Source organism: Glycomyces niveus (assembly GCF_017592475.1).
In the GTDB taxonomy this organism is placed as follows: domain Bacteria; phylum Actinomycetota; class Actinomycetes; order Mycobacteriales; family Micromonosporaceae; genus Glycomyces; species Glycomyces niveus.
In genome coordinates, this window is record NZ_JAGFNP010000003.1 from 55,557 (window position 1) to 170,899 (window position 115,343).

Annotated in this window: 102 protein-coding genes and 1 pseudogene (2 of these 103 cut by a window edge); 48 read left to right on the forward strand and 55 right to left on the reverse strand. The window is 70.4% G+C overall.

The window, feature by feature from the left end; all coding sequences use genetic code 11:
• On the forward strand, window positions 1-416 hold the 3' portion of the coding sequence (locus J5V16_RS06025; RefSeq protein ID WP_208495194.1) for a GNAT family N-acetyltransferase. It extends 55 nt beyond the left edge of the window; only the last 416 of its 471 coding nucleotides appear in the window; its start codon lies off the left edge, out of view; the stop codon is at window positions 414-416.
• Window positions 417-567: 151 nt separating this feature from the next.
• Window positions 568-993: a toxin-antitoxin system YwqK family antitoxin gene (locus tag J5V16_RS06030; RefSeq protein ID WP_208495195.1), complete on the forward strand. Its 426-nt coding sequence runs from the start codon at window positions 568-570 to the stop codon at window positions 991-993.
• A 15-nt stretch (window positions 994-1,008) separates the two neighbouring features.
• Here the strand turns inward: J5V16_RS06030 and J5V16_RS06035 are convergent, their stop codons facing one another.
• The 8 genes from J5V16_RS06035 to J5V16_RS06070 all read right to left on the reverse strand — a co-directional run bounded on the left by J5V16_RS06035 (window position 1,009) and on the right by J5V16_RS06070 (window position 9,562).
• Window positions 1,009-2,049 carry an ABC transporter ATP-binding protein gene (locus J5V16_RS06035; protein ID WP_208495196.1) on the reverse strand — a complete coding sequence of 347 codons (1,041 nt, stop codon included), beginning with the start codon at window positions 2,047-2,049 and terminating at the stop codon, window positions 1,009-1,011.
• A complete protein-coding gene (locus tag J5V16_RS06040) occupies window positions 2,039-3,064 on the reverse strand; it encodes an ABC transporter ATP-binding protein (RefSeq protein ID WP_208495629.1) in 1,026 nt (341 codons plus the stop codon). The genes J5V16_RS06035 and J5V16_RS06040 overlap by 11 nt, the downstream gene beginning before the upstream one ends.
• 17 nt (window positions 3,065-3,081) lie before the next feature.
• Complete coding sequence (locus J5V16_RS06045; protein ID WP_208495197.1) at window positions 3,082-4,002, reverse strand: ABC transporter permease; 921 nt, start codon at window positions 4,000-4,002, stop codon at window positions 3,082-3,084.
• Window positions 3,995-5,005 (reverse strand): ABC transporter permease, encoded by a 1,011-nt coding sequence (locus J5V16_RS06050; protein ID WP_208495198.1) that lies wholly within the window; start codon window positions 5,003-5,005, stop codon window positions 3,995-3,997. Before J5V16_RS06050 ends, J5V16_RS06045 begins: the two co-directional genes overlap by 8 nt.
• Before the next feature lie 98 nt (window positions 5,006-5,103).
• A complete protein-coding gene (locus tag J5V16_RS06055) occupies window positions 5,104-6,768 on the reverse strand; it encodes a peptide ABC transporter substrate-binding protein (protein ID WP_243900899.1) in 1,665 nt (554 codons plus the stop codon).
• A 263-nt stretch (window positions 6,769-7,031) separates the two neighbouring features.
• Window positions 7,032-7,736, reverse strand: coding sequence for a PfkB family carbohydrate kinase (locus J5V16_RS24930; protein ID WP_208495200.1), 705 nt, complete (start codon window positions 7,734-7,736; stop codon window positions 7,032-7,034).
• A 167-nt stretch (window positions 7,737-7,903) separates the two neighbouring features.
• The gene (gene erpA, locus J5V16_RS06065) at window positions 7,904-8,275 is read right to left on the reverse strand and encodes an iron-sulfur cluster insertion protein ErpA (RefSeq protein WP_208495201.1); all 372 of its coding nucleotides are present in this window, start codon (window positions 8,273-8,275) and stop codon (window positions 7,904-7,906) included.
• Between the two features lie 183 nt (window positions 8,276-8,458).
• A complete protein-coding gene (locus J5V16_RS06070; protein ID WP_208495202.1) occupies window positions 8,459-9,562 on the reverse strand; it encodes a glycerate kinase family protein in 1,104 nt (367 codons plus the stop codon).
• A gap of 138 nt (window positions 9,563-9,700) precedes the next feature.
• Here J5V16_RS06070 and nadA point away from each other — a divergent pair, with 138 nt between their 5' ends.
• From nadA to J5V16_RS06095, 5 genes are all read left to right on the forward strand, one after another.
• Entirely contained in the window at window positions 9,701-10,867 is a 1,167-nt protein-coding gene (nadA, locus tag J5V16_RS06075) for a quinolinate synthase NadA (RefSeq protein ID WP_208495203.1), read from the forward strand.
• Window positions 10,868-11,263: 396 nt separating this feature from the next.
• On the forward strand, window positions 11,264-12,613 hold the full coding sequence (murA, locus tag J5V16_RS06080; protein WP_208495630.1) for a UDP-N-acetylglucosamine 1-carboxyvinyltransferase: 1,350 nt from the start codon (window positions 11,264-11,266) through the stop codon (window positions 12,611-12,613).
• A 94-nt stretch (window positions 12,614-12,707) separates the two neighbouring features.
• Window positions 12,708-13,364: a DUF3043 domain-containing protein gene (locus tag J5V16_RS06085; protein ID WP_208495204.1), complete on the forward strand. Its 657-nt coding sequence runs from the start codon at window positions 12,708-12,710 to the stop codon at window positions 13,362-13,364.
• 133 nt (window positions 13,365-13,497) lie between these two features.
• On the forward strand, window positions 13,498-14,577 hold the full coding sequence (locus J5V16_RS25425; protein ID WP_208495205.1) for a WG repeat-containing protein: 1,080 nt from the start codon (window positions 13,498-13,500) through the stop codon (window positions 14,575-14,577).
• Between the two features lie 74 nt (window positions 14,578-14,651).
• Entirely contained in the window at window positions 14,652-15,647 is a 996-nt protein-coding gene (locus tag J5V16_RS06095; protein WP_208495206.1) for an aldo/keto reductase family protein, read from the forward strand.
• Here J5V16_RS06095 and miaA read toward each other — a convergent pair.
• Entirely contained in the window at window positions 15,644-16,603 is a 960-nt protein-coding gene (miaA, locus tag J5V16_RS06100) for a tRNA (adenosine(37)-N6)-dimethylallyltransferase MiaA (RefSeq protein ID WP_408612386.1), read from the reverse strand. The two genes, J5V16_RS06095 and miaA, sit on opposite strands and share 4 nt — an antisense overlap.
• Window positions 16,604-16,717: 114 nt before the next feature.
• On the opposite strand from miaA, the gene J5V16_RS06105 reads away from it, so the two are divergent.
• From J5V16_RS06105 to J5V16_RS25690, 6 genes and pseudogenes are all read left to right on the forward strand, one after another.
• A complete protein-coding gene (locus tag J5V16_RS06105; RefSeq protein WP_208495208.1) occupies window positions 16,718-17,935 on the forward strand; it encodes a DUF349 domain-containing protein in 1,218 nt (405 codons plus the stop codon).
• A gap of 232 nt (window positions 17,936-18,167) precedes the next feature.
• Window positions 18,168-18,926 carry a tyrosine-protein phosphatase gene (locus J5V16_RS06110; protein WP_208495209.1) on the forward strand — a complete coding sequence of 253 codons (759 nt, stop codon included), beginning with the start codon at window positions 18,168-18,170 and terminating at the stop codon, window positions 18,924-18,926.
• 287 nt (window positions 18,927-19,213) lie between these two features.
• A complete protein-coding gene (locus J5V16_RS06115) occupies window positions 19,214-21,007 on the forward strand; it encodes an ABC transporter ATP-binding protein (protein ID WP_307792877.1) in 1,794 nt (597 codons plus the stop codon).
• Window positions 21,004-22,863, forward strand: a complete 1,860-nt coding sequence (locus tag J5V16_RS06120) for an ABC transporter ATP-binding protein (protein ID WP_307792878.1) — start codon at window positions 21,004-21,006, stop codon at window positions 22,861-22,863. The genes J5V16_RS06115 and J5V16_RS06120 overlap by 4 nt, the downstream gene beginning before the upstream one ends.
• A gap of 185 nt (window positions 22,864-23,048) precedes the next feature.
• Window positions 23,049-23,951 (forward strand): NADP-dependent oxidoreductase, encoded by a 903-nt coding sequence (locus J5V16_RS06125; RefSeq protein ID WP_208495211.1) that lies wholly within the window; start codon window positions 23,049-23,051, stop codon window positions 23,949-23,951.
• A gap of 120 nt (window positions 23,952-24,071) precedes the next feature.
• Window positions 24,072-24,302 (forward strand): annotated as a pseudogene (locus J5V16_RS25690) (PIN domain-containing protein); the annotation flags it as partial.
• A 120-nt stretch (window positions 24,303-24,422) separates the two neighbouring features.
• Here the strand turns inward: J5V16_RS25690 and J5V16_RS06135 are convergent.
• The 7 genes from J5V16_RS06135 to J5V16_RS06165 form a co-directional block, all read right to left on the reverse strand.
• Window positions 24,423-25,430 (reverse strand): HEAT repeat domain-containing protein, encoded by a 1,008-nt coding sequence (locus tag J5V16_RS06135; RefSeq protein ID WP_208495212.1) that lies wholly within the window; start codon window positions 25,428-25,430, stop codon window positions 24,423-24,425.
• Between the two features lie 4 nt (window positions 25,431-25,434).
• The gene (locus J5V16_RS06140; protein WP_243900862.1) at window positions 25,435-26,094 is read right to left on the reverse strand and encodes a HEAT repeat domain-containing protein; all 660 of its coding nucleotides are present in this window, start codon (window positions 26,092-26,094) and stop codon (window positions 25,435-25,437) included.
• Window positions 26,095-26,148: 54 nt separating this feature from the next.
• Window positions 26,149-26,586 (reverse strand): type II toxin-antitoxin system VapC family toxin, encoded by a 438-nt coding sequence (locus tag J5V16_RS06145; RefSeq protein ID WP_208495213.1) that lies wholly within the window; start codon window positions 26,584-26,586, stop codon window positions 26,149-26,151.
• Window positions 26,583-26,903, reverse strand: a complete 321-nt coding sequence (locus J5V16_RS06150; RefSeq protein ID WP_208495214.1) for a FitA-like ribbon-helix-helix domain-containing protein — start codon at window positions 26,901-26,903, stop codon at window positions 26,583-26,585. Before J5V16_RS06150 ends, J5V16_RS06145 begins: the two co-directional genes overlap by 4 nt.
• A gap of 35 nt (window positions 26,904-26,938) precedes the next feature.
• Window positions 26,939-28,444, reverse strand: a complete 1,506-nt coding sequence (gene miaB / locus J5V16_RS06155; protein ID WP_307792880.1) for a tRNA (N6-isopentenyl adenosine(37)-C2)-methylthiotransferase MiaB — start codon at window positions 28,442-28,444, stop codon at window positions 26,939-26,941.
• Between the two features lie 64 nt (window positions 28,445-28,508).
• A complete protein-coding gene (locus tag J5V16_RS06160) occupies window positions 28,509-28,883 on the reverse strand; it encodes a cupin domain-containing protein (protein ID WP_208495215.1) in 375 nt (124 codons plus the stop codon).
• A 150-nt stretch (window positions 28,884-29,033) separates the two neighbouring features.
• Window positions 29,034-30,080 (reverse strand): aldo/keto reductase, encoded by a 1,047-nt coding sequence (locus tag J5V16_RS06165; protein ID WP_208495216.1) that lies wholly within the window; start codon window positions 30,078-30,080, stop codon window positions 29,034-29,036.
• Window positions 30,081-30,170: 90 nt separating this feature from the next.
• Here J5V16_RS06165 and J5V16_RS06170 point away from each other — a divergent pair, with 90 nt between their 5' ends.
• Window positions 30,171-30,782, forward strand: a complete 612-nt coding sequence (locus J5V16_RS06170; protein WP_208495217.1) for a TetR/AcrR family transcriptional regulator — start codon at window positions 30,171-30,173, stop codon at window positions 30,780-30,782.
• A 110-nt stretch (window positions 30,783-30,892) separates the two neighbouring features.
• Here the strand turns inward: J5V16_RS06170 and J5V16_RS06175 are convergent, their stop codons facing one another.
• From J5V16_RS06175 to hemE, 14 genes are all read right to left on the reverse strand, one after another.
• Window positions 30,893-31,198 carry a DUF4279 domain-containing protein gene (locus J5V16_RS06175; RefSeq protein WP_208495218.1) on the reverse strand — a complete coding sequence of 102 codons (306 nt, stop codon included), beginning with the start codon at window positions 31,196-31,198 and terminating at the stop codon, window positions 30,893-30,895.
• Window positions 31,199-31,570: 372 nt separating this feature from the next.
• Window positions 31,571-31,999, reverse strand: a complete 429-nt coding sequence (locus J5V16_RS06180; RefSeq protein WP_208495219.1) for a type II toxin-antitoxin system VapC family toxin — start codon at window positions 31,997-31,999, stop codon at window positions 31,571-31,573.
• A complete protein-coding gene (locus J5V16_RS06185; protein WP_208495220.1) occupies window positions 31,996-32,250 on the reverse strand; it encodes a type II toxin-antitoxin system VapB family antitoxin in 255 nt (84 codons plus the stop codon). Before J5V16_RS06185 ends, J5V16_RS06180 begins: the two co-directional genes overlap by 4 nt.
• Before the next feature lie 126 nt (window positions 32,251-32,376).
• Entirely contained in the window at window positions 32,377-33,387 is a 1,011-nt protein-coding gene (ilvC, locus tag J5V16_RS06190) for a ketol-acid reductoisomerase (protein WP_208495221.1), read from the reverse strand.
• A gap of 18 nt (window positions 33,388-33,405) precedes the next feature.
• Window positions 33,406-33,927, reverse strand: a complete 522-nt coding sequence (gene ilvN / locus J5V16_RS06195; RefSeq protein WP_205324813.1) for an acetolactate synthase small subunit — start codon at window positions 33,925-33,927, stop codon at window positions 33,406-33,408.
• Entirely contained in the window at window positions 33,927-35,783 is a 1,857-nt protein-coding gene (locus J5V16_RS06200; protein ID WP_208495222.1) for an acetolactate synthase large subunit, read from the reverse strand. Before J5V16_RS06200 ends, ilvN begins: the two co-directional genes overlap by 1 nt.
• Window positions 35,784-36,009: 226 nt before the next feature.
• Window positions 36,010-38,772, reverse strand: coding sequence for an EAL domain-containing protein (locus J5V16_RS06205; RefSeq protein ID WP_208495223.1), 2,763 nt, complete (start codon window positions 38,770-38,772; stop codon window positions 36,010-36,012).
• Between the two features lie 137 nt (window positions 38,773-38,909).
• Complete coding sequence (locus tag J5V16_RS06210) at window positions 38,910-40,856, reverse strand: hypothetical protein (protein WP_208495224.1); 1,947 nt, start codon at window positions 40,854-40,856, stop codon at window positions 38,910-38,912.
• Window positions 40,857-40,961: 105 nt separating this feature from the next.
• Window positions 40,962-42,806, reverse strand: coding sequence for a dihydroxy-acid dehydratase (ilvD, locus tag J5V16_RS06215; protein WP_208495225.1), 1,845 nt, complete (start codon window positions 42,804-42,806; stop codon window positions 40,962-40,964).
• 83 nt (window positions 42,807-42,889) lie between these two features.
• The gene (locus J5V16_RS06220) at window positions 42,890-43,315 is read right to left on the reverse strand and encodes a S24/S26 family peptidase (protein WP_208495226.1); all 426 of its coding nucleotides are present in this window, start codon (window positions 43,313-43,315) and stop codon (window positions 42,890-42,892) included.
• Entirely contained in the window at window positions 43,302-43,505 is a 204-nt protein-coding gene (locus tag J5V16_RS06225) for a hypothetical protein (protein ID WP_208495227.1), read from the reverse strand. The genes J5V16_RS06220 and J5V16_RS06225 overlap by 14 nt, the downstream gene beginning before the upstream one ends.
• A 2-nt stretch (window positions 43,506-43,507) precedes the next feature.
• Entirely contained in the window at window positions 43,508-44,221 is a 714-nt protein-coding gene (gene hemQ, locus J5V16_RS06230) for a hydrogen peroxide-dependent heme synthase (RefSeq protein ID WP_307792881.1), read from the reverse strand.
• Between the two features lie 12 nt (window positions 44,222-44,233).
• Complete coding sequence (gene hemG, locus J5V16_RS06235) at window positions 44,234-45,643, reverse strand: protoporphyrinogen oxidase (protein ID WP_243900863.1); 1,410 nt, start codon at window positions 45,641-45,643, stop codon at window positions 44,234-44,236.
• The gene (gene hemE / locus J5V16_RS06240) at window positions 45,640-46,680 is read right to left on the reverse strand and encodes a uroporphyrinogen decarboxylase (protein ID WP_208495228.1); all 1,041 of its coding nucleotides are present in this window, start codon (window positions 46,678-46,680) and stop codon (window positions 45,640-45,642) included. The genes hemG and hemE overlap by 4 nt, the downstream gene beginning before the upstream one ends.
• 256 nt (window positions 46,681-46,936) lie before the next feature.
• Between hemE and J5V16_RS06245 the strand changes: the two genes are divergently transcribed.
• The 6 genes from J5V16_RS06245 (at window position 46,937) to J5V16_RS06270 (ending at window position 57,179) form a co-directional block, all read left to right on the forward strand.
• Window positions 46,937-48,151, forward strand: coding sequence for a ribonuclease D (locus tag J5V16_RS06245; RefSeq protein ID WP_307792882.1), 1,215 nt, complete (start codon window positions 46,937-46,939; stop codon window positions 48,149-48,151).
• 188 nt (window positions 48,152-48,339) lie between these two features.
• Window positions 48,340-49,530, forward strand: a complete 1,191-nt coding sequence (locus J5V16_RS06250; RefSeq protein ID WP_208495229.1) for a thiolase family protein — start codon at window positions 48,340-48,342, stop codon at window positions 49,528-49,530.
• Window positions 49,530-51,614 carry a 3-hydroxyacyl-CoA dehydrogenase NAD-binding domain-containing protein gene (locus J5V16_RS06255; RefSeq protein ID WP_208495230.1) on the forward strand — a complete coding sequence of 695 codons (2,085 nt, stop codon included), beginning with the start codon at window positions 49,530-49,532 and terminating at the stop codon, window positions 51,612-51,614. Before J5V16_RS06250 ends, J5V16_RS06255 begins: the two co-directional genes overlap by 1 nt.
• Before the next feature lie 279 nt (window positions 51,615-51,893).
• Entirely contained in the window at window positions 51,894-53,021 is a 1,128-nt protein-coding gene (locus tag J5V16_RS06260; protein ID WP_208495231.1) for a hypothetical protein, read from the forward strand.
• A 368-nt stretch (window positions 53,022-53,389) separates the two neighbouring features.
• Window positions 53,390-54,229, forward strand: coding sequence for a hypothetical protein (locus J5V16_RS06265; RefSeq protein WP_208495232.1), 840 nt, complete (start codon window positions 53,390-53,392; stop codon window positions 54,227-54,229).
• A 280-nt stretch (window positions 54,230-54,509) separates the two neighbouring features.
• On the forward strand, window positions 54,510-57,179 hold the full coding sequence (locus J5V16_RS06270) for a proline-rich domain-containing protein (protein ID WP_208495233.1): 2,670 nt from the start codon (window positions 54,510-54,512) through the stop codon (window positions 57,177-57,179).
• 134 nt (window positions 57,180-57,313) lie between these two features.
• On the opposite strand, the gene dxs is transcribed toward J5V16_RS06270, so the two are convergent.
• Window positions 57,314-59,239: a 1-deoxy-D-xylulose-5-phosphate synthase gene (dxs, locus tag J5V16_RS06275; protein ID WP_243900864.1), complete on the reverse strand. Its 1,926-nt coding sequence runs from the start codon at window positions 59,237-59,239 to the stop codon at window positions 57,314-57,316.
• Window positions 59,240-59,533: 294 nt separating this feature from the next.
• Here dxs and J5V16_RS06280 point away from each other — a divergent pair, with 294 nt between their 5' ends.
• The 6 genes from J5V16_RS06280 to J5V16_RS06305 all read left to right on the forward strand — a co-directional run bounded on the left by J5V16_RS06280 (window position 59,534) and on the right by J5V16_RS06305 (window position 67,151).
• Window positions 59,534-60,433 (forward strand): amidohydrolase family protein, encoded by a 900-nt coding sequence (locus tag J5V16_RS06280; protein WP_208495234.1) that lies wholly within the window; start codon window positions 59,534-59,536, stop codon window positions 60,431-60,433.
• 270 nt (window positions 60,434-60,703) lie between these two features.
• Window positions 60,704-61,744, forward strand: a complete 1,041-nt coding sequence (locus J5V16_RS06285; RefSeq protein WP_208495235.1) for a quaternary amine ABC transporter ATP-binding protein — start codon at window positions 60,704-60,706, stop codon at window positions 61,742-61,744.
• A complete protein-coding gene (locus J5V16_RS06290; protein ID WP_208495236.1) occupies window positions 61,741-62,640 on the forward strand; it encodes an ABC transporter permease in 900 nt (299 codons plus the stop codon). The genes J5V16_RS06285 and J5V16_RS06290 overlap by 4 nt, the downstream gene beginning before the upstream one ends.
• Before the next feature lie 55 nt (window positions 62,641-62,695).
• Window positions 62,696-63,607, forward strand: a complete 912-nt coding sequence (locus J5V16_RS06295) for a glycine betaine ABC transporter substrate-binding protein (protein ID WP_208495237.1) — start codon at window positions 62,696-62,698, stop codon at window positions 63,605-63,607.
• 341 nt (window positions 63,608-63,948) lie between these two features.
• The gene (locus J5V16_RS06300) at window positions 63,949-65,625 is read left to right on the forward strand and encodes an RICIN domain-containing protein (RefSeq protein WP_208495238.1); all 1,677 of its coding nucleotides are present in this window, start codon (window positions 63,949-63,951) and stop codon (window positions 65,623-65,625) included.
• A 380-nt stretch (window positions 65,626-66,005) separates the two neighbouring features.
• Window positions 66,006-67,151: a DUF5685 family protein gene (locus J5V16_RS06305; protein ID WP_243900910.1), complete on the forward strand. Its 1,146-nt coding sequence runs from the start codon at window positions 66,006-66,008 to the stop codon at window positions 67,149-67,151.
• Between the two features lie 12 nt (window positions 67,152-67,163).
• On the opposite strand, the gene J5V16_RS06310 is transcribed toward J5V16_RS06305, so the two are convergent.
• The 4 genes from J5V16_RS06310 to J5V16_RS06325 all read right to left on the reverse strand — a co-directional run bounded on the left by J5V16_RS06310 (window position 67,164) and on the right by J5V16_RS06325 (window position 72,446).
• Window positions 67,164-67,943 (reverse strand): hypothetical protein, encoded by a 780-nt coding sequence (locus tag J5V16_RS06310; RefSeq protein WP_208495240.1) that lies wholly within the window; start codon window positions 67,941-67,943, stop codon window positions 67,164-67,166.
• Window positions 67,944-68,016: 73 nt separating this feature from the next.
• On the reverse strand, window positions 68,017-69,198 hold the full coding sequence (locus tag J5V16_RS06315) for a class I SAM-dependent RNA methyltransferase (protein ID WP_208495241.1): 1,182 nt from the start codon (window positions 69,196-69,198) through the stop codon (window positions 68,017-68,019).
• A 94-nt stretch (window positions 69,199-69,292) separates the two neighbouring features.
• Window positions 69,293-71,266, reverse strand: a complete 1,974-nt coding sequence (locus tag J5V16_RS06320) for an APC family permease (protein ID WP_208495242.1) — start codon at window positions 71,264-71,266, stop codon at window positions 69,293-69,295.
• Between the two features lie 139 nt (window positions 71,267-71,405).
• Window positions 71,406-72,446 (reverse strand): S66 peptidase family protein, encoded by a 1,041-nt coding sequence (locus J5V16_RS06325; RefSeq protein WP_208495243.1) that lies wholly within the window; start codon window positions 72,444-72,446, stop codon window positions 71,406-71,408.
• A gap of 173 nt (window positions 72,447-72,619) precedes the next feature.
• Between J5V16_RS06325 and J5V16_RS06330 the strand changes: the two genes are divergently transcribed.
• From J5V16_RS06330 to J5V16_RS06340, 3 genes are all read left to right on the forward strand, one after another.
• The gene (locus J5V16_RS06330; protein WP_208495638.1) at window positions 72,620-73,288 is read left to right on the forward strand and encodes a potassium channel family protein; all 669 of its coding nucleotides are present in this window, start codon (window positions 72,620-72,622) and stop codon (window positions 73,286-73,288) included.
• Window positions 73,285-73,950 carry a potassium channel family protein gene (locus J5V16_RS06335; RefSeq protein WP_208495244.1) on the forward strand — a complete coding sequence of 222 codons (666 nt, stop codon included), beginning with the start codon at window positions 73,285-73,287 and terminating at the stop codon, window positions 73,948-73,950. The genes J5V16_RS06330 and J5V16_RS06335 overlap by 4 nt, the downstream gene beginning before the upstream one ends.
• A 98-nt stretch (window positions 73,951-74,048) precedes the next feature.
• A complete protein-coding gene (locus J5V16_RS06340; protein ID WP_208495245.1) occupies window positions 74,049-75,179 on the forward strand; it encodes a lytic polysaccharide monooxygenase auxiliary activity family 9 protein in 1,131 nt (376 codons plus the stop codon).
• Between the two features lie 47 nt (window positions 75,180-75,226).
• On the opposite strand, the gene J5V16_RS06345 is transcribed toward J5V16_RS06340, so the two are convergent.
• From J5V16_RS06345 to dut, 4 genes are read right to left on the reverse strand one after another with little or no spacing between them, the layout of a single operon-like run.
• On the reverse strand, window positions 75,227-75,976 hold the full coding sequence (locus J5V16_RS06345; protein WP_208495246.1) for a DUF3159 domain-containing protein: 750 nt from the start codon (window positions 75,974-75,976) through the stop codon (window positions 75,227-75,229).
• Window positions 75,977-76,010: 34 nt separating this feature from the next.
• Window positions 76,011-76,394: an OB-fold nucleic acid binding domain-containing protein gene (locus J5V16_RS06350; RefSeq protein WP_243900865.1), complete on the reverse strand. Its 384-nt coding sequence runs from the start codon at window positions 76,392-76,394 to the stop codon at window positions 76,011-76,013.
• Window positions 76,395-76,402: 8 nt separating this feature from the next.
• Window positions 76,403-77,143, reverse strand: coding sequence for a DUF3710 domain-containing protein (locus J5V16_RS06355; RefSeq protein ID WP_208495247.1), 741 nt, complete (start codon window positions 77,141-77,143; stop codon window positions 76,403-76,405).
• Window positions 77,136-77,612: a dUTP diphosphatase gene (gene dut, locus J5V16_RS06360; protein ID WP_208495248.1), complete on the reverse strand. Its 477-nt coding sequence runs from the start codon at window positions 77,610-77,612 to the stop codon at window positions 77,136-77,138. The genes J5V16_RS06355 and dut overlap by 8 nt, the downstream gene beginning before the upstream one ends.
• Window positions 77,613-77,678: 66 nt before the next feature.
• Between dut and J5V16_RS06365 the strand changes: the two genes are divergently transcribed.
• Window positions 77,679-78,158, forward strand: coding sequence for a DUF3093 domain-containing protein (locus tag J5V16_RS06365; protein WP_243900867.1), 480 nt, complete (start codon window positions 77,679-77,681; stop codon window positions 78,156-78,158).
• Window positions 78,159-78,276: 118 nt separating this feature from the next.
• Here the strand turns inward: J5V16_RS06365 and J5V16_RS06370 are convergent, their stop codons facing one another.
• Window positions 78,277-78,573 carry a DUF4193 domain-containing protein gene (locus J5V16_RS06370; RefSeq protein ID WP_208495249.1) on the reverse strand — a complete coding sequence of 99 codons (297 nt, stop codon included), beginning with the start codon at window positions 78,571-78,573 and terminating at the stop codon, window positions 78,277-78,279.
• Between the two features lie 348 nt (window positions 78,574-78,921).
• On the opposite strand from J5V16_RS06370, the gene J5V16_RS06375 reads away from it, so the two are divergent.
• From J5V16_RS06375 to J5V16_RS06385, 3 genes are all read left to right on the forward strand, one after another.
• Window positions 78,922-79,434: a LytR C-terminal domain-containing protein gene (locus tag J5V16_RS06375; RefSeq protein ID WP_208495250.1), complete on the forward strand. Its 513-nt coding sequence runs from the start codon at window positions 78,922-78,924 to the stop codon at window positions 79,432-79,434.
• A 216-nt stretch (window positions 79,435-79,650) separates the two neighbouring features.
• Entirely contained in the window at window positions 79,651-81,237 is a 1,587-nt protein-coding gene (locus J5V16_RS06380) for an RNA polymerase sigma factor (RefSeq protein ID WP_208495251.1), read from the forward strand.
• Between the two features lie 298 nt (window positions 81,238-81,535).
• Window positions 81,536-81,775 carry a DUF7455 domain-containing protein gene (locus J5V16_RS06385; protein ID WP_091053111.1) on the forward strand — a complete coding sequence of 80 codons (240 nt, stop codon included), beginning with the start codon at window positions 81,536-81,538 and terminating at the stop codon, window positions 81,773-81,775.
• Window positions 81,776-81,899: 124 nt separating this feature from the next.
• On the opposite strand, the gene J5V16_RS06390 is transcribed toward J5V16_RS06385, so the two are convergent.
• Complete coding sequence (locus tag J5V16_RS06390) at window positions 81,900-83,612, reverse strand: DEAD/DEAH box helicase (protein WP_208495252.1); 1,713 nt, start codon at window positions 83,610-83,612, stop codon at window positions 81,900-81,902.
• A gap of 60 nt (window positions 83,613-83,672) precedes the next feature.
• Window positions 83,673-84,095, reverse strand: a complete 423-nt coding sequence (dtd, locus tag J5V16_RS06395) for a D-aminoacyl-tRNA deacylase (RefSeq protein ID WP_208495253.1) — start codon at window positions 84,093-84,095, stop codon at window positions 83,673-83,675.
• Between the two features lie 41 nt (window positions 84,096-84,136).
• On the opposite strand from dtd, the gene J5V16_RS06400 reads away from it, so the two are divergent.
• From J5V16_RS06400 to J5V16_RS25430, 5 genes are all read left to right on the forward strand, one after another.
• A complete protein-coding gene (locus tag J5V16_RS06400) occupies window positions 84,137-84,484 on the forward strand; it encodes a DUF3099 domain-containing protein (RefSeq protein WP_307792884.1) in 348 nt (115 codons plus the stop codon).
• A 34-nt stretch (window positions 84,485-84,518) separates the two neighbouring features.
• Complete coding sequence (locus J5V16_RS06405) at window positions 84,519-84,797, forward strand: DUF3039 domain-containing protein (RefSeq protein WP_208495254.1); 279 nt, start codon at window positions 84,519-84,521, stop codon at window positions 84,795-84,797.
• 80 nt (window positions 84,798-84,877) lie between these two features.
• Complete coding sequence (locus J5V16_RS06410; protein WP_307792885.1) at window positions 84,878-85,510, forward strand: trimeric intracellular cation channel family protein; 633 nt, start codon at window positions 84,878-84,880, stop codon at window positions 85,508-85,510.
• Window positions 85,511-85,659: 149 nt separating this feature from the next.
• Complete coding sequence (locus J5V16_RS06415) at window positions 85,660-86,628, forward strand: sigma-70 family RNA polymerase sigma factor (RefSeq protein WP_208495255.1); 969 nt, start codon at window positions 85,660-85,662, stop codon at window positions 86,626-86,628.
• A 180-nt stretch (window positions 86,629-86,808) separates the two neighbouring features.
• Window positions 86,809-87,495 carry a metal-dependent transcriptional regulator gene (locus J5V16_RS25430; RefSeq protein WP_208495256.1) on the forward strand — a complete coding sequence of 229 codons (687 nt, stop codon included), beginning with the start codon at window positions 86,809-86,811 and terminating at the stop codon, window positions 87,493-87,495.
• 261 nt (window positions 87,496-87,756) lie between these two features.
• On the opposite strand, the gene J5V16_RS06425 is transcribed toward J5V16_RS25430, so the two are convergent.
• From J5V16_RS06425 to J5V16_RS06435, 3 genes are read right to left on the reverse strand one after another with little or no spacing between them, the layout of a single operon-like run.
• Window positions 87,757-88,368, reverse strand: coding sequence for a hypothetical protein (locus J5V16_RS06425; protein ID WP_208495257.1), 612 nt, complete (start codon window positions 88,366-88,368; stop codon window positions 87,757-87,759).
• Entirely contained in the window at window positions 88,365-89,177 is an 813-nt protein-coding gene (locus tag J5V16_RS06430) for a sulfurtransferase (RefSeq protein WP_208495258.1), read from the reverse strand. Before J5V16_RS06430 ends, J5V16_RS06425 begins: the two co-directional genes overlap by 4 nt.
• 9 nt (window positions 89,178-89,186) lie before the next feature.
• The gene (locus J5V16_RS06435) at window positions 89,187-89,642 is read right to left on the reverse strand and encodes a deaminase (RefSeq protein ID WP_208495259.1); all 456 of its coding nucleotides are present in this window, start codon (window positions 89,640-89,642) and stop codon (window positions 89,187-89,189) included.
• 250 nt (window positions 89,643-89,892) lie between these two features.
• Here J5V16_RS06435 and J5V16_RS06440 point away from each other — a divergent pair, with 250 nt between their 5' ends.
• From J5V16_RS06440 to J5V16_RS06460, 5 genes are read left to right on the forward strand one after another with little or no spacing between them, the layout of a single operon-like run.
• A complete protein-coding gene (locus tag J5V16_RS06440) occupies window positions 89,893-91,161 on the forward strand; it encodes an MCP four helix bundle domain-containing protein (RefSeq protein ID WP_208495260.1) in 1,269 nt (422 codons plus the stop codon).
• Entirely contained in the window at window positions 91,158-92,114 is a 957-nt protein-coding gene (locus J5V16_RS06445; RefSeq protein WP_208495261.1) for a glutamate ABC transporter substrate-binding protein, read from the forward strand. Before J5V16_RS06440 ends, J5V16_RS06445 begins: the two co-directional genes overlap by 4 nt.
• A gap of 9 nt (window positions 92,115-92,123) precedes the next feature.
• The gene (locus J5V16_RS06450) at window positions 92,124-94,610 is read left to right on the forward strand and encodes a serine/threonine-protein kinase (protein ID WP_208495262.1); all 2,487 of its coding nucleotides are present in this window, start codon (window positions 92,124-92,126) and stop codon (window positions 94,608-94,610) included.
• A 12-nt stretch (window positions 94,611-94,622) separates the two neighbouring features.
• A complete protein-coding gene (locus J5V16_RS06455) occupies window positions 94,623-95,690 on the forward strand; it encodes a PP2C family protein-serine/threonine phosphatase (protein ID WP_208495263.1) in 1,068 nt (355 codons plus the stop codon).
• A complete protein-coding gene (locus tag J5V16_RS06460) occupies window positions 95,687-96,880 on the forward strand; it encodes an FHA domain-containing protein (protein ID WP_208495264.1) in 1,194 nt (397 codons plus the stop codon). The genes J5V16_RS06455 and J5V16_RS06460 overlap by 4 nt, the downstream gene beginning before the upstream one ends.
• Before the next feature lie 48 nt (window positions 96,881-96,928).
• Here J5V16_RS06460 and J5V16_RS06465 read toward each other — a convergent pair whose 3' ends face one another.
• The 5 genes from J5V16_RS06465 to nrdR all read right to left on the reverse strand — a co-directional run bounded on the left by J5V16_RS06465 (window position 96,929) and on the right by nrdR (window position 104,470).
• Entirely contained in the window at window positions 96,929-97,753 is an 825-nt protein-coding gene (locus tag J5V16_RS06465) for an alpha/beta fold hydrolase (protein ID WP_208495265.1), read from the reverse strand.
• Window positions 97,754-97,835: 82 nt separating this feature from the next.
• Window positions 97,836-98,417, reverse strand: a complete 582-nt coding sequence (locus J5V16_RS06470) for a TetR/AcrR family transcriptional regulator (protein ID WP_208495266.1) — start codon at window positions 98,415-98,417, stop codon at window positions 97,836-97,838.
• A gap of 76 nt (window positions 98,418-98,493) precedes the next feature.
• On the reverse strand, window positions 98,494-99,750 hold the full coding sequence (locus tag J5V16_RS06475; protein ID WP_208495267.1) for an Hsp70 family protein: 1,257 nt from the start codon (window positions 99,748-99,750) through the stop codon (window positions 98,494-98,496).
• Window positions 99,751-99,912: 162 nt separating this feature from the next.
• On the reverse strand, window positions 99,913-103,932 hold the full coding sequence (locus J5V16_RS06480) for a vitamin B12-dependent ribonucleotide reductase (protein WP_208495268.1): 4,020 nt from the start codon (window positions 103,930-103,932) through the stop codon (window positions 99,913-99,915).
• 61 nt (window positions 103,933-103,993) lie between these two features.
• The gene (gene nrdR, locus J5V16_RS06485; protein WP_208495269.1) at window positions 103,994-104,470 is read right to left on the reverse strand and encodes a transcriptional regulator NrdR; all 477 of its coding nucleotides are present in this window, start codon (window positions 104,468-104,470) and stop codon (window positions 103,994-103,996) included.
• A gap of 404 nt (window positions 104,471-104,874) precedes the next feature.
• On the opposite strand from nrdR, the gene lexA reads away from it, so the two are divergent.
• Complete coding sequence (lexA, locus tag J5V16_RS06490) at window positions 104,875-105,531, forward strand: transcriptional repressor LexA (protein WP_208495270.1); 657 nt, start codon at window positions 104,875-104,877, stop codon at window positions 105,529-105,531.
• Window positions 105,532-105,645: 114 nt separating this feature from the next.
• Here lexA and J5V16_RS06495 read toward each other — a convergent pair whose 3' ends face one another.
• The gene (locus tag J5V16_RS06495) at window positions 105,646-107,382 is read right to left on the reverse strand and encodes a hypothetical protein (RefSeq protein ID WP_208495271.1); all 1,737 of its coding nucleotides are present in this window, start codon (window positions 107,380-107,382) and stop codon (window positions 105,646-105,648) included.
• Window positions 107,383-107,453: 71 nt separating this feature from the next.
• The gene (hflX, locus tag J5V16_RS06500; protein WP_208495272.1) at window positions 107,454-108,854 is read right to left on the reverse strand and encodes a GTPase HflX; all 1,401 of its coding nucleotides are present in this window, start codon (window positions 108,852-108,854) and stop codon (window positions 107,454-107,456) included.
• A 273-nt stretch (window positions 108,855-109,127) separates the two neighbouring features.
• Between hflX and J5V16_RS06505 the strand changes: the two genes are divergently transcribed.
• Complete coding sequence (locus J5V16_RS06505; RefSeq protein WP_208495273.1) at window positions 109,128-110,516, forward strand: NAD-dependent malic enzyme; 1,389 nt, start codon at window positions 109,128-109,130, stop codon at window positions 110,514-110,516.
• A gap of 194 nt (window positions 110,517-110,710) precedes the next feature.
• Here J5V16_RS06505 and dapF read toward each other — a convergent pair whose 3' ends face one another.
• Window positions 110,711-111,493: a diaminopimelate epimerase gene (gene dapF / locus J5V16_RS06510; RefSeq protein WP_408612387.1), complete on the reverse strand. Its 783-nt coding sequence runs from the start codon at window positions 111,491-111,493 to the stop codon at window positions 110,711-110,713.
• Between the two features lie 50 nt (window positions 111,494-111,543).
• Between dapF and J5V16_RS06515 the strand changes: the two genes are divergently transcribed.
• Window positions 111,544-112,656, forward strand: coding sequence for a nicotinate-nucleotide--dimethylbenzimidazole phosphoribosyltransferase (locus J5V16_RS06515; RefSeq protein ID WP_208495275.1), 1,113 nt, complete (start codon window positions 111,544-111,546; stop codon window positions 112,654-112,656).
• Between the two features lie 104 nt (window positions 112,657-112,760).
• On the opposite strand, the gene J5V16_RS06520 is transcribed toward J5V16_RS06515, so the two are convergent.
• Window positions 112,761-113,420, reverse strand: a complete 660-nt coding sequence (locus J5V16_RS06520) for an HAD family hydrolase (protein ID WP_208495276.1) — start codon at window positions 113,418-113,420, stop codon at window positions 112,761-112,763.
• 78 nt (window positions 113,421-113,498) lie between these two features.
• On the opposite strand from J5V16_RS06520, the gene J5V16_RS06525 reads away from it, so the two are divergent.
• Together J5V16_RS06525 and J5V16_RS06530 are read left to right on the forward strand one after the other, a co-directional pair.
• The gene (locus J5V16_RS06525; protein ID WP_208495277.1) at window positions 113,499-113,981 is read left to right on the forward strand and encodes an NUDIX domain-containing protein; all 483 of its coding nucleotides are present in this window, start codon (window positions 113,499-113,501) and stop codon (window positions 113,979-113,981) included.
• A 10-nt stretch (window positions 113,982-113,991) separates the two neighbouring features.
• Window positions 113,992-114,468 (forward strand): NUDIX domain-containing protein, encoded by a 477-nt coding sequence (locus J5V16_RS06530; RefSeq protein WP_208495278.1) that lies wholly within the window; start codon window positions 113,992-113,994, stop codon window positions 114,466-114,468.
• On the opposite strand, the gene J5V16_RS06535 is transcribed toward J5V16_RS06530, so the two are convergent.
• On the reverse strand, window positions 114,465-115,343 hold the final stretch of the coding sequence (locus J5V16_RS06535) for a pectinesterase family protein (protein WP_208495279.1). It continues 975 nt past the right edge of the window; the window shows 879 of its 1,854 coding nt (coding positions 976-1,854); the start codon falls outside the window, past its right edge; it ends in the stop codon at window positions 114,465-114,467. The two genes, J5V16_RS06530 and J5V16_RS06535, sit on opposite strands and share 4 nt — an antisense overlap.

The following is a 115,343-nucleotide window of genomic DNA, read 5'->3' on the forward strand; positions in this document are numbered from 1 at the left end:
GCATCGCGCTGCGTGCGAGCCAGCGCGCCGAGCTCGACGAGCGCTACGGCTGCGACGACCACGAGCCCGGTCCGCTGCCGTCCGCCGAGGACGTGGCGGTGTTCCTCATGGCCTTCGGACCGGACGGCGCCGCGATCGGCTGCGGCGCGCTCCGCGAGCTCGACGCCGGGTCCGCCGAGATCAAGCGCATGTACGTCGTCCCCGGTTCGCGCGGCTCCGGCGTCGCGGCCGCCCTGCTCGCCGCGCTCGAGGACGCCGCCCGCGACCGGGGCTGGACCACCGTGAAGCTCGAGACCGGCGACGAGCAGCCCGAGGCGATCCGCTTCTACGAGCGCGAGGGCTACCACCGCATCCCCCGCTTCGGGCACTATGCCGACTGGGACATCTCGGTCTGCTACGCGAAGTCCCTCGGCTAGCGAGCCGCTGAAGCCCGGCCGCGTCGGCCGCTTCCAGCAAGGCCGCGCACGACCTCCTCGAAGCCTGAGTACGCGTACCGGGGAGCGCCTAGGCTCGGCGGTGGGCCGCGCGCACCCGGAGGCGCGGCCGCCGAGCCGAGAGGAGCCGGCCATGGGAAGACCCGACGCGCCGCGGCCTGAAGACGCCCCGAACCGCCTCGACGACGAGGGCCGCAAGACCGGCCTCTGGGCCGAGGAGGACGCCCACGGCGGCTTCGTCGTCGGCGAGTACGTCGCCGGCCAGCGCGAAGGCATCTGGCGCCACTACGCGGACGACGGCCGCCTGCGCTCCGAAGGCGGGTACGCGGACGGGCTCCTGCACGGGCAGTGGACCTGGTGGCGCGCGAACGGCCAGCTGCTGCAGCGCGGCGACTTCGACCACGAGAAGCGCCACGGGCTCTGGGAGCGCTGGACGGCCGAAGGCTCGCTCATCGACAGCGGCCGCTACGAGCAGGACGAGAAGGTCGGCGAGTGGCACTACTACCACCCCGACGGCACCATCAAGAAGACGACGGTCCACAAGCCCCGCAAGCAGTGACGGGCCGGGCCGGCCCTATTTCACGGCGTGGGTCACGTCCCTCTCCTCGGCGTAGAAGCAGGCGGTCGGATGTGTGCCCTTGTCCCCCACCGCAAGTGTCGGGACCTCTTCGGCGCAGTGATCGGTGGCCTTCCAGCAGCGGGTGCGGAAGCGGCAGCCCGAGGGCGGGTTGATCGGGGACGGGACGTCGCCTTGGAGGACGATCTCGTCGCGCTGGCCGCGCAGGTCCGGGTCGGGGACCGGGACGGCCGAGAGGAGCGCCTGCGTGTACGGGTGGCGGGGGCGGTCGTAGATGTCGCGGCCGGTGCCGCGCTCGACGACCTTGCCGAGGTACATGACCGCGACCTCGTCGGCGATGTGGCGCACCACGGAGAGGTCGTGCGCGATGAACACGTACGCCAGGCCCAGCTCGTCCTGCAGCCGCTCGAGGAGGTTGATGACCTGCCCCTGGATCGAGACGTCCAGGGCGCTCACCGGTTCGTCGCAGACGAGCACCTGCGGGCGCAGGGCCAGCGCGCGGGCGATGCCGATGCGCTGGCGCTGGCCGCCGGAGAACTGGTGCGGGTAGCGGTTCACATGGTCGGGGCTGAGCCCGACCATGTCGAGGAGGTCTTTGACCTCGTTGGCGCGCTTGGCTTTAGGGAGGACGTCGGGGTGGATCTCGAAGGGCTCGCCGACGATGTCGCCCACGGTCATGCGCGGGTTGAGCGAGGTGTACGGGTCCTGGAAGACCAGTTGGACGTCCTTGCGGAACGGCCGGATCCTTCGGGCCGAGAGGTTCCCGATCTCGTTGCCGTGCAGTTTGATCGAGCCCGAGGTGGGGGTCTCGAGGCCGACGAGGAGCTTCGCGAGCGTCGATTTGCCGCAGCCGGACTCGCCGACCACGCCGAGGGTCTTGCCCGGGTAGAGCCGCAGGTCCACGCCGTCCACGGCCTGTACTTTCCCTACGGTGCGTTTGACGACGACGCCCCGCTGGATCGGGAAGTGCTTCACCAGGTCCATGGCCTCCAGGACCGGCTCGGTGCTCGGGTTCGCTTGGCCGAGTTCAGCGTTCATCGGCGTAGACCTCCTCGGCGAAGTGGCAGCGGCTGCCGTGGTTCTCGGACGGTTCGAGCCACGGCGGGACCTCCGCGGCGCACTGGTCCTCGGCGGCGAAGCAGCGCGGATGGAACGGGCAGCCGCTCGGCAGGCTCGCCGGGTTCGGCGGCAGGCCGCGGATGACCTCGAGCTCCTGCCCGACCGCGTCGACGCGCGGGATCGCCCGCAGCAGCGACTTCGTGTACGGGTGGGCGGGGCGTTTGAAGGCGTCGCGGATGCCGGCCCGCTCGACCACCTCCCCCGCGTACATGACCGCCACGTCGTCGGCGACGTCGGCGACCACGCCGAGGTCGTGGGTGATGAGGATCAGGCCCATGTGCCGCTCGGCCTGGATGCGCTTGAGCAGCCGCATGATCTGGGCCTGGACCGTGACGTCGAGGGCGGTGGTGGGCTCGTCTGCGATGAGGATCTCCGGGTCGAGCGCGAGCGCCATCGCGATCATGACGCGCTGGCGCATGCCGCCGGAGAACTGGTGCGGGTAGTCGCCGACCCGTTGCTTCGCGCCGGGGATGCCGACGAGGTCGAGCATCTCGATCGCCTTCTTCCTGGCGTGGGCGCGGCTGAGGCCGCGGTGGACGCGGAAGAGCTCGCCGATCTGGAAACCGACCGACCAGAGCGGGTTCAGGGCCGAGAGGGCGTCCTGGAAGACGATCGCGATGTGGTTGCCGCGCACCGTGCGGCGCGTGTCCTCGTCCTGCTTCAGGAGGTCGACGCCGTGGAGGAGGACGCGGCCGCCGGTGATGTGGCCGGGCGGCGTGTCGAGGATGCCCATGATCGCCTGGGAGGTCACGGACTTGCCCGAACCGGACTCGCCGACGACGGCGAGCGTGCGGCCCTGTTCGAGGGTGAAGCTCGCCGAGCGGACGGCGGGGATCCGCTCGCCGCGCACCTGGAACTCGACGCGCAGGCCGTCCACTTCGAGCAGCGGGGCGTTCAGGTCGGCGCCCGGCAGGGTGTCGCCGACGACGCGCATGGTCTCTGCCACCGGTCTCACCTCAGCTTCGGGTCGAGGGCGTCGCGCAGGGCGTCGCCGAAGGTCGCGAACGCGAACACGGTCAGGACGAGCAGGGCGAGCGGCCAGGCGAAGAGGTAGACGTACCCGCCGCCGGCCCACTCGGTGCCTTTGGAGAGGAGCACGCCCCAACTGGTGGCGGGCGGCTGGACGCCGATGCCGAGGACCGCCAGGGCCGCCTCGGTGACGATGATGCCGCCGATCGTCGTCGGGACGACGGCCGTGACCGGGACGATCGCGTTCGGCAGGAGGTGCCGGAACATGATGCGTCGGTCGCTCGCGCCGAGGCACTTGGCGGCGATCACGTAGTCCAGGTTCTTCGTCTCCAGTGTGGCCGCCCGGGTGTACCGGCAGAACTCCATCCAACCGAACAGCGTGAGCGCGATCGCCGGGGCGGCGATCGTCCCCACGAGGGTGTCGGCCGAGACGCGCCCGCGGAAGAGGCTCAGGATCAGGATGGCGCCCATGAGCATCGGGATGACGATGAACACGTCGAGGGACCGCGAGATGAGGGCGTCGATCCACCCGCCGTAGTAGCCGGCGAGCAGTCCGAGCACCAGGCCGACCAGGACCGAGACGATGATGACGCTGAGCGCCAGCGCGATCGTGGGCCTCGTGCCGTGGACGAGGGTGGAGGCGAAGTCGCAGCCGAACGCGTCGGTGCCCATCGGGTGGTCGCCGGTGAACCACGTGTCGGGCCGCAGTTTCGCCTCGCGTCCCAGGCACACGGTCGGGTCCTTGTCGGTGAACAGTCCGGGGAACGCCGCCATGGCGAACACGAACAGCAGCACCGCGGTGGCGATGATGACGTCGGGGCGTTTGCGCATGGTGCGGAAGGCGTCCGACCATAGGGAGGCTTGGCGTTCCTGGGCGGCGATCGGCGCGGTCAGCTCACTCATAGCGGATCCTCGGGTCGAGTGCGGCGTAGAGGAGGTCGACGATGAGGCTCACGAAGACCACGACGAAGGCCGAGACGGTGAGTCCGACGATGACGAGGTTGCCCTCTTGGCGCTGCACCGCCTGGAAGATCATCCGGCCCATGCCGGGGATGCCCATGACGCCCTCGGTGAGCACGGCCCCGGAGAGCATGAACGCGAACAGGAAGCCGATGCCGGTGACGATCGGGATCATCGAGTTGCGGATGACGTGCACGATCGTGATGCGCATCGGCTTGAGCCCCTTGGCCTTCGCGGTCCGCACGAAGTCCGAGCCGAGGTTCTCCAGCTGGGCGGCGCGGATGAGCCGGGTCATGGTCGCGAGGCCGACGGTCCCGACGATGATGCCCGGGATGATGATCGTCGTCCACGGGTAGTCGGCGTTGTAGTTCGGTCTGAACACCTGGCCCATGAAGGACTCGGTGCCCCAGATGTCCCTGGCCCAGCGGGTGAGCGGCACCGCCACTATGTATACATAGGACAGCAGGATGAGGAACACAGGGACCGAGTCGGCCAGGATCGTGGTCCCGCGCACGGTGTGGTCGATGAACTTGCCGCGGTGCCGGGCGGCCCAGGTGCCGAGCACCATCGAGACGACGACGAGCGTGATCGTCGCGAACACGAACAGCCGCAGCGTGTTCGGGATGTAGATCCCGAGGAGCTGGCCGACGTCTCGGTTGCCGTTGAGGGTGGTGCCGAAGTCGCCTCGGACGAAGTTCTGGAGGCGGTCGACGAACGGCGCCAGGCACGGGTCGCCCACGCGCTCATAGCATTTGTTGTCGAGCCCGTAGAGCCGTTCGACCTGGGCGAGCATGCCCGGGTCGGGCGTGCGGTCCCCGCCGAAGAACAGCAGCGCGGGGTTGCCCCTGACCTGGACGGACAGCACCGTCAGGTAGTGCAGCAGGAAGAGCACGATCCCGAGGGTGAGGAGGGATTGGAGGAGGCGTCGGATGATGTAGCGTCCCATGGTTCTTTTCCAAGTCCAGAGCCGCCGGGCGGCCCCGCCGCGGGTCTGCTCGCGCAGCCGCGGCGGGTGCCCGCCCGGGCGGTCTTCAGTTGCAGGCGCTACTCGACGACGGTGACTTCTCGGAGCTCGCAGTCGCCGCCCGGCCCGCTGTAGATCGGGTGGACGTACACGTTCTCGAGCCGGTCGGTGTAGAAGTAGTTGAAGCGCTCGCCGAAGACCGGGACGCTCGGCATGTCCTCGGCGAGGATCGCCTCGGCCTCGGCGTAGAGGGCCACCGCCTCGTCGAGGGTCGCCGCGGAGCCCGCTTCGGCGATCTTGGCGTCGTACTCGGCGTTCTCCCAGCCCTGGTCGTTGACCGAGGCGCCGCCGCCGTAGATCGGCTCCAGGTAGTTCTCGTTGAGGTTGTAGTCCGGGCCCCAGCCCGAGCGGAACGGCCCGTCGAGGTTGTGCTCCTCGCGGGTGGCGAGGAACTCGGGGAAGTCCATGGTGACGAGCTCGTACTCGATGCCGAGGCTGTCCTTGATGGAGTCGCCGATGGCGCGGAAGATGTCGACGTTGTCGCTGGCGTCGTTCACCCAGATCTTCAGGTTCTCGCCCTCGGGCCAGCCCCCGGCCTGCGCGAGCAGGTCTGCGGCGGCGGCGGGGTCGTAGACGCAGTACTCGCCGCAGGAGTGCGTGCCACCGCCGAGGATGGATTCGGGGACCCACTGGTCGAGCGGGTAGAACCGCTCGGGGCCGACCACGTTCGCGACGCCTTCGCGGTCGATGGCCATCGAGATGGCGCGGCGCAGGTTGACGTCCTGGAACTTCGGGTCGTAGAGCGGGAATCCGAGCATCAGGATGCTCGGGTCGTCCTGCTGGATGTGCCGCTCGCTCAGGTCGGGGTCGTTCATGGCGTTCTCGTAGTCGGCCGCGGTCGGGCGGCAGACGTCGATGTCACCGGTCAGGAAGTCCGCCCAGCAGTCGTCGCCTTCGAGGTAGACCTTCCAGTTGACCTCGTCGATCTGGGCCGGCATGTCGCCCTTGTAGTCCTCCCAGCGGACCGCCGTGCCGCCGTTCTCGACGTCGTACGGCTCTTCGAACATGAAGGGGCCGTTGCCGATCGGCTTGGCCTCGCAGGCTTCGAGGTCCGCCAGGCACTCCTCGGCCACCGGATAGAACGCCTCGTATCCGAGCATCGTGGGGAAGCCGATGAAGGGCGCGGTCAGCTTGACCTCGATGGTGAGGTCGTCGACCGCGGTCACGCCCGAGAGGTGGGTCGTCTCGATCGGCGCCCACTCGGGGACCTCGGGGTCGGCCCACTGGTCTTCGGGCAGCGGGTCGGGGTTCATCTCCTCCCAGCCCTCGAAGGTCCCGAAGAAGTAGTTCAGCGGGAGCGAGTTGGAGGCGTAGGCGGTGCGGTCCCAGGAGCGGATGAACGCGTCGGCGTCGACCGGCTCCCCGTTGTGGAACGTCAGGCCGTCCTTGATCTTGATCGTCCAGGTCTGGTTGTCGGGAGAGGAGATCTCTTCGGCCACCAGGTTCTTCGGCTCACCGGTTTTGCGGTCGTAGTAGACGAGTCCGTCGTAGACGTTCTTGATGATCCGGTAGCCCTCGGACTCGCCGGAGCCTCCGGGGACGAGGCTGCGGATCTCGCCGATCTGCATGTTGACGGCGCCGCCGCTTCCGCCGCCTTCGCCGTCGACGTCGCCTTCGTCTCCGGCGCAGGCGGCGGTCGCCACCGTCATCCCGGCGGCGGCAAGCACCGCCACCGTCATTCGCATTCGTTTCACGAGGGTCTCCAGAGCGTGTGAGTGGGTCGTGGGATAACTCACACCATGGCGCACAACACCACCAAAAGATAGAGTGCGTTGTGAAATCGTTACCGTGCAGACGGTTGTCGGAGACCTTGGGCTGCAATCATTTCGTCCGTATTGCCTGTGGAATCCCAATTAATGAGACGCGTGTTTCCGCTGTGCGCCTTAGGGGCGCTTGATCACTGCGCGTTCAAGCTCCACAGCGTTCTTGAACTACCGCGTTCTTGGACTCACTCCGGCAGCAGATACGCCGACGCCTCGGCAGCGGCGGCCGGGCCGTAGGACTGCTCCAGGCGGTGGACGAACTCGACCGGGTTGACCGCATACCCTTGCGGCCCCACGGTTTCGAGGGCCAGCGCGGTCATCTGGGAACCGACCTCGGCGGCCCGCCGCAGGCCCATCCCCCAGCCCAGTCCGGCCAGGAGGCCGGCGGTGAAGGCGTCGGCCGCGCCGGCGGGGTCGATCATCTCGCGGCCCCGCGCGAGGGGGACGCGGATGCGGTCCATGTCGTGGCCGGCGATCTCGACGCCGTCCTGGTCGAGCGTGGTGACGCGGACGCGCACGCGCTCGAGGATCTCGTCGTCGCTCAGGCCGGTGGTGGCCTGGAGCAGCTGGTAGCGCTCCTGGGTCGAGACGAGGAACTTGGCGCCGGTGAGGAAGTCGACGGCTTCGTCGCCCTCGAGGTCGCCGGGGTCGGCGCTGAACTCGAGGCCGAGGTCGCGGCACTGGTCGGCGTAGGCGTGCATGGCCTTGGCCTCACCCGGTCCGATGTGGACGAGGCGGAGGGTGCCGCCGCGCTCCATGACCTCGATGAGGTCGAGTTCGTCGCCGTCGATCACGACCGGCTCTTGGCCGAGCCGGGTCATACCGTGGCCGACCGTCTCAGCGGTCGCTCCGGTGACGGCGGTCTTCATGCCTTGCAAGACGAGTGGCACTGGGATTGTCCTCGTTCAGTCGGGGACGCGAATGATGTGTCGCATGGAAGCGCCGATGGCGCATCGAGATCGGGCGGTGGGCCCGTGGTGGGAGCAGCCAGCCTAGCGCATGGCTCAGCCCGGCCGATCCGGAGATCGACCGGGCTGGAAGCTCGAACCGATCCCTCTTAGTGGAAGGAGTCGCCGCAGGCGCAGGAGCCCTGGGCGTTCGGGTTGTCGATGGTGAAGCCCTGCGCGTCGATGCGGTCGGCGAAGTCGATGCTCGCACCGATGAGGTAGGGGATGCTCATCTTGTCGACCACGACGCCGAAGCCCTCGTAGTCCTGGACGGTGTCGCCGTCGCGCACGTCGGTGTCGAAGTACAGGCCGTAGCGCAGACCGGAGCAGCCGCCGGGGCTGACCTCGACGCGGAGGCGCAGGCCTTCCTCGCCTTCCTGCTCGATCAGGGCCTTGACCTTGGTAGCGGCCGCGTCCGTGAGCACGACGCCGACCTTGGTGGCGTTGTCCTTGACGTCATCGGTCTGCTGAGTGGCGCTCACTAGCAACTCCCTCGTGGTGTGTGCGAGATCCGAGTCGATCGGGTCCCTTCGACAGGTCAACAGTACCCAACGGGTGGAGGGTCGGCGTTATTCCCGCCGCGGAGCGAAGGGAATCTGCGACACAGTCCGGAGGTCACGTGCCCATAGGAGTGACGCGTTCTGTCGACCAGTCCTCGACCGTACCTACTCCTGCCATTCCTTGGCCACCTTCTCGGCGAGGGAAGTGAGGCCTTCGACCGGTTCGCGCATGGCGGCCTCGGGGCTGCCGAGGAGGGCGGTCACGGAGTGGACGCCCGCGAGGTCGGGGTGCTCGTCGAGGTCGGAGCGGCCGGCGAGGACCAGGCAGGGCTTGCCGTAGGCGGCCGCGCCGGCGGCGACTTCGGCGGCGAGCTTGCCGCGCAGGCTCTGGGCGTCGAAGGAGCCTTCGCCGGTGATGACGAGGTCGGCTTCGGCGATCTTGGCGTCGAGGCCGACGGCGTCGCAGGTGAGGCGCGCGCCGGATTCGCGGCGGCCGCCGAGGAGGAAGAACGCGAAGCCGAGGCCGCCGGCCGCGCCGGCGCCGGGGAGTTCGGAGGCGCCGACCGGGCCGAGGCGGCGTTCGGCGAGTTCGGCGAAGGAGGAGAGGGACATCTCCAGGAACGGCAGCGCGGTGCCGGTGGCGCCCTTCTGCGGGCCGAACATGTAGGTCGCGCCGTGCGGGCCGAGGAGCGGGGAGTCGACGTCGGTGGCCGCGATGAACTCGACGCCGCGGGTGCGGGCGTGGCCTTCGATGTCGGCGGCGGCGGAGAGGACGCCGCCGCCGTACGGCAGGGCTGCGCCGGTCGCGTCGAGGAGGGTGAGGCCGAGGGCGGTGAGCATCCCGGCTCCGGCGTCGTTGGTGGCGGAGCCGCCGAGGCCGACGACGATGCGGCGGGCGCCGGTCTCGACGGCGTCGGCGACGATGGGGCCGAGGCCGTAGCTGGTGGTGCGGCGGGGGTCGCGTTCGGCCGCTTCGAGGAGGTGGAGGCCGCAGGCGGCGGCGGACTCGATGTAGGCGGTCTCGCCGTCGCGCAGGTAGTCGGCCTTGACGGGGCGGCCGAGGGGGTCGCAGGTCTCGACGGTGCGGCGGACCGCGCCGGGGAGGGCGTGGGCGAGGACGTCGACGAAGCCGGGGCCGCCGTCGGCGAGCGGCAGCGTGGTCACGGTGTCGCCGGAGCGGGCGCGGCGCCAGCCCGCGGCGACGGCGTCGGCGGCTTCGGCGGCGCTCATGGTGCCGGCGAACTTGTCGGGAGCTATGAGGATGCGCACACCCAGAGCCTAGCGGAGGCCCGGAAGCTGGGTGTAACCGCTTTCCGACCCTGGGGCGCGCCCACCCTGTGGACGGCTTGTCCGGATGGCGGATTCAGGCATCCCGAGAAGGGCTCGAAAAGGATTAACATTGCCGCCATGACGGGCTTCAACGAACCTGCTTCCACTCAGACCGCGCTCCTGCTCCTGGGACGCGGCACCGACTCCGGCTCCGAGCGCGGCGTCGACTGCCCCGGTGAGCTGCCCGCGCCCTCCGACCCCGACCTGGTCGAGCGCGCCCGCGCCGCCAAGGAGGCCCTGGGCGGGAACGTCTTCATCCTGGGCCACCACTACCAGCGCGACGAGGTGATCCAGTTCGCCGACGTCACCGGCGACTCGTTCAAGCTCGCCCAGCAGGCCGCCGCGCGGCCCGACGCCGAGTACATCCTGTTCTGCGGCGTGCACTTCATGGCCGAGAGCGCCGACATCCTCACCGGCGACCACCAGCAGGTGATCCTCCCCGACATGGCCGCGGGCTGTTCGATGGCCGACATGGCCACCGCCTCGCAGGTCGAGCAGTGCTGGGAGGACCTCAAGCGCATCGGGATCGCCGAGACCACGGTGCCGGTGACGTACATGAACTCGACCGCCGCGATCAAGGGCTTCGTCGGCCGCGAGGGCGGCCTGGTGTGCACCTCCTCGAACGCCGAGCGGGCGCTGCGGTGGGCCTACGAGCAGGGCGAGACGGTCCTGTTCCTGCCCGACCAGCACCTGGGCCGCAACACGATGGTCCGCGACATGGGCTACTCGCTCGAGGACTGCGTGCTCTACAACCCGCACAAGCCGAACGGCGGCCTCACCGACGAGGAGCTGCGGAACGCCAAGATCATCCTGTGGAAGGGCCACTGCTCGGTCCACGGGCGGTTCACGCTCGAGTGCGTCGAGGAGATGCGCCGCCTCGACCCCGAGGTCAACATCCTGGTCCACCCCGAGTGCAAGCACGAGGTCGTCGAGGCCGCGGACTACGTCGGCTCGACCGAGTACATCATCAGGAAGCTCGAGGCCGCCGAGCCCGGCTCGTCGTGGGCCATCGGCACCGAGCTGAACCTGGTGCGGCGCTTGGCGAACCAGTTCCCGGACAAGAAGATCTCGTTCCTGGACAAGACGGTCTGCTACTGCTCGACCATGAACCGGATCGACCTGCCGCACCTGGTGTGGGCGCTCGAAGAGCTCGTGGCCGGGCGGGTCCCGAACACCATCACCGTGGACGAGGCGACCGCCGCGTACGCGCGCGAGGCGCTCGACCGGATGCTCGCGCTGCCGTAACGCGCGTCGCACCGATGCAACCCCCGCCGCGGGCCGCGGCGTGTCTTCTGAGGGCGCGCTTCGGCCCGCGCGGGCGTTCGGCACACGCCTCGCACGGTCCGTCCGCGCACGGCTTCCGGATGCGGAGCCAGGTGCGCATGATCACCGTGGGTTATGTCGCTACCTGGGGGTTTTTCCCGTGGCCGTTCCGTTATCGTTGGTCCGCCGCGTAAATTAACGGCTTGCAGGCGCGGCCCGGAGTGTGAACCCCGGGCGTACGGCGCGATGCGGCCCGCACTCCAAGTTCCCGGCTTCAGTTCCCAGAACTCCACCCACCGAGGAGACCTCTTGAGCAGCACCGACGCCACCCCCGAATCCACGCCTTCAGCGCACGTCGAGGCTGTGCCTTCCGAAGACATGCTGATCATCCACGGCGGTACCCCCCTCGAAGGCGAGGTCCTGGTCCGCGGTGCGAAGAACCTGGTCTCCAAGGCCATGGTCGCCGCCCTCCTGGGCACCTCCCCCTCGGTCCTGCGCTCGGTGCCGGCGATCCGCGACGTGGAGGTCGTGACGGGGCTGCTGCGCGTCCACGGGGTCGACGTCGAGCTCGACGGCGACACGCTGTACATGGACCCCACCTCGGTCGAGTCCGCCGGCGTCGAGGAGATCAACGTCCACGCCGGGACCAGCCGCATCCCGATCCTCCTGTGCGGGCCCCTCCTGCACCGCCTCGGCCGCGCCTTCATCCCCGACCTCGGCGGGTGCAACATCGGCGGCCGCCCCATCGACTTCCACCTCGACGCGCTCCGCAAGTTCGGCGCGGTCGTCGAGAAGAGCGCCGACGGCACGCACCTGTCGGCCCCCAACGGCCTCCACGGCATCCGCTACGAGCTCGAGTACCCGTCGGTGGGCGCGACCGAGCAGGTGCTGCTCACGGCCGTGATGGCCAAGGGCACCACCGAACTGCGCAACGCCGCGATCGAGCCGGAGATCATCGACCTCATCTGCATCCTGCAGAAGATGGGCGCGATCATCAAGGTCCACACCAACCGCGTCATCGAGATCGTGGGCGTGGACGAGCTCAAGGGGTACTCGCACCGGGCCCTGCCCGACCGCATCGAGGCCGCTTCGTGGGCCTCGGCGGCGCTCGCCACCCAGGGCAGCGTGTTCGTGCGCGGCGCGCAGCAGGCCGACATGATGACCTTCCTCAACGTGTTCCGCTCCATCGGCGGCGCGTACGAGGTCGACGACGATCCCGTAGAGGGCGGCATCCGCTTCTGGCACCCGGGCACCCCGCTCAAGCCCGTCGCGCTCGAGACCGACGTGCATCCGGGGCTCATGACCGACTGGCAGCAGCCGATCGTCGTGGCGCTCACCCAGGCCGACGGCCTGTCGATCATGCACGAGACCGTGTACGAGAACCGCTTCGGCTACACCTCCGAGCTGCGCCGCATGGGCGCCAACATCGAGCTGTACTCCGACTGCCTGGGCGGCACGCCTTGCCGCTGGGGCCGCCGCAACTTCCTGCACTCGGCCGTCATCGCCGGGCCCTCGAAGCTGCACGCCGCCGACCTGCAGATCCCGGACCTGCGCGCCGGGTTCAGCCACCTGATCGCCGCGATGGCCGCCGAGGGCACCTCGCGCGTCTACGGCGTCGACCGCTACATCACGCGCGGCTACGAGAACTTCGAGGCGAAGCTCCTCGGCCTCGGCGCGAAGATCGAGCGGCCGGCCCCGGCCTCGGCGCAGCTTGCAAGCCGTGACTGAGCACTGCGGGCGAGCTGAGACGGAGCCGGTCGAGAACGCGTAGGTATGCTTGGGGAGCAGCATCCCGCAGCGAGTCGAGGAAGGCCTTAAGTCCGTGGCGAAGAAGTCCGTGCAGGCGGAGACACCTGCTCCCGAGGAGACCCAGACGGCTTCCGCCACCGACAAGAAGGGGAAGGCCACTCCCAAGCGGCCCAACCAGTCCAAGGCGCGCCCGCCGGTCAACCCGCCGCTGACGGCGAAGGAGAAGCGGGAGGCCCAGAAGAAGGCCGGCCCGCTCACCAAGGAGCAGAAGAAGCAGGCCCGGGAGGACATGCGCAACGAGCGCGCGCGCATCGCCGAGGGCCAGTGGAAGGGCGACCCGCTCTTCGACAAGTACCACCTGCCCCGCGACCGCGGCGCCGAGCGGCTGCTCGTGCGCGACATCGTCGACTCGCGCTGGTCCTTCGGCCAGTACTACATGTTCGGCGCGTTCGGCATCCTGATCCTCTCGACCTCCGGTTCGGTGCAGCTGCAGAGCTACCTGTTCATCGCGCTCATAGCGCTGACGGCCGTCATCGTGCTCGAATCGGTGCTGCTCTCGCGGCGCGTGAAGCGCATCGTGTCGAAGCGCTTCCCGAAGTCCGAGCAGCGCAAGGGCGGCCTGTACTGGTACGCGATCCAGCGGAGCATCATGCCCCGCTCCATGCGCAACCCGCGCCCCCGCATGAGCTACAAGGCGAAGGAAGACGACCTCGGCAAGGTCGTCAAGTAAGGTGTGACGGGTCTGCCCGGCCCGTCCTCCTTTGCACCGGTCCGGCCCGGGATCGTTCTGCTGTCGTCCCCGGGTCGTCCATGGCTTACCCTCGAAATGTCGTAGCCCTCTCTGACCCCGGAAAGTAGTCAACGTGGTGGATGTCGCGGCGGACTTGCGGGCGGGGCTGTTCCGCGCCCTCGGCCCACTCGATCGCGCCACCATGCGGCACGCGATCGCCGACACCGTCGCCCTCCAGCACATCCGCGAGGAGGCCACGATGCGGCTCGCCCGGGCCGCCGCCGAGGCCGACCAGTCCCGGCTGCTCGGAGTGCGGGCCGTCATCCTGCGCGTGCTCGGCGACTTCGACGGCGCCGAAGTGGACGCCGCGGCCGCCGTCAAGTACGCCGAGGCCGTCGGCGCCGACCTCCTCCTGGCCCCCGCCCGGGCCCGCCTCGCGCAGGTGCTGCGCGTGCGCGGCCGCTATGAGGAGGCCGACCAGCTGTTCGCGCTCGCCGAGGCCGGGGAGCTGCCCCGGACGCTCACGGGCGCGGTGCGGGCCTACGCGGGGCTCTCGTGCATCGCGCAGGGGCGCATCACCGAATCGCTCATCCACGTGCAGCGCGCCTCCGAGCAGAACCCGCACGGATTCGTCATGCAGATCGTCGAGACCGCGCTCTCGCTCATCGAGGAGCACGCCGCGAAGGCCGGGTTCGGGCCGTCGCCGCGCGGCTGGCCCGAACGCGCCGGGTACCCCGCGCCCGAGCGGTTCCAGGACCCGCAGACCGGCCGCTTCGGCTACCTCGGCGCGGACGGGCGGCCCGTCGTGCAGGCCGCGTTCAGCCAGGCCGGGGACTTCCGCGGCGGCGTGGCTGCCGTGTGCCAGGCCGACTGGGGCGCGATCGACCGCACCGGCACCGTCGTCGTGCCGATGCTCTACAGCTCCATGGAGAGTCCGACCACGGACGGGCGCACCGTCACCGGGTTCGTCAACGGCGTCGCCGTCGCCTCCCAGCGCGGGCGCGTGCTCGTCGTCCACAAGACCGGGCGCGTGGTCGTGCCCCCGCGCTACCAGCGCGTCGAGGTGCACCCGTCCGGGTTCCTCGCCTCCGACGGGTACTCGTGGGGCGCACTCGGCTTGGACGGCAACGAGATCGTGCCGGTGCGGGTGGATCGCGCAGAGGCGCTGCGCACGCTGGACGCGGCCGTGTCGATCGACGACGGGCCGCTGTAAACGCACAGCGTGCGCGCATCGTCTGTGATCTTGGAGTCTTTGACGCTAGCCGCTCGGCAGGTAATCTCTTTCGCATGGAGTTTCGTCATCTCGGCCGCTCAGGCCTCGTCATTTCCGAACTGGTCTACGGCAACTGGATCACCCACGGCGGGCAGGTGGAAGAGGACGCCGCCGTCGCGTGCGTCAACGCCGCCCTCGACGCCGGCATCACCACCTTCGACACCGCCGACGTCTACGCGCAGGGCGCCGCTGAGGAAGTCCTCGGCCGCGCGCTGAAGGACCAGCGCCGCGACGGCCTGGAGATCTTCACCAAGGTCTACTGGCCGATGGGCCCGGGCAAGAACGACCGCGGCCTCTCGGCCAAGCACATCAAGGAGTCCATCGACAACTCGCTGCGGCGCCTGCAGACCGACCGCGTGGAGCTGTACCAGGCCCACCGCTGGGACGTCGAGACCCCGCTCGAGGAGACCATGCAGGCGTTCGCCGACGTGGTCCACTCCGGCAAGGCCCACTACATCGGCGTCTCCGAGTGGACCGCCGACCAGATCCGCGCCGGCGCCGAGCTCGCCAAGGAGCTGAAGATCCAGCTCGTGTCGAGCCAGCCGCAGTACTCGGCCCTGTGGCGGGTCATCGAGGCCGAGGTCGTCCCGGCCTCCGAGGAGCTGGGCATCGGCCAGATCGTCTGGTCGCCGCTGGCCGGCGGCATCCTCTCCGGCAAGTACAAGCCGGGCCAGGCCGCTCCGGCGGGCTCGCGCGGCGCCGACCCGAAGTTCGGGCGGTTCGTCGAGGGCTGGATGAACGACGACGTGCTCGGGCGAGTCCAGCAGCTCGGCCCGGTCGCCGAGGAGCAGGGCCTCACCATCGCCCAGCTGAGCCTGGCGTGGGTGCTGCAGAACTCGAACGTCTCGGCCGCGATCATCGGCGCGACCCGCCCCGAGCAGGTCCAGGAGAACGTCAAGGCCGTCGGCGTCAAGCTCGACGACGAGGTCATGGAGAGCATCAACAAGCTCCTCGAGCCGGTCGCGGTGACCGACCCGAAGGAGACCACGGCTCCGAACCCCCGCGCCTAGCGCCGGGCGACGCCCGCGTGCGCTCGGATCGTCTCGAGCGCGCGCGGCACGAGCTCCGGATCGGCCGCATCGAACCACTCGATGCGGCCGTCTCTTTTGAACCAGGAGCGCTGGCGGCGCACGAAGCGGCGCGTGCCCTGCACGGTGAGGCGGAAGGCCTCGGCCTCGTCGTACTCCCCCGCGAAGTGCGCGAGGACCTGCTGGTAGCCGAGGGCGCGCGACGCCGTGCGTCCGTCACGCAAACCCTGTGACTCGAGTTCACGGACCTCGGCGAGGAGGCCGGCGTCCCACATGGTCTGGACGCGGCGCTCGATGCGCTCGTCGAGGACCGGGGTGTCGAGGTCGACGCCGATGCGGACGGCTTCGATGTGGGCCTTGGGTTCGGGCAGGCTCGCGGTGAATGAGCCGGTGAGTTCCACGACTTCGAGCGCGCGCACCACGCGGCGGCCGTTCGAGGGCAGGATGGCCTGCGCGGCGGCGGCGTCGAGGACCTTGAGGCGCTCCCAGAGCGCGGTCGAGCCCTCGCGTTCGAGGTCGGCTTCGAGGCGGGCGCGGATCTCGGGGTCGGTGCCGGGGAAGTCCATCTCGTCCAGCGCGGCCTGCACATAGAGACCGGAGCCGCCGACGAGGACCGGGCGCTTCCCGCGGGAGCGGATGTCGGCGATCGCCTCGCGGGCGAGGTGCTGGTAACTGGCCACATCGGCCGGTTCGGTGACATCGAGGACGTCGAAGACATGGTGCGGGATACCGCGCTTCTCGGACTCGGTGATCTTCGCGGTGCCGATGTCCATGCCCCGGTAGAGCTGCATCGAGTCGGCGTTGACGACCTCGCCGTCCATGGTTTCCGCGAGTGCCACGGAGAGGGCGGTCTTCCCCGCTGCGGTGGGGCCTACGACGGCGATCACCGGCGGCTGTAGGGTGGGGAGGCTGCCAGCGTGCGATGCAGAGCCCAACAGAACGACCCCTTCGGTTCAAGTGTCGGCACCACCCGGCTGGCGGCGACCCGTCAACCACCGTAAGGTACGGGAAGTACGTCCCTAAGTTCGTGTGAAGGATTTGAGATTACCGCGATGAGTGACCTCGGAGACTGGACCAGCTTCGGCCGCGTTGACGCCGACGGCACGGTCTATGTGAAAACCTCCTCCGGCGAGCGCGCGGTCGGCTCCTGGCAGGCCGGCTCCACCGAGGAGGGCCTCGCGCACTTCGCGCGCAAGTACGCCGACCTCGTGGTCGAAGTCGATCTCATCGCCGCCCGCCTGAACTCGGAGTCCGCCGACGTCGAGCAGGCCGCCTCGCAGCTGCGCAAGCTCCGCGAAGGCCTCGACACCGCGGCCGTGGTCGGGGACGTCGACGCCCTCGCCGCGCGCCTCGACGGCCTCTCGAAGCACGCCGAGGACAAGCTCGGCGAGTTCAAGGCCGCGAAGGACGCCGAGCGCGCCGAAGCGGTCGCCGCCAAGGAGGCCCTGGTGGCCGAGGCGGAGGAGCTCGCGGCGAAGGACAGCCACTGGAAGGCCTCGGGCGCGCGCTTCTCGGAGATCATCGAGGAGTGGAAGGCGATCCACGGGGTCGACCGCAAGACCGACCAGAAGCTGTGGCGCCGGTTCTCGGCCGCGCGCGACACCTTCACGCGCCACCGCGGCGCGTACTTCTCGCAGCTCGACGCCGAGCGCAAGGTCATCGGGTCGAAGAAGGAAGAGCTGATCGCCCGCGCCGAGGCGCTGTCGACCTCGACCGACTGGGGGCCCACGGCCGACGCGCTCAAGGGCCTCATGGCCGAGTGGAAGGACGCCGGGCGGCTCGCGCCCGACGCCGAGCAGAAGGCCTGGAAGCGGTTCCGGGCCGCGCAGGACGTGTTCTTCAACGCCCGCTCGGAGGTGTTCTCGGCCCGCGACGCGGAGCTCGAGGCCAACCAGGCGGCTAAGGAAGAGCTCCTGAAGCAGGCCGAGGCGCTGGACATCGAGGCCGACCCGAAGGCCGCGCAGAACGCGTTCCGCGAGCTGCAGGCCGGCTGGCACGACATCGGCGCGGTCCCGCGCAAGAACCAGGCCAAGCTGCAGCGGCGCCTGCGCAACGTCGAGGACAAGCTCCGCGACGCGCTGGACACCGCGTGGCGCAAGGTCCCGGTCGAGAAGAACCCGCTGCTGCTCCAGATGCGCCAGCAGGTCGCCGAGGCCGAGGAGAAGCTGGAGCGCGCGAAGGCCGACGGGAACGCGGGCCGCATCAAGAAGGCGGAAGCGGACCTGGCGAGCAAGAAGCAGTTCCTGCAGCTTGCGGAAGGAACCAAGTAACACAGCTGCAGCTTGCGGAAGGAACCAAGTAGCAGAGCCTGGCTCTGGCTGAGGGCTCCGAATAGGCGAAACCTGCCGTTGGCCCGGGGTTCGCGGAAACGCGTCAGCGCGTTCGCGGACCGATCGGGATAATGGGACAGGGCTACAACGGCGTGGACCGAGAGGTTCACGTCGTTCGCTTTGCCCCGGCCGTTCCCCGCAGCGCACCCCGTCGACAGGAAGGCAGCCGCACATGGTCCTCGAGCACAACCCGCTGGAGACGCTCCCCCCGCAGTTCATCCCGACCGAGAACATCTTCAACCTCCGCGATGTCGGCGGCTGGAACGCCGCCGAGGGCAAGAAGGTCAAGACCGGCCAGGTCTACCGCTCAGACAACTTCGGCAACGCGACCGAGGCCGATATCGACCACGTCGTGAACCACCTCGGGATCAAGCACGTGATCGACCTGCGCCGCGCCGAGGAGTGGGAGGAGTCGGACCGCTTCCCCCACATCGACGGGGTCGAATTCCACCACTACGAGATGCTCCACATCAAGTGGGAGCACATCGGACTGCGGGCGACCGGCATCTCGGACGAGGCCGAGCTCATCGAGTTCCTGCGCCACCGGTACACCGGGATGATGGAGTCCGGGTACAAGGCGGTGCGCGACACGCTCGAGGTGATCGCGAGCGGCGACCCGGTGGTCTTCCACTGCATGGCCGGAAAGGACCGCACCGGGATCATCGCGGCCGTGCTCCTCTCGATCCTCGGGGTCGACGACGAGGACATCGCCGCCGACTACCAGCTGACTCGCCACGGCTCGGCGCGGTGGCGCGTGTGGCGGGACGCCAAATTCGGCAAGCCCGCGATCGAGGGCGGCCTGGACGTCCCGGCGGAGGCGATGCGCCAGACGATCGCTGAGATGAACGCGCGCTTCGGTTCCCTGGAGCGGTACGCGGAGGCGACCGGCTTCAAGGACGCGGACCGCCTGCGAACGCAGCTGCTCGTGTAGCCGCTCTTTGGTGATCGCCCCGGCACTTTCGGTGTCGGGGCCTCGTTTTGTCGGACCCTGGCCACAGGATCGAGGCGGGGCCGTGGGGCACTACCCACCCAGGGCGGGTGGAGGGCGCGGCGCGGCGACCACGCCCGCCCGCGTCACCGCACCGCCGCCACTCACGTCCCGCGAGCGGCTGTCGGCCCCCGGCCGCCTACCGGTCGGCAGGTGAAATTCGATTGCCCGGTGTCGTACCCTGCTCGTACGGTGGTCGGGTGGGCTCAGAGCGGTTGAAAACTCCAGAAGTGTCCGAACCAGACGATCTCGAGCCACAGGAACCGCCACCCGCCGAGAAGACGGCGCTGACGAACCTGTGGCGCATCAAGAAGTACCTCTACCCGTACCGGTACCGGCTGGCGCTGCTGTGGACGATGGTCCTGCTGAACATCGCCTCCGGCCTGGCCATCCCCCCGCTGGTGGGCAGGGCCATCGACGGCCCGATCCACGACGGCGACATGCGGGGCCTGTGGGTCATCGTCGGCTTCATCGCGCTCCTCGGCGCTGCCGACGCGGTCCTCCAGCTCGCCCGGCGCTACATGCAGACCACGACCGCCATGGCGATCGAGGCGGACATGCGCGCGGGCCTCTACGAGCACCTCCAGCGGCTCCACACCGGCTTCCACGACCGCTGGCAGACCGGGCAGCTCCTCGCCCGCGTCACCTCCGACCTCGGCATGATCCGGCGGTTCTTCGCCGGCGGCCTGGTCTTCGCGATCACCTCGATCGGCATGATCGTGATCATCCTGGCGCAGCTGCTGTTCATCGAGTGGCGGCTCGCGCTCATCGTCGCGGCCTCGGCCGTGCCGCTGTTCCTCATCGGCCGCAAGTTCTTCCGGGAGTACCTGCCCGCAGCGCGGTCCGAACAGGACCAGTCCGGCGAGGTCTCGAGCGCCGCGGAGGAGTCGGCGCTCGGCATCCGGGCGATCAAGGCGCTCGGGCGCGGGCCGCTCATGGCCGCGCGCTTCGAGAAGGAGGCGGCCGAGCTGCGCGACCGGGGCATCAACAAGAGCCTCATCGCGTCCCGCTCCTGGTCGGGTTATGACGCGATCGCGACCACGGCGGTCGGCGCGGTCCTCGTCTTCGGCTCGGTGATGGTCGCCGAAGGACGGATGACCGTGGGCGACCTGACCGCGTTCGTCATGCTGCAGCTCGCGCTGCTGTGGCCGATCGAGGCCTCGGGCTGGGTCATGGCCCACGGCAACGAGGCCATGACCGCCGCCGACCGCGTCTACGAGGTCTTCGACACCGAGCCGGCCATCAAGGACCGGCCCGGCGCGAAGGCCGTCGACCGCAGTGAAGTGCGCGGCGAACTCGTCTTCGAGGACGTGCGCTTCGGCTACGAGGACGACTCGCGCGACATCCTGCGCGGCGTGAACCTGCGGGTCAAGCCCGGCGAGACCGTGGCGATCGCGGGCAAGACCGGGTCGGGCAAGTCCACGCTCGTGTCGCTCCCGTCGCGGCTGAACGACCCGACCGGCGGCCGCATTCTCCTAGACGGCACCGACATCCGCGACCTGCAGCTCGCCAACCTGCGCTCGGTGGTGACCACCGCGTTCGAGGAGGCGACCCTGTTCTCGATGAGCGTGCGCGAGAACCTGGCGCTCGGCCGCCCCGACGCGGACGAGGCCGATCTCGAAGAGGCCCTTCGGGTCGCGCAGGCCGAGTTCGTGCACGACCTGCCGTACGGGCTTGACACCCGCATCGGCGAGCAGGGCCTCTCGCTCTCCGGCGGCCAGCGCCAGCGCCTCGCGCTCGCGCGGGCCGTGGTGGTGCGTCCGGCGGTGCTGGTGCTCGACGACCCGCTGTCGGCGCTCGACGTGCATACCGAAGAGCTGGTGGAGAAGGCGCTCGCGCAGGTGCTGCGCGGGACTACCGCGCTGGTAGTGGTGCACCGGCCGTCGACGGTGGCGCTCGCGGACCGCGTGGCGCTGCTGCACGAGGGCCGCATAGCGGCGTTCGGGAAGCATTCGGAGCTGATGGCCTCGAGCCCGGAGTACGTCGACGTGCTCTCGGCGGAGTCTGAGGAGGTGGCGGCGTGACGGTTACCGATAAGCCCGCTGACAAGCACGTGTCGTGGCGGGGCCAGGCGGAGTCGGCCGAGGCCGACCGCACGAGCGCCGAAGTGGACGATGCGGCGGCGATCAAGGAGCTGCGGGCGCAGTCGCGGCGGCTGCTGGGGTCGATGCTGCGGCCGCATAAGAAGGCGATCGGGTTCCTGTGCCTGATCCTGGTGGTGCAGAACTTCACGAGCATGGCGACGCCGCTGCTGGTGATGTTCGGGATCGACAATGCGATCCCGGCGATCAGCGAGCGCGACGACTACTCGGTGCTGATCGGTATCGCGGTGGCGTTCGCGGTCGTCGCGATCACGAAGTACGTGTGCGTGCGGCTGTACATCGCGCAGTCGGCGAAGGTCGGCAACGCGATGCTGTTCGCGTTGCGGCTCAGGGTGTTCCGCAAGTTCCAGGACCTGTCGGTGTCGTTCCACGAGCGGTTCACGTCGGGCCGGGTGACGGCGCGGCAGAGCTCCGACATGGAGTCGATCCGGGAGATGACCGAGAACGGCGTGGACGACCTGGTGCTCGCCGGGTTGAACGTCGTCACGATCACCGTTGTGATGCTGGTGATCGACCCGCGGCTGGCGGTGGTGACGCTGCTGACGTTCCCGCTGATGTTCCTGCTGGGCCGCTGGTTCAACCGGGTGTCGACCCTGGCGTACCGGCGGGCGCGCGAGACCGTGGCGCTGCTCATCGTCTACTTCGTGGAGTCGATGGGCGGGGTGCGCGCGGTGCAGGCGTACCGGCGCGAGGAGCGCGACCGGGAGCTGTTCGCGGGGCTGAACATCGACAACCGGTTCGCGCAGGCCAAGGGCCACCAGCAGAACGCGTTCATGTCCGGCGGGATGCGGGCGATCGGCCACCTGGCGACCGTGGTCGTGCTGGTGTTCGGCGGTTGGCAGGTCATGCAGGGCAACACCGAGGTCGGTGTGCTGGCGGCGTTCCTGCTGTACATGAAGCGGTTCTTCGACCCGCTGAACGAGCTGGTGCAGTTCTACAACGTGCTGCAGTCGGCGACGTCGGCGCTCGAGAAGGTCTCGGGCGTGCTGGACGAGGAGATCGAGGTGGCCGAACCGGAGTCGCCGCGTTCGATCGAGTCGCTGCACGGCGAGCTGCGCTTCGACGACGTGCGCTTCCAGTACCGGGAGGACCAGGTGGTACTGCCGGGCCTTGACCTGCGCATCCCGGGCGGCCAGACGCTGGCGCTCGTCGGCGCGACGGGCGCGGGCAAGACGACGATCGCGAAGCTCGTGAGCCGCTTCTACGACCCGAAGTCGGGCACGGTGTCGCTCGACGGCGTGGACCTGCGGGACCTGACCGAGCGGGACCTGCGCGAGAACATCGTGATGATCACGCAGGAGAACTTCCTGTTCAACGGCACGATCGCGGAGAACATCGAGCTGGGACGGCCCGGTTCGAGCCGCGAGCGGATCGAGGAGGCCGCGAAGGTCGTCGGCGCGCACGAGTTCATCGAGGCGCTGCCCGAGGGGTACGACACGCACGTGCGCAAGCGCGGCGGGCGGCTCTCGGCGGGGCAGCGGCAGCTCGTGGTGTTCGCGCGGGCGTTCCTGGCCGATCCGCGGGTGCTGATCCTGGACGAGGCGACCTCGTCGCTCGACATCCCCTCGGAGCGGCTGGTGCAGCGGGCGCTGCGCACGATCCTGGCGGACCGGACGGCGATCATCATCGCGCACCGGCTGTCCACGGTGGAGATCGCGGACCGGGTGCTCGTGCTCGAGCACGGCCGCGTGATCGAGGACGGCCACCCGGAGGAGCTGATCGACCGCGGCGGCGAGTACGCCACGCTGCACCGCCAGTGGGCGGACAGCCTCGTCTGACGCACCGGGCGGGCGCCGATCAGGCCGCCCGCCCGAAAATTCCCGCGCGACGGGAACAGCGCCGATGATCACGAACGGCGGTGAATCGGAATGGGCGGGCGGCGGCGGACGGTTGGACCTGCGGTAACCGTGAATCCCCCCGGGCCGTGAATGTTCATGGCCCGCATGCAGAAAGACAGGTCGCCATGTTCGCCCTCACCTTCTCCGAATACGGACCCTCCGATGTGCTCGCCGTGACCGAAGTGCCGGAGCCGCACGCCGGTCCGGGCCGGATCCGCATCAAGGTCCGCACCGCGGCGGTCAACCCGGTCGACTGGAAGATCCGGGCCGGGTTCCTCCAGGAGGTCTACCCGGTCGACTTCCCCGGCATTCCCGGCTGGGACTCGGCCGGCGTGGTGGACGAGGTCGGCGAAGGCGTCACCGGCGTCGCGGTGGGCGACGAGGTCATCGGGTTCGGGCCGACCGCGCAGGCCGAGTATGTGGTCGTGGAGCACTTCACCGCGAAGCCCGCGGCGATGAGCTGGGAACTCGCGGCGGGCCTGCCCACCGCCGCCGAGACCGCGGTGCGCTCCCTCGAGCTGCTCGGCCTCGAGGCCGGGCAGACCGTGGTGATCGACGGCGCGGCCGGCGCCGTTGGCAGCGCCGCGGCGCAGTTCGCGGTCGCCAGGGGCCTCACCGTCATCGGCACCGCGAGCGAGGGCAACCACGAGTACCTGCGGTCGATCGGCGTGCAGCCCACGGTGTACGGCGAAGGCCTGGCCGAGCGGGTGGCCGCGCTGGCACCCGGCGGCGTCCACGGCGCGATCGACACGGTCGGGGCCGGGTCACTGCCCGAACTCGCCGCGATCACCGGTGAGCCGAGCCGGGTCGTCACGATCGCGGACTTCTCCGGCTCGGTGCCCGAAGCCCAGGTGTCGACCTACGCGAGCGCCTACCACGCGCTCGGTGAAGCGGTCGCGCTCTTCGAAGCGGGCAAGTTCGATCTGCGCATCGACTCGGTCCACGAACTCGCCGACGCGGCCAAGGCCCAGGACGCGAGCCAGTCCGGCCACGCCGCGGGCAAGATCATCCTGAACGTCGCGAACTAGGGGCCACGGCGCGGGAGGACGGCGCATTGCACCGTCCTCGCACGCCAGACGAAAGCGGCGGTCTACGCGCTCGGCCCGATGTCGGATCGCGGTGTCCTGGGGATCTGCTCGATGAGCGTCATGGAGAGGCTGACCAGCTCGCGCGGCACCCGCGACGCAGAAGTCTGGCTCGAGCTCAGTCTGCAGTTCGAGCGGCTCGCCATGCCCGACAAGATCTGGGACCGCGCGATCGAAGTCCAGAGCAAGCTGGTGGAGAAGTCGCTGCACCGGTCCGTCAAGCTCCCCGACCTGCTCATCGCCGCTACCGCAGAGCGGCATGGGGTGAGTGTCCTCCACTACGACCACGACTACGACCGCATCTCGGACGTCACCGGCCAGCCCACCGAGTGGGTGGTCCCCCCAGGAGAAGCGGACTTAGCCTCCCCCACCAAGACGCCCATCGGCTGCGAGGCCGGTGGGTTTTCGTTGTATTCAGGCGCCGCCTTGGGCATCGATCACACCTGCCAGCGCCGCGGCGGTCCGGGCCACCGTTCGGTCCTCGTCGTCGTCGAGGCCGCGCAGCATCACCAGGGCGATCGCGCTCGGCAGCTCGGCCAGGGCCTGGACGAGGCGCAGGCGGGCAGGGGTCGGGGCGGCGGGGTCGGACAGTTCGGTGGCGAGGGCGCGCTTGATCGCTTCGGCCCGCTTCGGGTCGGATGCCAACGCGCCCAGCACCTCTGCCGCGTCCACATCGTTCGCGCCTTCGACGATCATCGTGACCAGGACCGGCACCGCCGCGGTGGAACCTCGCGCTCCGAGGGCCAGCGCCGCGTGCCCGCGCACTTGCGGGTCGAGGTCGGCGAGCGCGCTGCTGAGCGCGGCCGCCGGATCCTCCCCAGGGAGGTCCGCGAGGACTCGGACGGCGCGGCGGCGCACGGCGGGGTCCGGGGAGGCCAAGCCGGGTGCGAGCGCCGCGACCACGTCCTCGCCCGCTCGCGCCAGCGCCCAGCGCAGGGCGCCGGCGACATGCGGATCGGCTTCGGCCAAGACCGCTTCGGCCAGCACCGGCGCGGGCACGTCCGCTTCAGGGGAGAGGACGGTCTGCTGTCGTCGTGCGGCGTTCGGGGAGCCGAGGCCGCGCAGGAGCTCGACGATCCGAAGCACGGATTCCCACTCGTCCGGTGCGGACGAGTCGACCGCGCGGAGGCGTTTGAGGAGTTCTTGCTCTCGGGCCAGGCGCCGCTCGGTCTCGCGGATGAGGTCGCCGATGAGCGCGGACGGGGCGAATACGGGGTCATCGAGGACCTGTCCGATCTGGCGCAGGGACAGGCCCAGGGTCCGCAGGGATTCAACATGGAAGATCCGTTGGATGTCCGCTTCGGCGTACTCGCGATATCCACTGACGGTGCGACCGGTGGGCCGCACGAGACCCAGGGACTCGTAGTGCCGGAGCATCCGGGCGCTCACGCCCGAGCGCCGCGCGACCTCACCGATCAGCATCGTCTCAGCCTTCCGGGCCGAGCGCGTAGACGCGCTTGGCCTCCTTGATGTCGAGTTCGAACGCGGCGTCCGGGTCCGCGAGGAGCCGTTCGGTGGCCTTCGCGTGCGCGGCGACGACCGGGTCGCCGCTTTCCTCGGCCCGCTTCAGGACCGGTTCGACGGGCTCGCCGAGCGCGATCAGCGACCGGCTCAGGCTGAGCTGCACGTCGCGGCCGCCGCGGCCCAACTGCGATGCCAGCGTCTCGGCCAGACCGGGCTCCTCCCCTTCGGGGACCACGGCGACGGCGGTGCGCCACGCGGCGCGGGCGACCTCGTCGTCCGGGTCCCGCAGCAGTTCCGGTGTCATCGCGGGCCAGGCCCGGACGTCCCCGATCTTGGACAGGGTGTGCAGCGCTTGGCTGCGCGCCTGGGAGACCGGCGACTCCACTTCGGCGAGCAGGCGCGGGACGGTGAGGTCCGGCGGGAGCCGGGTCAGAGCCCAGGTGAGCATGTCCCGCACGTAGAAGTCGGGTTCGACCGCGCAGCGGGCCATGAGCGCGTCGAGCAGCGCCGGGTCGGGATCGGTGCCGATCGCGAGCGCGGCCTTGAGCCGCGTTGACGAGTCCTTCGCGGCCAGCGCCGCTGTGAGCTGGGTGTTCGTGGTTGCCGTGTCGATGGGGACCACCTCCTGGACACCAGTGAACGCCTTGACACCGTGTCAATGTCAAGCATCGGTGATCTAGACCAGGGTGAAACCGCGGAGTTCGGCCACGGCGGCCTGCTCCTTGTCGCGCGAGGCGAACGCGTACGGTTCGCCCGCGGCGAGGTCGGGGAGCAGGAGTGTGGCGGTGGCGATGTGCCAGGCGTCCATGGCGCGGATGCCGTGCGTGGCGACGATCTCGAAGGCCTCGCGTTCGACTTCCTCCTGGGGCGCGGTGATGACGGTGATCGGGCCGTCGGGGCCCGTGTCGGCGCGCCAGATGTCGAGCAGCTGGTCTTTGTCCCGCCGTTTGGCGCGGGCGGTGCGCACGAGCGCGCCAGCGACCTCGATGCGGGTCCAGGAGCCCGTGACCACGACGATGTCGGGGTCGCGCAGGAGCTTCAGCGCCTCGCGGTGGCCGCGCTCGTCGGGCAGGTACGAGCGGGCCAGGACCGACGAGTCGGCGTAGACGATCACAGGAGGCGGTCCCGGTCCTCGTCGAGGATCGAGTCGAGGACGGGGCCGACGCCTCGCATGGCGTCGAGCACGCGGGCGCGCAGCGCTTCGACGTCGCCTGAAGGCGTCGCTTCCTTCGCGATCTTCAGGTGCGGGGCGAGCATGCCGAGGGCGGCGGCCTTCGCTTTCACCTTCTCGGTCTCGGTGCGGCCGTCGGTCTCGCCGATGACGGAGAGGATCTCGTTCGCGATCGCGTTGACCGACCGGTGCTCACGCTTCGCCCGTTCGGTGAGGCGAGCGTGGAGATCGTCGTCAACACGCAAGAGCAGCTGTTTCATGACTCGATGATAGCACTCACAGGGAGGTGATATCACTAGCAGGCGCAGCCGGGCCCTTCCTGCTTCGGAAGCGGCTTCCGGCCGATGCCCGGCATGCCGAGGCTGACGCCGGGGAGCTTGGTGGCCTTGCCCGCAGCCCAGGCGTCGCCCGCCTTGGTGGCGCGGTGGGTCAGGACCTCGCCGTCGGCGACCAGGTGGTGCGGGGCGCCGTAGGTGACGACCGTGGTGACGACGTCGCCGGGGCGCACGCCCTCGGCGTTGCCGGTCGGGTCGGTCTCGCTGGGCGTGACCGCGAAGTGGACGAGGCGGCCGTCGCGGGCGCGGCCCGAGAGGCGGCCGGTGGCGGCGTCTTTACGGCCGTCCCCGACGGTGACGAGCACTTCGACCTCGGTGCCCTCGAGCTTGCGGTTCTCCTCCCAGGAGACGCGCTCCTGCAGGGCGACCAGGCGCTCGTACCGCTCCTGCACGACGGCCTTGGGGATCTGGTCCTCCATCGTCGCGGCCGGGGTGCCGGGGCGGATCGAGTACTGGAAGGTGAAGGCGCTCGAGAAGCGGGCCTTCTCGACCACGTCGAGGGTGGCCTGGAAGTCCTCCTCGGTCTCGCCGGGGAAGCCGACGATGATGTCGGTGGTGATGGCCGCGTCGGGCATGGCCTCGCGGACGTCGGCGATGATCTGCAGGTACTTCTCGGAGCGGTAGGAGCGGCGCATCTCCTTGAGGACCCGGTCCGAGCCGGACTGGAGCGGCATGTGGAGCGAGTGGCAGACGTTCGGGGTCTCGGCCATCGCCGCGATCACGTCGTGGGTGAAGTTCTTCGGGTGCGGGCTGGTGAAGCGCACGCGCTCCAGGCCCTCGATCTCGCCGCACGCGCGCAGGAGCTTGCCGAACGCGAGCTTGTCGCCGAACTCGACGCCGTACGTGTTGACGTTCTGGCCCAGGAGGGTGACCTCCGAGACGCCCTCGTCGACCAGGGCCTGGACCTCGGCCAGGATCTCGCCGGGGCGGCGGTCCTTCTCCTTGCCGCGCAGGCTCGGCACGATACAGAAGGTGCAGGTGTTGTTGCAGCCCACGGAGATCGAGACCCAGCCGGAGTAGGTGGAGTCGCGCTTGGTGGGGAGGGCGGAGGGGAACGTCTCGAGGGACTCGAGGATCTCGACCTCGGCCTCCTGGTTGTGGCGGGCCCGCTCCAAGAGCACCGGCAGCGAGCCGATGTTATGGGTGCCGAACACGGCGTCGACCCAGGGGGCGCGCTTGACGATCTCGCCGCGGTCCTTCTGTGCGAGGCAGCCGCCGACGGCGATCTGCATGTCGGGGTTCTCGCGCTTGGCGGGGGCGAGGTGGCTGAGGTTGCCGTACAGCTTGTTGTCGGCGTTCTCGCGCACCGCGCAGGTGTTGAACACGACCAGGTCCGGCGCGGCGTCCGCTGCGACCGGCACGTACCCGGCCTCTTCGAGCAGGCCCCCGATGCGCTCGGAGTCGTGCACGTTCATCTGACAGCCGTACGTCTTCACCTGGTACGTCTTCACCGCTTGGTCAACCACCCACCTAGCTTAACGAGCGCCCGCGAGCGCCCCCATCGAGCGACCGGTGCTCACTGCCACAGCGTCAGCCCGCCGCCTCCATGTTCTTCGTGACCACGGCGACGGTCTTCTGCATCTCGTCGGTGGGGCTGAACTCGATGAGCTCGGTGTCCTTGTAGATGACGGGCGTGTGCCCGGGCCCGACGTGGTAGGCGTCCCCGGTCGTGAAGGTCTCCTCGCCGTCGGCGGTCTTGTAGGTGACCTTACCTTTGAACACGTAGCCCCAGTGCGGGCACTGGCAGCGGTCGTCGGGCAGGCCCTTGAAGAACTCGGTGAGGTCCGCGTCGGCGGTGTACGTCTCGAAACCGATGGTGTAGCCGGTGTCGAGTTCGGTGTAGTGGCCTTCGAAGCCCTGGTCGGAGATGGTCTCCGCAGCTTCGGCCTTCGATGTCTTCGGCATGGTTGCCCCTCCTCCGGATGTGGTCGGAGCGCGCGAAGCGACGCGCTGCGCGCGTTCCTGCTGGCGGTTGTCCCGGGGGTACGCCTCCATCATCGGCCCGCGGGGAGGGGCCGGGCGTCGATCGGTGAAAATGCCCGGCCCCGTTCGCGCTCACTCGGCCGCGGGGACGAGCGGCGGGTTGAGGCGGGCGAAGCCCTCTTGGACCTCGTACGGGTAGTAGGGGTAGGGCGCGGTGCGGGCGCCGGCCTTGTCGAGGCGGGCGACCTGCTCGGCGGTGAGCTCCCAGCCGATCGCGCCGAGGTTGTCCTGGAGCTGGCGCTCGTCGCGGGCGCCGATGATGACCGAGGCGACGGTGGGGCGGCGCAGGAGCCAGTTGAGGGCGATCTGCGGGACGGTCTTCCCGGTCTCCTCGCTGAGCTGGTCGAGGACGTCGACCACGTCGTAGAGGAGGCCGTCGTCGACGGGCGGGCCCCACTGGGCGGTCTCGTGGAGGCGGCTGCCCGCCGGGAGCGGCCGCCCGCGGCGGATCTTGCCGGTGAGGCGGCCCCAGCCGAGGGGGCTCCAGACGACCGCACCGACGCCCTGGTCGTGGCCGAGGGGCATGAGCTCCCATTCATAGTCGCGGCCGACCAGCGAGTAGTAGACCTGGTGGGCCGCATAGCGGGTCCAGCCGTGGGCGTCGGCGGCGGCGAGGGACTTCATGAGCTGCCAGCCCGCGAAGTTCGAGACACCGATGTAGCGGAGCTTGCCGGCCTTCACGAGGCCGTCGAGGGCGGCGACGGTCTCCTCGACGGGCGTGCCCGCGTCGAACGCGTGTAGCTGGAACAGGTCGATGTAGTCGGTGCCGAGGCGCTCGAGGGCGTCTTCGACGGCGGTGATCAGGCGGGCGCGGCCGGTGCCGGCGTCATGCGGGCCCTCCCCCGTCGGCAGCCCGGCCTTCGTGGAGATGAGGGCCCTGCCCCTGCGGCCCTTGAGGGCCTGGCCGAGGACGCGCTCGGATTCGCCGTCGGAGTAGACGTCGGCGGAGTCGAACATGGTGACCCCGGCGTCGAGGGCCATGTCGACCATGCGGCGGGCCTGGCCGGCGTCCGCGTCACCCCAGGCGCTGAAGAGCGGGCCGCGCCCGCCGAAGGTGCCCGCCCCGAAGCTGAGGGCGGGGACGTGGAGGCCTGAGGCGCCGAGCCTGCGGTATTCCATGACGGATCCCTTCTAAAGGTTCTGGAGTTCCGTTAAGAACTTCGACTAAGCTAGCCCATGAACCGCCTTTAACGCAACTGGAGTCCCGTTATGAGTGACGAGCGTCCCGACCCCGGCACCGTCAGGCCCGGCGGCCGCACCGCGAAGACCCGGGAAGCCGTCCTCCGCGCCGCCGGCGACGCCCTCGCTGAAGACGGCTTCGACCGCCTCGACCTCGCCGAGATCGCCCGCCGCGCCGGCGTCGGCAAGACCACCGCCTACCGCCGCTGGGGCACCGTGCCCGGACTCGTCGCCGACCTCCTCACCGAGATGGCCGCGGAATCCCTACCACGCACCGAGACCGGCACCCTCCTCGGCGACCTCACCGCCCAGGCCCGCCTCGTCCAGTCCACATTGAGCGACCCCCGCCAGGGCCCGCTCTTCAAGGCCCTCATCACCGCCGCCGCCTGCGACGCCCAGACCGCCGACGCCCTCCACCGCTTCTACCGCACCCGCACCGACGAATGGGCGCCCTGTGTCACCGCCGCGATCGAACGCGGCGAGGTCCCCGCCGGGACCGACCCCCACGAGGTCATCCGCGCCGTCTCAGCGCCCCTCTACTACCGCCTCCTCGTCGACGGCGGCCCCATCGACCAGCCCACCGCCGACCGAGCCGCCCGCGCAGCCCACACCGCCGCGAAAGCAGGAGCCTTCACCTCCTGATTCCGGTAACGCCGCGACCGCTCCCACCTGCATCCCACCGTGCTCAACCTCCGATCGGCTCCGACATTCGCCGCCTAAGACATCGGCTGCGAGCGCCGCAATCGGCGTCCTCAGTCGACGTACAGGTCGACGTCGACCGCGGCATCGATTTCAGCCAGGAAAGACTCCCGCATGCGCAAGGCCCTCACGAAGAGCCGATCGATGAGGGCCTCAAGCGGCATTTCGCGCTCGCCGAGTTCCCGGATCTCCCACGAATGCTCCTTCGCGGGAATCGGGAAAGCCGCTTCCGGCCGAATCTGGCCCTTGCCGCGGGCACTGTCTGGCGCGACGCCGGCAAGCGCGGACATCGCTTCGACCGTCACTGTCTGGCTGAAGGCCCTCAAGGCAGCCCGGCGGGGGAACTCGATGTCGCCCATGATCTGCACCTCTCACTAATGGCGCGGGCCCGAATCTCAAGAAGGGCCCCGACCCGAACCATCTCCTCAGCCTGTCCAGCGGTGTTTGACTGGGTAACGCCGACCCCGGAGACCTCAAGCTCCCACGAGCAGTGCACCGTAACTCGCCATCGAAACCGTCCCTCATGCAATCGATCCGGATCTTCGGCTGATCACCGCTTGAGCATTCTCCGCTGTGCCTACGCCAAAGGCCGGGAACCGCTGTGCGGTTCCCGGCCTTTTCGGTGCTGTTGAGACTCAAGCGCTCTCGGTGCTGATCACATGGATCGCTCCGCGGCTACGCCGTCTCGGTGATCTTGCGCTGAACCCAGCGGCAGAACGAAACCGACGCATCTACGCGGTGGCGTCCGGCAGCGGCCGGAGAACGCCGATGTCAGTCTGGACGAAGTCGTCGCCGACGCAGAGGATCGGCCAGTCGAGTTCGGCAGCGACACCGTAGACGATGCAGTCGCCGAAGTTCAACTTGGCCGGATGCCGCCCTTTGCCGAACCGGCGCCATGATTCGAGTGCTCGTTCGGCCGACTTGGCTGTCACATCGACGATATCGATCTCTGCGTCGCGAACGAACCGGGCTGCGATCCCGGTCTCGCGCGGACCAAAACGAGCCTCCAAGACCATGCCGAGCTCAAGGTAAGTCGCCGCGGGCATGACCGCCGCGGTTGTCTGGGCGAGCGCGTCCGCCAGCCAGTCGGCACCGGGCTCTTCGCTCAAGATAGCAACCACGGCGGAGGTGTCCACGACGAGAAAATCGGCTTCGGTCACGTGGGCAAACCGTCCTCGTCGTATCCGAGGACTTCATCGGCGGCGCGGTCGTCGACGATCGGCAGTTGCCGCAGCTCGGCACGCAGCGAGTCGAGTCGGTGGTGGATGCGCCGGGAGCGGGTGCCGTGCACCTGCCGCTCCAGTCGTTCGCGGATCGCCGTCTCCACGGCCTCGGTCAGAGATTCGCCGGTGGCCGCGACCAGCTCGCGCGCGAGCTGGTCGGCCGCCGCGCTCTTGATGCTCAGCGCCATGTCCACCATTCTACCTTCCTTTCTAGAAAGATAGAACCTGATCATCGTGCCGAGTTTCCGGACGCCGAACACTAAGGAGCCGGGAGTTGCTTCGCGACTCCCGGCTCCTTAGTGTTTTATACCGTTTTAGGCGGTTTCGGTAATAGCCCTCTGGACCCAGGGCATCAGAGCGCGCATCTTGGCGCCGGTCTCTTCGATCTGGTGGTCGGCCTGCTCCTGCTGGAGCTTCTTGTAGTTCTCGCGCTTCTCGGACTCGGCGACCCATTCCTTGGCGAAGGTGCCGTCCTGGATCTCGGTGAGGATGCGCTTCATCTCGGCCTTGGTCTCGGCGTTGACGACGCGCGGGCCGCGGGTGAGCCCGCCGTACTCGGCGGTGTCGGAGACGGAGTACCACATGTTGGCGATGCCGCCCTCGTAGATCATGTCCACGATCAGCTTGAGCTCGTGCAGGCACTCGAAGTACGCGGCCTCGGGAGCGTAGCCCGCCTCGACCAGGGTCTCGAAGCCGGCCTTGATGAGCTCGGCGGCGCCGCCGCACAGCACGGCCTGCTCGCCGAACAGGTCGGTCTCGGTCTCTTCCTTGAAGGTGGTCTTCAGGACGCCCGCGCGCGTGCCGCCGATCGCCTTCGCGTAGGAGAGCGCCACGGCCTGCGTGTCGCCCGACGGGTCCTGCTCCACCGCGATGAGCGCGGGGACGCCCTTGCCGTCCACGAACTGGCGGCGGACCATGTGGCCCGGGCCCTTCGGGGCGACCATGGCGACGTTCACGTCCGCCGGGGCCTGGATCAGGTCGTAGCGGATGTTGAAGCCGTGGCCGAAGAACAGGCTGTTCCCGGCGGACAGGTTCGGGGCGATCTCGTCGGCGTACAGCTTGGCCTGCACGGTGTCCGGAACGAGGATCATGATGACGTCGGCCCACGCGGCGGCCTCGGCCGGGGTGAGCACCTTCAGGCCCGCCTCCTCGGCCTTCGGGCGCGACTTCGAGCCCTCCTGCAGGCCGATGACGACCTCGACGCCGGAATCGCGGAGGCTCAGCGAGTGGGCGTGGCCCTGCGAGCCGTAGCCGAGGACGGCGACCTTCTTGCCCTGGATGAGGGCCAGGTCGGCGTCGTCGTCGTAGAACACTTCAGCGGACATGTACTGCTTCCTTCGTTACTAGCTGTTCGGAGAGACGTATCGCGACAGCGACGCCATCGACTTGGCGCCGCGCCCGAGCGCGACCGTCCCCGACTGGACGAGCTCCTTGATCCCGAACGGCTCGAGGACTTCCAGGAACGCCTCGATCTTGTCGGAGTTCCCGGTGACCTCGAAGGTGACCGTGTCGGGTGTGACGTCGACCGAGCGGGCTTTGAACAGCTCGGCGGCGGCGATCACCTGGCCGCGGGTGGCGGCGTCGGCGCGGACCTTCACCAGCAGCAGTTCGCGCTGCACGGAGGAGCCCGCTTCCAGTTCCACGATCTTCAGGACGTGGATCAGCTTGTTGAGCTGCTTGGTGACCTGCTCCAGCGAGCCCGCCTCGACGTCCACCACGATGGTGATGCGGCTGACGCCGGGGTGCTCGGTCTCGCCGACGGCGAGGGAGTCGATGTTGAAGCCGCGCCTGGAGAACAGGGCGGCCACGCGGGCGAGCACGCCCGGCTTGTTCTCGACGAGGACTGAAAGGGTGTGGGTGCTCATCAGATCTGCCCCTCGTCGTCGAAGTTCGGGCGCACGTCGCGCGCGTACAGGATCTCGTCGTTGGAGACGCCTGCCGGGACCATCGGCCACACCATGGCGTCCGGGCCGACGGTGAAGTCGACCACGACCGGGCGGTCGTTGATCGCGTTGGCCTGCTTGATGACCTCGTCGACCTCTTCGGCGGTTTCGGCGCGCAGGCCGACGCAGCCGAGGGCCTCGGCGAGCTTCACGAAGTCCGGCACCCGCGGCGAGGCCTCGGAGTGGTGCGTGGACAGGTTGGTGTTGGAGTAGCGCTGCTCGTAGAACAGGGTCTGCCACTGGCGCACCATGCCCAGGTTGCCGTTGTTGATGACCGCGACCTTGATCGGGATGCCCTCGACCGCGCAGGTCGCCAGCTCCTGGTTGGTCATCTGGAAGCAGCCGTCGCCGTCGACCGCCCACACGGTGCGGTCCATCTCGCCCAGCTTGGCGCCCATGGCCGCCGGGACGGCGAAGCCCATGGTGCCCAGGCCGCCCGAGTTGAGGAACGTTCCGGGGGTCTCGTACTTGATGAACTGCGAGGCCCACATCTGGTGCTGGCCGACGCCGGCGGTCCAGATCGTGTCCGCGGGGGCCAGCTCGCCGAGCCGCTGGATCACCCACTGGGGGGTCAGCAGCCCGTCGTCGATGTCGGTGTAGCCCAGCGGGTACCGGCCGCGCAGGTCGTCGAGGGTCTCCCACCAGGTCTTCAGTCGCTCCTTGCCGCCGTCCTCGTAGGCCTCGATCATCGCGGCGATGGCGGCCTTGCAGTCGCCCACGATCGGCACGTCCGCTTCGCGGTTCTTGCCGATCTCGGCCGGGTCGATGTCCACGTGGACGATCTTCGCCTCGGGGGCGAACGTCGCGAGCTTGCCGGTGACGCGGTCGTCGAAGCGGGCGCCCAGGGCCACCAGGAGGTCGGCCTTCTGCAGCGCGTGGACCGCGGGCACCGTGCCGTGCATGCCGGGCATGCCCAGGTGCTGCGGGTGCGAGTCGGGGAAGGCCCCGCGCGCCATCAGGGTGGTCACGACCGGGGCGCCGGTCAGCTCGGCGAGCGCCAGGAGCTCGGCGTGCGCGCCGGACTTGACGACGCCGCCGCCCACGTACAGCACGGGCTTCTTGGCCTCGGCGATGAGCGCGGCGGCCTCGCGGATCTGCTTGCCATGCGGCTGCGTCGTGGGACGGTAGCCCGGCAGGTCCATCTTGGGCGGCCACACGAAGGGGGCCTCGGACTGCAGGATGTCCTTGGGGATGTCGACCAGGACCGGGCCGGGGCGGCCGGTGGCGGCCACGTGGAAGGCCTCGGCCAGCACGCGCGGGATGTCCTCCGCGTCGGTCACCAGGTACGAGTGCTTGGTGATCGGCATCGTGATGCCGCAGATGTCGGCTTCCTGGAAGGCGTCGGTGCCGATGGCGGAGGACGCGACCTGGCCGGTGATGGCCACGATCGGGATGGAGTCCATGTGCGCGTCGGCCAGCGGGGTCACCAGGTTGGTCGCACCGGGGCCGGAGGTGGCCATGCACACGCCGACCTTGCCGGTGGCGAGGGCGTAGCCCTGCGCGGCGTGGCCCGCGCCCTGCTCGTGGCGGACGAGGACGTGGCGCACCTTCTCGGAGTCCAGGAGGGGGTCGTAGGCCGGGAGGATCGCGCCGCCCGGGATGCCGAAGACGGCCTCGACCTCGAGCTCTTCGAGCGCGCGGACGACGGCCTGCGCGCCGGTGAGGACGGGGGCGGCGGAAGCGCCGATGGGAGGAGCCGGCTTGGGGGCCTTCGGCCTGGCGGGCTGAGCTTTGGCAGCCTGCGGCCCTGGCTTCGGTGCCTTCACTGGTGTGCTCATGTCCTTCGTCCAATAGGGAGATGTGGCTGGTTCGACATGCGGTGTCGTTCCCCGGGCAGAAAAAATCGCCCGCGTGCTAGACGCACGGGGCGAGCGCACCGTCGGAGAACGACGGTGCGCTAGATAAGTACTACGACGAGCGGCCGCGCGGCGGGCGCGGTCGCGATGCTCAGGTCGTAGTTCTGCTTCGGCACGCTCCCCAGGATGCACGATTCCGGCCCGTGAGTCAACTTTTCTCAGACTCCGGGACGTCGTTGGGCGTGTCGCCGGAGGTGTCGGCTTCCGTCGGCACGACCTCGGGTTCGATCACGTCGACGGGCGCGCGCTGGGCGGTCAGCGCGGGCGGCTGCGCCCGCGGGTCGTCGGCGAGCCAGCGAGTCAGGTCGTCGGGTTCCATCGGCTTGGCGAGCAGGTAGCCCTGCACGAGCGGCGCTTTGGCGGCGATCATGGCGTTGAGCTGGGTGTCGGTCTCGACGCCTTCGGCGATGACCTCCATGCCGAGGATCCGGCCGAGGGCGACGGTGATGGCGGCGAGGGGGCCGACGCCGCCGTCGTCCTTGGCGATGAGGTCGCGGTCGATCTTGATGATGTCGACCGGTAGGCGCTCGAGCTGGCCGAGGGAGGAGTAGCCGGAGCCGAAGTCGTCCAGGGCGATCCGCACGCCCGCGCCGCGCAGGGCGCTGAGCTGGGCGACGAGGGTGTTCAGCTGGTGGGAGAAGTCGTGCTCGGTCACTTCGAGGACGAGGCGGCGGGCCGGCACGCCGGCGGCGATGAGGGCGGTGTTGACCTCGGTGGCGAACAGGTGGGTGTGGAGCTCCTTGACGGAGACGTTGACGGAGATCCAGGCTTTGATGCCGGCGGCGGACCAGGCGGCGAGCTGTTCGGCGGCGCGGTTGACGGTCCAGACGGCGAGGTCCTGGGTGAGGCCGGACTCGGTGGCGGCGGGGATGAACTCCCCGGGGCTGACGTGGCCGAGGCGGGGGTGGTGCCAGCGCATGAGGGCTTCGGCGCCGACGATGGAGCGGTCGGCGGTGGAGAAGACGGGCTGGAAGACGAGGCGGAGTTCGTCGCGGCGGATGGCGCCGCGCAGTTCCTGGGTGAGCTCGTTCTTGCGGCGGACCTTGCGGTCGAATTCGGCGTCGTAGGTGGCGTGGCGGTTCTTGCCGGCCTGCTTGGCGGCGCGGAGGGCGAGGTCGGCGTTGCGGAGCAGGATCTCGGGGTCGCCGAAGCCTTCGGCGGCGGTGGCGATGCCGACGGAGCCGGTGGTGAAGACCGTGGACTCGTCGTGGAAGTCGTAGGGTTCGCCGAGGCGGGCGACGAGGGCTTTGGCGGTGGCGACGGCTTCGGACCAGCTGGCGCGCAGGAGGATCGCGAACTCGTCGCCGCCGAGGCGGGCGCCGACGTCGGTGGGGCGCAGGAGTTCCTTGATGCGGCGGGAGACTTCGACGAGGAGTTCGTCGCCGAAGTCGTGGCCGCGGGTGTCGTTGACGTTCTTGAAGCCGTCGAGGTCGAGCAGGAGCAGCGCGGTCTCGTGCTCTGCGGCGCTGACGCCGTCTTCGAGGCTCTGGAGGAGCGCGCGGCGGTTGGCGAGGCCCGTGAGGGGGTCGGTGTAGGCCATGCGGGCGAGTTCGGTCTCGAGGCTCCTGCGGGCGCCGACGTCTTCGACGCGGGCGACGAGGCCGCGCACCTGGGGTTTGCCGCGCAGGTCGGTGACGACGGTCTCGGTGTGGCGCCAGCGGCGGGCGGAGTCGCGGACGCGGAGGTTGAGGGAGACCTGGTTGGAGTGGCTGATGCCGTCGAGGAGGGTGCGGAGGTCTTCTTCGGCGGAGCGGCGGTCGTCGATGTGGACGAGGTCGAGGAAGGACGCGCCGATGCAGCCGCCGGAGTCGGTGGAGGGCCGCCAGGCGGAGTCCTCGGGGTGCCAGGTGACGGTGAGGTCGGGGTCGAGGACGAGGACGGTGTCGGAGGCGACGCCGACGATGGCGGAGAGCTTGCGCTGGCGGGCGGCGGCTTCGCCGGTGACGCGGCGGACGTCGAAGTAGGTGAGGACGAGGCGCGCGGCGAGGGCGCCGGCGGCGGCGAGGGCGAGGAGCGCGGCGTCGAGCGGGAGGGCGCCGGCGTAGGCGCCGTTGAAGAGGACCGCGGCGGCGGCGAGCCCGGCCGCGCCGCCCATGACGGCGTAGTGGACGCCGGGGTAGTTGGGCTTGTCGATGGGGGCGGGCTTCTGGGTGCGGGCGAGGTAGGTGACGCCGAGGAGGGCGGCGCAGGTGGCGACCCAGGCGACGGACCACCACAGGATGCGCACGTCGGGGCGGTCCCACTGCCAGGTGGTGAAGGTGGCCATGCCGGTGGTGTGGACGGCGAAGACGGCGAGGTAGGCGAGGGCGTGGCGGCGGCGCCAGCGCTGGATGCGGAAGGTGGTGGTGACTCCGACGCCGAGCATCACGATGCCCATCATGGACGGGATGACGATGGCGAGGTCGCCGTCGGAGAGGTGCCCGCGGTACTGCTGGAAGAGGGGCCGGGCGAGGAGGAGCCAGAACGCGAAGAGGAAGCAGAGGCCGACGAAGGCGCCGTCGACGAGGCGGCGCTGCACCGCTTGCGGGTCCCAGCCGTTGTCGGGGAGGCGCAGGAGTGCGAGGGACCAGAGGACGACCGCGGCGCTGAGGACGATGCCCGCGGCGAGGTCGCCTGCGCCGCCGGGGAGCCAGCAGGCGGCCGCGATCCCGGCGGCGATGGACTGGATGCCTGCGGCGAGGAGCTGGTAGGTGACGCGGCGGCCGGGGGCGATGCGTCCGGCGGCGCGCCACATGAGCAGGCCGGCGCAGGCGGCGCCGATGCTGCCGAGGACGGCCGCGGAGGCGGGTTCGATGCGCTGGAGGCCGGAGTGGACGCCTACGACGACGGCGGCGGTGAGGACGGAGCACCACACGGCGGCGGTCGCGAACCACGACAGCAGCTGCCGGACGCGGCGGGGGGTTGGCGCCATCCACTGACCCAATCGTAGGAAACCTCGTGCTTAACAGGATGCCGCATCCTCGTACCGATCCGTATCGGCCCCTCCGAAAGTGCATGAGGCGGTGCCGCGGGCGGGGACAGGAGTCCGACTTTGGCCGGGATCGGGGCTTACGCGCCCCGTCCGTCGGCGGCGGTCGGCGCGCCGAGCGGTGCGGCGAGGGCAGTCGGGGCCGTTTCGGCGGGCAGGGATTCACGGAGTCGGGTGAGGGCGGCGCGGACGGCGACGGCCTGTTCGGCCGCTTCTCGCTCCTTGAGTTCGGCGTCGTTGCGGGCCTTGACGAGGGCGGCGCGGGCGTCGGCGAGCTGCTCGTCGCGGCGGGCCCGCTGCTGGGCGGCTTTGGCGGTGTCGCGGCGGTACATCGCGATCGGGAAGAGCGCGGCGAGGACGAAAATGGCCGTGGCGAACCACTGGCCCGGGATGAGCATGAAGAGGCCGACCAGGATGAGGCCCGCGGCGATCGACACGGTGAGCGGCTTCGAGGGTCCGGCGGTGTCGAAGGCCTGGTCGATGCGGCGTTGGACGACGGCGAGCTGCTCGGGGTCGTGGCCGTCGCTGGTGACCGCGATGAGTTCGCCCCGGCGGCGCACGGTGACGGTGGGCTTCTCGGTGGTGTCGAGCGCGGCTTCGATGCGGTCGAGGCGCTCGCGGAGGACGGGTGCGGCGAGGCCGAGTGCGATGCGGCGCAGCGGGATCGGGGTCCCGGGGTCGAAGAGGTCGCGGCGGACGAGGTCGGCCAGTTCCCCGGCCGGGTCGGCCCAGGAGCGCCGGTCGCCTTCGCGCCCTTCGGAAGACGGGTCGAGCTCGGCCATCTGCCGGACCAGCGGCAGCTCGGCCGCACTCGGCTCATCGATGAGTTCCTGAAGGTATGAGCGCCAAGCGGTGTCGTCACGGTCGGTGGACTCGTCGAGCGCCGGTTCGCCGTTCCCGGCCCCCACCGCAATCGTCGGGTCGTCCAGGGCGGCATCGGTCCCGAGTGGTCGGGTCAAAGCGGCGGTGCCGGTGGTGATCGGAGCGCCCGCAGCCTCGGCTGTGCCGAGCGCACCGGCCGGTTTGACGGTGCCGGAGCCGGAAAGGAACGCAGCGCCCGCAGCCTCAGCCGTGCTGAGCGCACCAGCCGGCGCTGCGGTGAGGATCGAGTCGTCAAGCGGCGGCCCGCTCGCGGCGTCGACTTCGGCTCGGGCTTCCTGCTCAGGTGCGGCGGTGAGATGGGCGTGCAGGGCCTTCAGCGCTTCGAGCTGCGTCGGCCGCTGCTTGTCGATCGCGCTGAACTGCGCGATCGCCTCGTCCCAGGCGGCGAGTGCTTCGTCGTCGAGCGCGTCGGGGTCGAACCGCTCGGACAGCAGCGAGACGATCTGCGCTTCGGCGCCGGAGCCGAACTCCCCCATGGCCACCTGTTCCCACAGTGTCCGCCACACTCGGGCGATCTGGCCGGGTTCGGCTGCGCCGAGGTCGGCGGGCTCGCTCAGCAGACGCAGTGCGGCCGCGTCGATGAGGGCGGGCTGGTCGAAGCAGCGGCCGATCGCGAGGCTGAACAGCTCGGTCCGGACCGCGTCGCGCTCGCGCGCGGCCTCAAGGCCCGTTTTGAAGTCCGCGAAGGCGTTCCCGGCGCTCCGCTGCCGCGGCGCCCGGTCACGCAGCACCAGCGGCAGCACGGCGGCCGCAGCGGACGGCAGCCAGTAGCCGGGCACGTCCTCGAAGCCGCGCAAGACCGGCTCGCGGCCCTCCGCGAGGGCGCGCACGGTGTTGCGGATCTCCTTGCGCGCCTGGTACTCGTCGAACTCGACCTGCTGGAACCGCAGCTCGGTCCAGCGGAACAGGGTGTCGAGCCGCGAGTCCATGCGGGCGGCGGTCGAGGAGATCCGCTGGTCGAGCTCGGCTTCCGCGGCCCGGCGTTCCCGTTCGATCCTGCGGGTCCGCGCGCGCTGCTGCTCGATCGCGGCTTCCTGGGCCCGCTCGCGCCCGGAGTCCGTCCAGTACCAGGTCTGCATGGGCTCGCTGGTGTACGAGTAGTCGCTGGAGTACGAGGTGTCGCCTGACGAGTAGCTGTCGCTCATTGCGGGCGCTCCGGGGCAGAGGGAACCGTGGGCCGCTTCATTGTGCCCGGAACGCGCCAACGGCGGGGTCCCCATGCGGGGACCCCGCCGTTGGCGGCCTAGCGCTTAGTTCACTTTGCGGACCGCGCCGTCGCTGGCCGGCGTGGCCATCGCGGCGTACGCCTGCAGGGCGCGGGAGACCACGCGGTCGCGGTCGACCGGCGTGTAAGGCTGCTCGCGCTTCTCCTGGGCCACACGGCGTTCGGCCAGGACCGAATCGTCGACCTTCAGCTCCAGCTTCCGGGCCGGGATGTCGATCTCGATGATGTCGCCGTTCTCGACCAGGGCGATCAGGCCCTCGCCCGCGGCCTCGGGGCTGACGTGCCCGATCGAGAGGCCGGAGGTGCCGCCTGAGAAGCGGCCGTCGGTGATCAGCGCGCACTTGCGCCCCAGGCCGCGGCCCTTGAGGAACGAGGTCGGGTACAGCATCTCCTGCATGCCGGGGCCGCCCTTGGGGCCCTCGTAGCGGATGACGACGACCTCGCCCTCGACCACGGACTTGTCGAGGATGCCCTGCACCGCGTCGTCCTGCGACTCGAAGACGTGGGCCGGGCCGGTGAAGGTCCAGTTCTCCTCGGGCACGCCCGCGACCTTGACGACGCAGCCGTCCTCGGCGAGGTTCCCGAACAGGACCGCCAGGCCGCCGTCCTTGGTGTAGGCGTGCTCGACGGAGCGGATGCAGCCGTCTTCGGCGTCCGTGTCCAGGGTCTTCCAGCGGTTCGAGGTCGAGAACGCCTGCGTGGTCCGGACGTTGCCGGGCGCGGCGTGGTACAGCTCGATCGCCTCGGGCGCGGGCGACTCGGCGCGGATGTCCCACTTCCCGAGCCATTCGGCCAGGGTCGGGGCGTGGATCGAGCCGACGTCCTCGTGGAGCAGGCCGCCGCGGTAGAGCTCGCCGAGGATCGCGGGGATGCCGCCGGCGCGGTGCACGTCCTCCATGTGGTACTTCGCGGAGTTCGGGGCGACCTTCGACAGGCACGGGACGCGGCGCGAGACCGCGTCGATGTCGGCCACGTTGAAGTCCAGCTCGGCCTCGCGGGCGGCCGCGAGCAGGTGCAGGATCGTGTTCGTGGAGCCGCCCATGGCGACGTCGAGCGCCATCGCGTTCTCGAAGGCCTGCTTCGTCGCGATCGAGCGCGGCAGGACCGACTCGTCGTCCTGCTCGTAGTAGCGGCGGGCCAGGTCCATCACGACGCGCCCGGCCTCTTCGAAGAGGGCGCGGCGGGCCGTGTGGGTGGCGAGGGTCGAGCCGTTGCCCGGCAGGGACAGGCCCAGCGCCTCGGTGAGGCAGTTCATCGAGTTCGCGGTGAACATGCCCGAGCAGGAGCCGCACGTCGGACAGGCGTTCTCCTCCATCTGGCGCAGCTGCGCGTCGGAGACGTCGTCGTTCGCGGCGGCGATCATCGGGTCGATGAGGTCGAGCTTCTGCGTGACGATCCCGTCGTTGTCGATCGTCTTGCCGGCCTCCATGGGCCCGCCGGAGACGAAGACGACCGGGATGTTCAGGCGCAGGGCGGCCATGAGCATGCCGGGGGTGATCTTGTCGCAGTTCGAGATGCACACGAGCGCGTCGGCGCAGTGGGCGTTGACCATGTACTCGACCGAGTCGGCGATGATCTCGCGCGACGGCAGCGAGTAGAGCATCCCGGAGTGGCCCATCGCGATGCCGTCGTCGACGGCGATCGTGTGGAACTCCTTGGAGACGCCCCCGGCCGCGGCGATGGACTCGGCGACGATGTCGCCCATGTTCTTCAGGTGCACGTGCCCTGGCACGAACTGCGTGTACGAGTTGGCGATGGCCACGATCGGCTTGCCGAAATCGGAGTCGGTCATGCCCGTTGCGCGCCACAGCGCGCGAGCGCCCGCCATCTGGCGGCCGTGAGTGGAAGTACGAGAACGAAGCGCTGGCATGGATCAAGTCTGCCACGTCCCGAATGGCGGGAAGACGCGCCCGGAACTTAGGACTCCCTAAGGTAGCCGCAGGTGGGCGCGGGTCAGAACGAGCGTATGACTGAACCAACGATCAGGTTCCCAGGGCACGGCCCGTGCCGGCGCGAGTCCTCCCCCACCGGATTGTCCGAGAGCAGGAAGTAGTGCCCGGGCGGGACGGGTCCGCCGGAGCCGGGCATGGCCTCGCCCGGCCCGGCTGCGACGCGTTTCACCCACCACGGGGCTTTGGCCCTGGTCGCCTCGGCCCAGCCGAGCTGCGGATCGGGCGCGGCCACCACGACGATGTCCCCGGTCGCGATCCGGCGCGTGCGCTTGGCCAGCACTTCCTGGCCGTCGCGCAGCGCCGGCTCCATCGAGACGCCCTCGACCTTGACGAGCAGCCAGCGGCGCCGCAGCTGCCGCACCGACTCGGCCATGAGCGCCGCGACGACGACCAGCGCGACGACGAAGAACCAGTTAGAAGAGGTCATCGATGCCGCCGTCGTCGGGCTCCTCCGGCCGCTTCTTGCGGAAGCGCTCGAACACCGAGAACGAGGTCAGGCCCAGCGCGGCCGTCATCGCGAGGATCGCGTACAGCGCCGCGACGATCAAGAGCCCGATGAACGCGAACTGGACGATCAGCAGGCCGCCGAACCCGGCGGCGGCTCCGTCTGCCGGCACCACTACGGCAGGTCGTTGATGATGTCGGTGATGCTGCGGCGCTTGCCCGTGAAGAACGGGATCTCCTCGCGGACATGGCGTCGCGCGCCGGAGGCGCGCAGCTCGCGCATGAGGTCCACGATCCGGTGCAGCTCGTCGGCCTCGAAGGCGAGGATCCACTCGTAGTCGCCGAGGGAGAAGGCCGGGACGGTGTTGGCGCGCACGTCCGGGTAGTCGCGGGCCATCTGGCCGTGCTCGCGCAGCAGGTCGCGGCGCTCCTCGTCCGGCAGCAGGTACCACTCGTAGGACCGCACGAACGGGTAGACGGACACGTAGCCCTTCGGGTCCTCGGTGAGGAACGCCGGGAGGTGGCTGCGGTTGAACTCGGCGGGGCGGTGCAGGGCCATGTTCGACCAGACCGGCGCGAGGTGGCGGCCGAGGGCGGAGCGTCGGAAGTCCGAGTAGGCCTTCTGCAGCTGGTCGCTGGATTCGGCGTGCCACCAGACCATGAGGTCGGCGTCGGCGCGCATCCCGGTCAGGTCGTAGGTGCCGCGCACGGTCACGCCCTGGTCGCCGCAGTGCTTCGTGAAGAACGCCTCCGTGTCGCTGGCGAGGTCCTGCCGGATCGGGGGCATGGGCTCCTCGACGCGGAACACCGACCACAGCGTGTAGCGGATGGTCTCGTTCAGTTCCCTGATCCGCTGCGCGTTCGGATTGTTCCCCTGGTGTTCAGCCACGTTGCGGCCCTTCTAGTGCGAGTGCGTCAACTGTTCTGCGATGGTAGTGGCCGCCTTCTGGCCCGACGCGATGCACGCCGCGATGCCGACGCCGTCGACGGCCGCGCCGGCGATGGCGATGTTCGGGTGCGCCGCGAGCGCTTCGCGGGCGGCGGCGATGCGGGCGACGTGGCCCGGCGTGTACTGCGGGAGTGCCCCGCCCCAGCGGTCGATGCGCTGCTCGACGGGTTCGGGCAGGCGCTGGCCGAGGTGCTCGCCGAGTTCGCGCAGGGCGGTCTTGGCGAGGGTGGCGTCGTCGTACTGGAGCAGGGCCTCCTCGCCGAGGCGGCCCATGGAGACGCGCACGATCTGGCGGCGGCGGCCCAGGTGCGGCCACTTCTTGCTGGCGAAGGTGGCGGCCTTGACGGTCTTGCCTTCCGATGCGGGCGTGAGGAACCCGGAGCGCTCAGGCAGGTCGACCTTGTCGAATGCGAAGGCGGCCAAGGCGACCGAGGCGTAGGCGACGCCCGATAGGGCGGCGGCGGCCTGGGGTTCGACGGCGCGCAGGAGCACGGCGGCCGGCGACGCGGGCACGGCGAGGATCACGGCGTCGGCGGTGATCTTGATCGGGTCCGGTACCGGTCCGGCGATGACCTCCCAGCCGTAGGGGGTCTGGCGGAGTTCGCGCACGGTCATGCCGAGGCGCACTTCGGCGCGGGCAGTGGCGGAGGTGGCGGTGACGAGCCGCTCGAGGCCGCCGTCCACAGTGGCGAACACGGGTCTCCGCGGAGCATCGGTGGGCGGCCGCTTGATCTCGTTGACCGCATCCGTCAGGCGCGCATGGCGTTCGAGCGCGGCGGCGAGCTGCGGCATGACGGCGCGCACGGAGAGCCGGTCGACGTCGCCGGCGTAGACGCCGCCGAGCATCGGGGCGACGAGCCGGTCGAGCACCTCGTTGCCGAGGCGCGAGCGGACCAGCGCGCCGACGGACATGTCGCCGCCCGCTTCGAGGATCGGGAGGCCGTTGTCGGGGCGCTCCTTGGCGTTCGCGATGGCCGCGACGTCGGCCGGGTCGCCGGGGATGCCCATCATGTGCCCGGCCGGGAAGTCGAGGAGCTCGCCCCCGATGCTCAAGGCGGGCTTGGCGTCGGAGGGGTAGACGAGCGCGTCGCCCAGGCCGACGGCCTCGGCCAGCGCGATGGCCTCGGGCCGGGCGGCGAGGAGCGATTCGGCGCCGGTCTCGACCGGGCGTCCGGCGAAGTCGACGGTGTGGATCTTGCCGCCCAGGCGCATCGCCTGCTCGGCGACGATGATCTCGGCGTCGGGACCGAGGAGGTCGCGGAGGTGGTGCGCGGCGGCGAGGCCGGTGATGCCGCCGCCGACGATGAGGACCCGGGTGCGGCCGGGCGTGCCCGTCACGCGGGCGGGCGTCATGGGGCTCATCGGGCGGTGGCCTCGTGCACGTGGTCGACGACGAGCTTGAGCTTCGCGGGGTCGGTCTCGGGGAGGACGCCGTGGCCGAGGTTGAAGATGTGGCCCTTGGCGCCCTTGGCGGCTTCGAGCACGGCGTCGGTCTCGGCGATGAGGGCGTCGTCGTCGGCGAGGACCACGGCGGGGTCGAGGTTGCCTTGGAGGATCTTGTCCGGCAGGCGCTTCGCTGCTTGGTCGAGCGGGATGCGGAAGTCGACGCCGCTGACTTCGGCGCCGGTCTCGGTCATGGCTTCGAGGAGGTGGCCGGTGCCGACGCCGAAGTGGATGCGCGGCACGGACTGCGCGACGCCCATGAGGGCGGCGGTGGAGTGCGGCAGCGCGAAGCGGCGGTAGTCGGCCTCGGAGAGCGCCCCGGCCCAGGAGTCGAAGAGCTGCACGGCCTGCGCGCCGGCCTCGACCTGGACGCGGAGGAACTCGCCGCAGATGGCGGCGAGGCGGGAGGCGATGCCGTGCCAGATCTCGGGCCGGGACTTCATGAGCGCCTTGGTCTTCGCGTGGTCGCGGCTGGGGCCGCCCTCGATGAGGTAGGACGCGAGCGTGAAGGGCGCGCCGGCGAAGCCGATGAGCGGGGTGTCGCCGAGTTCCTTGACGAGCAGGCCGATGGCCTCGGTGATGTAGGGGACGTCGCAGGGGTCGAGGTTGCGCAGGCGCTTGACGTCGTCCTCGGTGCGGAAGGGCTCGGCGACGACGGGGCCGACGCCGGGGACGATCTTGACGTCGACGCCGATGGCGGCGAGGGGCACGACGATGTCGGAGAAGAAGATCGCGGCGTCCACGCCGTAGCGGCGGACCGGCTGCATGGTGATCTCGGCGACGAGCTCGGGGGTGCTGCAGGCCTCGAGCATGGTGGTGCCTTCGCGGACCTGCTTGTACTCGGGGAGCGAGCGCCCCGCCTGGCGCATGAACCAGACGGGCGTGTGGACCGGCGTCTCGCCGCGGCAGGACGCGAGGAACGGGGACGCTGTGGGGACCGCTGCTGCGTTGGACACGGGGCAATCCTTTCACGCCGACCGTGCGCACGCCCGCAGCGGCGAGTGCGATGTGGCCCGCACCGGAGGGGTCGCGTTCGGCGGCGTCCGGCTGCGATGTGCCCCGCACTCGCGCAGGGGGTGTGGCGGGGCACCCGTCCTGCGGCCGTCCATCATGGAGGTCAAATAGGGTGATTGACCCACTATCGGGTGGAAATCGGTCTCCAGCGCGGCGGGGCAGTAGCGCGCGCAGGTTACCTGGCCGTACGGTGAACGTGTGACCGATCCCCAGCCCGAGCCCGAAGCCGAACTCCTCACCGAGCCGCGTGAAGGCATGCCGCCGCTCATCCAGACCTCCGGCGAACTCGCCGAGGCCGCCGCGCGCATCGAGGCCGGGTCCGGACCCATCGCCATCGACACCGAGCGCGCCTCCGGCTTCCGCTACTCGGGCCGGGCGTACCTCATCCAGCTGCGCCGCGCGGGCGCCGGCTCGGTCCTGGTCGACCCCATCCCGATCGAGGACCTCGGGCCGCTGCGCCGCGCACTCACCGGCCCCGAGTGGATCCTCCACGCCGCCAGCCAGGACCTGCCGTGCCTGGAGGAGCTCGAGCTGCGGCCCGCGAAGCTGTTCGACACCGAGCTGGCCGCGCGGCTGTGCAACTTCGAGAAGGTCGGGCTCGCCTCGATCACCGAGCAGCTGCTCGGGTACCGCCTGGAGAAGCAGCACTCCGCGGCCGACTGGTCCTCGCGCCCGCTCCCCCACGACTGGCTCGTCTACGCCGCGCTCGACGTGGAGCTGCTCATCGAGCTGCGCGGCAAGCTCGCGGCCGAGCTCGCCAAGCAGGGCAAGGCCGTGTGGGCGGACGCCGAGTTCGAGCACGTGCGCCTCGCCGGCCCGCCGAAGCCGCGCAAGGAGCCGTGGCGGCGCACCTCCGGCATCCACAAGGTGCGCGGCGCGAAGGCCCTCGGCCGGGTGCGCGCGGTGTGGGAGGCCCGGGACAACCTGGCCCGCAAGCTCGACCGCGCCCCTGGCAAGGTCCTGCCGGACGCCGCGATCGTCGAGGCCGCCACCGCCGACCCGACCGACTTCGCCGAGCTGATGAGCCTGCCGGGGTTCCGGCGGCGCGGCGGGCGCACGAACGCGCGGCTGTGGCTCGCGGCCCTCGCCGACGCGCGCCTGGTCCCGAACGACGAGCTGCCGTCCACGACCCCGCCTCAGGACGGCCCGCCCGCGACGCACCGCTGGGCCGACCGCGACCCGGTCGCGGCCGAACGCCTCGCCGCCGCCCGCGAGGTCGTCACCGCTGCCGCCGAGCAGTACAACCTCCCCGCCGAGAACCTCATCGCCCCCGCGCTCGTGCGCGGCCTGGCCTGGGAGCCCCCGAAGAAGGTCACCGAGAAGCACGTCCGCACCATCCTCGCCGACGGCGGCGCCCGCGCCTGGCAGGTCGACCTCCTCGCCGAAGGCCTCGCCAAGGCCCTCGAGGCCTGATCCCCCGCTCTGCCGGCCCGCTCGCGAGCGGGCCGTTCGGCGTACCCGCCACCTGCGTTCATGCCCGGTTCGACGCCGGTCCGGCACTAGGCTGGGTGGGGCAGTGACATCGAACTTACTTGCGGGTAACATTCGTTGTGACGTTGCACTCTCAACAACGACGCTGCATACCCAAAGGAGGGGCTGGCGTGAACGACACCATCCGCGATGTCGTCTTCGTCGACGGGGTACGGACCCCGTTCGGCAAGGCGGGCAAACTCTTCGAAGAGACCCGCGCCGACGACATGATCATCCGCTGCATCAGGTCGCTGCTGCGCCGCAACCCGGGGCTGCCGCCTGAGCGGGTCGACGAAGTGGCGCTCGCGGCCACCACGCAGATCGGCGACCAGGGCCTCACGCTCGGCCGCACCGCCGCGCTCCTGGCCGGACTCCCGAAGTCCGTCCCCGGCTACTCCATCGACCGCATGTGCGCGGGCGCGATGACCGCGGTGACCAGCGTGTCCTCCGCGATCGCCGCCCGCCAGTACGACATCGCCATCGCCGGGGGCGTCGAGTCGATGTCGAACCACCCGATGGGTGAAGGCGTCGACCCCAACCCGCGCATCATCGCCGAGAAGCTGGTTGACCCCGAGGCGCTCAACATGGGCAACACGGCCGAGAACCTGCACGACCTCTACCCGCACATCACCAAGGAGCGGGCCGACGCCTACGCCGTGGGCACCCAGCAGCGGTACGCCGCCGCCGTGGAGCGCCTGAGCGCCGACGTCACCACCATGGCCGCGCGCTCCACCGACGACGGCTGGACCGTCGCCACCGCCGACGAGCTGCCGCGTCCGGGGACCACCCTGGAAGGCCTCGCGAGCTTGCGGACCCCGTTCCGCCCGCACGGCCGCGTCACCGCCGGCACCTCCGCGCCGCTCACCGACGGCGCCACCGCGTGCCTCCTGGCCGACGCCGAGACCGCCGCCGAACTCGGCCTCCCGGTCGCCATGAAGATGATCGGCTTCGCCTTCGCCGGCGTCGACCCCGAGACCATGGGCTCGGGCCCGATCCCCGCTACCGAGAAGGCCCTCGCGCGCGCCGGGCTCTCCATCGACGACATTGGCCTGTTCGAGATCAACGAGGCCTTCGCCGTCCAGGTCCTGGCCTTCCTCGACCACTTCAAGATCGCCGACGACGACCCGCGCGTCAACCCGTGGGGCGGCGCGATCGCCATGGGCCACCCGCTCGCCTCCTCCGGCGTGCGCCTCATGACCCAGCTCGCCCGCGAGTTCGCCGTGCACCCCGAGGTGCGCTACGGCATCACCACCATGTGCGTCGGCCTCGGCCAGGGCGGCACGGTCATCTGGGAGAACCCGAACTTCAAGGGGGCCAAGTAATGTACGCGACTCCGCTCGACCTTCCCGACTTCGAGGAAGAGGTCGTCACCGAGGCCCACGTCCGCTACCTGGAGCCCCGCGGGCTCGGCGGCAAGGCCGCGCTCATCACGCTCGACAACGGCTACGACCACACCAAGCCCAGCTCCTTCGGGCCCGGCGGCCTCAAGAACCTGTGGCTCGCCCTCGACGAGGTCGAAGCCGAAGCGGACGTCAAGCTGATCGCCGTCACCGGCAAGCCGTTCATCTTCCTGGCCGGGGCCGACATCAAGCTCATGCCGAACCTCAAGTCCCGCGAGCAGGGCCTGGCCCTGGCGCAGGCCGGGCACGCGGTCTACAAGCGGCTCAAGGACTCCGCGGTCCCCACGTTCGCGTTCATCAACGGCGTCGCCCTCGGCGGCGGCTTCGAACTGGCGCTGCACTGCCACTACCGCACCGTCGCCGCCAGCGCGAACGGCCTGGGCCTGCCCGAGGTCTCCATCGGGCTCATCCCCGGCTGGGGCGGCTCGCAGATCCTGCCGAACCTCATCGGGGTCGAGAAGGCCGCGCAGGTCATCGTCGGGAACCCGTTGAACCAGAACAAGATGCTGCGCGGCACGGACCTCGTGCCGATGGGCATCGCCGACGTGCAGTTCGAGTCCGCGGACTTCCTGGAGGAGTCGCTCGACTGGGCCGTCAAGGTCGCCACGGGCGAGACCGCTGTGGAGCGCCCGGAGATCGACCGGTCGGTGTGGCCGGCGGTGATCGCGGGGGCGCGGCAGCTGGTGGACGAGAAGGTCCACAATGCTTCGGCCGCGGCCGTGCGGGCGCTCGACCTGCTGGAACTGGCGCAGACCGCCACGTTCGAGGAGGGCTCGCTCGCCGAGGACGAGGCGCTGGCCGATCTGGAGGCGGGGCCGCAGTTCCAGGCGAGCATCTACGCGTTCAATCTCGTTCGCGCCCTCGGCAAGCGTCCTGAGGGCGCGCCGAGCCCGGGGCTGGCGAAGGAGATCGGCAAGGTCGGCGTGGTCGGGGCCGGGCTCATGGCCGGGCAGATCGCGCTCATGTTCGCGCGCCGCCTCGAGGTGCCCGTGGTGATGACGGACCTGGACGAGGAGCGGGCGCAGAAGGGACTCGCTTACGTGCGGGCCGAGATCGACAAGCTCGAGGCGAAGGGCCGCACGTCCAAGCTGAAGGCCGCGAAGCTGCGGTCGCTGGTGTCGGCGAGCGCGGACAAGTCCGTGTACGCGGACTGCGACCTGGTGATCGAGGCGGTCTTCGAGGAGCTGGGCGTCAAGCAGGCGGTGTTCGCCGAGATCGAGCCGATCGTCTCGGAGGAGTGCCTGCTGGTCACGAACACCTCGGGGCTGTCGATCACGGCGATGGGCTCGAAGCTGTCGCGTCCGGAGCGCCTGGTGGGCATGCACTTCTTCAACCCGGTGGCGGTCATGCCGCTGGTCGAGGTCATCGCGACCGACAAGACCGACGACGCGACGCTGGCCACGGCGTACGCGGTGGCGAAGAAGTTGAAGAAGACCGCGGTGGGCTCGGCGGACCGGCCGGCGTTCATCGTGAACCGCCTGCTGGGCCGGATGCTGGCCGAGGTTACGGGCGCGGTGGACGCGGGTACGCCGATCGAGGTCGCGGACGTGGCCCTCGACGAGCTGGGGCTGCCGATGCGGCCGTTCGCGCTGCTGGAGCTCGTGGGACTGCAGGTGGCCTGGCACCTGTGCCAGCACCTGAACGAGGACCTGGGGCCGCGGTTCCCGGCGTCGCAGAACCTGCGGCGCATGGCGGAGGCGGACTTCCCCGTGTTCGACGCTGCGGCGAAGGGCAAGGGGCGGCTGACCGACGAGGCGAAGGGCCTGATCGAGCTGGGCGGCGAGGCGTCGTCGGCCGCGGAGGTCAAGGAGCGGGTGCTGCGGGGCCTGGCCGAGGAGGTACGGTACATGCTCGACGAGGGCGTGGTGCCGTCGCCGAAGCAGGTGGACCTGGCGATGATCATGGGCGCGGGCTTCCCGTTCTGGCTGGGCGGGCTGACGCCGTACCTGGACCGCGAGGGGATTTCGACCGCCGTGTCGGGATCGCCGCTCGCCGCGAATACTTAAGTGAACGCGGTCACATTATCTTTGCGCCGAGCCCGGCCTCGACCGAAAGGTTGAGGCCGGGCTCGTCTCTCGTACAGTCGGGGTGCTCGCTAACACGACAGTAACGGGGACGAAGCGGAGGGTGACCGTCGTACCGTCACTTCCCGGCGAAAGCCCCAAGCGGAACCGACCAGTCCTAAAGCGCTTTCCGGCGGGGACTGCCCTTGGATTCGCGGGCTTTTCCCCACGTCAAACCCCCCTTACGTTTGGCCGGTGCGAAACCGCCAGACGAATGAAGGCGTGACTGGCCTGGCCCAGAGCGCCGCCCTCTCCATCCGAAAGCGACTCAAACCCGCGTTCCGCGGCCTGGTCGAACGGTCCCGCGTCGGGACCGCCCGGGCAGCGGCGCTCGCGGCAGTTCTCGGGGCGACCCTGGTCGCCTTCCTCCGGAACACCGCCGCCCCGGCCGCCGTCCGGCTCGCCGAGCGGCTCCGCGAAACCGCGGCCCCCGTCATCGAGCGGGCCAAGCCCGTCATTGCTTGGGCCTCCCGCCGCCTCGAGCCCTGGGCCGCCCTGCTGAAGGACGTCGCCGCCGTCGCCGCCGAGCTGGCGCGACCGGTCGTCGTCAAGATCGAAGACCTGGCACGGCCCGTGGTGCACAAGGTCGTGGACGTGGTTCGGCCGATCGTCTCCAAGGTCGTCGAACGTCTCGGCCTGCGCGTGACCATCATGGGCACGGCCACCGCGATCTTCATCGGTTCGACCGGCAGCGCCGCACTGGCCATCACGAGCATGGACGAGCCGTCCAGCGAGCAGCAGCCCGTCAGCGCCATCACGGCGCTCGAGCTCGCCCTCTCCGACGAGGCCTCCGCGGCCGCCGGGGAGCAGATCGCGGCCGACCAGCGCGCCGCGGCCGAGGCCGAGGCCAAGGCGAAGGAGGAAGCTGCGGCTCAGGCGGCCGCCGAGGCGGCCAAGGCGGCAGCGCAGCCGAAGCCCGTCGACGGTCTCAGCGAGCTGCAGATGAAGAACGCCGTGGCCATCATCGAGGCCGGCAAGGACGAGGGTCTGGGCCGGGACGCCTGGGCGGTCGCGCTGGCGACGGCCATGCAGGAGTCCAAGTTCCGCAACTACGCGAACGTGAACGTTCCGGAGTCCTACGAATACGACTACCAGGCCGAGGGCTCGGACCACGACTCGGTCGGCCTCTTCCAGCAGCGCCTCTCCTGGGGCAAAGTCTCGGACCTCATGAACCCTGAGAAGTCGGCCAAGAAGTTCTACAAGGCGCTCGAGCGGGTCGACGGCTGGGAGAACATGTCCGTCACCAGGGCCGCCCAGACCGTGCAGGTCTCGGCCTACCCCGACGCCTACGCCCAGTGGGAGGGCCTGGCCTGGGACATCATCGATTCCTACGAGAAGGCCAAGTCCTAGCACACCGGATTCTTACCTTCCGCCTCCCATGAGGAACGGGTCTCGCAGCTGCGCTGCGGGGCCCGTTCCCGTTCGGCGCCGCAGGCGTAATCAACACGTTCGGTCACCATTCGACGACTCCGGCGACATGAGCGCGATCACATCGACATTCGGGCGTTTCATTTTCATCCGACAGGGCGCGGCGCTCCCGCCGAACGGCCGAGCCGAACGCCGCCGGGACCAGCGGGACCGCGGACGATTACCGCGATAGGGATGATGCCAGGCAAAAGCCATAGCGCTACCGATGAGTAGGGAAAACCCTTGCCGTCCGGCGCGGCCCCGCCTCACTCACGGCTTTGACCTGGACTTTTCCTCCTTACGGTTGCCCAGTGCAAATTCGCAAGATCATCGAAGGCGTGACCGGTTCGGTCCGGAGCGCCGCGGCCGGGATCTCCCAGCGGTCGAGCAGATTCTTCACCGACAGCGAGGGCGAGCACCACCGCATCCGCCGCCTCGCCGTCGTCGGCACCGCAGCAGCCGTCTTCACCGTCTCCGGCGCCACCGCAGCGTGGGCCATCAGCAACAGCGGCGAGCAGGCGCCCGTCGCCGAGGTCGCCGCCGAGGCGCCCGTCGGGACGACCGAGGCCCCCGTCGCCACCAAGGCCCCGGCGACCACCAAGTCGCCCGCCACCAAGGAACCGGTCCCCGAGCAGACCACCGAAGAGGCCCCCGTCGAGGAGCCGGCCGCGCCGGAGCCCGAGAAGGAGCCCACCGGGCCCGTCGACATCGAGGTCGCCGACCTCGACGACGAGCAGGAGGCCAACGCGGTCACCATCATCGAGACGGGCAAAGAGCTCGGCTTCGACGAGCAGGGCTGGGCCGTCGCCCTCGCCACCGCGATGCAGGAGGCGAAGCTCTACAACGCCGCCTCCGAGGCCGTCCCGGAGAGCTTCGACTACACCGACTCCGAGGTCACCTACTCCGACCACGACTCGGTCGGCCTGTTCCAGCAGCGCACCTCCATGGGCTGGGGCTCCGTCGAAGAGCTGATGGACCCCGCGACCTCCGCGAGCAAGTTCTACAACACGCTCGCCGAAGTCGACGGCTGGCAGAGCATGTCGATCGCCTCGGCCGCCCAGGCCGTGCAGGTCTCGGCCTTCCCCGACTACTACGCCCAGTGGGAGGGCCTGGCCTACGACATCATCGACGCCTACAACAGCGCCGGCTGAGCCGGCCGATCGATGATCCGGAGGCACTGAACTTTTCCCTCCTCCCGATGGAACGGGGTCCCGCTGCTGCGAGCGGGGCCCCGTTCCTCTGTCTACCGCCGGTCGCAGGCCCCGCGTCGCGGACGCGGCGCCTTCGGGCGTCTCCAAGTGATCCGTTTGGAGGAATCCTGAAAGAATGACCCCGGATGCGGGGCCCGAATGCAATGCCCGTTGTGGTGGTCCTACAAAACGCGTCCGTTTTGCCCTGAACCGAAGTTGACAGGACCCGCACACTGTGCACATGAACACGTACAACTGCCCCCGCTGCGGCAGCCCCTCCACGGTCGACCGGTGCCCGGTCTGCGGCCGCGGGCCCGAGCCGCTGCTCGCGCGGCTCGGGGAGCTCGACGCCGTCCTGGCGGCGATGCCCGCGACCCTCAAGAGCCGCGCGGCCGTCGAGGCCGAACGCGTCGACGTGCTGCAAGGGCTCACGCAGGTCGCCGCCCGCCACCTCGCCGAAGCCGAACGCCACGCCGCCCAGTCGCCCGTCCCCATCCCGAGCCCCGCGCCGCAGACGCCCGGCGGGCCGGTCACCGGCCCGCAGGCCGTGCCTGTCACCGCGCCCCAGGCCGGTCCCGTCACGCCGCCGGGAGGCGCCCCGCAGGCGGCGCCCAGAACGCCGCTGCCGCCCTACCCGGTGATCCCGCAGGGACCGGCCGCGCACACGCCGCCCGCCGGGGCGTTCCCGCCCGCCCGGGAACGCGGCGAGGTCCGCTCCAAGACCGTCCAGACCGTGCTCCTCAGCCTCGGCGGGCTCCTCGTGGCCGCCGCGCTCATCATCTTCACCGCCGTCGCCTGGCGGAACATGGGCAACAGCGGCCGCGCCGCCGTCCTCGGCGGCGTCACGCTGCTGCTCCTCGCCGTCCCCTTCGCGCTCAAGCGCTACCGCCTGTGGGCGACCGCCGAGACCTTCGCGGCCCTCGCCTCCCTCGCGCTCTGGTGCACCACGCTCGCCGGGTACTACCTCTACCGGCCGCCCGGCGCCGACTTCGGCCCCGAGACGGTGGGCGCGTGGACGGCCGGGGTGCTCGTGGTGCTCACCGCCTACCGCGCCGCCGCGCGCCTGACGGCGACCAGCTGGGCCATGCTGCCGCTCGCACTCATCGGCGCCTCGTACGCCGCCGCCGGAAGCATCGGCACCGCCGTCGTCCTCATGCTCGCCATCGCCGCCACCCTCGGAGCGGCCTCCTGGATCACCGGGAAGCAGCCCGGCCATTACGCGAAGTCGGACCTGTGGGCCGGGCGGCTCCTCACCTGCGCCGCCGTCATCGCCGCCTGCTCCGCGGGGCTGCGCGCGGCCTTCGGCGTCGCCGACCCCGTGGTCCCGGCGATCGCGGCCGCCGTCGCGGCCCTGGCCGCCGCCAACCTCGTCGGCGTCCACCTCGCCCGCCGCCTCGGCGTCACCCTCAACACCATGCTCATCGCCGGATCGGCCGCCGCCTCGCTCGTCCTGTGCGCGTGGGTCCTCGCGGCCCGGTCCGGCTCGGCCGAGCTCGTCATCCCGTCGCTCGCGCTCCTCGCCGCCGGCTTCCTCCCGCTCGTCACACCCGAGGCCCGCCGGAGCGCACTGGCGTTCAGCGCGGCCGTGACCGCCGGGCTCGCCGCGGTGGCCGTGTTCGCCACCGTCGCCTTCAACGCCCCCGACCTGAGCGCCTACTTCGCGGCGTTCCTCGCCGCCCGCCTGCTCGCCCCCGTGCTCGCCGAACCGCTCGGCAGCGCGTTCCGGTCCGCGTCGCTCGTCGTCGGCACCGGCACCGCCCTGGTCACCTCGCTGGTGGCCCTCGGCGGCCTCGGCTACCTGTTCTGGGGCGACGACTTCGGCTGGCCGCTGTACGACGCCGAAGTCCCGATCGTGCTGGTGGCCTTCGCGTTCGCCACCGTGCTGCTGCCGCGCCGGTTCCGGGTCGACGCGATCGCGCTCGCCTTGACGTTCGCGGTCGAGTCCGCCGCGATCCTCTGGTGGGCCCAGGACCCGGCCCGCTTCGACGCGGTGCCGACCGTCGCCCTCATGGTCTGCGGCGCGATCGGACTGGCCGCGGCGCTGTTCTCGCGCACGCTCACCGGCCGGTGCTCCGGCTGGGTCGCCGTCGCCGTGTGGGCGCCGCTCGCCGGCGCGGCCGCGGACGCCAGCGACACGCTCGACCCCGGCGACGGCTGGATTCCGCTGTGGCTCACCGTCACCGCCGCCTCGATGCTCGTCATCGCCGTGGGCGCCCCGCGCCGCAGCCGCCCCGACCGGGTGCTCGCCGCCGTCCTCGCCCACGTGCTCGGCGGGACCAGCGCGGTGCTCGGCTGGTTCGGCGAGTTCTTCGACTGGACCTCGGACGCCCACGGCGAGCTCATCCCCGCCGCGCAGTTCGGGATCTACGCGCTCGCCCTCGCCGGGGCGGCGATCATGGCCCCGGTCCGCAAGTGGGGCTATGTGATCGCGTCCCTGTGCACCGGCACCCTCGGCTGGTGGTCGATGCTCATCGCGCTCGAAGTCGGCACGCTCGAGTTCTACACCGCGCCGCCCGCCGCGGTCCTGTTCCTCATCGGACTATGGCGGCTCGAGCGGCGGCCCGAGACCGGGTCGTGGTCCACGCTCGCGCTGCCGATCCTCGTCGGCATCGCGCCGAGCCTGATCACGGCGATCGAAGGGGGCGAAGAGGTGCGGCGCGTCGGCGTCGGCACCGCCGCGATCGCGGTCATCATCGCCGGGCTCGCACGGCGCTGGCAGGCACCGCTGGTCCTCGGCTCGATCGCCCTGGCGGTCATGACGATCAACGAGCTGACGCTGCTCGGCGGCCGCATCCCCGTGTGGATCCCGCCCGCCATCGGCGGCGCCATCCTCATCACCGTGGGCGCCACCTTCGAACGCCGCCGCCGCGACCTGCGCCGCATCCGCGACACCCTCAAATCGATGCGGTGACGGCACCACACGAGACCGGTGCGACCGGCCCCGAGAGGCTCGCCGCACCGTTCTCCGCGTCCCGGCGCACATAATTTGGTGTAAATGAAACGGCGCGGCGGTTCCGGTCGGAACCGCCGCGCCGTTCTCGCGTCTTAGTGGTGGTGGCCTTCGGCTTCGCCGCGGCGGTGGACTTCGGCGGCGAGGCGTTCGGCGATCGCGTCAGGGGTGAGGCCGAGGTCGGCGAGGAGCTGGGCGCGGGTGCCGTGGGGGTGCCAGCCGCGTTCGACGGCGAAGTCCACGAGCGGGGTCTCGTCGCCGGAGTCGCGCAGGGACTGCGCGAGCGCGTCGCCGAAGCCGCCGGTGCGGATGCCGTCCTCGAGCGTCGCGACCAGCGGGTACTGGCCGACGAGCTTCACGAGCGCGTCCGGGACCGGCGAGATCCAGCGCGGGTCGACGACCGTGGCCCGGATGCCCTGCTCCGCAAGGAGGGCGGCGGCCGCGACCGCCGTCGCGGCGAACGAGCCGCAGGCGACGATGAGCAGTTCGTCGTCCTCGTGCTTGACGAGCACGTCGAGTCCTTCGTGGACCTCGACCGCCTCGATGTCGGCCTCCGGGACGGCCCCGGTCGGGAAGCGCAGCATCGTCGGGCCGTCGTCGACCGAGAGCGCCTCGGCCAGCTCCTCGCGCAGCGACGCGGCGTCGCGGGGCGCGGCGATGCGCAGGCCCGGCACCACCCGGAAGATCGAGGTGTCCCAGATGCCGTAGTGGCTCGGGCCGTCCGGGCCGGTGATCCCGGCGCGGTCGAGCACGAATGTGACCGGCAGCTTGTGCATGGCGACGTCGAGAACCGTCTGGTCGAACGCGCGGTTCATGAACGTGGAGTAGACCGCCACGACCGGGTGCATGCCGTTCATCGCCAGGCCCGCAGCCGAAGTGACCGCGTGCTGCTCGGCGATGCCGACGTCGAAGACCCGCTCCGGGTGGCGCTTCATGAGCTTGTCGACCCCGGTGGGGCCGGGCATCGCGGCGGTGATCGCCACGACTTCGGGCCGCAGGTTCGCCTGCGCCACGAGCTCGTCGGCGAACACGCCGGTCCAGCGGCGCTTCGAGGCGATGAGCGGTTCGCCGGTGATGGGGTCGAACGCGGCCGACGGGGCGTGCATCTGCTCGGCCTCGTCGGCGCGGGCGGGAGCCCACCCGTGGCCCTTCTCGGTGAGGGCGTGGACGATCACGGGGCCGCCGAAGCGCTTCGCGCGGTCCAGGGCCTCGCTGAGCTCGGCGATGTTGTGGCCGTCGACGGGGCCGACGTACTTGATGCCGAGGTCGGAGAACATGCCTTGCGGGGCGAGGGCGTCCTTGAGCCCGGTCTTGGCGGCGTGCAGGCCCTGGTAGGCGGCGCGGCCGAAGACGGGGATGCGCTCGACGAGCTCCTGGATCTTCTTGAGCGCGGGCTCGTAGCCGGGGTTGAGGCGCAGCCCGGAGAGGCGCTTGGCGAGGCCGCCGACGGTGGGCGCGTAGGAGCGGCCGTTGTCGTTGACGACGATGACGAGCTTGAGGTCGTCGCGGGCCGCGATGTTGTTCAAGGCCTCCCAGCACATGCCGCCGGTGAGCGCCCCGTCGCCCACGAGGGCGACGACGTGACGGGCGGATCCGCTGAGCGCGTGTGCCTTCGCGAGGCCGTCGGCGTAGGAGAGGGCCGTGGAGGCGTGCGAGTTCTCGACGAGGTCGTGCGGGGACTCGGCCTGGCTGGGGTAGCCGGTGAGACCGCCGCGCCCGCGCAGGCCGCCGAACTGGGAAGCGCGGCCGGTCAGCGCCTTGTGGACGTACGACTGGTGCCCGGTGTCGTACACTATCTGGTCGTGCGGGGAGTCGAAGACCCGGTGGATGGCCATGGTCAGCTCGACGACGCCGAGGTTGGGGCCGATGTGGCCGCCGGTCCTGGCGACGGCGCCGACGAGGAATTCGCGGATCTCCTCGGCGAGCCGGGGGAGCTCGTCCTCGTCCAGCGACTTGAAATCGGCCAGCCTGCCGATGCCTGACAGCAGCGGGCCCATCTCGGGTTCGTCGTGCGGGTTCATAAGGGGGAAGTCTATCGGTGGCACCGTGCGGGCGGTAGCTGCGCGAGTGCGCTGGGATGTGCCTCATGGGCCCGCGCCGGGCGTGATCCGTGCGGCACGGCACGCGAAACGATGTCACGGTTCGCTCGATCGGCGGTGACGCCGCCGACGGCGTCCGAGGCCCGGTGGGAACCGTCGGGATTTCATCCGGACGGGGGACGGCGGCTGTTTCTGTCGGATAGCTGTCACTCCCCGAAAGGGACACGCCGTGCGAAAAGCCGGGCCGCTCCGTGATCGAAATGTGATCATCCCAACATGGACCTCATCGACCTGCACCAGAACACGGAATGGCCCGCGCGCCTCGACCAGGTGTTGAGCTCCAACCCGGTGGACTGGGCCGACCGGCGCCAGAGCGTCCAGTCCGCGGCCCCGCCCGGACTGGCGCGGCTCCAGCGCATGTCGGCCGTGCCGCGATTCGACCTCGACGCGGTCGACCCGGACGTCTACGAGGGCATCCTGGAGGACGCCCTGATCGCGGCCGCGCGCGGCGGCGCGGCCTACACCGAGCTGCGGCTGCCGCAGGAGTCGGTGGTCTACCCGCAGTTCATGGAGCGGTTCACGGCGGCCTGCGAGCGGGTCGCCGCGGCGCACCCGGGGTTCGAGGCCGGCGCGGTGCTGAGCATGAACCTGTGGGACCCGATGCTGCGGGAGCTGTGCGACGCGTTCGCGGACGCGGCCGCGGCAGGCCTGGCGGGCATCGAGATCATCTACGTTCCCTATGCGGCCGAAGCGGACTGGACGCGCGGCCGGATCGTGGCCGAGGCGGCGGGCGCGGCCGGTCTGGGCGTGACGGTCCCGGCGGGGGCGTTCAACGCCTCGAACCTGGCGCAGCTCGCCGAGATCGAGCAGATCGGCCGGATCGGGCACGCCGTGGGCGCGGCGAGCGACCCGGGGATCATGCGGCTGCTGGCCGAACGCGGTGTGACCGTTGAGGTGTGCCTGACCTCGGCGGTGGTCCTGGGCATGGTCGCGAAACTCGAGGACCACCCGCTCCCCCGGTTCCTGGAGGCGGGCATGGCGGTCGTGCTGGGCACCGACTCGCCGATGCGGATGGGCACGGACATCGCGGGCGAGTACGACAAGGCGCGGGCGCTGGGGCTGAGCGAGACGGACCTGGCGGTCATGACGGCGCGGGCGAGGGCCGCGCGGCTCTGACACGGCCCCCGCTCGCTTCGTCGAACGGTCACGATTAGGCCTCAGCTTGGTCACCTCACGGTGTCAATTCTTCAGAACGTCGTATTGTCGACAATCAAACCAGCCTTCATTAGACATACTGTTTCGAGGCGATGAGCTGTGTAAACGCTGTGCTCGTACGTCTCGTGTCGATCTTCTCACGCATTGCTCGGGTTGAAAAAACACAGGCGTTGACTAGTGTTTCACCGGTTCCCCCGCCCCACCCGGAACCCCCTGCTGCGAAAGGACGAGATGTCAGCGATAGCAGTCGATTCCCTGTACAAGGTCTTCGGCAAAGGCGCCCGAAGCGCCGTCGCCCAGCTGAAGAACGGCACCCCGCGCGACCAGTTGGCCAAGCACGTGACGGCCGCGGTGATCGACCACAACTGGTCGATCGAGCCCGGCGAGATCTTCGTCGTCATGGGCCTCTCCGGCTCCGGCAAGTCGACGCTCATCCGGATGCTCAACGGCCTCATCAAGCCCACGTCCGGCACGATCCGCATCGGCGGCGTCGAGCTCGGCTCGCTCTCCAACCGGGAGCTGCGCCGCCTGCGCCGCGAGAAGATCAGCATGGTCTTCCAGCACTTCGCGCTCCTGCCCCACCGCAGCGTCGTCGAGAACGTCGCGTTCGGCCTGGAGATCAAGGGCCTCAGCAAGACCGAGCGACTGGAGCGCGCAAGGGAGGCCGTCGAGCTCGTGGGCCTCACCGGCCACGAGGACAAGCTCCCCGCCCAGCTCTCCGGCGGCATGAAGCAGCGCGTCGGCCTCGCCCGCGCGCTCGCGGCCGACACCGAGATCCTGCTCATGGACGAGGCCTTCAGCGCCCTCGACCCGCTCATCCGCCAGGAGATGCAGGACCAGCTGCTCGACCTGCAGTCGAAGCTCGGCAAGACCATCGTCTTCATCACCCACGACCTCAACGAGGCCATGCGGATCGGCGACCGGATCGCCATCTGCGACGGCCAGGTGAAGCAGCTGGGCACCGCCGAGGACATCCTCCTGCGCCCGGCCGACGAGTACGTCGCCGAGTTCACCGCCGACGTCGACCGCACCCGCGTGCTCACCGCCGAGGCCGTCATGGAGCCGTGCGCGGGCCGCGACACCAGCAAGTTCCCGCAGGTCGAATCAGACGTTCCCATGACCGAGCTCTACCAGCCGGTCCTGAACTCCAAGGCCCCCTTGCTGGTCGTGGACGACAACGCCGACCCGCTGGGGGTCGTCACCCCCCGGTCCATCATCAAGTCGCTGTCGCACCCCGCCGGCGACCCGGCAGAGGAGCGCCAGCCCGCATGATCGAATACCTCCGCAACTGGTTCTGGACCTACGTCTGGAAGCCCCTGCCCGACATGCCGTTCGGCGACTGGATGGAGTCGTTCATCCGCTGGGCGCGCGACGCGTGGGCCGCCGGGTTCGACGCCGTCGACGCCGGGCTCGAGTTCCTCTACGTGCACCTCGCCGAGGGACTGCTCTGGCTCCCTTCGGGGGTCATGGTCCTGCTGTTCGCCGCGGCCGCGTGGGCCGCGAAGGGCTGGAAGCTCGGCGTCGGCATCGGCCTGGGCATGTTCGTCGTCGCGTGGACCCCGTACTGGGAGCAGACGATGCAGACGCTCTCGATGGTCCTCGTCTCGGCCGCGATCGCGATCCTCCTGGCGGTCCCGCTGGGCGTCGCCGCGGCCGAGAGCAGGGCGTTCTCCGCCATCGCGCGGCCGGTGCTCGACTTCATGCAGACGCTGCCGGCGTTCGTGTACCTCATCCCGGTCGTGATGCTGTTCAGCGTCGGCGTGGTCCCCGGGATCATCGCCACGATCATCTTCGCCATGCCGCCGGGCGTGCGCCTCACCGAACTCGGTCTGCGCCAAGTGGACTCCGAGGTCGTCGAGGCCGGCCAGGCCTTCGGCGCCTCTCCCGCGCGCATCCTGGCGCGCATCAAGCTGCCGCTCGCGCTGCCCACGATCATGGCCGGGCTCAACCAGGTCATCATGCTCGCACTGTCCATGGTGGTCATCGCGGGCCTGGTGGGCGGCGGCGGCCTCGGCTCGGTCATCTCCGGGTCCCTGGGCCGCTTGGACATCGCCGCCGGGTTCAACGCCGGACTCGCCGTGGTGCTCCTGGCGATCCTGCTCGACCGCGTGACGCAGGGCCTGTCCGAGCGCACGCCGGTAGCGCGGGCCGCGAAGCTCGCCCGCTAGTCCCCCGAACACCCCGCACACCAGGCGCACGCCCCCGCGCCGGAGAGAAGGAAACATGCAACGACGTTCGATCATGAAGGGCGCCATGGCCACCGGCGTCGCGACACCGCTGGTGCTCGCGGGCTGCTCGGTGGAAGAGGAGCCCGGCGACGCCGCGGCCGAAGGCGTCGACTTCGGCCTGGCGAAGGGCGAGGGCGAGATCAAGATCGGCTACATCAACTGGGACGAGGCGGTCGTCGCCACCGAGCTGTGGCGCCAGGCGCTCACGGCCTCGGGGTACACCGTCACCGCCCAGGAGTTCACCGAGGTCGGCCCGTTGTTCGAAGGCCTGTCCTCGGGCGACCTCGACGTGTTCCTCGACGGCTGGCTGCCGATCACGCACCAGACCTACATGGCAACCTACGGGGACCGGCTCGAGCAGCTGGGCGCCTGGAACGAGAACGCCGCGCTCACCGTCGCCGTACCGGCCTATGTAGACGTCGAGTCGCTGGCCGACCTCAACGCGAACGCGGACCTGTTCGGCGGTCGGATCGTCGGCATCGAGGCCAGCGCGGGCCTGACCGAGGCGGTGCAGAACAGCACCATCCCGACGTACGGCATCACCGACCTGACGCTGGAGACCTCGTCGACGACGGCGATGCTCACCGAGCTCGACAGCGCGATCGCGGCCGAGGAGCCGATCGTGGTGACGCTGTGGCAGCCGCACTGGGCGTATGCGAAGTACGACGTGAAGAACCTGGCGGACCCTGAGATGACGCTGGGCGAGGCCGAGACGATCAACACGCTGGCGCGCTCGGGGTTCAGCGAGGAGTTCAAGGACGTGGCGGAGGCGCTGGGCACGTTCGCGATGAGCGACGAGCAGCTCGCGGACCTGGAGAACACGGTGTTCTCGGAGCACGGCGGCGACGTGCAGGCGGGCGTGACGGCCTGGCTGGGGAAGAACGAGTTCTCGGCGCTGGTCGCCTAGGCGGCCCCGCGGACCGCGCAGGGCGGGAGTGGCGCCGGGGCCGTGCCCCGCGGCAGGATCGAGGACTCGCCGACCTCCAGCGCCGCTCTACCCCCGTGCGTGCGGGTCGCCGTCCCCACAGGCGGCGGCCCGGGCCGGCCGGCGAGCGACAGGCGTGGCTCGCCGGCCGGGCCCGAAGTGCTGAGCCCGGATTCCGGCTGCGCACCGACATTGTCCGTTCATATTGAAATACATTTATGTTTCGTTTAATATGACATACGGCACCCGGTTCCCCGGCCCGGTTGCCGCAGGCAGCGGTGGCATTCCCCGGCATCGCGCACCGCATGGCGCATTGGAGCACCATGTCGTCCACATCCGTTGACAACCCGGCCCCGACCGGCCCTTCACTCCCCCGCCGGCGCCTCTTCCAGGGCGCGGCGGCCGCGGGCGGCCTCGCCGCCTTCGGCACCGCCGCGGTCGCGCGGGCCCAGACCGACGTCGGCGTCCAGGCCGTGCATCCCGGGATGCTGCACACCCAGGCCGACATCGACCGCATGTACGCGCGGGTCAGCACCAACCAGGAGCCGTGGCGCAGCGGCTGGGAGAGGCTCATCGCCAACGGCCACGCCCAGTCCACGTGGACCGCCCGGCCCACCGCCACCATCATCCGCGGCGGCGACGGCCAGAACTACCCGCAGCTCTACAACGACATCCACGCCGCGTACCAGAACGCGCTGCGCTGGCGCGTCTCCGGCAACACGGCCTACCGCGACAAGGCCGTCCAGATCCTCAACGCCTGGTCCTCCACATTGGAGGTCGTCACCGGCAACGCCGACCGGTTCCTCGCGGCCGGGATCTACGGGTACCAGTTCTGCTGCGCCGCCGACCTCGTGCGCGACGCGCCCGGATTCGACCTGGGCGCGTTCCAGGACATGATGACGAGCATCTTCCTGCCCATGAACGAGCACTTCCTCACCAACCACAACGACGCCTGCATCACCAACTACTGGGCGAACTGGGACCTGTGCAACATGTGCAGCATCCTGTCGATCGGCATCGTCTGCGACGACGGCGCGCTCGTCGACCGGGCCGTGGACTACTTCTGGAACGGCGAGGGCAACGGCTCCATCTACAACGCGATCCCGTTCGTGCACAGCGGGTTCCTCGCGCAGTGGCAGGAGTCCGGGCGCGACCAGGGGCACTCGATCATGGGCATCGGGCTCATGTCGAGCTTCATGGAGATGGCCTGGAACCAGGGCATCGACCTCTACTCGGCCCGCGACCTCGCGTTCGCCAAGGCCGCCGAGTACGTGGCGCGCTACAACCTCGGCCACGACGACCTTCCGTTCACCAAGTACACCTGGGGCACCGGCCAGAACTGCGCGTACAGCGAGCAGACGGTGATGGGCTCGGGCGGGCGCGGCCAGCTGCGGCCGGTGTGGGAGATGGTCTACAACCACTACAGCGTCAGGCGCGGGCTGCGGATGCCGAACGTCGCGCGCATGGCGGCCCTGGTGCGCGCCGAAGGCGGCGGCGGGGACTACGGCACCACCTCGGGCGGGTTCGACACCCTCGGGTTCGGCACGCTCGCCCACACCCGGCCGACCCCGGCGGTCGCCTCCGGCGGCGTGTACACGCTCATGGCCGAGCGCTCCGGGAAGTGCCTCGACAACGGCTCGGTCACCACCGAGGGCGCCCAGGTGATGCAGTGGGCGGACAACGGCGGGAACTGGCAGCGGTGGCGGATCACCGACGTCGGCGGCGGCTACCACAAGCTGGTGAACCTCCACTCCGGCAAGGCGCTCGACAACTTCTCGCTGACCGCGGACGGCGGCAAGGTCGTGCAGTGGAGCGACAACGGGGGCGCGCCGCAGCGGTGGCGGATCACCGACGTGGGCGGCGGGGCCGTCAAGCTCGTGTGCCAGCACTCGGGCAAGGCCCTCGACAACGGCAACGGCGAGGCGAACGGCGGCCTCGGCATCCAGTGGACCGACACCGGCGGGGTCCAGCAGCGCTGGAACCTGAAGCGGGTCGCCTAGGCGGGGACGGCGGGGGGCGGCACCGGCCCCCCGCCGTCCTCTCGGTCTGACCAGGCAAAACAGGCCGCATCCGACCGGTTCCGCGCCCGCGTGAGCGGCCGAAACACCCACCGTATCCATGCGAAACTGCTAATATGTCAGTGCGCTTTGCGGGCCGCCCCCCTCGCCGAGCGCCCGACAGCCTTGATGCCTCCCGCACGCGACCGCCGACCCGTCCTCGGCGGTCGCGTCACGCCGCACCGCCGCACCGCCCGGGCCTGGACGGCGTACCCACCGCATTGCGCCGCACCGATACCATCGCGCATACCGATTCGCACCCAGCGGCGGCCCGCGCTCATCCCCCGGCCCGCCGCCGAGCGCTAGGAGACCACTTGTTCGGCATGCTCGCGCCCTGCCCCTCCCGCACCCCCGACGAACTCAAACCACGCTGGATGGGCCACTTCTGCGGCCTCTGCCTCGAACTCCGCGACGACGCGGGCCACTTCGCCCGGCTCACCACCAACTACGACGCCCTCGCCCTCTCCGTGCTCGTCGAAGCCCAGCAGGGCGACGACGCGGACAGCCGCAACGCCGGGCCGTGCGCCCTGCGCGGCATGCGCCGCCAGCGCGTCGCCACCGGCGAGGGCCCCCGCCTCGCCGCGACCGCTTCACTGCTCCTCGCGTCCGCGAAGATCCGCGACCACGTGGAGGACGGCGACGGACTCGCCGCCCGGCCGGGCGCGCGCGGCATCGCGGGCCTGACCGCGGACCGCTTGCGCGCCAAGGCGACGGCGATCGGCGGCTCGATCGGGCTGGACACCGCGCCGCTGTTCGCCGCCATCGAAGGCCAGCGCGGCGTCGAGGCCGACGCGGGGCTCGGCACGCCGCTCACGGCCGTGACCGCGCCGACCGAGGCGGCCACGGCCGCGCTGTTCGCGCACGCGGCGCACCTGGGCGGCCGGCCGGAGAACACCGAGGCGTTCCGCACCGCCGGGGCGGCGTTCGGCCGCCTGGCGCACCTGCTCGACGCGGCCGACGACTTCGAGGAGGACGCCGAGCGCGGGGCGTGGAACCCGCTGGCCGCCACCGGTTCCGGGATCGAGGACGCGCGCTCGCTGGCGCGCGAGGCGCTCGCGGACATGAAGCGGGCCTTGCAGTCGGCGCGGATCGTGGACGCGACGCTGACGGAGCTGCTGCTGGACCGGTATGCGCGCCACGCGTTCTCGAAGACGTTCGGGTCGTCGTGCTCGACCCACCGGCCCCCGACCGCCGAGCGGCGCGGGTATCGGGAGCGGCGCGACTACCGCAAGGACCGCCGCTACGAGCGCCGCAGCCGCTACGACCACGGCTACTACCGGCCCGAGCCGCGGAACTTCTTCGCCGGGCTCTGCGCGTTCACGGTGCTGTGCTGCACGTGCCAGATGTGCTGCCGCGAGGAGTACGAGGGCCCGTGGTCGCGGCGGCGCCGCGAGGGCTGCTGCCGCGACTGCGACTGCTGCGACTGCTGCCCTTGCGACGGCGACTGCTGCGGGTGCGGCTGCGACTGAGCCGCTTCGGTACTACTGCGGCGGCTGGGGCCAGCCGGGGTTCGCGGCCGGAGGGCCGGGCTGGGCCGGCGGCTGGTACCCGCCGGCCGCGGGCGGCGGGGCCAGGCCCGGCTGCGGCGCGGCGTCCCTCCACTGGGGAGGAGGCGGCTGGTAGCCGGGGAAGACGTGGTCGTCGGGGCCGGCCTGCGGTTCCTGGTCCTTGGCGGACTGGTTGCCGGGCAGGCGGAGCCAGGCGGCGACGGGCTTGCTGAAGACCAGGCCGAGCACGCACAGGACGGCGAGGAGCTGGACGATGGCGAAGGGCACCTTGACCACGCCGATGAAGCCGCACACCGCGTTGAGGCCGAGGAGGCCCAATCCGATGTAGAACACGGCGCGGGGGTCCTGGAACCCGAAGCGGCCCAAGCGCTCCCGTGCGATGGCCCAGATGAGGACGATGACGGCCGCGAGGACGATCACGCTGAAGACGAGGGTGAGCACGATCCCGGCCGCGGAGTCGAGGAACGACGCGAGCAGGGCCGAGAACGCCAGGGACACCACAGTGAGCAGCACGGCGGCGGCGAAGTAGACCCACAGCAGCTGGAGCATCCAGGTGACCTGCTTGGGGCGGCCCTCCAAGGGCAGGATCCCCCAGCGCTGCCAGAACGTGGGCGCGGGCGGGAGCACCGGTCCGGTCGGCTGCCCGGCCGCGAACGTCCCGTACGGGTCGTGCGGCCGGTACTGGAAGGACGGTGCGCCGGGCGCGTTCTGCGGCTGCGGCTCAGGCCCGGTCGCGTAGGGAGGGTTGGTCATCGATCGGCTCCGAGGAGAAGGTCGGGGTGCGGTGATCAAGTTATCGCAACGCCCGCGATGACCCGGCCCCCGGTCAGCGGTAGACGGGTTCGAACAGCGCGATCGTCTCGAAGTGCTGGGTCATCGGGAACGCGTCGAAGGCGCGGATGCGGGTGAGCTCGTAGCCCTCGATGGCGAGGTCCTTGGCGTCGCGGGCGAGCGCGCCCGCGTCGCACGCGACGTAGCAGATCGCGCGCGGCCGCGCTTCGCCCAGGGCCACGACCACTTCGGGTCCGGCGCCGCTGCGCGGCGGGTCGAGCACGACGAGGTCGATCGAGCCGAGGTCGGGGATGATCGAGGCGACGTCGCTCTCGAGCGCGCCGGCGTTCTTGTACGGCGCGAGGTTCGCGGCGGTGCGCGAGGACGGCGCGTTCTCGATGGCCATGACCCGTCCGGTGTCGCCGACGGCGGCGGCGAGTCCGGCGGCGAAGAGCCCGGCCCCGGCGTACAGGTCCCAGGCGGCCTCGCCCTCCTGCGGGTCGAGGAAGTCGAGGGCGCAGGCGAGGAAGGTGGGCGCGGCGGCCGGGTGGACCTGCCAGAAGCCGTCGAAGCCGAGCTCGAATTCGTGCTCGCCGACGTTCTGGTGCACGAGTTTGGGGCCGCTCTTGTGGTGCGGGCGGGCGGTGCGGCGCAGCTGGGTGTAGACGGCGAGCTCGTCGTCGTTCGAGTCGACGACGCCGACGGCGCCCATGCCCTCCCAGCGCTTGGCGAGGAGGTCGGATTCGCGGATGCGCTCGGTGGCGATGGCGCACCTGTCGATGTGGATGAGGTCGTGGGACTTGTGGCGGCGCAGGCCGGGGCGGCCGGCGTCGTCGACGGCGTACTGCATGCGGGTGCGCCAGCCGAGCGCGCCCTCTTCCCAGGGCAGTTCCTCGACTTCGACGCCTTCGAGCTTGGCGGGGTCGACGCCGCCGATGCGGGTGAGCTGGTCGGTGAGGACGCGGGCCTTGAGGCGGCGCTGGGCGGCGGGGGCGGCGTGCTGGAAGTCGCAACCGCCGCACTTGCCGGGGCCGGCGTAGGGGCAGGGGGGTTCGACGCGGTCGGGCGAGGCCTCGATGATCTCGACGGCGTCGGCGAACGCGAACCGCTTCTTGCGCTCGCCCACCTCGATGCGGACGGTCTCGCCGGGGAGGGCGTGGCGGACGAAGTACACCTCGCCGTCGACTCTGGCGACGCAGTGGCCTCCGGCGGCGACGTCTTCTACGGTGACGATCATCGTCCTCATCCTCACGGGTTGCTCTGCGGCGCCGGGCTCGGCGGGCCGCACGTCAGGGTACAGGTGACGGGCGCCTCGCCGTCTGCGACAGTGCTCATCGGCGGACGCGTCTGAGGGGCGGCGGTTCGGTGCTCTCGCCGAGGATCCAGGGCACGATGCAGATCATGACGCCCGGCTCGTACTTGAGCTGGCGGCGGATCGCCTTGGTGGTCTGGTTGTGGAGCAGGGTCGTGGACCAGTTGAAGTAGCCGCGGGCGAGGCGCCCGGGCTGCGGGCCCTGGCCGACCACGTATTCGGGCAGGTAGACGGTGACGACGTCGCGGGGCGCGTCGCGGCGCAGGGCTTTGACGTAGTCGACGATCGGGCCGGTGATCTCGCGGTACGGGGAGTCCACGACGGTGAGCGGCACCTTGATGGCGCGCCGCTCCCATTCGGCGAGGAGGTGGCGGGACGCGGCGGCGTCGACGTTCACCGAGAGGCCGGTGATGGTGTCGGGCCGGGTCGCCTTGGCGTAGGAGAGCATCCGCATGAGCGGCAGGTTGACGCTGGAGACGAGCACGATCGCGTGGTTGCGGGCGGGCAGGCGCGGTTTGCCCGGCGGCAGCTCTATCTCGTCGCGCACCGCCGTGTAATGCTGCGCGATGAAGCGCATGAGCAGGTAGCAGCCGCCGATGATGAGCACGGCGATCCAGCCGCCGCGCCGGTAGTCGGTGAGGGCCACGACGACGAGCACGACGGCGCACGCGACGGCGGCGAGCATCGCGGTGGCGAGGGCGCGGCTCGCGCGGGACCGGCGGGCGGCGTCGCGTTCGACGCCGAGGACGCGCCGCCAGTGCCGGACCATGGCGGCGTTGGCGAGGACCATCGAGAGGAAGACGCCGACGATGTACAGGCCCATGAGCTCGAAGGTGCGGCCGCCGAAGAGGATCACCAGGAGCGCGGCCGCGACGGCGAGGATGAGGATGCCGTTGGAGTAGACGAGGCGGTCGCCGCGCTTGTGGAGCTGGCGCGGCAGCAGCGAGTCCTCCGCGAAGACCGAGGCGAGCTGCGGGAACCCGACGAACGCGGTGTTCGCGGCGAGGATGAGGACCCCGGCGGTGGCGAGCATGATCGGGGTGACGGCCGCGGGCGAGGCGTCGAAGGCGGTGTCGGCGAGCTGGGCGAGCAGCGGGTGCTGGAGGTACCCGGCCGGGCCGGACCCGGTGTCGGACCGGGCGCCGAAGAGGTAGGCGAGGACCACGAGGCCCACGAAGAGCGCGACGGTCGCGCCGCCGACCGAGGTGATCGCGGCCGCGGCGTTGCGCCCGCGCGGGGGCCGGAAGAAGCGGACCCGCGTCGTGAACGTCTCGATGCCGGTGACGGCCACCGATCCGGCCGCCAAAGCCCTGGCGCACAGGATGAACAGGGCCGCGGAGGTCCATTCGCGGTCCTCGGCGGTGGCGGTCTCGGCGGAAGCGGCGGTGAGGTCGTCGCCCGCGCCGATGCGCACGAAGCCGACGATGAGGAGCGCCGCCACCCCGGCGACGAACGCGACCGTGACGCCGGCGGCGAAGCGTCCCGAGACGCGCAGGCCGCGCAGATTGACGGCCGCCAGGGCCACGATCGCGGCGGCCGCGACCCATTCGCGCCAGGGATCCAGTCCGGGCAGGACCACGTTGAGCGCGGCGACGGCGGCGGAGACCGAGACGGCGACGGTGAGGATGTAGTCGAGGACCAGCGCGGCGGCGGTGAGGCGGCCCGCGCCGGGACCGAAGTTCGCGGCGACGACCCGGTAGTCCCCGCCGCCGCCCGGGTAGGCCTGCACGGTGTACCGGTAGGAGGCGATGACGGTGACCATGACGGCGGCGACGGCCAGGCCGGTCCACACCGAGTACGCGTAAGCGGCCGTCCCGGCGGTGCCGAGGACGAGGAAGACCTGCTCGGGGGCGTACGCGAGCGAGGAGATGGGGTTGACCGCGAGCAGGGGGATCGCGTACCGCTTGGACAGCGCGAGGGAGGGCGGCTGCTGCCCGGAGGCGAACGGCTCGCCCACGAGCAGCCGCTTGAAGACGGACAAGGACCGGGTCACAGGTGCTGACACTACCGGCCCGGCGCGGGCCGCATGAGCGTCGATCGCACATGCGGCCCTGGCGGGCGCGCTCGCGGTGCGGAGGACCGCCGACGGCGCGGACCGGGACCCGCGGCGGGCGGGTCTCGGCGCGGGGCCGCTATTCGCCTACGGCCGCTTCGATCGTCAGCGTGCCGGCGTCGGTGTCGAGCACGGCTTCGGTGCCCAGCGGCATGACGCGCGGGTCGAGGCCGTGGCCGACCTTGAGGCCGCCGAGGACGGGGATGCCGAGGCCGCCGAGGCGGTCCGTCAAGACCTCGTTCATCGTCCACTCGCCGGGCTTGTACTCGTCGTGCTCGTTCGGGGTGAACTGGCCGACGGCGATCCCGGCGAGGCCGTCGAAGTGCCCGGCGCGCGTGAAGCGCGTGAGCATCCCGTCGATGCGGTAGCGGTATTCGTCGGTGTCCTCGATGAAGAGGATCGCGCCGTCGAAGTCCGGCAGGTGGTTGTCGTCGGGTTCGGCATCGAGCAGGGAGAGGTTGCCGCCGTAGAGGAGGCCGCTCGCGGTCCCGGGGACCTCGACGGCCGCGGTGGGCTCGGCCGGGTCGCGGGTGAGGACGACCGGGTCGGTCGACATGAGCGCGCTGCGCAGCGACTCGGCGGTCGCGGCGGTGTTGTTGGACGACCAGGCCATCATCGGCGAGTGCAGGCTCGCGAGGCCGGTGTGGTGGTTGGCGGCCAGGTGCAGCGCGGTGATGTCGGAGTAGCCGACGATGAGCTTCGGGTGGTCCTCGAGGCCCGAGAAGTCCACTTCGTCGATGATGCGGGTGGTGCCGTAGCCGCCGCGGGCGGTCATGAGCGCCTTCGCCTCCGGGTGGTCGAGCGCGTACTGCAGGTCGGCGAGGCGGTCGGCGTCGGGCGCGGAGAGGTAGCCGAACGTGTCGAGCGCGTGCTCGGTCAGCTCGACCCGCAGCCCCCAGCTCTCGAGGAGGGCGATGCCCCTGCCGACGGCCGTCGCCGTCGTCGGGCCGCCCGGGGCGGGGACGACGACGAGATCGCCGGGGACGAGCTTCGCGGGCTTGCAGGACTCGGACTTCTCGGCGGCGGCCGGAGCGGCGACCGCGGCGGCGGCCACGGCGCCCGCGGCGATGCCGCCGATGAGGGCGCGGCGGGAGAGGGAGGGACGGGAGTGCTCGAGCATCGGGGCTCCTCGGGTTGTGTGACGTTCCGATTGCTAGACGCTTTTGGACTGTCGTTTGCATACTCCCTTGGGCGGTTTTTTCTGAGTGTTCACCGGAGTCGATGCGTCCGGCCCGGGCGCCCGGGCGGCGCGGTATCGTCACGGGATCAGCGTTTGAACGAGGGGTGAGCCGGGTGCATGTGGTGATCATGGGCTGCGGCCGCGTGGGTTCGTCCCTGGCGCGGAGCCTGGTGGAGCGCGGGCACACCATCGGGATCATCGACCAGAACCCGAAGGCGTTCCGCCGCTTGGGACCCGACTTCGACGAGACCACGGTGCGCGGCGTCGGCTTCGACCGCGAGGTCCTGGCGAAGGCCGGCATCAACCGGGCCGACGCGTTCGTCTCGGTCTCCTCGGGCGACAACTCGAACATCATCGCCGCGCGGGTCGCCCGCGAGAACTACGGCGTCCCCAAGGTCATCGCCCGCATCTACGACCCCCAGCGCGCGAGCGTCTATGAGCGCCTTGGCATCCCGACCGTGGCCACGGTGCGGTGGACGGCCGACCGGCTGCTGCGCCACCTGCTCCCCGAGGACCAGGAGCCGCTGTGGCGCGACCCCACCGCGACCCTGTCGATGGTCGAGATCCTGTGCGACGAGGCCTGGTACGGCAACGCGCTGGCGCTGCTGGAGCAGGCGACCGGGCACCGGGTGGCGTACGTGACCCGGTTCGGGCGCGCGACCCTGCCGACCCCCTCGACGGTGCTGCAGGACGGCGACCAGGTGTACATGCTCGTCGCCGACGGGGACGAGGCCCGCATCCGCGAGATCGCGGGCGCCGCCCCGCAGGGAGGTGCCGCATGAGGGTCGCCATCGCCGGGGCCGGGAACGTCGGCCGGTCGATCGCCGCGGAGCTGGTCGGCAACGGCCACCAGGTGCTGCTCATCGAGCGCGACCCCGACTCGATGCGGCCCGAGCGGGTCCCGGAGGCCGAGTGGCTGCTCGCGGACGCGTGCGAGCTGGAGAACCTGCGCCAGGCGCACCTCGAAGGCTGCGACGTGGCCGTGGCCGCCACCGGGGACGACAAGGTGAACCTCGTGGTGAGCCTGCTGTCGAAGACCGAGTTCGCGGTGCCCCGCGTGGTCGCGCGCGTGAACCGGGCCGAGAACGAGTGGCTGTTCAACGAGGAGTGGGGCGTCGACGTCTCGGTGTCCAAGCCGCGGCTGCTCGCCGCGCTCGTCGAAGAGGCCGTGAGCGTCGGCGACCTGGTGCGGCTCTTGACCTTCCGCCAGTCGCAGGCGAACCTCGTCGAGATCACGCTGCCGCTCGAGGCGCCGCACGTGGGCAGCCGCGTCGCGGACGTGCCGCTGCCGCACGACGTGGCGCTCGTGGCGATCCTGCGCGGCCGCCGAGTCATCGCGCCGAGTCCCGACGACACCCTCGAGGCGGGCGACGAGCTCGTGTTCGTGTGCAATGAGGACGCCGAGGACGCGACCCGCTCGGTCTTCCTGGGCAAACGCCGCTGAAATGCCCCGCGCAAACCTGGCCCTTCGGGCTTTACAGGCGCGAGCATCGCAAGATACATTGAAAGTTCTCAATGTTCCTATTATTTGGGAGCGCTTTCATGTTGCACTTCAAGAGATTCGGAGCCACCCTCCGAAGCAAACCCCGGCGGCGGAGCCTCCGCAGCCTCATCGTCCTCGTCGCCGCGCTCTTCGCGGCCGGGGCCGCGGCGGTCGTGTTCATCCAGCCCGCCTCCAGCCACGGCACCGCCATCGGCCCCTCCTCGCGCCACTACGGCTGCTGGGAGCGGTGGGGATCGGACTTCCAGAACCCGGACATGGCCCAAGAGGACCCCATGTGCTGGGCCGCCTGGCAGAACGACCCCAACGCCATGTGGAACTGGAACGGCCTCTACCGCGAACAGGTCGGCGGCAACCACCAGGGGGCCCTCCCCGACAACCAGCTGTGCTCGGGCGGACGGACGGGCGGCACCCGGTATGCGCCCCTCGACAACCCCGGCGCCTGGAAGACCACCAAGGTGAACTCGAACTTCACGTTCACCAACTGGGACCAGGCGAACCACGGCGCGGACTACTACCGCATCTACGTCACCAAGCAGGGGTACAACGCCCAGACCGACGCGCTCGACTGGGCCGACCTCGAACTGCTGGAGGAGACGCCGAAGATCCTCCCCGGCGAGGGCCGCACGCCCCCGTCGGGCGGCGGCACCCTCGTCGACATCGACGTCTCCGCGCCCGGGCGCACCGGCCACCACATCGTCTTCATGATCTGGCAGGCCAGCCACTTCGACCAGTCCTTCTACTCCTGCTCCGACGTGTGGTTCGGCGAAGGCCAGCCCACCGAGCAGCCGACGGACCCGACCAGCGCCCCGACCTCCGCCGGCCCGACCAGCGGCGGCCCCACCGAGCAGCCCACCACGGGCGGCCCGGCCGGGATCGCCTGCGCCGCGACGGCGACGGTCAACAGCTGGGGCTCGGGCGCCACGGTCACCGTGAAGGTGGCCAACACCGGGACGCAGGCCATCCACAACTGGATGCTGCACTGGCAGTGGCCGAGCGGCGTGACGCTCGGCAACATCTGGAACGCCTCGCACTCCACGATGGGCACCTCCGAAATGGCGGCGCCCGTCGACTGGAACAAGGCGATCCCCATCGGCGGTTCCGTCGAGTTCGGGTTCAACGTCTCCGGGGCGCTCGCCAGCGCGCCGGCGTTCGAGTGCTTCCCGAGTTAAACAGCGCGAAGGCGCGGTGCCCGCGGGCACCGCGCCTTCGCCGCGTCTCAGTCCTCGTCCGGCGCGGCCGCCTCGACGGCCCGCATCCTGCGGCGCACCGCCCAGATCGTGAAGGCCGTCAACGCGATCGTCACCGGCCAGCCGCCGAAGAGCGTGACCAGGCCGAGCGCGTTGTCGTAGTCCAGGTAGTACAGCCAGATGCGGGCCGCGTTCTTGAGGAGGAACACGATGCCCCACAGGATCGTCAGGCGGCTGAGGATGTCGACGAGCGGCTTGTTCTGCCGCCACTCCTTCTTGCCGCCCTGTGCGACCACGGCGTAGATCCAGCCGATGATCGGGTGGCGCACCAGCGCCGAGACGATGAGCAGCACGCCGTAGATCGAGCCCTGGATGATGCCGGGCAGGTAGAAGTTGCGCGCGTCCGTCGAGCGCCAGGCGAGGAACGCGCCGAGCGCGATCCCGAAGAGGCCGTTGAGCGCGTGGCGGATCGACTCCTTGCGCGCGGCGCGCCAGCCGGCGATCGCGAACGCGCTCGCGGCCGAGATGATGATCGACCACTGGAGTCCGGTCAGCGGCCCCATCTGGTCGGGCAGCAGCGGGTTGAGCGCCACGAACAGGGTGATCGGGACGGCCGCCTCGACGACGCCCTTGACGCCGCCGAGCTGCTGGGACAGCTGCTCGGTGAACGGCGGGAGCTCATCGCTCTCAACCGCTTGCTCGCCCCGCTCGGCGGCCTCGCGGCCCTCGGCCTGCTTCGGCGCGTTCTCGGTCTCGTGGGCCGGCGTCTCGGTGCTCAATGCGGGCCTTCCAGGTCGGGTGGCTGGTCCGCGCTCAGGGGCGCAGTTCGTAGGACGGGTTGTAGACGACGAGTCGACCGTCGCCCAGCTGGGCCACGCGGCCTCGGGCGACGAGCCTGGTCCCGGCCTCAAGGCCCACGATACGCCGTCGCCCCATCCAGACCAATGCGACCTGTCCGGTGCCGTCGAAGAGTTCCGCCTCCACCGAGGGGGAACGCCCGTCGGTGCGGAGCACGACGGTCCTCAGGCGACCGGCGACCGCGGCGAGTTGACGCGGTTCGAGCCGTTCGATCGGGGTGGTGTCGGCGTCGAGGGTGTCGGCGGACGACGTGCGGCGGATCTCGTCGGCGAACAGCTCCTGCGAAGGCGCTGCGATCCGCTTCAGCCAGTCCTTGACGCGCGCGGCGGCGGGGGCCACGTCCTCCCCTACCGCTTGGGGCGCGGGGAGGGCTTGCGGCGGACCTGCGGGCGGGGGGTGTCGCCGGCCGCGATGATGGCGCGGTTGCCGTCGCCGCCCTCGGCCTTGCGCTGCGCGATGCGGGCGGCGGCCTCCTCGGCCATCTTCGGCGGGAGCTTGAGCGGGAGGGGCTCGCGCACCGGCATGGCGATCGAGCCGCGGTCGATCACGAGGAGGCGCAGGGCCTCGTCGAGCTCGGGGGCGGCGTCCTCGTCGAGGGCGCGCTGGCCCTGGAAGGTGGCCTGCACGAACCAGCGGGGGCCGTCGACGCCGCAGAACCGCACCGAGTTGGTGCCGTTCTTGGAGGCGACCTTGGCGATGAGCTCGGTGCCCCAGCGGCCCTCGACCTCCTCGACCTGGCCGCCCTGGCCGGTGACCTGGGCGGTGAGCTCGCCGCGGAACTCGTCCCAGATGCCCTCGCTGCGGGGCGCGGCGCGCACGAGCAGCTGGAGCGCGGAGGCGCCGGTGGTGAGCAGGACCTGGCTGATGTTGCCCTTGGCGTCGGTCTGGGCCTGGAAGCCCACGCCCTTGGGGACGGGGAGGCGGATCGCTCCCAGGTCGATGCGGCGGACGTCGTCGTCGGGGGCGTCGCTCACGTCGAACGGGCCTTCGGTGGCCTCCTGCTCGAAGGACTCCCCGCTCTCGGCCAGGGAGTCGAGGACGGCGCCCTCGGCGGGGCGCTGCTTCTTCGACTTTCGCCGCTTAAACACGTTCGCTCTCCTCTGCAAGTCGGCGGTGCCCGCCGGTGGACCCGTGGCCGCTCGCGCCGCGCTGCGTCGGCGCGAGGTCGTCGACCTCGGTGAAACGGGCTCGCACAACCGGTTGGACTACCAATTGTGCGACACGGTCCCCGCGTTCGATGACGGCGGTCCGCTCCGGGTCGAGGTTCACGAGGTTGATCTTGATCTCACCGCGGTAGCCGGAGTCGATCGTGCCGGGCGCGTTGACGATCGTCACGCCGAGGCGGTGGGCGAGCCCGGAGCGCGGGTTCGTGTAGCCCACGTGCCCTTCCGGGATGGCCACGGCGACGCCGGTGCCGACGAGGGCGCGCTGGCCGGGGGCCAGGGTGACGCCTTCGGCGGCGTACAGGTCGGCGCCCGCGTCCCCGGGGTGGGCGTATGCGGGCAGGGGCAGCTCGGGGTCGAGCCGCTTGATCGCGACCGGGATCTCAGCGGTCATCGGGTTCCTCTCACTCGCGGCGCACGCCCCAGAGGCCGTGCGAGTTGCGGGGATATGGTCTCAGATATGAGGAGTGGGGAACGGTACGCCGAGCGCATGCGGCTCCCGGTGGCGGGCTGGCTCGCCGTGATCGTGCTGGCGGTGCTCGCCGGAGCGCTGTCGAATTTCGGCGACCTGCGCTGGTGGCGGGTGGCCGCGAGCGTCGCGCTCATGGCCGCCGTGGTGCTGGGCGCGGTGTGGCTGTGCCGGCTGCGGGTGAGCGTCGCGGAGGAGGACGGCGAGGTGTGGCTGCACGTCGACGACGCGAAGCTGCCGATGTCGGCCGTCGCCGAGGTGCAGATGCTCGAGGGCACCGCGTACTCGGACGCGCTGGGCGTGGCCCTGCATCCGCTGGCGTTCGTGGTGCAGCGGCCGTGGATCGGCCGGGGCGTGCGGGTCGTGCTCGACGACTCTGAGGATCCGACCCCTTACTGGATCGTCTCCTCGCGCCGTCCCGACCGCCTCAAGGCGGCCCTGACGGCCTCCCGGGAGCCGGTGGAGGCTTAGTGGCCGGATAAGCGAGACGGCCCGCAGGAGGCATCCTGCGAGCCGTGCGCTATCCGAGGGGCACCGTTCGGGGCGGCACTGGTCGCCGCGGGCCGGGCCGTCATGGACGGCTCGCGCGCTACGCGCAGTCCTTGCAGATCGGCTGCCCGTTCTTCTCCTTGGCGAACTGGCTGCGGTGGTGGACCAGGAAGCAGCTGGAGCATCGGAACTCGTCCTGCTGCATCGGCAGGACCTTCACCGAGAGCTCCTCGTCGCCCAGGTCGGCGCCCGGCAGCTCGAAGTTCTCGGCCACCTCGGCCTCGTCGACGTCCACCGACCCCGATTGATCGGTGCGGCCCTTGGCAAGGGCGTCGATGCCGTCGGTCCCGGCGGACTCTTCCTTGTCACGGCGCGGGGCGTCGTAGTCGGTTGCCATTCTTTTCCACTCCCATTGGTTTGCTCTTGCGGAGCCGAGCACGGCGGGTTGCCGCTGGAGTGTTCGGGTGACACAGCGGCCCGGCTCGGGTTCCTGGCGGGTTTCGGTTCCGTCCCTGCAGGCGGCGTACCTTACCGCGTGCAGTCCATTCCTATACACGACGGCCCCGCCATTTTCATCCCCATTGTGGCGAGAAACACTTCTGTGTCGAGCGCAGCGAGTGTACCGCCTCTCGCCCACGAAGACGACCCGCGCACGATAGCCTTTCGCATGGCAACGTTTGCGGGCCGTCGGCTCGTCTAAGTGCAGGACGTTCGTCGGCACTTTTGGAGACTCGGGGAGGCAGCCGTGCGTATCGCTCGTATCCGCGCTTTGACGGTTCTGTGCGCATTGGCACTGGTGGCGGGCCTGGTGACGTTCTGGGCGATCCAGAACGACTCGCAGACCTCCGCGAACGGCGACTGCCCGCCCGGCGCGGTCGTGATCAAGACCGACGACATCCCCAAACCCGAGGAGATCGAGTTGGTCGTCCTCAACGGCACCGACCGGGACGGACTGGCCGACCAGGCCGCGCTCCAGCTCGAGGACCGGGGCTTCGTCGTCACCGAGACGGGGGACGCCGACGAGCCCTACGACGGCACCGCGCTCGTGTACTTCGGCCCCGAGCAGTACGCGGCCGGCGTCCACGCCCACGCGTACTTCTACCAAGGCACCCAGGCCTTCGACATCGACTGGGACAAGCCGATCACCATCGTGCTGGGCGACGACTTCCAAGAGGTCCGCTCGGCCTCCGACGCGCGCCAGTCGTTCGCGCAGGGCGGGCTCGGCACGCCGCCCGAGGGCACCTGCACGGTAGAATAGAGCGCCGTCACACCCCACGTGCTGCGACACATCGACACTGAAAATGCGGAAACACAGCTCGAAACGGCACCACGGACGGGCCGAAGGCGAATTTCGGCGCTACAATTCACGCCTGCCCGGTCGTTGTGCCGACCTGGGCTGCCGACCCAATATCCAACGCTCACCCGCTATGGAGCCCGGCTGCGCCGTGCCCGCCATTGCCTCGGAAGGTTGCTCGTGACTGACGCACGTCCCACCGGCACAGACGTCAATTCCCTGACCGACTCGCTGCTCGCTCTGGCCCGAGAGAGCAACGGGCAGCTGACGTCCGCGACGGTCGCCCAGGTTCTGGAGTCGGTGCAGGCATCCCCCGCCGAAGGCAAGAAGGTGCTCCGCGCCCTGGCCGAGGCCGAGGTGACCGTGGTCGTGGACGGCTCCGCCTCCACGCGCAAGCGCGTCCCCGCCGCCCGCACCGCCACCTCCTCCCGGACCACCACCGCGAAGACCGCCAAGAAGGCCGCGGTGAAGAAGACGGCCAAGAAGGCCGCCGCCCCCGCCGCTGAAGCAGCGGGCGAGGAGGCCCCGGTCAAGAAGGCCGCCAAGAAGACCGCTAAAAAGGCCGTCGCCAAGAAGGCGGTCAAGAAGGCCGCCGCCAAGAAGCCCGTCGACGGCGAAGAGCCCGACGAGGCCGACCTCGCGGCCGCCGAGGACGACGACGCGTTGGCGGAAGCCGCCGCGGCCGCGCCCGCCAAGAAGGCCACCCGCAAGAAGGCGGCCAAGAAGGCCACCGCCCGCGGCAAGTCCAAGAAGGACGGCGAAGAGGACGAAGAGGGCGACGACTTCGAGTGGGACGAGGAGGACTCGGAGGCGCTCAAGCAGGCCCGCAAGGACGCCGAGATGACCGCCTCGGCCGACTCGGTCCGCGCCTACCTCAAGCAGATCGGCAAGGTCCCGCTCCTCAACGCGGCCCAGGAGGTCGAGCTCGCCAAGCGCATCGAGGCCGGCCTCTACGCCGTCGAGCGCCTCAAGCTCCTCCGCGAGGCCGGCGAGGAGATCCCCACGCAGATGCGCCGGGACCTCGAGTGGATCGTCCGCGACGGCGACCGCGCCAAGGACCACCTCCTCGAGGCGAACCTCCGCCTCGTCGTCTCCCTCGCCAAGCGCTACACCGGCCGCGGCATGGCGTTCCTGGACCTCATCCAGGAAGGCAACCTCGGCCTCATCCGCGCCGTCGAGAAGTTCGACTACACCAAGGGCTACAAGTTCTCCACGTACGCCACCTGGTGGATCCGGCAGGCGATCACCCGCGCCATGGCCGACCAGGCGCGGACCATCCGCATACCGGTCCACATGGTCGAGGTCATCAACAAGCTCGGCCGCATCCAGCGCGAGCTGCTGCAGGACCTCGGGCGCGAGCCCAGCCCTGACGAGCTGGCCAAGGAGATGGACATCTCCCCGGAGAAGGTCCTCGAGATCCAGCAGTACGCGCGCGAGCCGATCAGCCTCGATCAGACCATCGGCGATGAGGGCGACAGCCAGCTCGGCGACTTCATCGAGGACTCCGAGGCCATCGTGGCCGTCGACGCGGTCTCCTTCTCGCTCCTCCAGGGCCAGCTCCAGCAGGTGCTGCAGACCCTCTCCGAGCGCGAGGCGGGCGTCGTCCGGCTCCGGTTCGGCCTCACCGACGGCCAGCCGCGCACCCTCGACGAGATCGGCCAGGTCTACGGAGTCACCCGCGAGCGCATCCGCCAGATCGAGTCGAAGACCATGTCGAAGCTGCGGCACCCGTCGCGCTCGCAGGTGCTCCGCGACTATCTCGATTAGTCCGTTTCGCTCCCGGCGTAACTGGAAACCCCAAGGGACAGCACGGCTCCGAGCAGCGGTGTATCACCCGAACGGGTAGGTATCCGAGGCTCGTGCCGGGTTGTCGATCGCCGTTCTGTGGGCTACGGTGTGGAACAACCATCGCACCGGCGCCCCGAGTGAGCCCAGTCTCAGTCGGGAACTGTCGGGAAGAGGTAGTACAGTGCAGGCGTTGAACGGAACGAGCCGGTCAACAGTCCGGCTTTAGAGATCCACTGCCGTGCAGAGCACGGCGACCGAACGCAGCGGAGGACCTGGTATGACATCCACCCTGACGCCCCCGCCCCAGACGGAGGAACGTCCGATCGCGGGCGAGCGCTGCGACCGGTGCAGTGCCGCGGCAAAGCTTCGCGTGACCCTGGCCGAAGGCGGCGACCTCGTCTTCTGCGGCCACCACGCGAACCAGTTCGCCGAGAAGCTCGTCCCGATCGCCATCGACTTCACCGCCGACCCCGAATTCGAGTGGCGCGGCACCGACCTCATGGCCTCGGAGAACTAGCGCGCACAGGCTTACAAGCTTCCAAAGGGCCCGGGCGGAGGTTTCGTCCGGGCCCTGATTCGATTCCGCATAACGAAGGAGCCGTCGAAACGACGGCTCCTTCGTTGTTCATTTGCGCCCCGACTCACCACGAGCGGATGACGGCGATCCGCTCTTCCAACTGCTCGATGGTCGCCTGGGCGCTCGGGGGGCCGCCGCAGGTCGAGCGGAGCTTGGCGTGGATCTTCCCGTGCGGCTCGTTCGTCGCGAACGAGCGGGCGCCCACGAGCGCGTTCAACTGCTTGCGGAGCTTCAACCGCTTCTGCGCGTTGGTCATCGCGGGCTCGGTCTGCGGCCGCTCCACGGTCTCGGTGCGGGCCCCCGACTTCTGCTTCGCCATCTGCTCGCGCTGGCGCTTCTGCAGCAGCAGGTGCACCTGCTCCTGGGTCAGCAGGCCCGGCAGGCCCAGGTACTCCTGCTCCTCGGCGCTCCCGGCCTCGACCGGCAGGCCGAACGAGCCGCCGTCGAAGATCACCTGGTCGAGTTCCGCGTTCGACTCCAGGGTCTCGCGCTGGCCGCCGAGTTCGGTGCCCTCGTTGAGGACCCGCTGCGCCTGCTCGAGCAGCAGCTCCGGGTCCTCGTCCTGCGACTTGGGCTTGATGACGTGGTCGCGATCGGCCTCGAGGTTCTCGGCGAGGCTCAGCAGCGGGATCACACTGGGCAGGAACACCGAGGCGGTCTCGCCGGGGCGCCGCGACCGCACGAAGCGGCCGATGGCCTGCGCGAAGTACAGCGGCGTGTGCGCGTTCGTGGCGTAGACCCCGACCGCGAGGCGCGGGATGTCGACGCCTTCGGAGACCATGCGAACCGCCACGAGCCATTCCTCTTGGGACTCAGCGAACTTCGCGATCTTGTCAGAGGAGCCCGCGTCGTCGGAGAGGACGATCGTGGCGCTCTTGCCGGTGACGCGCTTGAGGATCCCCGCGTAGGCGCGGGCGCTGTTCTGGTCCGAGGCGATGATGAGCCCGCCCGCGTCGGGGATGCCCGCCGAGCGCAGTGACGAGAGCCGCCGGTCGGCGGCCCGGATGACCTGCTTGATCCACTCGCCCTCAGGGTCGAGCGCGGTGCGCCAGGCCTGGCTCGTGAGGTCCTTCGTGAGCGGCTGCCCGAGCCGCACGGCCAGCTCGTCCCCCGCGCTCGTGCGCCACTTCGCCTGGCCCGAGTAGGCCATGAACATGACCGGGCGCACGACGCCGTCGGCGAGGGCGTCCCGGTAGCCGTAGAGCGCGTCGGCGCGCGATCGCATGGCGCCGTCGGCCTCCTGCTCGTACTCGACGAACGGGATCGGGTTGTCGTCGCTGCGGAACGGGGTGCCGGTGAGGGCGAGGCGGCGCTCGGCCTCGTCGAAGGCGGTCTTGACGCCGTCGCCCCAGGAGCGGGCGTCGCCGGCGTGGTGGATCTCGTCGAGGATGACGAGCGTGCGGCGCGCGAGGGTGCGGCGGCGGTGGACGGCCGGGTCGGCGCCGATCTGGGCGTAGGTGAGGACCACGCCGTGGTAGTCGGCAGCACTGTGGACATCGGCGTTGCGGAACGCCGGGTCGAGCTGGATGCCGAAGCGGGCGGCCGCGCCGGCCCACTGCGCCTTGAGGTGCTCGGTGGGGGCGACGACGGTGACGGTGTCGACGGTGCCGTCGGCGAGCAAGTCGTAGGCGATGCGCAGCGCGAAGGTGGTCTTGCCGGCGCCGGGCGTCGCCACGGCGAGGAAGTCGCGTGATTGACCCCGGTGGTAGGCGACCATGGCCTTGCGCTGCCAGACCCGAAGCGAGGGAAGCGTTTCGGGCGGGGCGGCCGGGATCATGCGGGCTCCTCTCGGACGGTTTCGGACCCGGTTGATTTTAGGCGGCGAGGCGGATCACGTTCACCGCTCCAGGAGGATCGTGTTCGGGCCGACGTTGACACTGCGGACGAGCATCATGGCGCCGAACTTGCCGGTCTCGACGCGCGCGCCGAGGCCGCGGAGGTGGGCGGCGACGGCCTCCACCAGGGGTTCGGCGACGGGCCCGGGGGCGGCGCTGTTCCAGGAGGGGCGGCGGCCTTTGCGGGTGTCGGCGTAGAGGGTGAACTGGCTGACCAGGAGGATCGGTGCGTCCAGATCGGACGCCGAGAGCTCGTCGCGCATGATGCGCAGGGACCAGATCTTCTCGGCGATCCACCTGACTTCCGCGGGACCATCCGTGTGGGTGACGCCGAGGAGGACGAGGAGGCCCTCCCCGATCGCGCCCACGCTGGTGCCCTCGACGGTGACTTCGGCTTCGCTGACGGTCTGCACGACTGCTTTCATGTCCCAGATCCTCCCGCACCGGCCAGGCGTAGGCTCGAAGGGTGGCAAGGCGTGAGAAGGCGACCAGCATCACCGATGCGGCGATGTCCCTCGACGAGGAGCGGCGGTACCGGACGATCCGGTACGTCGTGATGATGTCGATCCGCGGGCTGCTGGTGATCGTGCTCGGCATCCTGGTGATGGCCGAGGCCCCGCTGCTGTGGCTGTGGCTGGCGCTCGGCATCGTCGGGATGGCGGTCCTGCCCTGGCTGGCGGTGCTGCTGGCGAACGACCGCCTGGCGCGCAAGCCGGGCGTGTTCACCAGGCACCAGCGGCGGGCGAAGACCCTCGACCCGCCTGAACACCGGATGATCGATTCGGAGTTAGCGACCTTTACGTGGCAAGATTGACGGGATCTTGCGCACTGATGAGGAGTGAGTTGCCGTGAGCGAACTTCCCACCACCGGGGGCTCTGACGGGTCCGGCGGTTCTGGTTCGACCCTGCTCGAAGAGCAGACCCAGACCAACCCGAACTACACGTACGAGGACGGCGACGAAGAGCGCTTCTCGCACTACGTGCCCAAGGACAAGCTCATGGCCGCGATGGTCGACGGCATCCCGGTGAAGGCGCTGTGCGGGAAGATGTGGGTCCCCACCCGCGACCCCGACCGCTTCCCGATCTGCCCGAACTGCAAGGACATCTACGAGAAGATGAAGGCCTGAGCGCTTTCCTCGCCGCGTCGCGGCTCTCACCTTTGGGAAGATCGGCGATGTGATAGGGCCCTGCCTGCTATAACGCACGGGTGGAGCCTGCAGATTTCGACCCTTCCGCCCTGATGCTGGTCGCCGAGCTCGTCGGCACCGCGGTGTTCGCCGCCTCCGGCGCGAGCGCCGCGGTCGGCAAGCGGCTGGACCTGTTCGGCGTGGTCGTCATCGGCGTCCTGTGCGCGCTCGGGGGCGGCGCGATCCGCGACGTCCTCATCGGCGCCGACCTCCTCCTGCTCACCGACTGGCGGTACCCGCTCGTGGCGCTCGTCGCGTCCCTGTTCGTGTTCCGCTTCCACCCCGCGCTCTCGCGGATGCGCCCGACGATGCTCGTGCTCGACGCGGCCGGCCTGGCGCTGTTCACCGTGGTCGGAACCCAGAAGGGCCTCGATTTCGATCTCGCGGTCTACGCGGCTTGCATCGTGGGAGTACTCTCCGGAATCGGCGGGGGCATCCTGCGCGACGTCCTGAGCCAGGAGATCCCGGCGGTGCTCCGCGAGGACTTCTACGCGATGGCGGCCGCGGTCGGCGCGATCATCGTCGCGGTGGGGGCCCGGTGGGAGTCCGTGATCGGCCACTGGACGCTCGCGCTGACGGCCATCGCGGTCACGTTTGTTGTACGGCTGCTGGCCATCAGGTTTCGGTGGCAGGCCCCGAAACCGAATTTCTGATCCTGTCTCCCGGGTTCGTGCCACCCTTCGCCCTGGGGGATCAGAATCCTTGAAAACCGCTGCAAGCTGGTATCCCGAAGCCCGGTGCCCACCGGGTATGGCGCGGCATCAACCCACGCGCCGAGGGTCTCCAGCGAAAGGCGAATTCGATGGCACCTGTCGACAGCATCCGCCAGCGTCCGACGAGGCGACCGGCGCAGCGCGCGACCGAATACTCCGGCGACCCCGTTCGCGCCTATCTGAACGGCATCGGCAAGCACCGGCTGCTCACCGCCTCCGAAGAGGTCGAGTGCGCCAAGGCCATCGAGGCCGGCCTCATGGCCGAGTGCCGCATCAGCGAGGTCACCGACCCCGACCTCCGCAGCGACCTGGCCCGCGTCGCGGCCGAGGGCCGCGCGGCCAAGCAGCGCATGCTCGAGTCGAACCTGCGCCTCGTCGTCTCCGTCGCGAAGCGCTACTCCGGCGCCGGCCTGAGCCTGCTCGACCTCATCCAGGAGGGCAACCTCGGCCTCATCCGCGCCGTCGAGAAATTCGACTACCAGAAGGGGTACAAGTTCTCCACGTACGCCACCTGGTGGATCCGGCAGGCCATCAACCGGGCCGTCACCGACCAGTCCCGCACGATCCGCGTGCCCGCCCACACCGTGGACCAGATCAAGCGGATGAACCGGGTGCGCCAGGACCTCATGGTCGAGCTGGGCCGCGAGCCCCGCTACGAGGAGATCGCCGAGGAGCTCGACGTCACCCCGGGCAAGGTGCTGGAGCTCATGTCCTACGACCGCGAGCCGGTGAGCCTCGACCAGACCGTGGGCGAGGACGACTCGACCGCGCTGGGCGACCTCGTGGCGCACCTGCCGCGCGAGCACGGCACCGACGACGCCGTGTCGTACGCGCTGCTGCGCCGCCACATCGCGAACGTCCTGGCCTCGCTGCCCGAGCGGGAACAAACCGTGCTGCGGCTGCGTTTCGGCATTGACGACGGGCGCCAGCGCACCCTCGAAGAGGTCTCCGCGGACTTCGGGCTCTCCCGGGAGCGGGTCCGCCAGATCGAGAAGAACGCGCTGCACCGCCTCCGCCAGCCCGACTACGCCGGGCGCCTCGCCGAATATGTGGCGTGATCGATCCTGACGGCCCGGTCCAGCGGGTCGCTTTGGGGTGTGAGCGCCCCGTACGTCCGGATGGCTGACTGAGGCCGCGGCGGTTCGGCCGTATACCATTGGTGGTGACAGGGGGTCTGGCGGCTACTCGACCCACCCCGCTCGGTGCCCTGCGGGCGGACTAAGTGAAGGAACGAAGCTGTGACCACGGACCTCGTCGACACCACTGAGATGTACCTGCGCACGATCCTCGAGCTCGAGGAGGAGGGCGTTCCCGCGCTGCGCGCGCGGATCGCCGAACGGCTCGAGCAGAGCGGCCCGACGGTCTCGCAGACCGTGGGCCGGATGCAGCGCCACGGCCTGCTCAACGTCAAGAGCGACCGGCACCTGGAGCTCACCGAGGAGGGCCGCCGGCAGGCGGTCGCGGTGATGCGCAAGCACCGGCTCGCCGAGCGGCTGCTGGTCGACGTCATCGGCATGTCCTACGTGGAGGCCCACGATGAGGCCTGCAAGTGGGAGCACGTGATGAGCGACTCGGTCGAAAAGCGCGTCTACGAGCTGCTCGAGCACCCCACCCGCTCGCCGTACGGCAACACGATCCCCGGACTCAAGGAGCTCGACGCCTCGGCCGAGGCGGAGGGCCGCGAGGCCGACGAGCGGCCGCTGAGCGTGGTCTCCCCCGGTTCGAAGGTGCGCGTGACGCGCCTGTGCGAGTCGGCCCAGACGCACCCGGAGCTGCTCGCCTCGCTGCACGAGGCGGGCGTGGACCCGGGCGCCGAGGTCGCGATCGACCGCGTGGACGGCGAGGTCGCGGTGACCTCGAGTACCGACACGATCCGGCTCTCGACCGACGACGCCGCCAAGATCTTCGGCGCTCCGGCCCAGTAGCTTACGGCCGCAACGGTTTGCGGTACCCAGAAGACCACGCTGCCGAGTCTTGACCCCGGTCTTACCGGGGAGTAGTCTGAGCAAAGCGTGCAAACGTTTCCATTTCCCCCACAAGGGTGCGACCAGTGGAGACGTCTGCGCCCGAGAACTGCACTCCGCACCTGAGCGCCCTCCTCGCACCCCCGGCGAGGAGGGCGCTCGCTATGCGGCGCAAGGAAACGGCCGCCGAGCGAGCTCGGCGGCCGTTCGCAATGGCCTTCGTCAGCCTGACTCGGCGTGGGCGGTCGCGATGCCCTTGGCGAGTTCGGTGAAGCCGCCGACGAGTTCGTTCACCGCGGCGGGGTCGGTGTCGACCGGGGTGGTGTAGCGCATCTCGAAGATCGTGCCGCCGTCGTACCAGCCCATCTCGAGGGCCGGTCCCGCGCCGGTGTCCTCGTTGTGGACGATCCAGTACGCGGCCTCGCCGAGGCCGTCGATGCTCTCGGTGCCGTCGGCGAGCTGCTCCTCATAGACTTCGACGCTCGCCTCGGTGCCGATGACGAAGAGCGTCAGGTCCGGGTAGGCGGCCTCGCCGGTCTGGACGGCGCAGGTGAGCTGGGCGGGGGCCTCTCCGCCCTCGGACTCGCCGGGGCCGCCCGACGCGAAGCGGAAGTCCTCGCCCGTAACGGAGTTGAGGGTCGCGCCGTCGATGAGCGGGCACGCGCCCGCGGCGTCGGCCAGGTCGAGTTCGACCGGGGCGGACGAGGCGGACTCCTCGCTGGACTCGTTCGCGGCGGTGTCGGCCGGCTCCTCGCCCGAGGGCGTGCCGTCGTCGCTGCAGGCCGCCAGCGCGAGCAGGAGCGCGGCGGGGACCGCGAGCAGTGCGCGCTTCATCGCTCCTCCCCCGCTGCCGGCGGCACCGAGGTGGCCACATCGCGGCCGCGCGAGACCCAGTCGCTCCACGAGCCGATGTACACCGGCGGCGTGGGGAGTCCTGCGGCGGTCACGGCGAGCGCGGTGCGGGCCGCGCCGACGCCGGAGCCGCAGTAGTAGGCGGCTTCCGGGTGGGCCGCATAGCGTTCGCGCAGCCGGTCGGGGTCGCTGAGGTCGTCTTCGCCGAGGAAGAGGTTGATCGCGCCGGGGACGTGGCCGGCGACGGGGTCGACCGGCTCCATTTCGCCGCGGTAGCGCTCGGGTGCGCGCACGTCGACCAGTTCGCGGGTGGCGGCCCATTCGGCGGCGCCCTCGGCGTCGAGCATCGGGAGGTGGCCGGGGCGCACGGTCGCCGTACCCGGCTTGGGTTGCACCGCTTCGGTTTCGAGGGGGAGTCCCGCTCCGGTCCAGGCTTTGAAGCCGCCTTCGAGGACCTGCACGTTCTCGATGCCCGCCCAGCGTAGGGTCCACCAGGTGCGGGCGGCCGCCATGCCGTCGCCGTCGTCGTAGACGAGCACATGGGAGTCGTCGTCGATCCCGGCGCTTCGCAGGACCGCTTGGAGCGCTTCGGGTTCGGGGAGCGGGTGGCGGCCGCCGACGGGGCCGACGGGGCCGCAGACGTCGCGGTCGAAGTCGAGCCGGACGGCGCCGGGCAGGTGCCCGGCGGCGTAGTCGGCTTCCCGCGAGGGTCCCCCGAGCGTCCAGCGGACGTCGAGCCGGACCGATCCTTGCAGTTCGGCGGCCGCTGCGGCGCCGATCAATGGCCTCATGGTCCCAGATTAACGGAGGTGCGCGTTCGGGCGTTCGGCCGCGTCGGCGAATTCGGGCATCACGGCCACAACCACGCCGTTCTCCCGCAGGATCGCGTCGCCGCCGGGCGTGTCGACGAAGGTGAGCGGTTCGCCGAGCGCGTAGACGACGCGGGCGATCCCGGCGGCGATGAGCAGGCGGGCGCACGGGTCGGGGCGGGAGGCGCGGTGGCCGCAGGGCTCCATGGAGGAGTAGGCGGTCGCACCGCGGGCGGCGTCGCCGGCGTGGCGGAGGGCGACCTCTTCGGCGTGGTCGCTCGGCTCCTCGGCGCGCGAGTAGCCTTCGCCGACGGCGCGGCCGTCCTTGACGAGGACGGCGCCGACGCTGAAGGCGGTGGTCGAGGGCGGGCAGCGTTCGGCGAGGGCGACGGCGCGCGCCATCCAGCACGCGTCGTCCTCTGTGGAATACACTTCGGCGTTCGGCACGGTCCCACCGTACCGCCGGAGGGCCGCTCCGGAAGCCGCGAGGCGGTAGTCACCGGCCCTTGCCGGGGGCCGATACCATGTGGGGGTCCCCCGACACTCCAGCCACGTCAGACGTGCGCGCGGCGAACGATTCCAGAGGCCCGCGGGTCGCCGATCAAGTGAGGTGCAGTAGTTGTCCGTCCAGTCCCCTCCCGCTCCGACACAGGCGCCCAGCGCTCCTGCTGCAACCGGGCAGCGACGGTTCGACCGCTTGCTGGCCGCGCTGCGGTTCACGCCCGGGCAGCTGCGCGGCGTGCTCGCCGTGATCGCGGCGCTCGTCCTCGGGGCCGGGATCACCGGCATGACCGCGATCCTCGCGAAGTCGGCCGTCATCGAGGAGACCACCAGCCAGTCCGGGCGGCTCTCCGTGGCCGCCTTGTCGCTGTACCAGGCGCTCTCTCAGGCCGACGCGACCGCGGCGTCCTCGTACCTGACGGCGGGCACGCCCTCCGACGAGATGAACGAGACGTACCGCGAGGCGATGCGCGACGCGACCGTGGCACTCGCTACGGCCGCAGGGGAGGTGAAGACCCCGGCCGACACCGCGCTGGTGGCCGAGCTCAACGCCCGCCTGCCGGTGTACACCGGGCTGGTGGAGACCGCGCGGACCTTCAACCGGCTCGGTGAGCCCGTCGGCGCGACCTACCAGGAGCAGGCCTCGACGCTCATGCGCGAGGAGATGCTGCCGAAGGCGCACGACCTGCAGGAGAACTCGCTCGGGCAGCTCAAGGAGTCGCGCTCGGACGCCGCGGCGTTCCCGTGGGTCGCCGCGGTCCTCACGGCCGCCGCGCTCGGCACGCTCGTGTGGGCCCAGTTCTGGCTCACCCGCAAGACGAACCGCGTGTTCAACCTGGGGCTCGTGGGCAGCACCGTGCTGCTGGTGGCCTTCGCCGGATGGCTGGCGATGGCGTCGCTGGCGTCGGCGAGCCACACCACGAGGTCCCATGAGGACGGTTCGGCGCCGCTGGAGCTGCTGGCCGAAGCCGAGATCACCGCCCAGCAGGCTCGGGCCGAGGAATCGCTCGTGCTCATCGCCCGCGGCGAGGACCAGCAGGCCGCCGAGCGGTTCGAGGAGCACTTCAAGGCCCTCGCGGACCCCGGTCAGCTGCTCGACCGGCTCGACGAGGCGTTCGCCTCGGACCCCGAGCTGTCGAAGAACATCGACACCGCCCGCGAAGCCGCCGACACGTGGCGGGCCGGGCACGACGAGGTCGTCAAACTCGCCCAGGGCGGCAAGTACAACGAGGCCGTCGAACTCGTCGTCGGCGAGAGCGACACCAGCCTGTGGGCGTCCTTCACGACCCTCAACGACGCGCTGACCGAGGCGACCGACATCAGCGCCGACCGCTTCGCCGAGGCCACCAACGACGCCCAGCGGTCCCTCTCGGGCGCCGCGGCCGGGCTCGCGGCGCTCGCGCTCGGCGCGCTCATCTGCGCCGCGGTCGGCATCCAGCTGCGAGTGGCGGAGTACTACGCATGATTCGACACCAGATCCGGTTCGCGGCCGCTGCCGCCGCCTGCCTCGTCCTCGCGGCCTGCTCGCAGCCCGCCGACATGGGGCCGCCGCAGGTCGACGTGCCCACGCCGCTGCCGTCGGGGATCAACTTCTCCCCCGAGATCGACACCGCGCCCGTCGACGAGAGCTGCCAGCCGCTCGCGTCCTACAACCCCGGCTCGACCACGGTCGAGCAGGCGGTCGCGCAGCTGGACGACCCCGAGCAGATCACGATCGGCGTCAGCCAGTCGACGAACCTCATGGGCTACATCGACCCCGAGACGAACACGCCCGCCGGTTTCGACATCGACATCGCCACGGCCGTCGCCCAGTCGATCCTCGGTCCCGACGCGAACATCCGCTTCGTCCCCATGACCTCCGGGGAGCGCGAGCCCGCCGTCAACGACGACCGCGTCGACATGGTCGTGCGCACCATGACCATGAACTGCAAGCGCTGGGCGAACGTGGAGTTCTCCGCCGAGTACTTCCACGCCGGGCAGCGCCTCCTCGTCCCCACCGCCTCCGGCATCACCGGCCTCGCCGACCTCGCCGACGACCACCTCGTGTGCACCGGCGAAGGCTCGACCTCGGTGCGCACCATCGCCGAGCAGTCCGCCGCCATGCCCGTGACCGTGCCCGACTTCAACGACTGCCTCGTGCTGCTGCAGCAGGGCACGGTCGACGCCATCACCAGCGACGACACCATCCTCGCGGGCATGGCCGTCCAGGACCCGACCCTCCAGGTCGTCGGCGACGCGTTCTCCCAGGAGCCCTATGGGATCGCGGTCCAGAAGGGCAACACCGACCTCGCCCGCTACATCAACGCCGCCCTCGCGCAGATCATCGCGAACGGCACCTGGCAGACCGCCTACGACAAGTGGCTCAAAGGACCGCTGGGCGTCGCCGGCGCCCCGCCGAGCCCCCAGTACCGGGATTAGGGAGCGCCCATGAGCGACCAGCAGCCGCCGCCGGAGCACACCCAGCGCTACATTCCGGGCGCGTACCAGCCCGAGGGCGAGGCCACCGACACCGTCAGCATCCGCAAGCGGCTCAACACGCCGCCCGCGGTGCCGCCGCAGCCGGGCTTCGCGCCCCCGCCCCCCGGCCCGCCCGGGACGAACGCCGTGCCACCGCAACCGGCGATGCAGCCCTCCGCGCCGCCGAGCATGCCGCCGAACCCGATGGCGCCCACGGCCTCCCCGCTCGCGCCGAACTCGGCCCCGCCGATGCCCTCCCCCGCCGCGCCGCCGGTCTCGCCGCCGCTGCCGCAGCCCGGGACGCAGGGCATCGCGCCCGCCGGGGCCGTGGCCTCCCCGCCGCCGGCCCCCTACCGGGCGCCCGCCGCCCCGCTGCCGCAGCCCATCACCGGCCCCGTCACGCGCTCCACGACCAGCAGCACCCGCCAGCGCGGGGGCCTCTCGGACATGCCGCCGGTGCCGCCGCGCGACCCCGCCGAAGCGGTCATGGACCACCCGCAGGTGCCCGAGCACAAGCGGTTCTGCTCCGCGTGCGGCAAGCCCGTCGGGCGGCCGCAGGCCGGGCGCGCCGGCCGCGTCGAGGGCTTCTGCGCGCACTGCCGCACCCGGTACTGGTTCACGCCCGCGCTCAGCCCCGGCGACGTCCTCTCCGACCGCTACGAAGTGCTCGGCGCGATCGCGCACGGCGGCCTCGGCTGGATCTACCTCGCCAACGACAAGAACTTCGCCGACGACCTGACGCAGCGCTGGGTCGTCATCAAGGGCCTCATCAACACCTCGGACGAGGACGCGATCGAGGCCGCGATCAACGAGCGGCGCTTCCTCGTCGGCATCGACCACCCCAACGTGGTCGACATCCACGACTTCGTCACCGCCGCCGACCCGCGCTCGGGCCAGCTCCAGTCGTACATCGTCATGGAGTACCTGGCCGGGAAGTCGCTGCGGGACATTCGGGACGCGGTCGACGAGAACGGCGAGCGCCACCCGCTGCCGCTGGAGCAGGTGCTCACCTACACCGCCGAGCTGCTGCCCGCGTTCAGCTACCTGCACGACCGGGGCCTGCTGTTCTGCGACTTCAAGCCCGACAACATGATCCACGTCGAGACCTGGCTCAAGCTCATCGACCTCGGCGCGGTGCGCCACGTCGACGACATGGAGTCGGCGATCTACGGCACGCCCGGGTACTCGGTGCCGAACGACGAGATCCTCTCCGTCGGCCCCTCGGTGACCTCGGACCTGTACACGATCGGCCGCTCGATGGCCGTGCTCGCCTTGGACTTCAAGGGGTTCACGAGCACGTACCGCGACAAGCTGCCGCCGGCCGCCGAAGCGCCCGTGTTCAACGAGTTCGGGGCGTTCCACCGGCTGCTGCTGCGCGCCACGCACGCCGACCCGCGCTCGCGGTTCCAGGACGCCGACGAGATGCGCACCCAGGTGCGCGGCGTCCTGCACGAGGTGCAGTCGGTGCAGAAGGGCGAGCCGCGGTTCGAGCCCTCGACGCTGTTCAGCGGCGAGCAGTCGGTGTTCGGCGAACCGGACGTCGAATACGACCTGCACGCCGTGGGCGACCCGTTCGACGTGGCGCACGCGCTCCCCACGCCGATGGTCGACCTCGCCGACCCGATGGCCGCGTTCCTCGCGACCCTGCAGGCGACCGACGCGGCGGGCATCATCGCCGAGCTCAACGCCGCGCCCGCGCAGAGCCCCGAGGTGCAGCTGCGGCGCGTGCGCACCCTCGTCAACGCCGGCGACCTGCACCAGGCCGCCGCGGCGCTCGACCAGTTCGCGCAGCGCGAGGGCAACACCTGGCAGGTCACCTGGCTGCGCGGCACGATCTCGCTGCTCGCGGCCGACTTCCACACGGCCGCAGCGCATTTCGACGCCGTCTACTCGCACCTCCCCGGAGAGCTGGCGCCGCGCCTGGCGCTGGCGGCGTGCGCGGAGCTGGCGGGCCGCCGGGACCTGGCACTGCCGCACTACACGCGGATCTGGACCTGCGACCACCGGTTCGTCTCGGCCGCTTACGGCCGCGCGCGGCTGCTCGACATCGAGGGGAACTCGACGGAGGCGATCACGACCCTGCACCAGGTCCCGAAGACCTCGGCGCAGTACGGGATCGCGCAGACCGCGGCGATCCAGACGGCGCTGCACTCGCGCACCGCGCCGCCGTCGCTGCTAGACCTGCACCACATGGCGGGGCGGCTCGACGAGCTCAAGCTCGAACCGCGGCGCCGCCACCTCGTGTCGACCCGGATCCTGCACCTGGCGCTGGACACGGTGCTGCGCACCGGGCCCGCGCACGAGCCGCGCGTGTTCGGCGCGCAGCCGGAGGAGCGGGAGCTGCGCCTGGCGCTGGAGCGGACCTACCGCGACCTCGCCCACGCCTGCACCCGCCGGGAGGACCAGGTGTACTACTTCGACCTGGCGAACGCCCACCGCCCCCGCACGATGCTGTAGCGAAGGAGCTTTATGCAGCCCTCACCCACCCTGGGCGCCGCGAAGCGTTGCACCGCTTGCGGCCTCCCCGCCGACATCGGCCGCTACTGCGAGGATTGCGGCGGCGACCTGGAGGAGTTCGCCGTCCCGGCCGAGCAGGCCGCCTGGCTCTCCTCCGTTGCCGTGGAAGAGAACCCGGAGCACCCGGGCGGCTCCGACGACCACCTGTCGTTCGGGCTGCCAGGGATCGGCGCGGCCACCGACGTCGGCAAGCGCCACCACTACAACCAGGACTCGATCGCGATCGCGCTCGCCGACGACGGGCGCAAGATCGCCGTCGTCTGCGACGGCGTCTCGGGGGCCTCGGACTCCGAGCGCGCGTCACTCGCAGGGGTGGAAGCGGCGGTGACGGAGATCCGCGCGGCGCTCGCCGAGGGGCTCTCGGCGGAGGACGCGTCGCGGCGCGGGGTGGGCGCGGCCCACTCGGCGGTGGCCGCGGTCGGGAAGCAGTACCCGAACTCGCCGCCGTCCTCGACGTACGTCTCGGCGGTCGTCGAGGGGAACCAGGCGATCCTGTGCTGGGTGGGCGATTCCCGTGCGTACTGGGCCGGCGAGAAGGAGGCGAGATGCCTCACGGTCGACGACACGATCCAGGCGCGCCTCGAGTACCAGGGGGTCGACCCGGCGGACGAGCGGTACAAGAACCCGTACGCCAAAGCCCTGCTCGCGTGGCTCGGTGCGGACGCGCCGACCCTCAATCCGAACCTCCTCCGCGTGGAGCTCGGCGGGGGCCATGTCGTAGTGTGCAGCGATGGTCTGTCGCGCTATTTCAATGACGATCACGACCTTCTGCCACTGCCGGACGGCAGCGTTGGCGACAAGGCGGTAGCGTTGACACGACAAGCGCTCGCCAACGGCGGGCACGACAACATCAGTGTCGCGGTGGTGGAACTCGAATCCCCCGGTTCGGTCCCGGCAGAAGGGCATGCCCAGGAGCATGCCGGCCAGGGCAATCCGGGTGAGGACGGGGAGTCCGCCGCGCAGCCTGGTGTCGTCAGCGAGGCCGAGTACACCCAAATGCTTGGAGGGGGACGACCTTGACCTACCAGCCGACCTACGGCGGTGCCCCACAGCCGGGCGGGTACCAGTGCGCCTGCGGGGCCTTCCCGCAAGCCCAGTTCTGCGAGCAGTGCGGAACGCCCAACCCGGCATGGCAGCAAGGCCAGCCCCCGCAGTCGCCGGCCTTCGGCCAGGGCTACGCGCCGAACGACCCTTACGGCCAGCCGCAGGACCCTTACGGGCAGCAGCCGCAGCAGGGCTACGGCCAGGACCCTTACGGTCAGCCGCAGCAGCAGGACCCCTACGGGCAGCCTCAGCAGGGCTACGGCCAGCAGGACCCCTACGGGCAGCCGTCGCAGCCGCAGGACCCGTACGGCCAGCCTCAGCAGGGCTACGGCCAGCCGCAGGACCCTTACGGGCAGCAGCCGCAGCAGGGCTACGGCCAGGACCCTTACGGTCAGCCGTCCCAGCCGCAGGACCCGTACGGGCAGCCTCAGCAGGGCTACGGCCAGCCGCAGGACCCTTACGGGCAGCAGCCGCAGCAGGACCCCTACGGTCAGCAGCCCGGCTACGGCCAGCCCGACCCGTACGGCCAGCAGCAGCAGGACCCCTACGGGCAGCCTCAGCAGGGCTACGGACAGGACCCGTACGCGCAGCAGGCCTACGCCGCGCCGACCTCGGCCCCGCCCGGACCGCCCCCGGGCGTCCCGGCCGCGCCGTTCGGCGCCCCGACCTCCGCGCCGCCCGCGACGGCGACCGGCGGGTTCTCCATGCCGGACGCGCAGCCGAGCGACCTCGCCTCGAACTACGCCCCGCCCGGCCAGGCGGCCACCCGCTGGGGTGTCGCCGTCACCGCCGACCAGGGCTACTTCAACAAGGTCGCGGCCTCCGACGGGGCCTCGCAGCTGCAGTACCCGTCGTTCGCGAAGCCGCGCCGCTTCCCGCTCGACAAGCCCGACCTGACGATCGGCCGCTACAGCGCCAAGCGCGGCGTCACCCCGGACATCGACCTGTCCGGCGACGTGGCCGACCCGGGCGTCAGCGCGCAGCACGCGAAGCTGTTCTCCAAGCCCGACGGCTCGTGGACGATCATGGACGTCGGCTCCTCGAACGGCACGTTCCTCAACGGCTCCGACGAGCCGCTGGCGCCGAACGTGGAGTTCCCGGTGACCGACGGCACCTACATCAACATCGGGGCGTGGACACGCCTGACGGTCCACTACGAGGGTTAAGACGCAAAGGGAAAGGCCGGGTCCGCTGGACCCGGCCTTTTCGTTTCGCTACTGCCCCAAGAACTCCCGCACCCGGAAGCTGACGGCCGGGTTGAGCAGCACCTTGCGGTGGCCCAGGCCCGTGGTCGCCATGAGCGCGGCGTTCGGCCACCCGTCGGCGAGGGTCTGCCCGTGGCGGAACGGGTTCGGGCGGTCGCCCTTGTCGTGGACGATGAGCACCGGGGCGTCGAGTTCGACGCCGCGCAGCGAGAAGTCGTCGAGCTTGATCCCCGACTTGGCCTCCCCCAAGGGCACGAGCCGCTCGAAGATGCGCGGGCCGACCGGCACGATCGCGCCGATGGTGTCGCGGAAGCCCTCTTGGCCGCCGATGAACGGCGCGAGCATCGCGAAGCGCACCGCGGCGGTGTCGACGCCGCTCTGGATCAGGCCGTGGACCGAGCTGAGCGCGCCCATCGAGTGCGCCACAACAGCGTGAGGCGCCCCGAACTTCTCCACCACGACGTTCATCGCCTCGATGAGGTGCAGGCCGTTCGCGTGCCGCTCGCCCCACGGGCCGGGCCCGGCGTTGCCGTGGCTCGGCGCGTCGAAGGCGACCACGCGGTACCCGGAGGCGACCAGGTTCGCCGCGATGAACTTGAAGTCGCCGGTCGAGCCGCCCCAGCCGTGCACGAGGTAGACGAGAGGGCCGTTGCCCCAGTCGAAGCCCCACACGGTGGAGCCGAGGCATTCGAGCTCGAACACGTGCGCGCCGGCCGGGGCCTCGCCGCGCAGGCGCTTCTCGGGCCCCGCCGGGAGGCGGAACCACAGCTCGCACAGGACCTTCGCGGCCCGGTCGGGCGCGACGCGCTCGGCCGCGGCGAAGCCAGACCGCACATACCACGGAGCACGAACGGTCGTGCTTTTCTTTTTCGCCACGGGGGCTTGGGCAGTGGACGCCATGGGTCGGCCTTCCTGGTCAGCTCTGGAGACTGTCGATCAGTCGGTTGAACGCCGTCCACGCGCGGTCGGCGGCGTCGGGATAGGACAGGATGCGGCTCATCCAGTTGTAGGACAACAGGATGCCGAACACCTCCTGTGCCACCTGGAAGACGTCGGTGTCTTCGGGGAACTCGCCCTGGGACACCGCCGTGGCGGCGATCCGGGCCAGCGAGTCGAGCAGGTCGCGCTGCTCCGAGGCCATGAAGTCGTGCAGCGGCCCCGGCAGGTCGTCGAACTCGGCGGCGGCGGCCAGGAACAGGCAGCCGCCCGGATGCGAGTACCACTGCATCCAGTACTCGACGATGGCCTGCAGCCGGGCGATCCCGCGCGGCTTCGCGAGCGCGGGCCGGATCACCTCGTCGATGAACTGCTCCCCGTTGCGCTGCATGCAGGCCAGCTGCAGCGCCTCCTTCGACTTGAAGTGCGCGTACAGTCCCGACTTCGACATGTCAGCCGCGGCGGCCAGCGAGCCGATGGTCAGCCCGGACAGCCCCGAGTAGCGGGCCATCCGGACCGCTTCGTCGAGGATCGCCTGCCTCGTCATCTCGCCTTTGCGCACGAGCTAAAAATAGCACGATCGTGCTGGAAACTCCACGGCGAACGCCGGGGCCTTGCGCCGGCTCACACAATCGGCGCTAAACGTCGCAGTCGCTCGCCTCGCCGCTGTACGAGAACGTCACCGAGACCGACTCCGACAGCGCCCGCGTCGACCCCGGCTCGGGCGACTGGTCGATGATCTCGCAGTCCTCGTGCGACCAGTCGAAGACGCCGCGCTGCTCCCCCGTCTGCTCGACGCCCGCGAACCCCGCCTCCTCCACGGCCCGGTGCGCCTCCGCGGTCGACATCCCGACCACGTTCGGCACCGAACCGATCGGCGCGCTCTCCGTCGTCGGGTCCGACTCGGACGGGGCCTCGTCCTCGACCGGGTCTTCCGGACCGAGCTCGGTCTCGTCCGGCGTGGGCGACTCCGAGGGGGTCGCGCTGGCCTCCTCGGACGCGGTCTCACTCGGCTCGGCGGACGCGTCCGCGAGGGTCTCCGAAGTCGCGGCGGCGGCGGTGCTCTCGTCGGCGGCGACATCGTCCCCGGCGGAGTCGCCATCGCCGAGCTGGGACCCGAACGCGGCGCCGGCGCCCACGACGACCAGGAGCGCGGCGGTCAGCACGACTGCGCGGCCCTGGCCGCGGCGGCGCGGCGGCGCCTCCTGCTCGTCGACGAACGGCAGCTCGCGGGTCGCCACCGGCGCTGCTTCCGCAAGGAGGACTTTGGCATTGGGGGCGGCGAGCACCGGTTCGACGCCGAAACGGCGGCGCAGCGTCGTGGCCGCTAGCGGCGTGCGGGCCGCGCCGCCGGCCATGAGCAGGCCCGCGAGCTCGGCAGGATGGACGCCCGCCTCGGCGAGGGTCTCCTCCATGACGTCAGCGGTCGACTCGACCAGCTCGCCGACGCGGGACTCGAACTCCTCGCGCGTGAGCGGCATCTTGATGTCGGCCTCGGGCAGGGTGATCACGGTGAAGTCGCGCTCGGAGAGCTCTTCGCGCGCCCGCGTGATCTTCTCGAGCAGCCGCGCGCGCAGCTGCCGGTCGGCGGCCTCGGCGGGGTCGGCGATGCGGGACCAGAGGCGGACGCCCGCGTCCGGGTGGCGGCCCGAGAGGTAGGCGAGGAGCAGGCCGTCGAACTCGGCGCCGCCGATGGGCTCGGTGCGCTCGGCGATGACGACGACATCGCCTTCCACGCGGCGGACGACGGCGGCGTGGAACGAGGACCGGCCGAGCCGGTAGACCGCGAAGGCGGCGCCGGAGGCGAGGGGTCCTCCGGTCGCACTGCCGAGACTTGCCGCGGCGGCCCCGGGGTCGATCCGGACCGGTGATGCGGCCGGGGGGACGTTGTGCATAGACCCGAGTCTATGACCGAGGCACCTGACGCCTTCGACCCGTCTTGATCTGTTTTGAGGGCCTTACGCTGCGCGATCGATACTTTCGCGAATCGGACGCGGGGCACGGAAAGCGGCGGGGCCGGGGGTCGAAACCCCCGGCCCCGCCTCACTGTCGGCGAGCTAGCTGCAACCGCTCGTGGCCCCGCAGCCCTCGCAGGCGTAGCAGGAGCCGGCCGGGCGCATCTTGGTGCCGCAGTTCATGCACAGCGGCGCGTCGGCGCTCCGGGCCTGCGCCGAGTGGAGGAGGTCCTTGCGGGACTTCTTCGACTCGATCTGGACCCGCTCGGCGACGGCCTCCTCGATCGGGGCGGACGCGCGCAGGGCGTCGAGGTCGACCTCGTGCACCTTCGCGGGGTCGTCCCCGTTCAGCTCGGCGGTGCGCTCGGCGGTGGTGAGGATGCCGAGCGCGGCGCGCTCCTCGTACGGCAGGTAGTCCAGCGCCAGGCGGCGGAAGATGTAGTCCACCAGCGACGAGGCCATGCGGATGTCCGGGTCGTCGGTCATGCCCGCCGGCTCGAAGCGCATGTTGGTGAACTTCTCGACGTACTTCTCAAGCGGCACACCGTACTGCAGCGCGATCGAGATCGACACCGACAGCGCGTCCATGACGCCCGCGAGGGTCGAGCCCTGCTTCGACATCTTGAGGAAGACCTCGCCGAGGCCGTCGTCCGGGTAGGACGAGGAGGTCATGTACCCCTCCGCGCCGCCGACCGAGAACGAGATCGTCTGGGACGGGCGCTTCTTCGGCAGCTTGCGGCGGACCGGGCCGTGGGTCGCGACCGTCTCGATGGCCTTCTCCACGGCCTCCTCGACCGCCTGCTCGACTTCCTTCTTCTTGGCGGACAGCGGCTGCCCGACCTTGCAGTTGTCGCGGTAGATCGCGAGCGCCTTGAGGCCGAGCTTCCAGCCCTGGTAGTAGACCTCTTCGACGTCTTCGACGGTGGCCGACTCAGGCAGGTTCACGGTCTTCGAGATGGCACCGGACAGGAACGGCTGCACTGCCGCCATCATGAGCACGTGGCCCATCGGCGCGATGGACCGCTCGCCCATGGCGCAGTCGAACACCGAGTAGTGCTCTTGGCGCAGCGCCGGAGCGCCGATGACGTGCCCGTGCTCGGCGATGTACGCGACGATCGCGTCGCGGTCGGCCACGTTGTAGCCCAGGCAGTCGAGTGCGCGCGGCACCGTCTGGTTGACGATCTCCATCGAGCCGCCGCCGACGAGCTTCTTGTGCTTGACGAGCGCGAGGTCAGGCTCGATTCCCGTTGTGTCGCAGTCGAGTGCGAAGGAGATTGTGCCAGTCGGAGCCAATAGACTGGCCTGCGCGTTGCGCCAGCCGTTGACCGCACCGAGCTCGTTGCCGCGCGCCCATTCGGCCTTGGCGGCCTCGATGACCGTCGCATCGACATCGCCGAACGTCTGAACGGTCTCTGCAGCTTCGGCGTGCTTGCGCATGACCCGCTGGTGCGGCTCAGCGTTGATCGCATAGCCGGCGTACGGGCCGACGACGCCCGCGATCTCCGCGGAGCGTCGGTACGAAACCGCGGTCATAAGCGCGGTGATCGCCGCGGCAAGCGCGCGGCCGTCATCGGAGTCGTACGCGTGGCCCGAAGCCATCAGCAACGCGCCCAGGTTCGAGTAGCCGATGCCGAGCTGGCGGAAGTCGCGGGTGTTGCGGCCGATGGCCTCGGTCGGGAAGTCCGCGAAGGAGATCGAGATCTCCATGGCAGTGAAGACGAACTCAACGGTCCTGGTGAACATCTCGACGTCGAACGACCCGTCCTCGCCCAGGAACTTCATCAAGTTGAGGCTCGCCAGGTTGCAGGAGGAGTCGTCGATGCTCATGTACTCCGAGCAGTTCGCGACGACGACGCCGTTTACGATGTACGAGTGGTTGCGCGGCTCGGTGAGGTTGAACGTGGTCTCGAAGCCGACGCGCTCGCGGCTGACGAGGCGCACGGTGCGGTCGGTCTCGTACCGGGTCTTGAAGTCGAGCACCGAAGCGAGCTTGGCGCGCTTGCCTTCGAGGCCGAAGCTGATCAGCGCGGCGAACTCGACCATTGACGGGCCGGAGATCCTCAGGTCGAAGAACGGGCCTTCGGAGGCGTACTCGACCTCGGTACCGTCCTTCTTCGTGTACTGGAACTTCGCGTCCTTGGTCTCCGTGCGGTAGATCCGGGCGCTGATGCCGAGCGAGCCCAGCGTCTCTTGGACGCCGAGGAGCAGTTCCTCGGACTTGCTGCCGAGCCCCACATAGCGGGTCCCGTTCGGCAGCTCGACGACGCAGCCGTCGGCGTCGAAGAGGCCTTGGAGGAAGGCGGTGAGCGTCTCCTCGTCGGCTTCCAGCATCGACGACGGGAATACCTTCTCGGCCGCGCGCCCGCTGGAGAGCCCGAGCGCCTTGAAGAACTCGCTCATGCCGGCACGCTTCGACCGCAGCTGATGTGTGCCGTTCGGCTGGACGCTGGGCTTGCTCATGTGCCCGGTCAGTCGTTCGAGGAGGCGCTGGTGGCGCGGCAGCAGCTCGCGCTGCTCGGCTTCAGTGCCGTAGACCGTGACAACGCCCTCGTCGGTGACGCAGCCGTCGCCGACGAGCCAGCCGGTGAAGTACGCCAGGTCGGCTTCGTCGTCCCACTTGCGCGGCAGGTGGAGAGCGGAATCGGCCCGCTCGGCGACGGCGACGGCCGCTTCCGGCAGCTGCGTCGTCGCGGCGGAGCGCGGCGCGTACTGGTTGGAGCGGACGACCTGGTCCTCGGGCTGCAGCTCTTCGGCGTGGACCCAGCTGCGGTTCTGCGTCCAGACCCGGTGGTTCGGGGTGCAGCGCAGGCGCGAGCCGTCGGAGAAGCGGAGCTCGACGATCTCGTTGGTGCCGGTGACCATGTACCGCACCGGGTTCGTGGCGATGACGCGGTCGGCAGGGTCGTTCTCGGCGGTGACGTCGTTGGTGAAGACCGCGAAGGTCTCGCCCTCAGCAGAGCGGCGCACGAGGTCGCCGATCGCGATGAGGCCCTTGTCGGTCACGACGCGCTGGTCGGCCGGGAAGCACGGGTTCGAGGTGCGGATGCGGTCCGTGTTCGGGTTCGTGTGCCAGTCGTTGATGGTGTCGTCGTACTGGATGCCGGGGTCGGCGCACTCCCACGCCGCCTCGGAGAGCTTCCGGAAGATCTTCCGGGCGTCCTTGCGTGCCAGCTCCTTGCCGTCGAGGCGTCCGGTCACGGCGAAGTCGCCGCCCGTCTCGAAGGCGTGCATGAACTCGTCGGAGACGCGCACCGAGTTGTTGGCGTTCTGATACTGGACGGAAACGATGTCCTTGCCGCCGAGGTCGACGTCGAAGCCGGCGTCGCGGAGGGCGCGGATCTTGTCCTCCTCGCGGGCCTTCGTCTCGATGAACTCCTCGATGTCGGGGTGGTCGACGTCGAGGATGACCATCTTCGCGGCACGGCGGGTCGCGCCGCCGGACTTGATCGTTCCGGCCGAGGCGTCCGCGCCGCGCATGAAGCTGACGGGCCCGGAGGCGTTGCCGCCGCTGGAGAGCAGCTCGGAGGAGGCGCGAATCTTCGACAGGTTCACACCCGCGCCGGAGCCGCCCTTGAAGATCAGGCCTTCCTCGCGGTACCAGTTGAGGATGGAGTCCATAGTGTCGTCGACGCTGAGCAAGAAGCAAGCGCTCACCTGCTGCGGCGCGGCCGTGCCGACGTTGAACCAGACCGGGGAGTTGAAGCTGAAGTACTGGTGGAGCAGGAGCCAGGTGAGCTCGTCGGCGAAGATCTGGGCGTCCTCGGCGGTCGCGAAGTAGCCGTTCTTGTCGCCGGCGGCGTGGTAGGTCTGCACGACGCGGTCGATGACCTGCTTGAGGCTCTGCTCGCGCTGCGGGGTGCCGAGGGCGCCGCGGAAGTACTTCGAGGTGACGATCTGGGTGGCGTTGATGCTCCAGAACTCGGGGAACTCGACGCCGCGCTGCTCGAAGTTGATCGAGCCGTCGCGCCAGTTGGTCATGACGACGTCGCGGGACTCCCATTCGACTTCGTCGTACGGGTGCACCCCCGGGGTGGTGAAGACGCGTTCGACCTTGAGGCCGCCTTCGGGTGCCTTTGCGTCGGCCTTCTTCGTTGCTGTCCTGGCGTTCGTGGTCTTCGGCATGTTCCTCGCCCCTGTCTGCTCATGCCTGGTCATGGGAATCGGATGGGTGTGCTTGCGGTGCTCAGGGATTGGCGGTGGCGCTGTTTCGAGCGGCGTGCTCCTCGCGCAGCTGCGCGATGGCGGCCTCGAAGTCCTCGAGGGACTCGAAGTCCTGGTAGACGCTGGCGAAGCGGAGGTACGCGACCTCGTCGAGGCGACGGAGCGGCTTGAGGATGGCCAGGCCCACTTCGTGGGCGGGCACCTCGGCCACGCCCTTGGAGCGGATCTCGTCTTCGACGGCCTGGGCCAGCTTCGCCACGTCGTCGGCGTCGACCGGGCGGCCCTGGCAGGCCTTGAGGACGCCGGAGGCGACCTTCCCGCGCCTGAACGGCTCGGTGGCGCCGCTGCGCTTGACCACCGCCAGGATCGATTCCTCGACCGTGGTGAAGCGCTTCTCGCACTGCTGGCAGACCCGGCGGCGGCGGATGATCTTCCCGTCCTCGGCCTCGCGGGAATCGACTACGCGGCTGTCGGGATGGCGACAGTACGGGCAACGCATCTCGCTAGTCTCCTTACTCTGGCCATCGTCTCGCAGCGGTCCGACATTCCGGTTGGGGTTCCGCTCCGCCAGTGGCCGTGCTTGGGAGGAAGAGTCCGCCCCTCACCGTTCCGACAGGTGGTGAAACCCCAACACCTAGTGAGTGACGATATAGCAAACCACAAGATCTTGTGCCAAGGATAGCGCAGAACGCGGTGTCGATCACGGAGTGGAGTTCGGGGCGGGCCTCAGTCAACCAGCGTTGGCAGGACTATCGTTCACCCGTACGGGTGAACCTGGGTCAAAACACATTCCAAGCAGCGCGGCGACACGCCGGTGTCGCACGAATGTTTGACTTGACACAGCACCTGAGTTACATTGTCGGAATCAGACATACCGTCCCATTTGTCTAACGGGAGCCTCCTGTGGCTAGCGAGACCACAACAGCCCGACCGAAAACGCGCAAGCTCACGCGTCGGCAGCAGCAAGTCCTCGAGTACATCGAGGAGTTCATCAACAACAAGGGATACCCCCCGAGCGTCCGGGAGATCGGCGCCGAAGTCGGGCTCGCCTCGGCCTCGTCCGTCGCCTACCAGATGAAGCAGCTCGAGCGGAAGGGCTACCTCAACCGCCTGGCCGGTCGGCCGCGCGCGGTCGGCGTCCGCCAGTCCACCCCGGGCGGCGTGCAGACCTGCTCGCAGCACCCGCGGCCGCGCTACGTGCCGATGGTCGGCGAGATCGCCGCCGGGCAGCCGATCCTGGCCGAGGAGCGCGACTACGACGTCATGCCCCTGCCGGCCGAGTTCGTCGGCGAAGGCGTGCACTTCCTCCTGCGCGTCAAGGGCGACTCGATGGTCGAAGCGGCCATCACCGACGGCGACTGGGTGGTCGTGCGCCAGCAGCCCGACGCCCTGAACGGCGAGATCGTGGCCGCCATGATCGACGGCGAGGCGACGGTCAAGACCTGGAAGCGCAAGAACGGCAAGCCGTGGCTGCTCCCGGCCAACTCCCTGTACGAACCGATCGACGCCTCAGAGGCCGAGATCCTCGGCCGCGTCGTGGCCGTCCTCCGGAAGATCTAGCTCCGCCGCCTGCGGGCAGCGGTCGCACCGCAGCGCTCGGGAGCAGTGCATGACGCGCTGCTCCGGGCGCCGCAGCATGTTCAAGCAACTGTCGAACCGCCCTCGAGAGTGCTTCTAGCGCCCTCGGCCGTACGTCGCGCCGCCGCCCTCGGGCGGACCCCAGAACTCGTCCTCCGGCTCGCCGGAACGCTGGTTCCCAGCCCCGTAGACGCTCCCCTGAGCCGCGCCGTACGTACTCCCCTGCCCAGCGGGCGGGGTCGTCGGCCGGGCGCCGTAAACGTTCCCTGAGGGCTCCGGAGGGGCGGCCCCGAAGTTCTGGCCCGCGCCACCGTTGTCGTAGACGCTGCCCTGGCCGCCGCGCTCGAACGCGCCGTACTGCGGTTCCTCGCGGGCCGCGCCGTAGACGCTCCCCTGCCCGGCGGGCGGCGTCGCGGGGCGCGCGCCGCCGTAGACCGAGCCGGTGGACTCGGGCCGGGCCGGACTGGCGCCGTAGACGTTCCCCGACGGTTCCGAGCGGGCGCCCCCGTAGACCGAGCCGGTGGACTCGGGCCGGGCCGGGCTCGCGCCGTAGACGTTCCCCGAAGGCTCGGGGCGGGCGCCGCCGTAGACGCTGCCGGTGCCGCCGCGCGCGACCTGGCTGAGATCGGGGTCGGGCTGGCCGGCGTCGAGGCCGAGGTCGATCGGGTCGTCGTCGTAGACGCCGCCGCGGTCGTTCCCGAACGAGGACTCCTCGCGCGCGAAGCCGAGCTCCGCCGCGTCGTCCTCGCCGGCTTCGCCCTCGTTCTGCTTGCGGTACTTGCGGATGATGATGATGCCGAAGACCATCACCGCCATGCCCAGAATCGCGATGGCGGCCAGGATCTTCACGATCGTGCCCACACCCAGGTCGATGATGCGATCGACCAGGCTCGGCCCTTCCTCGGCCGCACCGCCGCCCGCGGCTTCGTCACTGGCGGCGGGTTCCTCGGCGGCCGGAGCCGCCGGGGTGTAGCGGGTGAGGGTCCCGACGGTGCCGTCGCCGTCAGCGGAGGCGAGGGTGATGAAGTTGCCGTCGGCGTCGTAGGCGATGCCCTGCGCGGTGCCCTCATCGGCGATCGGCGTGACCTGCGGAGTGCCCTCGGTCAGCGTCGTGATCACGTCGCCGTCGACGGTCCACTCGTACACGGCGCTCTCGGTGCGCAAGGCGACCTTCGACCCGTCCGCGTTGATGGCCGCGCCGGTCACCGAACCGCCCTCGGAGAGCTCGACGGTGCCGACGCTGTCCATGGGAGTGTTCTCGGTCTGGTTCTCGCCCGGCGGGTAGTAGAGGTTGGTCTGCCCGTCCGAGGCGGAGAAGAACAGCGGCTTCTTGTCCCCGGAGTCCGGGATCAGGAACGCCTCGACCTCTTCGGCCGCATCGGGGAAGACGTAGCGGTAGGCCACGTTGTTGTCGAGGTTGTCCACCTCGATCTGGTTCACCGTGATCCAGTCGCGGTCCGTCGCGCCGCCGGTGTCACCCACCCACAGGAAGCCGTTGGCGTCGAGCGCCAGCGCCTGCGGATCGCGCGGCTGGTGGTCGATGAAGACCTCGTCGGCATCCCGCGGGTTGCAGTCATCGCCGACCCGCATCACCGACAGCGTGCTGTCCTGGTTGTCAGCGGAGGAGACGATCCACCAGCCGACACCGTCGGCGGCCGCCGCGATGCCGGCTGGGCTGGCCAGCCGCGGGTCGTGCAGGTCGCACACCACTTCCCCGCCGCCCTCTTCTTGGGCGTAGACGGGGGGCGCGGCCGTGACCAGGACAGCCGCTCCGGCTGCCCCGGCGACGATCCGCGCAGGCAGGGCCAGACGGCCCACACGGCGCTCTCGCATCAGGCAAGTGTTCCAGAACACGGGGTGTACCGGCCACGCCCCCCGAAGGACATGTCCAATACCACTGGAATTCAGTCGGTTTCCAGGACGAACGCTCGCAATTCACCGGCCAACGCGTCGTCCACGCGGGCCGTGACGACGGTGCCGTCGCCGCGGTGCTCGGTCGAGAGGACCTCGCCTCGAGAGCGCAGGCGCGAGACCAGGTCGCCCCGCACGTACGGGATGCAGACGGTCAGTGTCGTGTGCGGTTGCGGCAGAGCCTGTTCGATGGCGGCGCGGAGCTTGTCGATGCCTTCGCCGGAGTGGGCGGAGACGAAGACCGCGTCGGGCCAGTCGGAGCGCAGCTGCAGGACGTCGTCGGGCGCGACCAGGTCGAGCTTGTTGACGACCACGAGTTCCGGGATCTCCTCGGCGCCGACCTCGGCGAGCACCTCGCGGACCGCTTCAGCCTGGCCGAGCGGGTCGGGGTGCGAGCCGTCGATGACGTGGACGATGAGGTCCGCTTCCGCGACCTCCTCAAGAGTGGAGCGGAAGGCCTCGACGAGCGCGTGCGGCAGATGCCGGACGAACCCGACCGTGTCGGTCACGGTGTACTCGCGGCCCTCGCTCGTGCGGGAGCGCCGCGTCGAGGTGTCGAGGGTGGCGAACAGGGCGTCCTGGACGAGGATGCCCGCGCCGGTGAGGGCGTTGAGCAGGCTCGACTTGCCCGCGTTGGTGTAACCGGCGATGGCGACGCCCGGCACGCGGTTGCGGGTGCGGGAGTCGCGCTTGGTCTCGCGGGTGACGGTGAGCTTCGCGAGTTCGCGGCGGAGCTTGGCGACCTTCGCGCGGATGCGCCGGCGGTCGGTCTCGAGCTTCGTCTCACCGGGGCCGCGGAGGCCGACGCCGCCGTTCGAGCCGCCCTGGCGGCTCATGGCGTCGCCCCAGCCGCGCAGGCGCGGCAGCAGGTATTGGAGTTGGGCGAGTTCGACCTGGGCCTTGCCCTCGGCGCTCTTCGCGTGCTGGGCGAAGATGTCGAGGATCAGGGCGGTGCGGTCGATGACCTTGACGTTGATGGCCTTCTCGAGGGCGATCAGCTGGCCCGGGGACAGCTCGCCGTCGGCGATGACCGTGTCGGCGCCGAGCGCTTCGACGGTGTCCTTGACCTCGCGGACCTTGCCGGAGCCGATGAAGGTGCCGGCGTCGGGCTTGGAGCGGCGCTGGATGAGGCCGTCGACGACCTCGGAACCGGCGGTCTCGGCGAGCTGCGCGAGCTCGGCGAGGGAGTTCTCGGCGTCGTCGATGGTGCCTTCGGTCCAGACGCCGACGAGGACGACGCGTTCGAGGCGCAGGCGGCGGTACTCGGCGTCGGTGACGTCTTCGAGTTCGGTCGAGGCGAGCCCGGCGACGCGCCTCAGCGCTTGGCGGGCTTCCAGGTCCAGCTCGCCCGTCGAGGGGGCGGCGGTGGACGGGAAGTCTTCTTGGGAGTTCATGTGCTCTTCGTGCATCACCACAAGCTTGACACGCCTGAGGGACAAGATCGAGTGATTATGGCCCCGCGCTCGCCGCGGCCCGCCGGACCCGGTCGGAGAATTGTTCTTAATGTTCATCGGCCCGGTTGTTCCATGATTCGGACCTGCGCGGACATCAGTGCTGGTCGGAGCCGTCACGCCGGGCCCGGGCGCGGGCGGGCCGGGCGCGCGCGGTGGCATGATTCAGGTGTACCGACCCTTGCGTCCACGACGTGGTGACCGATTAGGAGTGGCATGACTGCTGCGCGTCTTCCCAGTGCCGGGTTCTCGATCACGGTCCGGCTGGCCCTCTCGGCCGACCCGGGCGCGGCGGGACGCCTCGCCACCGTCGTAGGGCAGGCCGGCGCGATCGTCACCGCCCTCGACGTGGTCGCCTCCGACAACAAGCGCATGACCGTCGACCTCACGTGCGACACCTCCGACGCCGCGCACGCCGAGCAGGTCACGAACATCCTCGAGGCCATGCCGGACTTCGATGTGAAGAAGGTCTCCGACCGGACCTTCCTCGTCCACCTCGGCGGCAAGATCGAGGTCACCCCCAAGGTGCCGCTGCGCAACCGCGACGACCTGTCGATGGCGTACACGCCCGGTGTGGCCCGGGTGTGCATGGCGATCGCGGAGAACCCCGACGACGCCCGGCGGCTCACCATCAAGCGCAACACGGTCGCGGTCGTGACCGACGGGTCGGCGGTGCTCGGCCTGGGCAACATCGGCCCTGCCGCGGCGATGCCGGTCATGGAGGGCAAGGCGGCGCTGTTCAAGAAGTTCGGCGACGTCGACGCGTGGCCGGTGTGCCTGGACACGCAGGACACGGACGAGATCGTCAACATCGTGGCGGCGCTCGCGCCCACGTACGGCGGCATCAACCTCGAGGACATCGCCGCGCCGCGCTGCTTCGAGATCGAGGCGCGGCTGCGCGAGCGGCTGGACATCCCGGTGTTCCACGACGACCAGCACGGCACCGCGATCGTGGTGCTCGCGGCGCTCACCAACGCGCTGCGCGTGGTGGGCAAGGAGTTCGCGGACGTGCGGGCGACCGTGGTGGGCTGCGGCGCGGCCGGGACGGCGATCATGCGGCTGCTCGAGAAGGCCGGGATCGGCGACATCATCCCGGTGGACCGGGACGGGGCGCTGCACTCGGGCATGGAGTGCGAGAACGAGACCTGGAAGTGGCTCGGCGAGCACTTCAACAAGACGAACTACAGCGGCGACCTCTCGGGCGCGGTCGAGGGCTCTGACGTGTTCATCGGCGTGAGCGCGCCGAACATCCTCAAGGGTTCCGACGTGGCGAAGATGGCGAAGGACCCGATCGTGTTCGCGCTGGCGAACCCGGACCCGGAGATCAGCCCGACTGAGGCGGCGCGGTACGCGGCGATCGTGGCGACCGGGCGCTCGGACCAGCCGAACCAGATCAACAACGTGCTGGCGTTCCCCGGTGTCTTCCGGGGGCTGCTCGACGCGCAGGCGCGCGACTGGAACGACGACGCGGCCTTGGCGGCGGCGACGGCCATCGCCGACTGCGTCGGCGAGGAGAAGGTCAACGCGACCTACATCGTTCCGAGCGTCTTCGACCCCAACGTGGCCCCGGCAGTGGCGGCCGCGGTGAAGCAGGTCATGCGCTGAACCCGATACGCCTCGCGCCGGAATCGTGACGCGATTAACGCCCCGGAGACCACTGGTTTCCGGGGCGTTTTGTCGTACCCGGCCGCCATGATGGCGACAGCCCCTCTTGGGAGGGTGCGGGTTTGTGGACGGTATCCCTGACACGCCTCACATTCACATTTCACCAGGTCCGCCTAGCGGCGTTCGCCTTGGCGCTAAACGCGGAAGGTGCCCTCGGCGACGATCACGGCGGGGCCGGTGAGGAACAGGGTCTCGTCGGTGACCGTGATGGTGAGCGTCCCGCCCGGGACGTCCACTTTGCACACGCCGGTCCCCTGGCCCGCGTGCCGCAGCGCCACCGCGCCGACGGCGCAGGCGCCGGTGCCGCAGGAGGCCGTCTCGCCGACACCGCGCTCGTGGACGCGCATCCGCACATGCGGCGCCGTCCCGACCACGAACTCCACGTTCACGCCGTGCGGGAACACTCCCGTGTCGTAGCGCGGCTGGTGGTACAGCTCCAGCGCCTCCAGCTCCGCGTCGTCGCCGAGGTGGCACACCAGGTGCGGGTTGCCCATCGACACGGCCTGGCCGGGCCACGTGAACCCCTCGACCGAAGCCTGCGAGGTCGGCCCGAACGCGGCCGAACCCATGTCCACCCGCAGCTCATCGCCCTCGACGTGCACGGTCTTGATCCCGGCCCGCGTCGCCACGGCGACCGCCGGCCCCTCAGCGAGGCCCTTCTCGAGCAGGTAGCGCACGAAGACGCGCACGCCGTTGCCGCACATCTCGGCGATCGAGCCGTCGGCATTGCGGTAGTCCATGAACCACTCGGCCGCCGGGTCCTCCGAGGGCGCGACGCGCAGCAGCCCGTCGCCGCCGATCCCGAACCGGCGGTCGCACAACAGGGCCACCTGGGCGTCCTTCAGCGGGAGGGCGTCCTGGAGGTCGGGCACGATCACGAAGTCGTTCCCCGTGCCGTGTCCCTTGGCGAAGTCGATGGTGGTCACTAGGCAATTGTGCCCCACGGCTCCCGCGCTAGCCTTATGCCGTGACTGAGACGACCGATGCCGGGCCCCTCGCCGACCTGAAAGCGAAGTTCCCCAACGGGGTGTGGACCACGCGCGCCAACGCGCGGCTCCAGGACGCCCTCATCGAAGGAGCCGGCCTCGGCCGCCTCCAGCCCGCCGTCGGCTGGGCCGCGCGCATGCAGGCCACCGAGGCGCCCGAACCGTTCGCGTCGCCGCAGATGCTGCTGTTCGCAGGCGAGTACCCGCCCGGCTGGGACGCCGGCGACTACGCCCCCGTCGAAGAGCAGGCCGCCGCCCTGGAGAAGGGCGAAGGCGCGCTCGCCGAGCAGGCCTCGCGCGCCGGTCTGCCCGTCACGGTCGTCCGCACACCCCCGAGCGAGGGCGCCGAAGGCCCCCTCCTCGACGAGACCGAGCTGAACGAGGCCCTGCGCCTCGGCCGCGAGTCCGCCGACCGCGCGATCGACGCCGGCGCGGACCTCCTCCTCATCGCGGGCCTCGGCGCGGGCGCCGCGACCGCCTCCGTCGCCGTCTGCTCGTTCATCGCGAAGGACGACATCACCACCTACCAGCCGCAGCTGCGCGCCCCCGGCGGCACGGTCTCCGACAGCGCCTGGATGGGCCGCATCGCCGCCCTGCGCAACCACCTCGCGTTCAACCGCGGCTTCAAGCGCAGCCCCGAAGCGCTCGTCTCGCGCCTCGGCGGGGCACAGCTCGGCGCGATGGCCGCCGCGATCTTCACCGCCGCCACCCGCTCCACCGCGATCCTGATCGACGGCCCGGCCGCCATCGCCGCCATGATGATCGCCCGCGACTACGGCCTCGCCGCCCCCAAGTGGTGCTACGCGCCGAACCGCTCGGCCCACCCGGTCGTCGTCAAACTCGCCAAGCAGGGCGGTCTCGCCGACGACCTCGGATTCGACCTCGACCTCCCCGACGCCGTCGCGCTCCCCCTCGGCTGGGAGCTCCTGCAGCAGAGCCTGCGCCTCTCGCAGTCGCTCCCGATGCCCGCCAAGGAAGAACCGGAACCGGAGCCCGCCCCGGCGGCAGCCGAGGCCGCACCGGCAGAAGAGACCGCCGCCGCCACCGACCCCGCCGAGATCGAAGCGATCGAGGAGAAGTCCGCCGAAGCATGACCGGCGCTGATCCGGGCCGGCGCATGGCGGAGGCGTACCCGCCCGCCTACGGCGACGATCCTTCGCGGGCCGCGATCGACCTGCTCTCGGCGGTCGCGGGCGGCTTACGAGTTCGCAGCGTGCTTGATGGCTTCGGCGACCGAGCCGGCGATGTGGGTGGGCGCGTATTCGGTTTGAGCCCAGTCGCGGCCGAGGTGGAGCCAGACGCTGCGGAGGCCGAGGCGGTGGGCGCCGAGGATGTCGGCGTCGTCGCGGTCGCCGATCATCCAGGCACGGTTGAGCGAGGCACCGTCGAGCGAGGCGCCGACCGCTGCGGCGGCCGCATGGAAGATCCCGGGTTCGGGCTTCCGGGAGCCGACGCCTTCGCTCACCACGGTCGCGTCGACCAACTGGTCCAGCCCGGCGGCGACGACCTTCCCGGTCTGCTGCGGCACCGCGCCATTGGTGACGATGACGACCTGGTGCCCGGCTGCGCGGACCTCGCGCAGCGCTTCGGCGGTCGACGGTTCGATCCGCGCGCGCTCGCGGGCGCCGCGGCGAAGGAAGGCGATGACCTCGCCCTCTTCGAGCCCCACCGGGTACCGCTCGATGATCGCCTGCGCGACGGTCGAGCGGGTGGCGTACCCGGACGCGTCGACGCCCATCACCCAGTCGACGTCCTCGGCCGGGAGCCGATGCGCCGCAAGGAACTCCGTTACACCGAGCCGAAAGGCCCCGTCGCGGTCGATGAGCGTGTTGTCCAGGTCGATCATCACGAGCGTCATGCCCAGGATGCTACGGACCGCCCGCCGCACCGGCAAACGCGTTCCCAACCGCGGCGCGGAAACCGGTAGCGTCGCCGCATGACCGGACTCCCGCAATCGCTCCTCGACGGCTTCGCGACCTCCTACGCGGTGGTGTGCGCCTTCGCGACCGACCCCGCAGGCCGAATCCTCGTCGTCAAGCCGACCTACCGCGAGGAGTGGCAGTTCGTCGGCGGCATGGTGGACCACGGCGAGGCGCCCCACGAGGCCTGCGCGCGCGAGGTCAAGGAGGAGATCGGCATCGACCTCCCCGTGGGCGACCTGCTCGTGCTCGACTACGTCCCCGACCACGGGTTCGTCTCCGCCCCGATGACCATCTACGTCTTCGACTGCGGCACGGTCGCCGAACCTGATCTGATCCGCCTGCAGGAGAACGAGATCGAGGCCTACGACTTCCTCCCGGTCGAGGCCGCCGCAGCGAAGTTCCACCCCACCAACGGCCCCCGGGTGCGCCTCGCGGCGGGAGCCCGCCGCGCCGCGCGCACGATGTACGTGCCCCACGCCGGTCCGGTTCCCCGATAGGGTCGTCGCCATGTCTCCCAATGATTGGGTGCCGCCGCAGGAGTGGTTCGCGAGTCGCCCGAAGAACCTCGCTGCCGCATGCGCACTGTTCACCGACCCGAGCGGGCGCGTGCTGGTCGTGAAGCCGCACTACCGCGACCACTGGCTCTTCGTCGGCGGGCAGCTGGATGAGGGCGAGACCCCCGAGCAGGCGTGCCGCCGGGAGGTCAAGGAGGAGATCGGGCTCGATGTCGAGCTCGGCGATCTCCTCGTCGTGGACTGGACGCAGGCGACCGCCGAGCGGCCGTTCCCGTTGCTCGTCTTCATCTTCGACGGCGGGACGCTCGATCCGGAGCAGATCCGGCTCGACCGCGATGAACTCGTCGAGTTCCGCTTCCTCCCGGCCGACGAGGCGCGGCGGCTCCTGTCCGTCAACGGGCAGCGGCGGATGCCGGTCGCGCTCGAAGCCAAGCGGACCGGCACCACGATGTACCGCTCGAACGGCTAGAGCGGCGGCTCGCTGATCTCGTCGGGCCAGGTGATCTCCCCGAGATCAGGGTCGCGGTGGAGGCCTTCGAAGGCGCCGTGCATGAGGTGGCGGCGGGCGGCCGCCTTGGCGACCAGGCGGGCGACCTCGATCGCGCCCAGGGCCTGGAAATGCGTGTTGTCCTGGACGCCGTCCGGGTAGTTCGCGTGGCCGGGGTCGATCCACAGGAAGTAGTCCTTGGTGCCCTCCTCGCCCAGCTGGCCCCAGAGGGCGAGGCTCGCGGCCTGGAGGTCGAGCAGCGGCACGCCCTCCGCTTCGGCCAAGGCGCGCATGGCCTCCGGGTACTCCCCCAGTGTCTCGACGGGCTTGCCGTCCTTGAAGCGGCGGCGTTCGACCGAGGTCACCAGGACCGGGGTCGCGCGGTGGAGGCGGGCGACGTCGATGTAGCCGCGCAGGTACTGCTGGTAGGACGTGTACGGGTCGGTGCCGCGGGCGGGGTCCTCGAGCTTGGCGTCGTTGTGGCCGAAGGAGATCAGGAGCCAGTCGCCGGGCCGTATCTGCGCCGCGATCGCGTCGAGCACGCCCTTGTCCGTGTGGCTCTTGGAGCTCGCGCCCGACCAGGCGCGGTTGTCCACGGCGGCATAGCGAGTGGTGAAGACCTCCAGCGCCTGGCCCCAGCCCGCCCGCGGCGAGCGCCGCGAAGCGTACGTCGAGGCGGTCGAGTCGCCCGCGATGAAGATCGTGCAGTCGCGGGTCTTCGGCGCGGGCGCGAGCGGCGCGTCCTGCGGGGTCCAGTCGCCCAAGTAGGCCTCCGTGGTGTGTGCTGCCGCTTCGTCGTCGCTGAGTTGGCGCGGCCGGGTCGCCGGGTCGACGATCGCCGCGCCCGGGCCGATGTT

Coding starts and splice junctions, on each gene's coding strand:
- J5V16_RS06030 (WP_208495195.1), top strand. CDS start 568: ATGGGAAGACCCGACGCGCCGCGGCCTGAAGACGCCCCGAACCGCCTC.
- J5V16_RS06035 (WP_208495196.1), bottom strand. CDS start 2,049: ATGAACGCTGAACTCGGCCAAGCGAACCCGAGCACCGAGCCGGTCCTG.
- J5V16_RS06040 (WP_208495629.1), bottom strand. CDS start 3,064: ATGCGCGTCGTCGGCGACACCCTGCCGGGCGCCGACCTGAACGCCCCG.
- J5V16_RS06045 (WP_208495197.1), bottom strand. CDS start 4,002: ATGAGTGAGCTGACCGCGCCGATCGCCGCCCAGGAACGCCAAGCCTCC.
- J5V16_RS06050 (WP_208495198.1), bottom strand. CDS start 5,005: ATGGGACGCTACATCATCCGACGCCTCCTCCAATCCCTCCTCACCCTC.
- J5V16_RS06055 (WP_243900899.1), bottom strand. CDS start 6,768: ATGCGAATGACGGTGGCGGTGCTTGCCGCCGCCGGGATGACGGTGGCG.
- nadA (WP_208495203.1), top strand. CDS start 9,701: ATGACGGGCTTCAACGAACCTGCTTCCACTCAGACCGCGCTCCTGCTC.
- murA (WP_208495630.1), top strand. CDS start 11,264: ATGCTGATCATCCACGGCGGTACCCCCCTCGAAGGCGAGGTCCTGGTC.
- J5V16_RS06095 (WP_208495206.1), top strand. CDS start 14,652: ATGGAGTTTCGTCATCTCGGCCGCTCAGGCCTCGTCATTTCCGAACTG.
- J5V16_RS06105 (WP_208495208.1), top strand. CDS start 16,718: ATGAGTGACCTCGGAGACTGGACCAGCTTCGGCCGCGTTGACGCCGAC.
- J5V16_RS06110 (WP_208495209.1), top strand. CDS start 18,168: ATGGTCCTCGAGCACAACCCGCTGGAGACGCTCCCCCCGCAGTTCATC.
- J5V16_RS06125 (WP_208495211.1), top strand. CDS start 23,049: ATGTTCGCCCTCACCTTCTCCGAATACGGACCCTCCGATGTGCTCGCC.
- J5V16_RS06135 (WP_208495212.1), bottom strand. CDS start 25,430: ATGCTGATCGGTGAGGTCGCGCGGCGCTCGGGCGTGAGCGCCCGGATG.
- J5V16_RS06150 (WP_208495214.1), bottom strand. CDS start 26,903: ATGAAACAGCTGCTCTTGCGTGTTGACGACGATCTCCACGCTCGCCTC.
- J5V16_RS06160 (WP_208495215.1), bottom strand. CDS start 28,883: ATGCCGAAGACATCGAAGGCCGAAGCTGCGGAGACCATCTCCGACCAG.
- J5V16_RS06165 (WP_208495216.1), bottom strand. CDS start 30,080: ATGGAATACCGCAGGCTCGGCGCCTCAGGCCTCCACGTCCCCGCCCTC.
- J5V16_RS06170 (WP_208495217.1), top strand. CDS start 30,171: ATGAGTGACGAGCGTCCCGACCCCGGCACCGTCAGGCCCGGCGGCCGC.
- J5V16_RS06175 (WP_208495218.1), bottom strand. CDS start 31,198: ATGGGCGACATCGAGTTCCCCCGCCGGGCTGCCTTGAGGGCCTTCAGC.
- J5V16_RS06185 (WP_208495220.1), bottom strand. CDS start 32,250: ATGGCGCTGAGCATCAAGAGCGCGGCGGCCGACCAGCTCGCGCGCGAG.
- ilvC (WP_208495221.1), bottom strand. CDS start 33,387: ATGTCCGCTGAAGTGTTCTACGACGACGACGCCGACCTGGCCCTCATC.
- ilvN (WP_205324813.1), bottom strand. CDS start 33,927: ATGAGCACCCACACCCTTTCAGTCCTCGTCGAGAACAAGCCGGGCGTG.
- J5V16_RS06200 (WP_208495222.1), bottom strand. CDS start 35,783: ATGAGCACACCAGTGAAGGCACCGAAGCCAGGGCCGCAGGCTGCCAAA.
- J5V16_RS06205 (WP_208495223.1), bottom strand. CDS start 38,772: ATGGCGCCAACCCCCCGCCGCGTCCGGCAGCTGCTGTCGTGGTTCGCG.
- J5V16_RS06210 (WP_208495224.1), bottom strand. CDS start 40,856: ATGAGCGACAGCTACTCGTCAGGCGACACCTCGTACTCCAGCGACTAC.
- ilvD (WP_208495225.1), bottom strand. CDS start 42,806: ATGCCAGCGCTTCGTTCTCGTACTTCCACTCACGGCCGCCAGATGGCG.
- J5V16_RS06220 (WP_208495226.1), bottom strand. CDS start 43,315: ATGACCTCTTCTAACTGGTTCTTCGTCGTCGCGCTGGTCGTCGTCGCG.
- hemG (WP_243900863.1), bottom strand. CDS start 45,643: ATGAGCCCCATGACGCCCGCCCGCGTGACGGGCACGCCCGGCCGCACC.
- J5V16_RS06255 (WP_208495230.1), top strand. CDS start 49,530: ATGTACGCGACTCCGCTCGACCTTCCCGACTTCGAGGAAGAGGTCGTC.
- J5V16_RS06270 (WP_208495233.1), top strand. CDS start 54,510: ATGAACACGTACAACTGCCCCCGCTGCGGCAGCCCCTCCACGGTCGAC.
- dxs (WP_243900864.1), bottom strand. CDS start 59,239: ATGAACCCGCACGACGAACCCGAGATGGGCCCGCTGCTGTCAGGCATC.
- J5V16_RS06280 (WP_208495234.1), top strand. CDS start 59,534: ATGGACCTCATCGACCTGCACCAGAACACGGAATGGCCCGCGCGCCTC.
- J5V16_RS06285 (WP_208495235.1), top strand. CDS start 60,704: ATGTCAGCGATAGCAGTCGATTCCCTGTACAAGGTCTTCGGCAAAGGC.
- J5V16_RS06290 (WP_208495236.1), top strand. CDS start 61,741: ATGATCGAATACCTCCGCAACTGGTTCTGGACCTACGTCTGGAAGCCC.
- J5V16_RS06295 (WP_208495237.1), top strand. CDS start 62,696: ATGCAACGACGTTCGATCATGAAGGGCGCCATGGCCACCGGCGTCGCG.
- J5V16_RS06300 (WP_208495238.1), top strand. CDS start 63,949: ATGTCGTCCACATCCGTTGACAACCCGGCCCCGACCGGCCCTTCACTC.
- J5V16_RS06305 (WP_243900910.1), top strand. CDS start 66,006: ATGCTCGCGCCCTGCCCCTCCCGCACCCCCGACGAACTCAAACCACGC.
- J5V16_RS06310 (WP_208495240.1), bottom strand. CDS start 67,943: ATGACCAACCCTCCCTACGCGACCGGGCCTGAGCCGCAGCCGCAGAAC.
- J5V16_RS06315 (WP_208495241.1), bottom strand. CDS start 69,198: ATGATCGTCACCGTAGAAGACGTCGCCGCCGGAGGCCACTGCGTCGCC.
- J5V16_RS06325 (WP_208495243.1), bottom strand. CDS start 72,446: ATGCTCGAGCACTCCCGTCCCTCCCTCTCCCGCCGCGCCCTCATCGGC.
- J5V16_RS06335 (WP_208495244.1), top strand. CDS start 73,285: ATGAGGGTCGCCATCGCCGGGGCCGGGAACGTCGGCCGGTCGATCGCC.
- J5V16_RS06340 (WP_208495245.1), top strand. CDS start 74,049: ATGTTGCACTTCAAGAGATTCGGAGCCACCCTCCGAAGCAAACCCCGG.
- dut (WP_208495248.1), bottom strand. CDS start 77,612: ATGACCGCTGAGATCCCGGTCGCGATCAAGCGGCTCGACCCCGAGCTG.
- J5V16_RS06365 (WP_243900867.1), top strand. CDS start 77,679: ATGAGGAGTGGGGAACGGTACGCCGAGCGCATGCGGCTCCCGGTGGCG.
- J5V16_RS06370 (WP_208495249.1), bottom strand. CDS start 78,573: ATGGCAACCGACTACGACGCCCCGCGCCGTGACAAGGAAGAGTCCGCC.
- J5V16_RS06385 (WP_091053111.1), top strand. CDS start 81,536: ATGACATCCACCCTGACGCCCCCGCCCCAGACGGAGGAACGTCCGATC.
- J5V16_RS06390 (WP_208495252.1), bottom strand. CDS start 83,612: ATGATCCCGGCCGCCCCGCCCGAAACGCTTCCCTCGCTTCGGGTCTGG.
- dtd (WP_208495253.1), bottom strand. CDS start 84,095: ATGAAAGCAGTCGTGCAGACCGTCAGCGAAGCCGAAGTCACCGTCGAG.
- J5V16_RS06415 (WP_208495255.1), top strand. CDS start 85,660: ATGGCACCTGTCGACAGCATCCGCCAGCGTCCGACGAGGCGACCGGCG.
- J5V16_RS06425 (WP_208495257.1), bottom strand. CDS start 88,368: ATGAAGCGCGCACTGCTCGCGGTCCCCGCCGCGCTCCTGCTCGCGCTG.
- J5V16_RS06430 (WP_208495258.1), bottom strand. CDS start 89,177: ATGAGGCCATTGATCGGCGCCGCAGCGGCCGCCGAACTGCAAGGATCG.
- J5V16_RS06445 (WP_208495261.1), top strand. CDS start 91,158: ATGATTCGACACCAGATCCGGTTCGCGGCCGCTGCCGCCGCCTGCCTC.
- J5V16_RS06450 (WP_208495262.1), top strand. CDS start 92,124: ATGAGCGACCAGCAGCCGCCGCCGGAGCACACCCAGCGCTACATTCCG.
- J5V16_RS06455 (WP_208495263.1), top strand. CDS start 94,623: ATGCAGCCCTCACCCACCCTGGGCGCCGCGAAGCGTTGCACCGCTTGC.
- J5V16_RS06475 (WP_208495267.1), bottom strand. CDS start 99,750: ATGCACAACGTCCCCCCGGCCGCATCACCGGTCCGGATCGACCCCGGG.
- J5V16_RS06480 (WP_208495268.1), bottom strand. CDS start 103,932: ATGCCGAAGACCACGAACGCCAGGACAGCAACGAAGAAGGCCGACGCA.
- nrdR (WP_208495269.1), bottom strand. CDS start 104,470: ATGCGTTGCCCGTACTGTCGCCATCCCGACAGCCGCGTAGTCGATTCC.
- J5V16_RS06495 (WP_208495271.1), bottom strand. CDS start 107,382: ATGCGAGAGCGCCGTGTGGGCCGTCTGGCCCTGCCTGCGCGGATCGTC.
- hflX (WP_208495272.1), bottom strand. CDS start 108,854: ATGAACTCCCAAGAAGACTTCCCGTCCACCGCCGCCCCCTCGACGGGC.
- J5V16_RS06505 (WP_208495273.1), top strand. CDS start 109,128: ATGACTGCTGCGCGTCTTCCCAGTGCCGGGTTCTCGATCACGGTCCGG.
- J5V16_RS06520 (WP_208495276.1), bottom strand. CDS start 113,420: ATGACGCTCGTGATGATCGACCTGGACAACACGCTCATCGACCGCGAC.
- J5V16_RS06525 (WP_208495277.1), top strand. CDS start 113,499: ATGACCGGACTCCCGCAATCGCTCCTCGACGGCTTCGCGACCTCCTAC.
- J5V16_RS06530 (WP_208495278.1), top strand. CDS start 113,992: ATGTCTCCCAATGATTGGGTGCCGCCGCAGGAGTGGTTCGCGAGTCGC.